Annotated in this window: 110 protein-coding genes, 3 pseudogenes and 1 riboswitch; of the genes and pseudogenes, 86 read left to right on the forward strand and 27 right to left on the reverse strand. The window is 42.8% G+C overall.

Features of this window, described 5'->3' with window-relative positions; translation table 11 throughout:
* Nucleotides 1-474 precede the first annotated feature (474 nt).
* The 7 genes from BFI01S_RS02880 to BFI01S_RS02910 all read left to right on the forward strand — a co-directional run bounded on the left by BFI01S_RS02880 (nucleotide 475) and on the right by BFI01S_RS02910 (nucleotide 4,200).
* A complete protein-coding gene (locus BFI01S_RS02880) occupies nucleotides 475-678 on the forward strand; it encodes a DUF1657 domain-containing protein (protein ID WP_061791252.1) in 204 nt (67 codons plus the stop codon).
* 81 nt (nucleotides 679-759) lie between these two features.
* Nucleotides 760-1,227, forward strand: a complete 468-nt coding sequence (locus BFI01S_RS02885; protein ID WP_061791253.1) for a YhcN/YlaJ family sporulation lipoprotein — start codon at nucleotides 760-762, stop codon at nucleotides 1,225-1,227.
* Between the two features lie 16 nt (nucleotides 1,228-1,243).
* The gene (gene spoVAC, locus BFI01S_RS02890) at nucleotides 1,244-1,723 is read left to right on the forward strand and encodes a stage V sporulation protein AC (protein WP_019382213.1); all 480 of its coding nucleotides are present in this window, start codon (nucleotides 1,244-1,246) and stop codon (nucleotides 1,721-1,723) included.
* Entirely contained in the window at nucleotides 1,723-2,742 is a 1,020-nt protein-coding gene (spoVAD, locus tag BFI01S_RS02895; RefSeq protein WP_061791254.1) for a stage V sporulation protein AD, read from the forward strand. The genes spoVAC and spoVAD overlap by 1 nt, the downstream gene beginning before the upstream one ends.
* Entirely contained in the window at nucleotides 2,739-3,089 is a 351-nt protein-coding gene (gene spoVAE, locus BFI01S_RS02900) for a stage V sporulation protein AE (protein ID WP_019382211.1), read from the forward strand. The genes spoVAD and spoVAE overlap by 4 nt, the downstream gene beginning before the upstream one ends.
* Before the next feature lie 12 nt (nucleotides 3,090-3,101).
* Nucleotides 3,102-3,308 (forward strand): DUF1657 domain-containing protein, encoded by a 207-nt coding sequence (locus tag BFI01S_RS02905; RefSeq protein ID WP_061791255.1) that lies wholly within the window; start codon nucleotides 3,102-3,104, stop codon nucleotides 3,306-3,308.
* Nucleotides 3,309-3,339: 31 nt separating this feature from the next.
* Nucleotides 3,340-4,200, forward strand: coding sequence for a DUF421 domain-containing protein (locus tag BFI01S_RS02910; protein ID WP_061791256.1), 861 nt, complete (start codon nucleotides 3,340-3,342; stop codon nucleotides 4,198-4,200).
* A gap of 113 nt (nucleotides 4,201-4,313) precedes the next feature.
* On the opposite strand, the gene dsdA is transcribed toward BFI01S_RS02910, so the two are convergent.
* Entirely contained in the window at nucleotides 4,314-5,669 is a 1,356-nt protein-coding gene (dsdA, locus tag BFI01S_RS02915; protein WP_061791257.1) for a D-serine ammonia-lyase, read from the reverse strand.
* A gap of 98 nt (nucleotides 5,670-5,767) precedes the next feature.
* On the opposite strand from dsdA, the gene BFI01S_RS02920 reads away from it, so the two are divergent.
* The 3 genes from BFI01S_RS02920 to BFI01S_RS24290 all read left to right on the forward strand — a co-directional run bounded on the left by BFI01S_RS02920 (nucleotide 5,768) and on the right by BFI01S_RS24290 (nucleotide 8,456).
* A complete protein-coding gene (locus BFI01S_RS02920) occupies nucleotides 5,768-6,529 on the forward strand; it encodes a sodium:solute symporter family transporter (protein ID WP_268875308.1) in 762 nt (253 codons plus the stop codon).
* Nucleotides 6,530-6,583: 54 nt separating this feature from the next.
* Nucleotides 6,584-8,191 (forward strand): N-acyl-D-amino-acid deacylase family protein, encoded by a 1,608-nt coding sequence (locus tag BFI01S_RS02925; protein WP_061791258.1) that lies wholly within the window; start codon nucleotides 6,584-6,586, stop codon nucleotides 8,189-8,191.
* Between the two features lie 139 nt (nucleotides 8,192-8,330).
* Complete coding sequence (locus BFI01S_RS24290) at nucleotides 8,331-8,456, forward strand: hypothetical protein (RefSeq protein ID WP_261391754.1); 126 nt, start codon at nucleotides 8,331-8,333, stop codon at nucleotides 8,454-8,456.
* A gap of 273 nt (nucleotides 8,457-8,729) precedes the next feature.
* Here the strand turns inward: BFI01S_RS24290 and BFI01S_RS22840 are convergent, their stop codons facing one another.
* Nucleotides 8,730-8,903: a hypothetical protein gene (locus tag BFI01S_RS22840; protein WP_156478322.1), complete on the reverse strand. Its 174-nt coding sequence runs from the start codon at nucleotides 8,901-8,903 to the stop codon at nucleotides 8,730-8,732.
* 74 nt (nucleotides 8,904-8,977) lie between these two features.
* On the opposite strand from BFI01S_RS22840, the gene BFI01S_RS02930 reads away from it, so the two are divergent.
* From BFI01S_RS02930 to cyoE, 10 genes are all read left to right on the forward strand, one after another.
* Nucleotides 8,978-9,967, forward strand: coding sequence for a LacI family DNA-binding transcriptional regulator (locus BFI01S_RS02930; protein ID WP_019382202.1), 990 nt, complete (start codon nucleotides 8,978-8,980; stop codon nucleotides 9,965-9,967).
* 226 nt (nucleotides 9,968-10,193) lie between these two features.
* Nucleotides 10,194-11,624: a PTS transporter subunit EIIC gene (locus BFI01S_RS02935; protein WP_061791259.1), complete on the forward strand. Its 1,431-nt coding sequence runs from the start codon at nucleotides 10,194-10,196 to the stop codon at nucleotides 11,622-11,624.
* 55 nt (nucleotides 11,625-11,679) lie between these two features.
* The gene (locus BFI01S_RS02940; RefSeq protein ID WP_061791260.1) at nucleotides 11,680-13,170 is read left to right on the forward strand and encodes a glycoside hydrolase family 32 protein; all 1,491 of its coding nucleotides are present in this window, start codon (nucleotides 11,680-11,682) and stop codon (nucleotides 13,168-13,170) included.
* Between the two features lie 10 nt (nucleotides 13,171-13,180).
* Nucleotides 13,181-14,158 (forward strand): carbohydrate kinase family protein, encoded by a 978-nt coding sequence (locus BFI01S_RS02945; protein ID WP_061791261.1) that lies wholly within the window; start codon nucleotides 13,181-13,183, stop codon nucleotides 14,156-14,158.
* A gap of 414 nt (nucleotides 14,159-14,572) precedes the next feature.
* Nucleotides 14,573-15,667, forward strand: coding sequence for a DNA sulfur modification protein DndB (locus tag BFI01S_RS02950; RefSeq protein WP_061791262.1), 1,095 nt, complete (start codon nucleotides 14,573-14,575; stop codon nucleotides 15,665-15,667).
* Nucleotides 15,664-16,698 (forward strand): DNA sulfur modification protein DndB, encoded by a 1,035-nt coding sequence (locus tag BFI01S_RS02955; protein ID WP_061791263.1) that lies wholly within the window; start codon nucleotides 15,664-15,666, stop codon nucleotides 16,696-16,698. The genes BFI01S_RS02950 and BFI01S_RS02955 overlap by 4 nt, the downstream gene beginning before the upstream one ends.
* A 155-nt stretch (nucleotides 16,699-16,853) precedes the next feature.
* Nucleotides 16,854-17,417: a competence protein ComK gene (locus tag BFI01S_RS02960; protein ID WP_061791264.1), complete on the forward strand. Its 564-nt coding sequence runs from the start codon at nucleotides 16,854-16,856 to the stop codon at nucleotides 17,415-17,417.
* Between the two features lie 191 nt (nucleotides 17,418-17,608).
* On the forward strand, nucleotides 17,609-18,010 hold the full coding sequence (locus BFI01S_RS02965; protein ID WP_061791265.1) for a hypothetical protein: 402 nt from the start codon (nucleotides 17,609-17,611) through the stop codon (nucleotides 18,008-18,010).
* A 195-nt stretch (nucleotides 18,011-18,205) separates the two neighbouring features.
* A complete protein-coding gene (locus BFI01S_RS02970; RefSeq protein WP_061791266.1) occupies nucleotides 18,206-18,946 on the forward strand; it encodes a hypothetical protein in 741 nt (246 codons plus the stop codon).
* Between the two features lie 231 nt (nucleotides 18,947-19,177).
* Nucleotides 19,178-20,095: a heme o synthase gene (gene cyoE, locus BFI01S_RS02975; protein WP_061791267.1), complete on the forward strand. Its 918-nt coding sequence runs from the start codon at nucleotides 19,178-19,180 to the stop codon at nucleotides 20,093-20,095.
* Nucleotides 20,096-20,135: 40 nt separating this feature from the next.
* On the opposite strand, the gene BFI01S_RS02980 is transcribed toward cyoE, so the two are convergent.
* The 4 genes and pseudogenes from BFI01S_RS02980 to BFI01S_RS02995 form a co-directional block, all read right to left on the reverse strand.
* Nucleotides 20,136-21,137, reverse strand: a complete 1,002-nt coding sequence (locus BFI01S_RS02980; protein ID WP_061791268.1) for an HAAS signaling domain-containing protein — start codon at nucleotides 21,135-21,137, stop codon at nucleotides 20,136-20,138.
* Complete coding sequence (locus tag BFI01S_RS02985; RefSeq protein ID WP_019382190.1) at nucleotides 21,124-21,471, reverse strand: PadR family transcriptional regulator; 348 nt, start codon at nucleotides 21,469-21,471, stop codon at nucleotides 21,124-21,126. Before BFI01S_RS02985 ends, BFI01S_RS02980 begins: the two co-directional genes overlap by 14 nt.
* Nucleotides 21,472-22,161: 690 nt before the next feature.
* A pseudogene (locus BFI01S_RS02990) lies at nucleotides 22,162-22,968 on the reverse strand (L-dopachrome tautomerase-related protein); the annotation flags it as partial.
* On the reverse strand, nucleotides 22,937-23,470 hold the full coding sequence (locus BFI01S_RS02995) for a GerAB/ArcD/ProY family transporter (protein WP_309229211.1): 534 nt from the start codon (nucleotides 23,468-23,470) through the stop codon (nucleotides 22,937-22,939). The pseudogene BFI01S_RS02990 and the gene BFI01S_RS02995, both read right to left, overlap by 32 nt.
* 438 nt (nucleotides 23,471-23,908) lie before the next feature.
* Here BFI01S_RS02995 and BFI01S_RS03000 point away from each other — a divergent pair, with 438 nt between their 5' ends.
* The 27 genes from BFI01S_RS03000 to BFI01S_RS03125 all read left to right on the forward strand — a co-directional run bounded on the left by BFI01S_RS03000 (nucleotide 23,909) and on the right by BFI01S_RS03125 (nucleotide 48,299).
* The gene (locus BFI01S_RS03000; RefSeq protein ID WP_061791269.1) at nucleotides 23,909-24,190 is read left to right on the forward strand and encodes an MFS transporter; all 282 of its coding nucleotides are present in this window, start codon (nucleotides 23,909-23,911) and stop codon (nucleotides 24,188-24,190) included.
* A gap of 51 nt (nucleotides 24,191-24,241) precedes the next feature.
* Nucleotides 24,242-24,418, forward strand: a riboswitch (cobalamin riboswitch).
* Between the two features lie 233 nt (nucleotides 24,419-24,651).
* Nucleotides 24,652-26,274 (forward strand): precorrin-3B C(17)-methyltransferase, encoded by a 1,623-nt coding sequence (gene cobJ, locus BFI01S_RS03005; protein ID WP_061791270.1) that lies wholly within the window; start codon nucleotides 24,652-24,654, stop codon nucleotides 26,272-26,274.
* 9 nt (nucleotides 26,275-26,283) lie between these two features.
* The gene (gene cobK / locus BFI01S_RS03010; RefSeq protein ID WP_061791271.1) at nucleotides 26,284-27,054 is read left to right on the forward strand and encodes a precorrin-6A reductase; all 771 of its coding nucleotides are present in this window, start codon (nucleotides 26,284-26,286) and stop codon (nucleotides 27,052-27,054) included.
* Nucleotides 27,042-27,716, forward strand: coding sequence for a precorrin-8X methylmutase (locus BFI01S_RS03015; protein ID WP_061791272.1), 675 nt, complete (start codon nucleotides 27,042-27,044; stop codon nucleotides 27,714-27,716). Before cobK ends, BFI01S_RS03015 begins: the two co-directional genes overlap by 13 nt.
* Nucleotides 27,691-28,827: a cobalt-precorrin-5B (C(1))-methyltransferase gene (locus BFI01S_RS03020; protein ID WP_061791273.1), complete on the forward strand. Its 1,137-nt coding sequence runs from the start codon at nucleotides 27,691-27,693 to the stop codon at nucleotides 28,825-28,827. The genes BFI01S_RS03015 and BFI01S_RS03020 overlap by 26 nt, the downstream gene beginning before the upstream one ends.
* Nucleotides 28,802-29,995 (forward strand): bifunctional cobalt-precorrin-7 (C(5))-methyltransferase/cobalt-precorrin-6B (C(15))-methyltransferase, encoded by a 1,194-nt coding sequence (locus BFI01S_RS03025; protein ID WP_061791274.1) that lies wholly within the window; start codon nucleotides 28,802-28,804, stop codon nucleotides 29,993-29,995. Before BFI01S_RS03020 ends, BFI01S_RS03025 begins: the two co-directional genes overlap by 26 nt.
* Complete coding sequence (cobI, locus tag BFI01S_RS03030) at nucleotides 29,996-30,700, forward strand: precorrin-2 C(20)-methyltransferase (protein WP_061791275.1); 705 nt, start codon at nucleotides 29,996-29,998, stop codon at nucleotides 30,698-30,700.
* A complete protein-coding gene (gene cobM, locus BFI01S_RS03035) occupies nucleotides 30,697-31,479 on the forward strand; it encodes a precorrin-4 C(11)-methyltransferase (protein WP_061791276.1) in 783 nt (260 codons plus the stop codon). The genes cobI and cobM overlap by 4 nt, the downstream gene beginning before the upstream one ends.
* Nucleotides 31,472-32,608, forward strand: a complete 1,137-nt coding sequence (locus tag BFI01S_RS03040) for a cobalt-precorrin 5A hydrolase (RefSeq protein WP_061791277.1) — start codon at nucleotides 31,472-31,474, stop codon at nucleotides 32,606-32,608. Before cobM ends, BFI01S_RS03040 begins: the two co-directional genes overlap by 8 nt.
* Nucleotides 32,605-33,990, forward strand: coding sequence for a cobyrinic acid a,c-diamide synthase CobB (locus tag BFI01S_RS03045; RefSeq protein ID WP_061791278.1), 1,386 nt, complete (start codon nucleotides 32,605-32,607; stop codon nucleotides 33,988-33,990). The genes BFI01S_RS03040 and BFI01S_RS03045 overlap by 4 nt, the downstream gene beginning before the upstream one ends.
* A complete protein-coding gene (locus BFI01S_RS03050; RefSeq protein WP_061791279.1) occupies nucleotides 33,959-34,588 on the forward strand; it encodes a precorrin-2 dehydrogenase/sirohydrochlorin ferrochelatase family protein in 630 nt (209 codons plus the stop codon). Before BFI01S_RS03045 ends, BFI01S_RS03050 begins: the two co-directional genes overlap by 32 nt.
* Nucleotides 34,585-35,346, forward strand: a complete 762-nt coding sequence (gene cobA / locus BFI01S_RS03055) for a uroporphyrinogen-III C-methyltransferase (RefSeq protein ID WP_061791280.1) — start codon at nucleotides 34,585-34,587, stop codon at nucleotides 35,344-35,346. The genes BFI01S_RS03050 and cobA overlap by 4 nt, the downstream gene beginning before the upstream one ends.
* Nucleotides 35,340-35,894, forward strand: coding sequence for a nitroreductase family protein (locus BFI01S_RS03060; protein WP_061791281.1), 555 nt, complete (start codon nucleotides 35,340-35,342; stop codon nucleotides 35,892-35,894). Before cobA ends, BFI01S_RS03060 begins: the two co-directional genes overlap by 7 nt.
* A gap of 13 nt (nucleotides 35,895-35,907) precedes the next feature.
* A complete protein-coding gene (locus tag BFI01S_RS03065; protein WP_061791282.1) occupies nucleotides 35,908-36,447 on the forward strand; it encodes a cob(I)yrinic acid a,c-diamide adenosyltransferase in 540 nt (179 codons plus the stop codon).
* A 65-nt stretch (nucleotides 36,448-36,512) separates the two neighbouring features.
* Entirely contained in the window at nucleotides 36,513-37,349 is an 837-nt protein-coding gene (locus BFI01S_RS03070; protein WP_061791283.1) for a class I SAM-dependent methyltransferase, read from the forward strand.
* Nucleotides 37,346-38,386, forward strand: coding sequence for a FecCD family ABC transporter permease (locus BFI01S_RS03075; protein ID WP_061791284.1), 1,041 nt, complete (start codon nucleotides 37,346-37,348; stop codon nucleotides 38,384-38,386). The genes BFI01S_RS03070 and BFI01S_RS03075 overlap by 4 nt, the downstream gene beginning before the upstream one ends.
* A gap of 2 nt (nucleotides 38,387-38,388) precedes the next feature.
* Nucleotides 38,389-39,153 (forward strand): ABC transporter ATP-binding protein, encoded by a 765-nt coding sequence (locus BFI01S_RS03080; protein WP_061791285.1) that lies wholly within the window; start codon nucleotides 38,389-38,391, stop codon nucleotides 39,151-39,153.
* Between the two features lie 23 nt (nucleotides 39,154-39,176).
* Nucleotides 39,177-40,157, forward strand: coding sequence for an ABC transporter substrate-binding protein (locus tag BFI01S_RS03085; RefSeq protein ID WP_061791345.1), 981 nt, complete (start codon nucleotides 39,177-39,179; stop codon nucleotides 40,155-40,157).
* A 252-nt stretch (nucleotides 40,158-40,409) separates the two neighbouring features.
* Nucleotides 40,410-41,606: a CbiX/SirB N-terminal domain-containing protein gene (locus tag BFI01S_RS03090; RefSeq protein ID WP_061791286.1), complete on the forward strand. Its 1,197-nt coding sequence runs from the start codon at nucleotides 40,410-40,412 to the stop codon at nucleotides 41,604-41,606.
* Between the two features lie 39 nt (nucleotides 41,607-41,645).
* Entirely contained in the window at nucleotides 41,646-41,807 is a 162-nt protein-coding gene (locus tag BFI01S_RS22845; protein ID WP_156478323.1) for a YvdQ family spore coat protein, read from the forward strand.
* A gap of 184 nt (nucleotides 41,808-41,991) precedes the next feature.
* Nucleotides 41,992-42,348: an Hpt domain-containing protein gene (locus BFI01S_RS03095; RefSeq protein ID WP_061791287.1), complete on the forward strand. Its 357-nt coding sequence runs from the start codon at nucleotides 41,992-41,994 to the stop codon at nucleotides 42,346-42,348.
* A 47-nt stretch (nucleotides 42,349-42,395) separates the two neighbouring features.
* On the forward strand, nucleotides 42,396-42,479 hold the full coding sequence (locus BFI01S_RS24540) for a hypothetical protein (protein WP_082804451.1): 84 nt from the start codon (nucleotides 42,396-42,398) through the stop codon (nucleotides 42,477-42,479).
* Between the two features lie 645 nt (nucleotides 42,480-43,124).
* Nucleotides 43,125-43,988 carry a MurR/RpiR family transcriptional regulator gene (locus BFI01S_RS03105; protein WP_061791289.1) on the forward strand — a complete coding sequence of 288 codons (864 nt, stop codon included), beginning with the start codon at nucleotides 43,125-43,127 and terminating at the stop codon, nucleotides 43,986-43,988.
* Nucleotides 43,985-45,112 (forward strand): M20 peptidase aminoacylase family protein, encoded by a 1,128-nt coding sequence (locus BFI01S_RS03110; protein WP_061791290.1) that lies wholly within the window; start codon nucleotides 43,985-43,987, stop codon nucleotides 45,110-45,112. The genes BFI01S_RS03105 and BFI01S_RS03110 overlap by 4 nt, the downstream gene beginning before the upstream one ends.
* Nucleotides 45,113-45,114: 2 nt before the next feature.
* Nucleotides 45,115-45,933 carry a GNAT family N-acetyltransferase gene (locus BFI01S_RS03115; protein WP_061791291.1) on the forward strand — a complete coding sequence of 273 codons (819 nt, stop codon included), beginning with the start codon at nucleotides 45,115-45,117 and terminating at the stop codon, nucleotides 45,931-45,933.
* A gap of 21 nt (nucleotides 45,934-45,954) precedes the next feature.
* Entirely contained in the window at nucleotides 45,955-47,121 is a 1,167-nt protein-coding gene (menC, locus tag BFI01S_RS03120) for an o-succinylbenzoate synthase (protein ID WP_235831081.1), read from the forward strand.
* A 92-nt stretch (nucleotides 47,122-47,213) separates the two neighbouring features.
* A complete protein-coding gene (locus tag BFI01S_RS03125) occupies nucleotides 47,214-48,299 on the forward strand; it encodes a YkvI family membrane protein (protein ID WP_061791292.1) in 1,086 nt (361 codons plus the stop codon).
* Between the two features lie 81 nt (nucleotides 48,300-48,380).
* On the opposite strand, the gene BFI01S_RS03130 is transcribed toward BFI01S_RS03125, so the two are convergent.
* Nucleotides 48,381-48,872 (reverse strand): hypothetical protein, encoded by a 492-nt coding sequence (locus BFI01S_RS03130; RefSeq protein WP_082804452.1) that lies wholly within the window; start codon nucleotides 48,870-48,872, stop codon nucleotides 48,381-48,383.
* A 111-nt stretch (nucleotides 48,873-48,983) separates the two neighbouring features.
* Nucleotides 48,984-49,466, reverse strand: a complete 483-nt coding sequence (locus tag BFI01S_RS03135; RefSeq protein WP_061791294.1) for an aminotransferase-like domain-containing protein — start codon at nucleotides 49,464-49,466, stop codon at nucleotides 48,984-48,986.
* A 147-nt stretch (nucleotides 49,467-49,613) separates the two neighbouring features.
* Here BFI01S_RS03135 and BFI01S_RS03140 point away from each other — a divergent pair, with 147 nt between their 5' ends.
* The gene (locus BFI01S_RS03140) at nucleotides 49,614-50,465 is read left to right on the forward strand and encodes a GNAT family N-acetyltransferase (protein WP_061791295.1); all 852 of its coding nucleotides are present in this window, start codon (nucleotides 49,614-49,616) and stop codon (nucleotides 50,463-50,465) included.
* 232 nt (nucleotides 50,466-50,697) lie between these two features.
* Here BFI01S_RS03140 and BFI01S_RS03145 read toward each other — a convergent pair whose 3' ends face one another.
* A complete protein-coding gene (locus BFI01S_RS03145) occupies nucleotides 50,698-51,567 on the reverse strand; it encodes an EamA family transporter (RefSeq protein ID WP_061791296.1) in 870 nt (289 codons plus the stop codon).
* 211 nt (nucleotides 51,568-51,778) lie between these two features.
* On the reverse strand, nucleotides 51,779-52,072 hold the full coding sequence (locus tag BFI01S_RS23740; protein ID WP_082804453.1) for a phospholipase A2 family protein: 294 nt from the start codon (nucleotides 52,070-52,072) through the stop codon (nucleotides 51,779-51,781).
* Nucleotides 52,073-52,268: 196 nt separating this feature from the next.
* Between BFI01S_RS23740 and ymaG the strand changes: the two genes are divergently transcribed.
* The 19 genes and pseudogenes from ymaG to BFI01S_RS03245 all read left to right on the forward strand — a co-directional run bounded on the left by ymaG (nucleotide 52,269) and on the right by BFI01S_RS03245 (nucleotide 71,680).
* Nucleotides 52,269-52,529 (forward strand): inner spore coat protein YmaG, encoded by a 261-nt coding sequence (gene ymaG, locus BFI01S_RS03155; protein ID WP_386851660.1) that lies wholly within the window; start codon nucleotides 52,269-52,271, stop codon nucleotides 52,527-52,529.
* A 93-nt stretch (nucleotides 52,530-52,622) separates the two neighbouring features.
* The gene (locus BFI01S_RS03160; RefSeq protein ID WP_061791299.1) at nucleotides 52,623-53,012 is read left to right on the forward strand and encodes a VOC family protein; all 390 of its coding nucleotides are present in this window, start codon (nucleotides 52,623-52,625) and stop codon (nucleotides 53,010-53,012) included.
* A 130-nt stretch (nucleotides 53,013-53,142) separates the two neighbouring features.
* Nucleotides 53,143-54,149: pseudogene (locus BFI01S_RS03165) on the forward strand (DUF3231 family protein).
* 250 nt (nucleotides 54,150-54,399) lie between these two features.
* Entirely contained in the window at nucleotides 54,400-55,053 is a 654-nt protein-coding gene (locus BFI01S_RS03170; protein WP_268875310.1) for a DsbA family oxidoreductase, read from the forward strand.
* 130 nt (nucleotides 55,054-55,183) lie between these two features.
* Nucleotides 55,184-56,086 carry a cupin domain-containing protein gene (locus BFI01S_RS03175; protein ID WP_061791301.1) on the forward strand — a complete coding sequence of 301 codons (903 nt, stop codon included), beginning with the start codon at nucleotides 55,184-55,186 and terminating at the stop codon, nucleotides 56,084-56,086.
* A gap of 404 nt (nucleotides 56,087-56,490) precedes the next feature.
* Nucleotides 56,491-58,404, forward strand: coding sequence for a PTS mannitol transporter subunit IICBA (locus BFI01S_RS03180; RefSeq protein WP_061791302.1), 1,914 nt, complete (start codon nucleotides 56,491-56,493; stop codon nucleotides 58,402-58,404).
* Between the two features lie 80 nt (nucleotides 58,405-58,484).
* Nucleotides 58,485-60,566, forward strand: coding sequence for a BglG family transcription antiterminator (locus tag BFI01S_RS03185; protein WP_061791303.1), 2,082 nt, complete (start codon nucleotides 58,485-58,487; stop codon nucleotides 60,564-60,566).
* 12 nt (nucleotides 60,567-60,578) lie between these two features.
* Complete coding sequence (locus BFI01S_RS03190; RefSeq protein ID WP_061791304.1) at nucleotides 60,579-61,715, forward strand: mannitol-1-phosphate 5-dehydrogenase; 1,137 nt, start codon at nucleotides 60,579-60,581, stop codon at nucleotides 61,713-61,715.
* Between the two features lie 761 nt (nucleotides 61,716-62,476).
* Complete coding sequence (locus tag BFI01S_RS03195; protein ID WP_061791305.1) at nucleotides 62,477-63,196, forward strand: GntR family transcriptional regulator; 720 nt, start codon at nucleotides 62,477-62,479, stop codon at nucleotides 63,194-63,196.
* 195 nt (nucleotides 63,197-63,391) lie between these two features.
* On the forward strand, nucleotides 63,392-64,477 hold the full coding sequence (locus BFI01S_RS03200) for an ABC transporter substrate-binding protein (RefSeq protein WP_061791306.1): 1,086 nt from the start codon (nucleotides 63,392-63,394) through the stop codon (nucleotides 64,475-64,477).
* A gap of 16 nt (nucleotides 64,478-64,493) precedes the next feature.
* Nucleotides 64,494-65,561: an ABC transporter ATP-binding protein gene (locus BFI01S_RS03205; protein ID WP_061791307.1), complete on the forward strand. Its 1,068-nt coding sequence runs from the start codon at nucleotides 64,494-64,496 to the stop codon at nucleotides 65,559-65,561.
* Nucleotides 65,562-65,566: 5 nt separating this feature from the next.
* Nucleotides 65,567-66,475, forward strand: a complete 909-nt coding sequence (locus BFI01S_RS03210; RefSeq protein WP_061791308.1) for an ABC transporter permease — start codon at nucleotides 65,567-65,569, stop codon at nucleotides 66,473-66,475.
* Nucleotides 66,472-67,272, forward strand: a complete 801-nt coding sequence (locus BFI01S_RS03215; RefSeq protein ID WP_061791309.1) for an ABC transporter permease — start codon at nucleotides 66,472-66,474, stop codon at nucleotides 67,270-67,272. The genes BFI01S_RS03210 and BFI01S_RS03215 overlap by 4 nt, the downstream gene beginning before the upstream one ends.
* A gap of 15 nt (nucleotides 67,273-67,287) precedes the next feature.
* Nucleotides 67,288-67,611 carry a (2Fe-2S)-binding protein gene (locus BFI01S_RS03220; protein WP_061791310.1) on the forward strand — a complete coding sequence of 108 codons (324 nt, stop codon included), beginning with the start codon at nucleotides 67,288-67,290 and terminating at the stop codon, nucleotides 67,609-67,611.
* The gene (locus tag BFI01S_RS03225; protein ID WP_061791311.1) at nucleotides 67,601-68,680 is read left to right on the forward strand and encodes an NAD(P)/FAD-dependent oxidoreductase; all 1,080 of its coding nucleotides are present in this window, start codon (nucleotides 67,601-67,603) and stop codon (nucleotides 68,678-68,680) included. Before BFI01S_RS03220 ends, BFI01S_RS03225 begins: the two co-directional genes overlap by 11 nt.
* A 20-nt stretch (nucleotides 68,681-68,700) precedes the next feature.
* Nucleotides 68,701-69,042, forward strand: coding sequence for a (2Fe-2S)-binding protein (locus BFI01S_RS03230; RefSeq protein WP_235831082.1), 342 nt, complete (start codon nucleotides 68,701-68,703; stop codon nucleotides 69,040-69,042).
* Nucleotides 69,043-70,116, forward strand: a complete 1,074-nt coding sequence (locus tag BFI01S_RS03235) for an NAD(P)/FAD-dependent oxidoreductase (protein WP_061791313.1) — start codon at nucleotides 69,043-69,045, stop codon at nucleotides 70,114-70,116.
* A gap of 86 nt (nucleotides 70,117-70,202) precedes the next feature.
* The gene (locus tag BFI01S_RS03240) at nucleotides 70,203-70,535 is read left to right on the forward strand and encodes a DUF1904 family protein (RefSeq protein ID WP_061791314.1); all 333 of its coding nucleotides are present in this window, start codon (nucleotides 70,203-70,205) and stop codon (nucleotides 70,533-70,535) included.
* Nucleotides 70,536-70,552: 17 nt separating this feature from the next.
* Nucleotides 70,553-71,680, forward strand: a complete 1,128-nt coding sequence (locus BFI01S_RS03245) for an NAD(P)/FAD-dependent oxidoreductase (RefSeq protein ID WP_061791315.1) — start codon at nucleotides 70,553-70,555, stop codon at nucleotides 71,678-71,680.
* Between the two features lie 53 nt (nucleotides 71,681-71,733).
* Here BFI01S_RS03245 and BFI01S_RS03250 read toward each other — a convergent pair whose 3' ends face one another.
* The 5 genes from BFI01S_RS03250 to BFI01S_RS03270 form a co-directional block, all read right to left on the reverse strand.
* A complete protein-coding gene (locus BFI01S_RS03250; protein ID WP_061791316.1) occupies nucleotides 71,734-71,862 on the reverse strand; it encodes a YvrJ family protein in 129 nt (42 codons plus the stop codon).
* Nucleotides 71,863-71,937: 75 nt separating this feature from the next.
* Complete coding sequence (locus tag BFI01S_RS03255) at nucleotides 71,938-72,156, reverse strand: DUF2922 domain-containing protein (protein ID WP_061791317.1); 219 nt, start codon at nucleotides 72,154-72,156, stop codon at nucleotides 71,938-71,940.
* Between the two features lie 44 nt (nucleotides 72,157-72,200).
* A complete protein-coding gene (locus tag BFI01S_RS03260; RefSeq protein ID WP_061791318.1) occupies nucleotides 72,201-72,419 on the reverse strand; it encodes a DUF1659 domain-containing protein in 219 nt (72 codons plus the stop codon).
* A 62-nt stretch (nucleotides 72,420-72,481) separates the two neighbouring features.
* Nucleotides 72,482-72,970, reverse strand: coding sequence for a sigma-70 family RNA polymerase sigma factor (locus BFI01S_RS03265; RefSeq protein WP_061791319.1), 489 nt, complete (start codon nucleotides 72,968-72,970; stop codon nucleotides 72,482-72,484).
* Between the two features lie 185 nt (nucleotides 72,971-73,155).
* Nucleotides 73,156-73,962, reverse strand: a complete 807-nt coding sequence (locus tag BFI01S_RS03270) for a hypothetical protein (protein ID WP_061791320.1) — start codon at nucleotides 73,960-73,962, stop codon at nucleotides 73,156-73,158.
* Nucleotides 73,963-74,353: 391 nt separating this feature from the next.
* Between BFI01S_RS03270 and BFI01S_RS22855 the strand changes: the two genes are divergently transcribed.
* From BFI01S_RS22855 to BFI01S_RS03285, 4 genes are all read left to right on the forward strand, one after another.
* Complete coding sequence (locus BFI01S_RS22855; protein ID WP_156478324.1) at nucleotides 74,354-74,491, forward strand: hypothetical protein; 138 nt, start codon at nucleotides 74,354-74,356, stop codon at nucleotides 74,489-74,491.
* Between the two features lie 3 nt (nucleotides 74,492-74,494).
* Complete coding sequence (locus BFI01S_RS03275) at nucleotides 74,495-74,890, forward strand: hypothetical protein (RefSeq protein WP_061791321.1); 396 nt, start codon at nucleotides 74,495-74,497, stop codon at nucleotides 74,888-74,890.
* Between the two features lie 592 nt (nucleotides 74,891-75,482).
* Entirely contained in the window at nucleotides 75,483-75,830 is a 348-nt protein-coding gene (locus BFI01S_RS03280) for a DUF3221 domain-containing protein (RefSeq protein WP_061791322.1), read from the forward strand.
* 32 nt (nucleotides 75,831-75,862) lie between these two features.
* The gene (locus BFI01S_RS03285; protein ID WP_061791323.1) at nucleotides 75,863-76,264 is read left to right on the forward strand and encodes a hypothetical protein; all 402 of its coding nucleotides are present in this window, start codon (nucleotides 75,863-75,865) and stop codon (nucleotides 76,262-76,264) included.
* Nucleotides 76,265-76,391: 127 nt separating this feature from the next.
* Here the strand turns inward: BFI01S_RS03285 and BFI01S_RS03290 are convergent, their stop codons facing one another.
* Genes BFI01S_RS03290 through BFI01S_RS03305 form a run of 4 tightly spaced genes read right to left on the reverse strand, consistent with a single transcriptional unit; the run spans nucleotide 76,392 to nucleotide 79,359 of the window.
* Complete coding sequence (locus BFI01S_RS03290; protein WP_235831083.1) at nucleotides 76,392-76,757, reverse strand: metal-dependent transcriptional regulator; 366 nt, start codon at nucleotides 76,755-76,757, stop codon at nucleotides 76,392-76,394.
* Between the two features lie 31 nt (nucleotides 76,758-76,788).
* Entirely contained in the window at nucleotides 76,789-77,730 is a 942-nt protein-coding gene (locus BFI01S_RS03295; RefSeq protein ID WP_061791325.1) for a metal ABC transporter solute-binding protein, Zn/Mn family, read from the reverse strand.
* Nucleotides 77,731-77,755: 25 nt separating this feature from the next.
* Nucleotides 77,756-78,613 (reverse strand): metal ABC transporter permease, encoded by an 858-nt coding sequence (locus BFI01S_RS03300; RefSeq protein WP_061791346.1) that lies wholly within the window; start codon nucleotides 78,611-78,613, stop codon nucleotides 77,756-77,758.
* Nucleotides 78,613-79,359 (reverse strand): metal ABC transporter ATP-binding protein, encoded by a 747-nt coding sequence (locus BFI01S_RS03305; RefSeq protein WP_061791326.1) that lies wholly within the window; start codon nucleotides 79,357-79,359, stop codon nucleotides 78,613-78,615. Before BFI01S_RS03305 ends, BFI01S_RS03300 begins: the two co-directional genes overlap by 1 nt.
* A gap of 341 nt (nucleotides 79,360-79,700) precedes the next feature.
* On the opposite strand from BFI01S_RS03305, the gene BFI01S_RS03310 reads away from it, so the two are divergent.
* From BFI01S_RS03310 to BFI01S_RS03325, 4 genes are read left to right on the forward strand one after another with little or no spacing between them, the layout of a single operon-like run.
* Nucleotides 79,701-80,279 carry a glycerol-3-phosphate acyltransferase gene (locus tag BFI01S_RS03310; protein WP_061791327.1) on the forward strand — a complete coding sequence of 193 codons (579 nt, stop codon included), beginning with the start codon at nucleotides 79,701-79,703 and terminating at the stop codon, nucleotides 80,277-80,279.
* 3 nt (nucleotides 80,280-80,282) lie between these two features.
* Entirely contained in the window at nucleotides 80,283-81,893 is a 1,611-nt protein-coding gene (locus BFI01S_RS03315; protein WP_061791328.1) for an aminotransferase class V-fold PLP-dependent enzyme, read from the forward strand.
* Nucleotides 81,880-83,709 (forward strand): LTA synthase family protein, encoded by a 1,830-nt coding sequence (locus BFI01S_RS03320; protein WP_061791329.1) that lies wholly within the window; start codon nucleotides 81,880-81,882, stop codon nucleotides 83,707-83,709. Before BFI01S_RS03315 ends, BFI01S_RS03320 begins: the two co-directional genes overlap by 14 nt.
* Before the next feature lie 18 nt (nucleotides 83,710-83,727).
* Entirely contained in the window at nucleotides 83,728-84,033 is a 306-nt protein-coding gene (locus BFI01S_RS03325) for a hypothetical protein (protein ID WP_061791330.1), read from the forward strand.
* Between the two features lie 454 nt (nucleotides 84,034-84,487).
* Here the strand turns inward: BFI01S_RS03325 and BFI01S_RS03335 are convergent, their stop codons facing one another.
* Nucleotides 84,488-84,964 carry a DinB family protein gene (locus BFI01S_RS03335; protein ID WP_061791332.1) on the reverse strand — a complete coding sequence of 159 codons (477 nt, stop codon included), beginning with the start codon at nucleotides 84,962-84,964 and terminating at the stop codon, nucleotides 84,488-84,490.
* A 219-nt stretch (nucleotides 84,965-85,183) separates the two neighbouring features.
* On the opposite strand from BFI01S_RS03335, the gene BFI01S_RS24295 reads away from it, so the two are divergent.
* Nucleotides 85,184-85,309 carry a hypothetical protein gene (locus BFI01S_RS24295; RefSeq protein WP_268875309.1) on the forward strand — a complete coding sequence of 42 codons (126 nt, stop codon included), beginning with the start codon at nucleotides 85,184-85,186 and terminating at the stop codon, nucleotides 85,307-85,309.
* On the forward strand, nucleotides 85,310-85,792 hold the full coding sequence (locus tag BFI01S_RS03340; RefSeq protein ID WP_235831084.1) for a hypothetical protein: 483 nt from the start codon (nucleotides 85,310-85,312) through the stop codon (nucleotides 85,790-85,792).
* Between the two features lie 10 nt (nucleotides 85,793-85,802).
* Here BFI01S_RS03340 and BFI01S_RS03345 read toward each other — a convergent pair whose 3' ends face one another.
* Nucleotides 85,803-86,681, reverse strand: coding sequence for an AraC family transcriptional regulator (locus tag BFI01S_RS03345; protein WP_061791333.1), 879 nt, complete (start codon nucleotides 86,679-86,681; stop codon nucleotides 85,803-85,805).
* 104 nt (nucleotides 86,682-86,785) lie between these two features.
* Here BFI01S_RS03345 and BFI01S_RS03350 point away from each other — a divergent pair, with 104 nt between their 5' ends.
* Both BFI01S_RS03350 and BFI01S_RS03355 read left to right on the forward strand, forming a co-directional pair.
* Complete coding sequence (locus BFI01S_RS03350) at nucleotides 86,786-87,739, forward strand: DMT family transporter (RefSeq protein ID WP_061791334.1); 954 nt, start codon at nucleotides 86,786-86,788, stop codon at nucleotides 87,737-87,739.
* 320 nt (nucleotides 87,740-88,059) lie between these two features.
* On the forward strand, nucleotides 88,060-89,061 hold the full coding sequence (locus BFI01S_RS03355; RefSeq protein WP_061791335.1) for an LLM class flavin-dependent oxidoreductase: 1,002 nt from the start codon (nucleotides 88,060-88,062) through the stop codon (nucleotides 89,059-89,061).
* Between the two features lie 269 nt (nucleotides 89,062-89,330).
* On the opposite strand, the gene BFI01S_RS22220 is transcribed toward BFI01S_RS03355, so the two are convergent.
* Nucleotides 89,331-90,056: a hypothetical protein gene (locus tag BFI01S_RS22220; protein WP_206700494.1), complete on the reverse strand. Its 726-nt coding sequence runs from the start codon at nucleotides 90,054-90,056 to the stop codon at nucleotides 89,331-89,333.
* 265 nt (nucleotides 90,057-90,321) lie between these two features.
* Between BFI01S_RS22220 and BFI01S_RS03365 the strand changes: the two genes are divergently transcribed.
* Complete coding sequence (locus BFI01S_RS03365; protein WP_061791347.1) at nucleotides 90,322-91,203, forward strand: LysM peptidoglycan-binding domain-containing protein; 882 nt, start codon at nucleotides 90,322-90,324, stop codon at nucleotides 91,201-91,203.
* 34 nt (nucleotides 91,204-91,237) lie between these two features.
* Here BFI01S_RS03365 and BFI01S_RS03370 read toward each other — a convergent pair whose 3' ends face one another.
* Nucleotides 91,238-91,462, reverse strand: a complete 225-nt coding sequence (locus BFI01S_RS03370) for a hypothetical protein (protein ID WP_061791336.1) — start codon at nucleotides 91,460-91,462, stop codon at nucleotides 91,238-91,240.
* A gap of 126 nt (nucleotides 91,463-91,588) precedes the next feature.
* Between BFI01S_RS03370 and BFI01S_RS22860 the strand changes: the two are divergent.
* The 3 genes and pseudogenes from BFI01S_RS22860 to BFI01S_RS03380 form a co-directional block, all read left to right on the forward strand.
* A pseudogene (locus BFI01S_RS22860) lies at nucleotides 91,589-91,744 on the forward strand (VOC family protein); the annotation flags it as partial.
* Between the two features lie 134 nt (nucleotides 91,745-91,878).
* On the forward strand, nucleotides 91,879-92,460 hold the full coding sequence (locus BFI01S_RS03375; RefSeq protein ID WP_061791337.1) for a DUF6944 family repetitive protein: 582 nt from the start codon (nucleotides 91,879-91,881) through the stop codon (nucleotides 92,458-92,460).
* A gap of 108 nt (nucleotides 92,461-92,568) precedes the next feature.
* Nucleotides 92,569-92,841, forward strand: a complete 273-nt coding sequence (locus BFI01S_RS03380; protein WP_159345144.1) for a DUF6944 family repetitive protein — start codon at nucleotides 92,569-92,571, stop codon at nucleotides 92,839-92,841.
* A 180-nt stretch (nucleotides 92,842-93,021) separates the two neighbouring features.
* On the opposite strand, the gene BFI01S_RS03385 is transcribed toward BFI01S_RS03380, so the two are convergent.
* The 4 genes from BFI01S_RS03385 to BFI01S_RS03400 form a co-directional block, all read right to left on the reverse strand.
* Entirely contained in the window at nucleotides 93,022-94,113 is a 1,092-nt protein-coding gene (locus tag BFI01S_RS03385) for an acetyl-CoA C-acyltransferase (protein WP_061791339.1), read from the reverse strand.
* Nucleotides 94,109-95,560, reverse strand: a complete 1,452-nt coding sequence (locus BFI01S_RS03390; protein WP_061791340.1) for an AMP-binding protein — start codon at nucleotides 95,558-95,560, stop codon at nucleotides 94,109-94,111. The genes BFI01S_RS03385 and BFI01S_RS03390 overlap by 5 nt, the downstream gene beginning before the upstream one ends.
* A gap of 35 nt (nucleotides 95,561-95,595) precedes the next feature.
* A complete protein-coding gene (locus BFI01S_RS03395) occupies nucleotides 95,596-96,159 on the reverse strand; it encodes a biotin transporter BioY (RefSeq protein ID WP_061791341.1) in 564 nt (187 codons plus the stop codon).
* 205 nt (nucleotides 96,160-96,364) lie between these two features.
* Entirely contained in the window at nucleotides 96,365-96,664 is a 300-nt protein-coding gene (locus BFI01S_RS03400; RefSeq protein ID WP_142753061.1) for a hypothetical protein, read from the reverse strand.
* A gap of 593 nt (nucleotides 96,665-97,257) precedes the next feature.
* Here BFI01S_RS03400 and BFI01S_RS03405 point away from each other — a divergent pair.
* The 3 genes from BFI01S_RS03405 to BFI01S_RS03415 all read left to right on the forward strand — a co-directional run bounded on the left by BFI01S_RS03405 (nucleotide 97,258) and on the right by BFI01S_RS03415 (nucleotide 99,832).
* Nucleotides 97,258-98,022 (forward strand): alpha/beta hydrolase, encoded by a 765-nt coding sequence (locus BFI01S_RS03405; RefSeq protein ID WP_061791343.1) that lies wholly within the window; start codon nucleotides 97,258-97,260, stop codon nucleotides 98,020-98,022.
* Between the two features lie 121 nt (nucleotides 98,023-98,143).
* Nucleotides 98,144-98,758: an AarF/UbiB family protein gene (locus BFI01S_RS03410; protein WP_235831085.1), complete on the forward strand. Its 615-nt coding sequence runs from the start codon at nucleotides 98,144-98,146 to the stop codon at nucleotides 98,756-98,758.
* 111 nt (nucleotides 98,759-98,869) lie between these two features.
* A complete protein-coding gene (locus tag BFI01S_RS03415) occupies nucleotides 98,870-99,832 on the forward strand; it encodes a bile acid:sodium symporter family protein (protein WP_061791344.1) in 963 nt (320 codons plus the stop codon).
* Nucleotides 99,833-100,113 lie beyond the last annotated feature (281 nt).

Genomic DNA, 100,113 nt, shown 5'->3' on the forward strand with positions numbered 1-100,113 from the left:
GTTTGATCAACAGTGGTTAGATAACCAATTAACTGCCAATGGATATGATAGTGTAAAGCGTATCCTATACGCAGATTGGCGAGAGAGTGACGGCATACACATAAGTCCTAAATAAATTTTGTTAGGATAAAGCAGGGATTTAAATTGAAAAAAGAAATGGCCAGCTAAGACCAAGACAAGGGAGAGAATTTATATTCTCTCCCTTGTCTATTTTTCAAGAGGAATAGGAAGAATGAATGGCATTGGTTTACAAAAATCGCTATGACATAGTATCTCATCAAGAATGCATAAGGGTGAAAAGTGGATCTCTTACAAAACGTATCGATTTTGCGTAGGAAAGTACCCCTAATAAAGAATTGACATAAATTCTCGCTTGGTTAGCCAAAGTAGGTTTTATCCGGAAAATTTTAAGCATAAAAATCGTTTTTTAAAGCATTCTAAAAAGGTCCTAAAAAAACAAAGGAGGTGCCATTCATGACAGTCATCAATGACGTTAAAACAGCTCTGGCAGGACTAAAAAGTGCTCAGGCGAGCTTTGAAACATTTGCTCTTAGTACAGATAATGAACAAGCGAAGCAGCTGTATCAAGATGCCGCTAAACAAACTCAAGCCTTAGTGGACAGTATTTCACCGCGTGTTCAGCAAATCGAACAAGAAGAACCTCAATACAAACAATAATCATTAACACGATACAAAAGGTTGGTTGGATATCGGCCAACCTTTTTCCCGATTTTGAATGGATAAAATGAGGTGATTTTCATGAAAGTCAACATAGCTAATTTTAAAATTCTTATATTATTGCTAATCATTATCGGACTAAGCTCTGGATGTAATGAAAATCAATTGGATAATAACAATAAAAAGTCTAGTGTTTCGCAAGTGCATACAGGGAAGCCAATCGATCAATCTATCGCTAACCACGCTAAAGAAAAGATTATAACTAAGGACGAAATTACGGATGTTAGGGCTGTGAATACAGATAAGGAGCTTCTAGCGGCGATAAAGGTAGAAAATTTCGACCGTTTTCGCTTAAAAAGTATCGAGAAGACCGTAACATCCGACTTGGAAAAAATGTATCCGAATCACATGGTTGTCGTTTCGTCCGATAAAAAAATGTTATGGGAACTCCAAAAAATTGAAGAAAGACTGCAAAAAAACAAAACGAATAAGAAAAACTTAAAAAAGGATTTGAAAAAACTTAAAAGTCTTATTAAGGAACAGACGTAAAGTGGGGGATGAAGCCATGTCAAATAATCAAAAGAAACAGCTTTCACCAGTCCAGCAGGAATACCAGGAACTGCAAAAACAGCGCGAAATCAAAAGGCCGGTTGTGAAAAATTGTATAAAAGCCTTTCTAATAGGCGGTCTCATCTGTCTTATTGGCCAGTTTATTCAGGATTTTTACATTTATTATTTTGATTTTACAGAGCAAACGGCCGGCAACCCGACTGTTGGAACGTTAATTTTTATTACAATGCTTTTTACTGGTTTTGGTGTATATGACCGAATTGCCCAATTTGGGGGAGCTGGGACAGCGGTACCCGTAACTGGTTTTGGCAATGCAGTCATATCACCTGCCATGGAACATCGAACCGAAGGATTTGTCTTGGGCGTAGGCGGTAATATATTTAAATTGGCGGGTTCGGTTATTTTATTCGGTGTTTTTTCTGCCTTTGTCATTGCCTTAATTAAGACAATTTTAATCAGATGGGGTGGTTTATAATGCTTGCAGGCCATCGTACATGGATATTCGAACAAAAGCCCGTCATTATTTCGACTGGAACTATTGGGGGACCCTTTGAAGCCAATGGAGCTATACCGGATGACTTTGATACTCTTCATGCTGATTTATGGCTTGGACAAGATTCCTATGAAAAAGCACATAAAGTCCTTTTTGAAGAAGCTTGTCAGAAAGCGATGGAAAAAGGCGGAATCCAAAAGGATCAAGTACAATTTATCTTTGCCGGTGATTTAATTAATCAAATAACGCCAACCAGTTTCGCTAGCCGGACAATTGGAGCACCGTATTTTGGTTTGTTTGGTGCCTGTTCTACTTCAATGGAGGGGCTTGCATTAGCTGCTTATATCGTTAATACCAATGGAGCTAAATATATACTGACTGGAGCCTCCAGTCATGATACAGCAGTTGAAAAGCAATTTCGTTATCCAACTGAATATGGCGGACAAAAGCCTCCTACTGCCCAATGGACAGTCACAGGTGCTGGCGCGGCCCTTTTAAGTGATTCTGGTGAAGGACCAAGTGTTACATCTGCAACAATTGGCCGTGTAATTGATATGGGCTTAACAGATCCATTTAATATGGGAGGGGCCATGGCTCCTGCTGCGGTAGATACCATTGAGGCGCATTTAACGGAAAGAAACATTGATCCATCTTATTATGATTTAATCGTCACCGGGGATCTTGGCCAAATAGGGCGTGAAGTTTCCCTTGATTTATTTAAAAAGCATGGAATTTCCATCAGTGAAGAGCAATACCAGGATTGCGGTCTTATGATTTATCGGGAGGGTCAGCCAGTCCTGGCAGGTGCAAGTGGTCCAGGTTGTTCAGCAACCGTCGTTTATGGGCATTTAATAAATCGCATGAAGAAAGGAGAATTTAAAAGAATGTTAGTCGTGGCCACAGGTGCCTTATTATCTCCACTTTCTTTTCAGCAAAGCGAATCGATCCCTTGTATAGCCCATGCAGTATCCATTGAATATGGGGGGCAATCATCCATATGACCTATTTTTGGGCTTTTACCGTAGGCGGTTTGATTTGTGTCATTGGGCAGATTATGTTTGATGTGTTTAAATTGACACCCGGACATACATTAAGTTCTCTTGTCGTAGCAGGGGCTATTTTAGATGGATTTGGATTATATGAACCCTTGATTGATTTTGCTGGTGCAGGCGCTACCGTACCTATTACAAGCTTTGGCAATTCCCTTGTGCATGGGGCTATGCAGGAAGCAGAAAAACACGGGATAGTTGGTGTACTCACGGGAATGTTTGAAGTAACGAGTTCAGGTATTTCAGCTGCCATTATTTTTGGAATGCTGGGAGCCCTTATTTTTAAGCCAAAAGGATAAGGAGGATGTTAAATGACGATTGCATCAAATGTAAAGCAGACTCTTGCCAGCCTTAAAGGTGCAGAAGCCGATTTATCCAGCTTAGCACTTAGGACTCAAGACTTTGAATCAAAGCGTACACTCCATGAAACCATGATGAGTGTCCATGAGGTAGTAACGGATTTAAAAAAGCGAATAGGTGAAATGGAACGGGAAGAATTTCAGTATAAAGGTTTTTAAGAGATATTATTTTTGCTGGGGGTGTTAATCAGTGCCTGCATGGTTAGATATTGCCGTACGGTCAATTTTATTTGTTGTAATTTTATTCTTTATTACGAAATGGTTAGGAAAGAAACAAATATCAGAGTTATCTTTCTTTGAATATGCCACTGGTATTTCTATTGGGAGTATAGGTGCTGAGGTTGCTATGGGGCTTGAACGGAGCATTTTTCACGGGATCATCGGAGTTATTATCTTTGCAGCGATACCCTTTATCTCTGGTGTAATTTCCTTAAAAAGTAAAAAGTTTCGTGATTTTGTAGAAGGTACAGGAACTATCTTTATAAAAGACGGAAAAATCATGGAAGATAACATGAAAAAGGAAAGATACACGACAGATGAGTTACTGGAGCTGCTTCGCAGGAAGGATGTTTATCAAGTGGCGGATGTAGAATTCGCCGTATTAGAGCCGACTGGAGATTTGTCCGTCATGCTAAAGAAAGAAAATCAGCCATTAACACCAAAGGATCTAAACTTGGCGATTGCTCCAATCAAAGAGCCTCAGACTGTCATTATGGATGGTGTTATAATGGATGAACCGCTTGCCACGATCGGACGAAGCCGGGCCTGGTTATACACTGAATTAGATAAGCTTGGTGTAACGGTCGAAAATGTGTTTCTGGGACAAGTTAACTCCTATGGAGAGTTAACAGTAGACCTGTTTGACGATCAATTACAAGTCCCATCACCTCAGGATAGAGCCCTAATTCTTTCGACCCTGAAAAAATGCCAAGCAGACTTAGAGCTGTTTGCTCTTGGAACCGAAGTAAAAGAAGCTAGGCAGATGTATAGTGAAAATAGTGAAAAGCTGCAAAAAGCAATTGATAAAGTGATGCCTATTTTGAAAGGATGATGATGCATTAACAGTAAAGCAGGACCTTTTTATTTTAAAACTAATTAGTTAACCCCTTAGCTTGATTTCAGACTAAGGGGTGTTTTCCTATATTATAGTCAAGTTATCTACTTCTATTTCCCCGATGCTAATTCCAGCCCTTTTTGATAATATTGTGCCATCATTTTTTCAGGAACCATGCTTCCGCCTGTCGCCCACAAAATATGTGTACCCTTATTCATTGCTTCCGTTAAACCGTGCATATGTAAATAATCTTTACCTTCACTGCATAATTTACTTGGTCCAATCAGTCCTGCTAGTGCTGAAGGTTCTAACTGGATACCCTCTGTATCAGCTAGTTCCTTTAATAACTTATAAAGCAGTTCATCGCTGACAGTATAAGTTCCACCTAGAAACGGCTCTATAGTTTTACCAACAAATCCCGATGGCCTCCCTACAGCAAGCCCATCAGCGTCTGTAAGATTATCAATGCCAATATCTTGTACAGAAATTTTATCATGAAGGCCAGTCATTAAGCCGAGCAGCATACATGGCGAGTGGGTGGGTTCTGCAAAAAAACAGTGAACATTGTCTTGAAACAATAATTTTAAACCAAAGGCTACGCCTCCAGGACCGCCGCCTACTCCGCATGGAAGGTAAACAAATAAAGGGTGATTTTTATCTATTATGATCCCTGACTCTTCCAATTGCTGCTTCAATCGAGATGCAGCCACTGCATAACCTAAAAATAGGTCTTGAGAATTTTCATCATCCACAAAATAACATGCTGGGTCACTATATGCCTGGGATCGGCCTTCTTCTACCGCTTTACTGTAGTCAGCTTCATATTCAATAACTTTGACATTTTTGCTTCTGAGCAATTCTTTTTTCCACTGTTTTGCATCAGCTGACATATGAACAGAAACATTAAAACCTAATTTTACACTTATGATGCCAATACTAAGTCCTAAGTTTCCAGTCGAGCCTACTGCGACTGAGTATTGTGAAAAAAATGTTCGAAATTTTTCACTATCTAAAATCGAATAATCATCTTGAATGGTTAACAATTGATGTTGAAACGCTAATTTTTCTGCATGCTTGAGAATTTCATAAATCCCGCCCCTTGCTTTAATAGATCCGGATATAGGAAGGTGACTATCGCATTTTAATAATAATTCTCCTGGAATCGGCTGCTGATAATTCTGTTCTAAGGATTTTTTCATTGAAGGTATTCTCACTAAAGGAGATTCTATGATACCATTGGATTCTTTTGTTTCAGGAAAAGCTTTAGAGATAAATGGTGCAAAACGTTGCAGCCTTTCCTCTGCATCTTTTACATCTTCTAGAGTAAGGGGAGATTTTTTAATTCCAGTTTGAAACTTTTCCAGATTAGGATTGATCCAAAAAACCTCTTCTGTCGATATGAGCTTATTCAGTAAAGGATATTTGTCTTTCCATGCTTTTATTTCTATTCTTTCAATGTCTTTCATCTTTTTTATCCTCCTGATTTTTTGTGCGAAATATATTTCTGAATTTTTATAAATTTTATCATACTTTCAATTTTTTCTTTTTATTTTACATTATTTTAATGGAGCAAATAGCTGTTAAATTAGCGAGAACATATCTGTATTTGAAGGTTTTATTGATAAATACTGATTCAATGCATAAGTCCATAATCTATAGTGGAATTATTATGGCGTTGTTTTCCATATTTTTTGCAACTCTTGGTCCGTTTGTAAGGGTTTTATATCCGGATTTATCAGCACCAGATATGGCATTGCCGACATTAATATTAGATATAATGCCGGGATGGGTTGCCGGACTCGTACTTTCTGCTCCGCTAGCAGCTATTATGTCAACGGTCAACTCAATGCTACTTGTGACGAGTGCTTCTGTTGTAAAAGATATATATTTAAATTACATCAATCCTAAAGCAAGTGAAAGAAAAGTAGCTAAGTTATCTTATTTCTCTACCCTGATTATTGGACTAGGAGTGGTATTGTTTGCTCTAACACCACCAGACTATCTGCAATTTTTAGTAATTTATGCGATAGGTGGACTGGAAGCTACCTTTTTTGCACCCATTGTATTCGGTCTTTATTGGAAAAGAGCTAATGCATGGGGAGCTATTGTCTCAATGTATACAGGGTTAATCAGCTATATCATTCTTGGTGAGCTTTTTCCGAATCCCTTTGGAATGCAAACCATTGTAACTGCAACAGCTCTATCCGTAATTTTGATGATCGCTGTCAGCTGTTTAACTCCTCGGCCATCTGAACAAATTATCATCAAAATGTGGGGAAACAAAAAAGTTGAAAACCCTCACATTAAGAAAACTTCTATAGGGTAAGCATTTATTCCATCCATATAAGAAAAATCAATCTATTATTTTAGGAGGAAAATTATGTTTGATTTAATCATTAAAAATGGACGTATTTATGACGGAACAGAAAATCCTTGGACAAAATCTGATATTGGGATTAAAGATGGTATTATCCGTAAAATTGGCGATTTGAAGAATGAAAGTGCAAATCGAGTTATCGATGCAGAAAAAATGGCTGTCACTCCAGGGTTTATCGATACACATGTACACTCGGACCTTCTATGTACCAAACCAGAGATTCATAAAATTAAGGTTTTGCAAGGGGTAACAACAGAATTATTTGGGCAGGACGGGATATCTGTAGCGCCTGTATCTGAACAAACAAAACCCCTTTGGCAAAAGCAATTAAAGGGGCTAAACGGCGATATTGGAGATTGGCCATGGAATACGATTGAAGAGTACCTTGAATTTTTGGATCAATCTAAAATTTCCGGCAATGCAGCTTATCTAGTTCCTCATGGAGCTGTACGTACATTGGTAATGGGATTTGATGGCCGGCAAGCTACTAAAGAAGAAATGGAGAAAATGAGGGATCTTGTCGAGGAAGGCATGAAACAGGGAGCTGTGGGGTTGTCTTCAGGCCTGGTTTATCCTCCTAATGTATTTTCCTGCAAAGACGAATTAATTGAAATTTGCAAAGGTGCAGCGAAGTACGATGGTTGCTTTGTGGTTCATATTCGCAATGAAAGCAACAAATCACTAGAGGCGCTAGATGAAGTTATTGATGTAGCAAGACAATCGGGGGTACGGCTGCATGTTTCCCACTTTAAGGTTGCTGGGAAAATTAATCGATCAAAGTATGAACAGGCTCTAGTAAGAATGGATGAAGCGAGGTCAGAAGGGATAGAAGTAACATTTGATCAATATCCATATACAGCAGGGTCTACTGTTTTTCATGCTATATTACCACCTTGGATGCATTCTGGCGGTACAGCAGAATTGTTGGAAAAGCTAAAGGATTCTAGCGTACAAGCCCGTATAAAAGAGGACTTAAAACATAATTCCGATTATGAAAATTGGGTATTGAATTGCGGGTGGGAGAATATCACGCTTACATCCGTCTCAACGGATAAAAATCGGTGGGCTGAAGGAAAGAATATGGTGGAAATTGCCAATCTCTTAAATGTTGAACCTGCCGATGCAGCATTCAAACTTCTTCTTGAAGAAAGTGCGGGAATTACTATGCTTGTACACTGGGGTGATGAAGAAGTAATTACTGGTGGAATACAGCATCCATTACAAATTGTAGGATCTGATGGCATTTTTGGAGGAAAACCTCATCCTCGCTTATATGGTACGTATCCGAGAGTATTGGGGCACTTTGTAAGAGACAATAATGCCCTTACGCTTGAACAGGCAATACGTAAAATGACCGGTGCTCCTGCTCAATTGTTACGTCTAAAGAAAAGAGGGTTATTAAAAGAAGGATTTGCGGCTGATATTGTTATTTTTGATCCACTAACCATTCGTGACAATGCTACTTACGAGGATCCGTTACAAGAGCCCTCAGGTATTAACTATGTAATTGTTAACGGACAGCTGGCTGCAGAAAAAGGGAAGTACTTAGGGGTAACCGCTGGTCAAGTGTTAAGGCGGGAACCTGTATATGCCGAGAATGTTTCTGTATAAAGATTTACAGAATTTAACCACTTACCGGAAATCTGCAAATTGAAGAATTCTTGACGATAATGATGTCTTTTTCCCTTTCAATTAAAGTTATTCAAAATGAAATCCTCTGAGATCAGAGCAGAATGAAGAGTGAAGGTAATTGGGAAAAAGACTATTAATATATCCATTAGAAGAAATAGCTGAAGCCGAAATTGTATTTGGAAAAAATTTATGGGAAAATGGTATTAAGAATAAGTTAATAAATAAAAAGGCTAGAAAAGACTAACGTCAATTTTCTAGCCTTTTAAAAAGCAGGGCAGATTACATCCAGGATCTAGTTAGAAAAAACTACTGAGATTTACGTGGAATCCCGGTAGAGCGTCCACTGCATTAGCCAGACGGGTATAAGGATCCTTCAGAAATCTACTAGGTGCAGCAATATTGCAATGTCAATATCTTGTCCTTTTTCTTGACTTTTTGATAAAGATTTAGTTAATTTTCACTTCTTCAACAGGACAGGATAGTTAAGCAAGGCATAGAATTATAAAATAACCATCCACTACAGCATAATTTTCCGTTTGAAAACCAGCCATCTTGCAAGTAAAAAAGATTTTGGTAAGGTACAGCGGCAGGTGAGATAGTTAGTCGTAACAGTGATCCCGGTAAGACTGGTAATGAAAGCTGAAATATCGTAGAATAAATCTAATCTTACCAGCTGTACGATAGTTCCCACACGCACCTCTCTATAATTACTTCAACTATTCATATATAATATAAGCAATTCTAAATCCAAAAGGTGAACATTCCATGAATACAACGATCAAAGATATAGCAAAGCTTGCCGGAGTTGCCAAGAGTACGGTTTCCAGGTATTTGAATGGCGGCCATGTAAGCGAACAGACAAAAGCCAAAATCAGAAAGGTGGTTGAGGAAACGAAGTATGAACCTAATTCGTTTGCACAAAGCCTGAAGGCAAAGAAAACAAACTTTATTGGAGTAATTGCCCCAACGCTTGATTCTTATGTTACATCGACGGTGCTTATGGCCATTGATGAAGAGCTGAGAAAGCGGGATTACACCACCTTGATCATTAGCACAAGCAAGCATGTTGACCGTGAAATCGAAAGCCTGATCAGCTTGTCACGCCAAAAAGTGGATGGCATTATTCTGATTGCGACAGGGGTAACGGAAAAGCACATCGAGACGATTAACTCCATACAAATTCCAGTTTTAATCGTCGCCCAGGAGGTCGGTCATGTCACTTGCATTATTAATGACGATTATCAGGCAGGGTTTAAAATGGGCCAGTATGTTGCACAAAAAGGGCATCGCGCTGTGGCATATATCGGAGTGGCGGAAAGTGATATAGCCGTAGGGCAGCGCCGGAAGCAGGGAATAATGGAGGGTTTAAAGTCTGCTGGAGTCTCTGATGTTAAAACCTTTGTGTCCCAGTTTGATTTGCAGGATGCAGCCAGAGTTACACAGGAAGTGCTCGAGGAGAGTTCGCTGACAGCCATTATTTGTGCTACTGACACAATTGCGTTTGGGGCGATGAAGACTATCACGAAACTGGGGAAAAAAGTGCCGAAGGATTTTTCAATCGCTGGGTTTGGCGGATACAATATCTCAGGAGTCATTCATCCTGCCCTAACGACCATTCGCTTTAAAAATGAAGAGACAGGTGTCATGGCTGCCGAAACGATTATTAAATTGACTAATGGCGAAGAGGTCCCGAACTTGCAAGTCTCCGGTTTTGATTTTATTGAAGGTGAGAGCGTGAAAAGTGTAAAAAGCTGATAACGTTTTCAAAAATAGGTTGTTGAAAACTGAAAACTGTACTATAATCAAATTAATGGAACCGGTTCCCGCGCGACGAATCCATATAAGGGTTAAGAGGCGGGTTGTTTTTTGAATTGAAAAGGAACCGGTTCCAAAGAGGCGATAAACAAACATGACTATTTTTTTATACAGAAATGGAACCGGTTCCGTTTCCGTTTCTAGATAAAGGGGAGGAAATAGACAAATGGCAAACATAAAATCCAAATACCTGCCTACAGTCCAAGAATTACTAAAGTTAATTGGAGGGAAGGAAAACCTTCAGGGCGCAGCCCACTGTGCCACAAGGCTGCGGCTGGTTCTGAAAGATAATTCACTGGCAGACACGATGGCCATTGGAGAGCTTGATTTTGTGAAAGGTTCGTTCGTAGCTGGAGATCAGCTGCAGATTATCTTTGGGGCAGGTACAGTTAATGATGTATATGCTGTCTTCACAGAAGAAGCAGGCATTTCAGGAATGTCACTTGGCGACGTAAAAGAGCAATCTGCCCAGAAACAGAATGCTTTTCAAAAAGGGATCAAGGCTTTATCTGATGTGTTTGTTGAAATCATTCCAGGCTTATTAGCCGCTGCGCTTTTGATGGGGGTTACAGGACTTCTCAGCCAGGAAGGAATTTTCGGCGAACAGTCGGTGGTTGAAATGTATCCGGCCATTGCTGGCTTTAATCGCTTTATCAGTATCATGTCAACCGGGATCTTTACGATTCTGCCATTGCTTGTTGTGTATTCAGCGACAAAGCGTTTTGGCGGCAACCCGGTTCTAGGGTTAGTGCTTGGTGCGATTATGCTTCACCCCGATCTTGCAAACGCATATTTAGTTGGAAACGGAACGGTTGAGCCGGAAGTCATCAGTTTATTTGGCTTAAAGGTTTCACTTGTTGCATTCCAGGGCGGGATTATCATTGCATTGTTAATGGGACTTGTTGTGGCTAAGCTTGACCAATTTTTCAGCAGAAAAGTTCCGGATATTATTAAGCTTTTCCTTGCGCCTTTTCTAACGATTGTCGTTTCTGGTTTTCTATTATTCTCGGCTATTGGCCCATTTGGCCGTCTCTTATCAGATGGCATTACCGCGGGTCTGATGTGGAGTGTCGATAACTTAGGGATTGTCGGGTTCATGCTGTTTGCCGGAATCCAGCAGGTGATTGTTATTACCGGCCTTCATCACGTCATTGGAGCAGTTGAAGCACAGCTGATTGCTGACACAGGATCGAACTTTATTATGCCGCTGATGTCGGTTGCTTTAATGGGACAGGGTGGAGCAGTGCTTGGGTATACTTTGGCTCTATGGAAAAATGATAAAGCCAAACAGATTGGCATTTCAGCGTTTGGTTCGACATTGTTCGGAATCTCTGAGCCTGCACTGTTTGGGGTTAACGTGAAATATAGATTTCCGCTCGTTATGGGCTGTATTGGCGGTGCCATCGGAGGAGCGTATGTATATATGACAGGAATCAAGGCATTAGGCTTTGGTGCGACTGCACTGCCTGGTTTCGCGATTGTGGCGGCACAAGGAAACGGACATATCAACTATATTATCGCCAATGTGCTTGCACTGGCGGTAGGAGCGATTTTGACGGTTGTGTACTTTAAAGTGAAAAAACCAAACTTAGATTAATAGAATTGGAGGGAGAAATTCCTCTCTTCTCTATTTTTACAGGAGAGGACTTAGTATGGAGAGATATACAGAAGAGAAGTATAGATCGTTATATGACGCAAAAGAGAATGAACTGGAGAGGCTCCGGGAAAAATCCGCAGAATCCGTATGGAAGCCGGCCTACCATATCCACCCGCTGTACGGTTTAATTAATGACCCTAATGGGCTTGCCTATTACAACGGTGAATTCCACGTGTTTTATCAGTGGTACCCGTTCGGTGCTATGCACGGCATGAAGCATTGGGCCCATGTAAAATCAGCGGACCTTGTGAACTGGGAGCGTCTCCCGGCTGCACTGGTTCCGGTGGAGGATTATGAGTCCCATGGTGCCTATTCCGGAGCTTCTCTTGAGGTGGACGGAAACCTCTATTTGTATTATACAGGGAATATCAAATACAGTGCAGAGGAAAGATCGGCGAATCAGTGCCTGGCGATCATGGACCAGGAAGGGAAGATACAAAAGTATAAAAACAACCCGATTATTGAAGGGGTTCCGCAGGGCTATACCGGGCATGTCCGCGATCCAAAGGTGTTTGAAAAGAATGGACGCTACTATATGCTGCTTGGTGCACAGTGTGAAAACCTGACTGGTGCCATCATTGTCTATGAATCTGAAAATGCCATTGATTGGTCATTTAAAGGGGAGCTGAATCTGCAGATTGTTTTTCCTGATTCGGTGTATATGCTGGAGTGTCCGGATTATTTCGAGCTCGACGGCAAAGATGTGCTGATTTTCTCACCTCAAGGGTTAAAGCCTGAAGGGTGTGATTACCATAATCTGTATAATGTCATGTATGCAGTGGGCCATTTGGATATAGAAGCTCTTTCATTTGAGCCTGAGCATTTCCAGGAGCTTGAAAAAGGATTTGATTTTTACGCTCCGCAAACTTTTGCCGGCAAACATAATGAGCGCCTGTTATTTTCATGGGCCGGAATGGGTGAAATCGATTATCCGAGTGATAAGGAAGACTGGGCGCATTGCCTGTCAATTCCGCGTGAGCTGTGTCTTGTCGATGGGAAGCTTGCTCAAAGACCGGCAGATATGCTGAAGCAGCTTCGCGTAAAGTCGGAAACGAGCAGCGTGTCCATTGAGTCGGGAAGCCTGATAATTGATGAAGGAATCGGACAGCACGAGCTCGAATTTAATTTTGATACACTAGATGCTGATGTATTTGGGATTGAGCTTTTTGCTTCTGAAAAAGAGGGTTTAGTGCTTGAGTTTGACCGCAGCTCACAAGCTGTGAGTCTGAACCGGGAAAAATTTGCATCCTCATTTGGCGGGGAATACGGTTTTGTAAGGAGCTCAGAACTGAAAATCGATTCTTCTGTAAGAGTTCAAGTATTTGTTGACCACAGTATTGCTGAGATTTTTATCAATGATGGGGAAGCGGTGTTCACGGCAAGAGTCTTTCCTGGAAAAGGGTCTAACGGAATCAGATTGTTCAGCGACAAAAAAGTCAGCTGCACTTATACGAAGCATGAGTTAAAGCAAGGCATTACACGTTAAGGGTGAGAACATGACGAAATTATACTCGATAGGTGAAGTATTAATAGATTTTATCCCGCTCGAGAAGGGGGCTGCATTAAAGGATGTCACTGCTTTTGAGCGGGCCCCGGGCGGTGCGCCGGCTAATGTTGCTGCGGCTGTGGCAAAGTTTGGACACAATGCATCGATGATTACAAAGCTCGGTTATGATGCATTTGGCGATTTTCTGATTGAACAGCTTCAAAACGCTGGGGTGGAGACAGACAAGATTCTCCGCACCAGCGAAGCGAACACAGGACTTGCGTTTGTTTCTCTGAAAGAAAACGGTGAGCGGGATTTTTCTTTCTACCGGAAACCCTCTGCAGATTTGCTGTTTAAAGAATCGGAGCTGCAGGAAGAGTGGTTTGGTGAAGGGGATATCCTGCACTTCTGCTCGGTTGACCTGGTCGATAGCCCAATGAAAATAGCCCATAAGAGAGCTGTGGAAGTAATAAAGAAAAAGGGCGGCCTAGTCAGCTTTGATCCTAACGTCAGACTCCCGTTATGGGAGAGTCCAGAGGATTGCCGGGCTGCCATTCTCGAATTTTTGCCCCATGCTCATATTTTGAAGGTTTCGGATGAAGAACTGGAATTCATCACCGGAATCAGTGATGAGGCTGAAGCGATTGCTTCGCTCTTCAAGGGAGATGTTCAGGCTGTGGTCTATACAAAGGGAGCTGATGGGGCCGAATTATATACACAAGCAGATAAATGGGAATCTTCAGGATTTACAGTAGATGTCCAGGATACTACTGGTGCAGGAGATGCATTTATTGGCGGATTTTTATTCAAGCTTCTGGAAGCTAAAGCAAACCCTGAAAATGTGTTAAGCGTATTAAGAGAAAAGCATGCAGACATTTTGCTGTTTGCTAATGCAAGCGGGGCCTTAACCGCTGCAGGCAAGGGGGCTATACCGGCACTGCCTGTTAAGGAAAAGGTGCTGGCTCTTATAAAAGAACAGGAAAGATGACACCCCATGTTGATATTAAAAGAAGATGCAATGAAGCATAATTTCCGTATGAGGAGATTATGCTTTTTTGATTATGAAAGTGCATTTCTAAGCAGAAGGAAACATCCATTCATGCTGTCACAAAATGTTCGAAATTAGAGGAAAATTTGTTTTCTTTTATATCTGTTTTTTTTAGAAAGGTTGAAAAGAGTGTTTCAAGAAGGTGTTTGTGACATAAATCACAAATAAAAGTCTCACGCTAGGTTCGAAAATTTAGCTGCATATTTTATCTTGTCTTTCCGCTTCCGTCAATAGTATGAAAGCAGGCTGACTTATTAAAATCAGGCCTTAGAAAGAACGGAGCGAGTGTGATGGTGAAAAATGAATTTACAATAATCAGACAACATGCCTATAATAAATCTCGGGGTGAGAAATATGACAGATATTGGCGTATTAACCAGAATTATGGGATCAGCTTACAATCAATTCGGTAAAAAAGTACTGGCTACTCAGCTGCGGTATGCGACTTTGGAAGCTGTTTTTGAAGTGGATGAGGAAGTTCAGAGAAAGCTGGATCCAAAAAGGCGGGTGGAGATTAGAGAGTTTATCATCCAATCGCTTGAAGAAGGCAGGGATTTTTACTTTTCCCCATTTGTGTTTTCGGCCAGAGGCGCGATTCGCCAAACGGAGGATGGATGGGAACTGACTCCCGGAAGCAAGCTTTACATCATTGATGGACAGCACAGAAGCGCGAGTTTTTCATCCGCCATAAGCCATCTTAAATCCAGAAAAGAATCAGCGGAAGAAACAGGCAGGCTGGATGAAGCAATCAAACTGCAGACTTATATTGAAAGATTGAAAGAATATCCCGTTGCCATGCAGGTATTCCTGGATTTGACAGCCTCTGAGGAGAAACAGCTTTTCACAGACATAAATACTGAAAGAAGAGAAGCTCACATCGGGCAGATCATGCTTTATGATCAGCGTGACCCATATACTGAGCTGACAAGAACTGTTGCAGCGAAGCTTCAGTCAATCTTTGAAATAGAACAAAGCCTTTCCAGAATTTCCATTCACAACTCCGCACTTACATCATTAGCCACCATGAAGAGATGCATCATTGCCTTGTTTGAAGGTATTTTGACTGTAAAAAAAGGTCCCCCATATTACAGATGCAATCCGAAGGAAGCAGAAGAGATTGCAGTCGAATTTTTTCAAGTATGGCAGCAGATTTTCCCGAAGAGAAGCGCTAACAGATTTAAATTTGTTAGCGGTTACTCCGGTGTGCAAATTGCTCTTGCTTATTGTGCCAACCAGCTGACCAGGACTCATAACTTATCCTGCAAAGAAGCTATACACGAACTCAAACACTTAAAATTCGAGTGCAGCTGGAAGCACGATGATCCGATGTTCCGGCATTTGTTTGACCCGGTGTCATCCAAAATTAAAGGCCATTCTGCCACGAGAAAAATCCAGCAGACCTCATTGGAATTCAAAAAGAAAATCGAACAGGGAGGGCTGAAGCCGTGATTGTACATGACATTTTTACTAAGCGGCAGACATTTATAGCGCTGCCTGTTTCCGAACTGGTCAATATGCATAAAGAAGAAAGACTTATTCTGAGAGACACGAATCAGCTTCAGGTCAGGCGGATTAAAAAGTATATCTTCTCGAATGCTGCAGGGGGAGAAATATATCTGCCGCCGCTGGTTGCCGCAGCAGAAGAGGGGATGCTGGATGGACAAACTCCAGGCAGATTAAAAATAGTAGATGGATCACACCGGCTGAAAGCCCTGCTTCAGCTCGAGGATCAAATTTTCATGAGCATGAAAAGTGAGAAGGACGAAGAGATCCGGAATGCTTATCATCTTCAATATCTGCTGGAAAAGACCGAGATTGCCATTCAGGTCCTTGAAGGCCTTTCCATAGATGAGGAAAACCAGCTTTTTATTGATTTAAATACAAAAGGGAAACAGGTGGCATTGTCCAAGCGAATCGCCTATGATTCCAGAGACCGTTTAAACGGGATTACCAACCGGATTCTTCAATCGAATGCAAAGCTGATCGAAGCAGGTGTGGAAACCGAAAAAAGAGCCATTATTCGGCCAGCTAATAAAAAGTTTCTCTCACTCTCCCAGCTGCGTTTGCTTGTGGCCACTTTTCTGGCAGGCAAGCTGTTAAGCAGATCGGATGAATGGAAGGAGAATGCCAGGGGAGAGGATGAAGCCTATATGGATATCGTAAATTCCTGGTTTGATAAACTCTTCACCTTTGATTCTCCTAAAAGAATCGGAAACTATCACGAAACCATGCTGGCGAGCTTTCCGCTCATTCAGGCTGTATCGTTATACGCAATTAAAGACTGGGAAAATCAATCCCTGTCTGCCAAAAAACGAAGTCTGAATGAGCGAATGGATAGCATAAAGGGAGTAGATTGGAGCAGCAAGAACCCGGAGTGGAGAAGATTTGACGGAATGGCAAGAGGAGAATACTTTTACCCCGATAAAAGCAAGAGAAATATAGAAGTGATCGCCAATTGGCTGGAGTCGCAAAGGAGGTGAGCATGATGTAGCAGCATAAAAAAAACCCTCAGGCGGGTCTTGGTGGACGATAGCCTGAGAGTCTCGGTGAGATGGAGTATACCAGCTCATAAGTTAGTATACTCCTTAATTTGCATTTTTTAAATAGTGAAGTTTAAGGGAGGGTATTAATTACAATGAATGCATTACTAATCAAGAAGTACATAATCATTCCTGAAACGAAATCAATCAGGGCCCATTTTAACGAAATAGGTGAATGCTGCAGTTTGGTTTTGGAAGGGAATTATACGTTTATGGTAAAGATGAAACCGACTGAGATTATAGACGAAAGCATCAATTATTATGGCTTCGATTTGAATGGTGCATCTAGCGGTTCAAAAACCATACTTGGACCCTGCAGAGCTGCACCCGTACGAATTCCAGGTGGAATGGACATGTACTGGTTTCCTCATACTTCGCCTGGGCACGATGAATGTGTGTGGTTTGCGCTTCATCATATAGATGCCATCATGCCTGAGGGCCATGATACCTCAAACGTTTATGTGAGTGGCGGGCACTGTTTTAGACTTAATGCTGCTGAAAAAGAGGTTTCTATGAAATATGACCGGACAGAGAAGCTGGCATCCAAAATATCCAAGCGCAAGGAAAATACCTTCAGCTTTGTTATGGAAAGAACCACTGATACTTACTCGGTTCAAAAAGGGAAGCGGAATTATATCATTGAAAGGAAGAAAGAGTAGCAGCAGATAGCTTCTTTGCCGGCTTAAGAGTGCCTGTCCAGCATAACAGTATGGGGATAGGCACTTTCTAAAGAGGTGTATACTAAGGCAGCCGCACATTTTGACTGCTATCCGGACTAGCTAAGATCCCAAAATTCTTGTCTAATTTGACATAGTTCCTGATATAATGATACGAGAAGGAGGTGAAAAAGGTGGAAAAAGTACTTAATTTAATCCTGAACAAGCTTGAATCATTAGATCATAAGGTTGATTCCATGGACAAAAGACTGGACGCTCTGGATCAAAAAGTCAGCTCGATGGATAAAAGGCTTGTCGCTCTGGATCAAAAAGTCAGCTCGATGGATAAAAGGCTGACAGCGGACTTAAAACGGCATGAGGATCTTATCCAGCAATTGATTCAAAGTGTTGCTGCCACTAATGTTAAAATGAATGAAATGAATGAAAAATTGTCTGCTATTGATGCGAAAGCAGATCAGGCTATTGAACAGATTGCGGATCTTAAAGAATCAGCTATTTCAAGACATGATCTTGCTTATTATGATCAGAAGATTTCAGAGCACTCCCGGCAGATCTATAAGCTGAACAATCAGTAATCCTCCAGAAAAACACTTCGTACAATCTTCATCTTCACCATTTGTTCCAAATCAGGCACCTGACCTCAAGTACGCATTGGACTTAGAGGACAGGTGTTTTCATTTTTTGATCCACCTATCTGAAAATTTAACAGGGCTGCGTCGTACAATTAATGAAGAAAGATGATGACATAATTCAAAGGGAGATAATCATAAATGAAAAACCTGACCATATTCACCGCCTCAGCCGTTAAGCCAAATATCATCGTGAATCTTGCTGATGATTCAGGCCGAATCGAACCTCCAGCCGGCTGGAGCATCTCAGCTGAGAATCCAGAAGATATCATCCATGGATTCTCTCAATTAAAGATCAAAAATGAATACAAGCTAAGAGGCTATCAATATTACAGCGGCAGAAACGGCAATGGAGTGGTCTGGGCGATTCCAGCTGCAGTGGAGCTTCCTGATCCTGACCTATGCGACCAAATGGATGACTTTTTTCTCAGTCCTCCTAAGCCTCAGTTCGCATTGGATGACTTTATGGGTGCGATTGATGGGGATAGGTCACCTTTATCTTATCTGCAGGCAGCGATTGCTTTGCATGAGCTTTATGAATTTGGGGCGATATGGCATGGCTGTTCATGGGGACAGGATCGGATTTTGCCTTATACGGATGATTACAGAGAAGAGATGCGTTCAGATATAGACGAGCGGAATCCGCGAATAGAAGACTACTTAAATTTTATTCACCCGTGGGATGAATTGAAGGAAATTCCAGATATCCTACATCCTCATTTTTTCTATAAAAATGGAAAACCGGTAATCATTTTTTATACGGTTAATGATATCGGCTATTACAAATTAAACCGGTACATCCATACCTTTGAAAAGGAATCCTATATCCAGAAGGTAAAACGTGAAGAAATTGGGTCAGGTCCAGGGGGAATTATTTTCTGATTGAAATGAAACAAAGATGTCACGATTATAAGTCCCCATTACCATGCAAATAATGTTAGAATCAACAGGGAGGACTAAGCGGCAGGCAAAGTTCTCTTTTCGTTTTGCAGAGAGTTCACCAGCATTGGGATTTTTCAGAAATCATTGAGTACCAACTCCTGTTATAATAGGTGTATAATGAGTTTTGGCGTATAGAGAAAGAGAGAATAATTAAAAGGGGAAGAATTGATCATGAAAGAGGAAGAAACCCTGAAGTCGCAGGGACGGCCTTTATCAAAGATCCTCGCACTGACAGTCAAAACAGGGATTATTAAATCCAATCTAATCCCGATGTTTGCAGGATTAACACTGGCCTTATATACGTATGACTTCGGCCTTCTGGAGAAGCTGCCCGAGATTCTGCTGGCCTTTATAGGTTCAAGCCTTGTAATGGGGGCAGCAGGGGCGTTTAATAATTTATATGACCGTGATATCGATTCGATCATGAAGCGGACCCAAAGCCGACCAACTGTTACAGGGGAAATCAAGCCAAAGCAGGTATTGTGGCTTGCTGCCTTCATGTCTTTGTTTGGAATCCTCGCTCTTGCCTTTACGACTCCGTTAGCGGGGCTGCTTGGATTTTTGGGGCTGTTTTTTTATGTGGTCCCTTACACGATGTGGAGCAAACGAAGAACCATTTATAACACGGAGATCGGAAGCATTTCAGGTGCGATGCCGCCGCTTATCGGCTGGGCTTCCATCCATCCGGATATCACGCATCCTGCGATCCTTGGCCTGTTCATCATCACCATCATCTGGCAAATGCCGCACTTTTATGCGATTGCAATCCGGAAACATGATGAATATAAAGCGGCGAATGTGCCGATGCTGCCTGTCGTTAAAGGTGTTAGAAGGACGTATATCCAGACGAATATTTACTTAGTTATTCTGATTGGGATCAGCTTTCTGTTAGGGTCCTTAAGCATCGGCCTTATGCTCGTAGCCCTGCTCCTCGGGATTGCCTGGCTGGCACTCAGTATCTACGGCTACAAGCGGATGGACCCGGAAAAGTGGGCGAAATCCCTGTTTATCTTTTCACTTGTCCATATGACAGTTCTTTTTTCGACGGTGATTATTTACTCGATTATGGGGATTATTTTTAATTTGTAAAAAATAGACACACTGGAACCATCAGTGTGTCTGTTTTTGTTTAAGAGGTGATTCTCGATTTGCGGATTCCATCATAAATACTGATTCCTGCATAAATGATGAAAATAATGATGATGCTGCTGAGCAGCCAGCTCTTCAATTGGGCAGCTGATATTGAAAATAAATCAGTCATGTAAATTACAAATTCCTGCTGGAGCAAATTCGGGTTCAGCAGGATGAAGATGAACATGATGGTGGCAAACAGTTCAAGGATGGTATTGAAGATGGCCATTCTTTTCGTCCATTGGCCAATAATGAGTTTGTATAGAGCGAGTCCCGCTTCGAGCGCAATGATGACCACGACGATCGGCCAGTATCCGAGCAGCACATCCTGGTTGACCGCGGGAATCTTGAACTCCAGTCCTTCACCTCCGCCCCTATAGACACCCATCAGCCGGTCGGCATAAAAGTAAAGGGTTGCCCAAATGGCAGTCCACATTAAGCTTCCGAACACCTCAAACTTGGAAATGGCTCTTTTCTTCGGAATATACGTAATGCTTTTCAAATCCTCCGGAGTCCATGGTTTTAAGCTTGGTGATAAAGGATGCTGCTCTTTTCCTTTATCCATCCTCTCAATAACGGCGAATACAATCGTCAGCCAGAAAAACACCTGGACGGCCACTTCAATGAGTCTCCAAATTCCGTAGCCCATTAATTCGAGTATGGCATTGATGATCGTTTCGTCACGGTTAAAATTAAATATAAACTCGGCAGCAATCGAAATCAATGAAATCGCTGCGGCTATCGGCAGGATCATTTTTAACAGTGATACATATACATCGAAATAGCGCGGCCCGATTAAATGCATCGGCTGATCCCGGTATCCTGCCGCCAGGGCTGCGGGACTGCCCAATTTGCTGAGGACATCTTTAACATCTTCCTCATTGTAATCATCCGGAAGCATATCCCCGATTGTTGACTGCAGCTCGAGTGCGATATCCGCACGGCTCTTTTCAGGCAGTCTCCGGGTCACTTCCTGTATATATACTTCAATTAAATTCATCTTCCTCATCCCCCTTTAACAGCCCGAAAAGCTGTTTGGAATTCTTAATCCATTCTTCTCTCAGTTGCAGAAATGTCTCCAGACCCAGTTCGCTTAAAACATAATACTTGCGCGGCCGGCTCTCCGTATGATCCCAGCTGCTCGTGACAAGCTCCTGTTTTTCCAGACGCCGCAGCAATGGATATAACGTGCTCTGATCAATATTAATGCCGGAATCCTCCAATAACTGAACCAGTGAATATCCGTATTGCGGTGTCCGAAGCTGGCTCAGCACTGCCAGCGTCAATGTCCCTCTGCGCAGTTCTGTTGTTAACGAATTCAGCAGCGTGCTCATTCAATCACCTCGCTTGATATACTATATGTCATACACTATATGGTTGATACTATGTATCATACAGTATGGACGTGACAATAATCAACTGCTTATCGTGAGTTTTTTTGACAGGTTTAGGAAAATGCTGGTGGTGTGAACTGCTGCCATCGGAGAAAGCGTCACATCTATATTGAGCTCCATAGATTCATATATTGTGACTCAAATATAGGTCATTGGTATTCGGCTAGCTCAGGCAATTCAAAATAATAAAGTCCTATGATACAATAAGTAAGGGTTGCTATTTCTATCACTTTTGGGATATAACCCAACACAAATTGAGAGACATAATAAAAAAGGCATTGGCAGTTAAAAAACCAACGCCTTTTTTGCCTCTTAAATAACTACGGTGAACCGTACAACAAATAGCGGGAAAGCAAAGAGTAGAGGTAATTCTTGAAAAAAATATTATAAAAAGGCTATTATAATGAAGAAAACCAATTCATTATTTCTAAGTTTAAGTGTTTTATATGCCCTGCTCATTTTTGAGTGGGGTATTTTATTTTTTTCTAAAATAAAAAGAAAGACTCTATATTTAGAATCTGTCTTTTTCGCCTATTATCATTAAGCTTTATTTACATTTGCAGCACGCCAAACGCATAATAACCGATTAAACCTCTCCTGACGTAATGTAAAAATTTCAACTATTTTTTATTACGAAAAGGTAGGAGCAGGGAATTCATCAATTTTCATACGAAGTAAACTATAAGGTTTCTGTCGCAGATCCTTTCCATAATGAAACCTTGCCTGCCGATGTAATTGGTTCACGATGACATATAAGTATTGATCCGGCCCAATTGAAAAAGTATCTGGCCATAAAATTCTCGGATCGTGAGCGATTGTTTCCATTATGCCATTCGGCAATATCTTTCGAATACTGTTGTTTTCATAGTCTCCGGCATAAATGGTTCCTTTTGCCCCAGTGATCATTCCATCAGATGCACCTTTTTCTCCCCGGTACTCCACCTGATAAAGTAAATCCATGTCAGGTATCGTTCTGTCTCTTAGAGCTTCTGTTGAGATTGAATACAAATGCCGACTGGTAAGTGGACAAAAAAATAAAACCTTTCCATCGGGAGAAATCGCTATGCCATCAGACGCCAATCTAAATGGAGATGTTGAACCATCTTGGTTTCGGTTCATCAAAATTTCACCTTCTACTTTCGGTAAAAAATAAGAATCGGGTGAAGTTGAATTTGCCCCATTCAACCGTCTAAACGCGTTTCCATTTTCTAAATCAACAACGATAATAGCTCCTGGTCCTTTGGAAGATGAATCCGTTATATATGCATAACCCGCTTTTCCAACACGAAAATCAAATCGGACATCATTCAGATAAGTTGTTGGCAGGACAACATCTTCTGTAAAGGTATATACTTTTCTTATTGTATTAGTTTTTAAATCAATAGCGACTAATTTTGCCCCTCCTTTAATTGGTACAGAAAAATTCGGTGCCGCTGCCGATGAGAAGTTCCTTAACGGAATGATCCCAAATTGGGAGGAGATTATAGAAATTCGAGAATTTAATGGCCCAGCCAAATGTGAGAAGGAGATAAGAAGGCAATACAAGGCCGAAAAAGGCTATACCGACTACCGTTCTGAACCCTCCAAAAATGATATAAGTACAAAGTATCATGAAGCCAAAGGAGAACCAGAAAGTGCTCAGATTCGGAAACATCCACACTTGAATGACTTCGATAAATGTTCGTGCTATAGCTAAGACATACATAAAAAAGTAACCTATGAAAATGGAACTGATTGCTATGCCTATCAAATTGCCTAGAAGGTACTTATGGGCTGTCAGAAAATCTCCATCAACCGTTTCGGCAATTTTATAAATCATCCAAAGGATGACATGTATGCATCCCCCGGCAAACAGGATGGAAATCCATGCATCATAGCCTGCATCCTTTGCGATATGTCTCTGATAGCTAAGAACCCCAATGCCAATTTGCATGGACATAATTAAATAAAATACTAAAAATGGGGATATCTTCAATCTGTCTGGTATTGGCTGCTCCTTTATCTGGTTCACCTCCGTTTCATGATTTGGTATCTGGCTGTGGTAAAACTGAGCTCTGAGCTCCTACTCCGGCGTTATTCATCAACTTTTTATCTTGTGTTCTTTTTTTGCTAAAGGGGATAGGATGTTTATTAAAGTAAGACCAAAGCGTACATTTGTTTTTTGACTATATTAGAATTTATTGGAATAAAAAGGATTTTTCCCATACCTCATGCTGGACTTCATCCTTAAGTCTGTTTAGTCATAAGTAAATCACCATTATTTTCTGCATTACTCTTAATATTACCGGTGCTGGAAAACTTATGAATGCAAGGCAATAAAAAGTGTGGCGGTACATAGTTACATCATCCACAAAGTTTCCTTTCTATCATTTGGGGAATGTCTGTCATCGCAGATTCTGCCCAGTTTTCTGCTGCGGTTTCAGAAGTTTCTGAAATTGAGTATGTAGGAACAGCCCTGACTTTTCAAATGTGTTTTGGTTTCCTGATCACTATATTTTCTATAAACCTTATTCCTATTATTCAGAGGTTAGTTGGCTGGGAATGGGTCTTTGCCTCTTTAGCGATTGGACCGATTCTTGGAATGGTTTCTATGGTCCGGTATAAACGGCATGAATTTTATAATGCCAAAGCTACTAACACAGCATTAAAAAAATTATGAAAAAAATAATATGTCAAATTTGGTCATTATATGTTATATTAGTAAAAAATTAATATATCAATTTAAATAAGTGCTCACTTTGTGAGGTAAAAGGGAAACCAGTGAAAGTCTGGTGCAGCCCCCGCTACTGTAAGAGCTGATGAAATTACAATGCCACTGAGAAATCGGGAAGGTGTAAGAGTAAGAAGAAGCTTAAGTCAGGAAACCTGCTTATTTAAACGACACTTGCTTTTCGGAGGGAGAAGTATAGGCGGGACAATTATGATCAATTGTTTTTGGGTTTCAGTATGCTTATTTTTATACTGTCATTTCATATGCCTGTATTCCTTTGAAAAGGAGTGCAGGCATTTTTTATTTTGCAAGAAGCATTGAACTTTGAGAATTAGATGGCGCAGGCCGCCTGCTCGAGCAGTACGGCAGCAGACATGGCGCATGTGCATTTCTTAATTGGAGGTAAGCCTATGAAAAAGGGAAAAATCTTTGTTGTCGGCTTTGGTCCGGGCGATCGTGAGCATATAACCAAGCGGGCTGTGGATGCGCTGCAGCAGAGTGATTGCATTATTGGCTATAAAACTTACGTAGATCTGATCGAGACACACGTAACAGCAAGTTCGATTGTCAGCACAGGGATGACTGAAGAGGTATCCCGTGCGCAGGATGCAGTGAAAAGAGCGGAAGCCGGCCAAATTGTTTCTGTGATTTCGAGCGGTGACTCGGGCGTTTACGGCATGGCCGGCCTAGTGTATGAAGTGCTGATCGAATTGGGCTGGAAAGAAGAAGAAGGAATCGAAGTGGAAATTGTTCCTGGCATCTCTGCGATTAATTCATGTGCGAGCTTACTGGGTGCACCTGTCATGCATGACTCCTGCACCATCAGTCTGAGTGACCATTTAACACCCTGGACGGTAATCGAAAAGCGCATTGAAGCAGCAGGAATGGCAGATTTTGTCATTGCATTATATAACCCGAAAAGCGGCCGGCGGACACGGCAGATTGTCGAGGCACAAAGGATTCTATTAAAATATCGTTCTCCTGATACACCAGTGGGGCTTGTGAAAAGTGCTTACCGTGAAAATCAGAATGTCATTCTGACGACACTGGCGGAAATGCTTGATCACGATATAGGCATGCTGACAACAGTTGTGATCGGGAATTCCTCCACTTTCTTTTATGACAATAAAATCATTACGCCGAGAGGCTACCAGCGCAAGTATACGCTTGGGGAAGAGAAGCAAAGCTTAAAGCCGCATCAGCGTTTAAAAAAGGAAGCGGAGCCATGGGCATTAAATCAGGAAACCGGGGAAGCAGTGCCCGGCTACGAGCAAATTGAAAGCAAAAAACAAGAATCCAGTTCATTGAATATGGCTTTAAAGGCTTTATCAATGGTGACGAAATCGGAGATTGACCAAACACATTTAGTGCAGCAGCCAATCGAAGATATTTTTGAATTTGCGGTTTCGCCTGGTGTAGCCAATAAATTTATTACAGCTGATCAAATGCGCATATTGGCAGAAGCTGTTGGCGAGAAAGGCACCATGGAATATACACCGGATCACCGATTTTTAATCAAAATCCCTACTGTACGGCCTCATTCCATTGTCGAAAAACTCGAACAGCACGATCTGACAGTCATGCCGGCGGGTGATGTTCTAAATGTAAAAGCCTGCGATTTTTGCTACGGGGAGAAGGCAGAATCCATTCCATATGCAGAGGAAATTGCAGCTGAACTTGGCGGCTTAAGGCTTCCAAAGGAACTGCATATTGGCTTTAATGGCTGCGGTATGGCCTGTTATCGGGCGGTATTTGATGATATCGGCATTGTTTACCGCAAGAAGAAGTTTGATTTATTTATCGGGGCAAAGCCGGTTGGCCGGACAGCACATGCTGCCCAGCCGGTGGCAGAGGGAATTGAACCTGATCAGCTGGTGCCGTTATTAAAGGAGATTATCGAAGAATACAAAGAAAATGCACATCCGAATGAACGGCTTTTTAAATATTTTAAGCGCGTGAAAAAAATTCAGTATTTTACTTATCAGGATATGAGCTCCAGGATCGAAGTAGAGCCGGCACCATGCGGGGATTAGGAGGATCTCATGATTTTATTTTTAGCAGGCACAAGTGATGCGAGAGCATTAGCCATTCAATTGAAAAATCAAGGTTATCCTTTATTGGCAACCGTTGTCACAGAATCGGCAGCAGACAGCTTGAAAGCTGAAGGCATTTCTTTTAAAGTGGGGCGGCTGTCAGAAAATGACATGATTGAACTGATTCAGATGCAGGAGATGACCACTGTGATTGATGCCAGTCACCCCTATGCGGAAGAAGCGTCAAAAACGGCCATGGCAGCAGCTGAAGCATGCAGCATTCCTTACATACGTTACGAAAGGCCAAATGAACAGTTTACCTCACCGCTCATCACTGAAGCCGAAAGTTATGAGGAAGCAGCAAAATTGGCTCAATCGCATAAAGGGACAATCATGCTGACAACCGGCAGCAAAACACTGGAAATCTTCACAAAGTATTTAATGCGTGAGGAGATCCGGCTTGTATGCAGGATGCTTCCAAACATAGGAAACATGGAAAAATGCCATAAGCTTGGCGTTAAACAAAAGGACATTATTGCGATCCAGGGACCATTTTCCGAATCATTAAACAAAGCTCTTTGTGAGCAATACGATGTGACATTGATGATTACGAAAGAAAGCGGCAAAGTGGGTTCGGTGGATGAAAAAATGACCGCTGCCCTGGAATTGGGGATTCCTGTTATTTTGATTAAGCGGCCGCCACTTCATTATGAAAACTTCTGCACTTCTTTCGAAGAAGTGATTCAAAAATTGGGAGGGCTTTACACATGGCAAACATGAACTTTAATACCACATTTGTACCGTTAACGGTAGATCCGGATAAAATTTATGATCACAGTTTCGCGCTTATTAAAGAGGAGATGGGCGAGCATCCATTTACAGATGAGCAGTGGCTGGTGGTTCGGCGCGTTATCCATGCTTCGGCAGATTTTGAGCTGGGCAGAAGCATGATTTTTACAGCAGATGCCATTGAAGCAGGGATTCAATCCATTTTAGCGGGCCGTCATGTAGTGGCAGATGTGCAGATGATTGAAAGCGGGTCAGGACGCAAGCGATTCCAAAAGCATGGCGGGGATCTGCATTGTTATATCGCGGATGAAGACGTTTCAAAGGAGGCGAAGTCTCAGGGAACAACTCGTGCGATCATTTCCATGCAAAAAGCAACAAGTCTGCATGAAGGGGGCATCTATGCTATCGGCAATGCGCCAACTGCGCTGCTGGAATTGATTCGTTTAATTAAAGAAGGCCTCGCAAAACCTGACTTAATTATTGGCATGCCAGTCGGCTTTGTATCAGCTGCAGAGTCTAAAGCCGAGCTGGCTGTGCTTGAAGGGATCCCATTTATTACGAATGCAGGGAGAAAGGGTGGCAGTACAGTGACGGTCGCTGCGCTGAATGCCATTTCGATTATGGCGGATGAACGGGCAAAAGCAGCGAACTAAAAAAGATCCATCCCAAATGCGGCACGGCTTTACGACAGGTGCCTGTGCCGCAGCCATGACAAAGGCAGCGCTGCAGGCACTTGTGACCGGAGAGGTGCCCAATGAAGTTACGATTTATCTGCCGGTTGGCCAGTATGCCACTTTTAAAGTGACGGCTTTTGATCTGTCAGATGGACGCGTCATGTGCGAAACGATCAAGGATGCAGGGGACGACCCGGACGCCACACATCAGGCAAGAATTCAAAGTACGGTCACATATGCCAAAAAAGAAGGCATCCATTTAGATGGCGGGATCGGTGTGGGAAGAGTCACAAAAGCCGGGCTGCCAGTAGCGGTAGGGCAGGCAGCGATCAACCCTGTGCCGCGTAAAATGATCCATGGTGTCGTGCAGGAAGCAATGGACAAATATAAAGTAAATCGGGGCATTGAAGTGGTCATTTCGGTTCCGGACGGTGTCGAAATAGCTGAAAAAACATTGAATGGCCGATTAGGAATTATCGGAGGAATCTCGATTTTAGGAACAAGGGGAACGGTGGTGCCATTTTCCAGTTCCGCTTATATGGCGAGTATTTCTCAGGCGATCAATGTTGCAAAAGAAGCAGGATGTGAGCATTTAGTCATTACAACAGGCGGACGCAGTGAGAAATTTGCCATGAAGCAGTATCCGCATTTGCCGGAAGAAGCCTTTATCGAAATGGGCGACTTTGTCGGTTTTACTTTGAAGAATATAGCAAGGAAGAAGATTCCCAAAGTCTCTCTTGTAGGGATGATGGGGAAATTCTCAAAGGTTGCACAGGGAGTTATGATGGTGCACTCGAAAAGTGCACCAGTCAGTTTCGGGTTTTTAGCAGGTGTGGCCAATAAAGTGGAAGTCAGCGAGGAAATTCAGCAGGACATTTTACAGGCAAATACGGCTTCACAGGTTGGTGAAATCCTGCAGGGAAACGAAGAATTCTTTGAAGCCCTTTGCCGAAACTGCTGTTATTATGCACTGAATCATATGAACGCAAACGTCAAAGTATCGACAACTCTGTATGCCATGAACGGAAGCTGTCTAGGAAAGGCTGAGAATATTGACAAATTGGATGAAGATGATTGGTATCGGGGATAATGGCGCGGCAGGCTTGCTCCCCTCATACATAGACTGGATTCATGAATGTGAGGTCCTGGTCGGCGGGGAACGCCATTTGCAATTTTTCCCGGAATTTACTGGAGAGAAAAAAGTAATCAAGGGCGGCTTGTCCGCGTTAACAGCTGATTTGCAGCAGGAAACACGCAATACGGTTATTTTGGTATCAGGTGATCCGCTGTTTTATGGGCTTGGCAGTGTATTGGCAAAAAAGCTTCCATTGGAGATTTATCCTTATACCAGCTCAGTTCAGCTCGCTTTTTCGAAAATGCAGGAGAGCTGGCAGGATGCGTATGTTGTCAGCCTGCACGGCCGTTCTATTAAAGGTTTTGCCCAAAGAATTGACGGGCGGAAAAAGATTGCTATTTTAACAGATGAAAAGAATACACCACAGGCCATTGCAGCGTATTTAAAGGAGTTCGGCATGACGGAGTATGATGCCTTTGTTGCTGAAAATCTGCAGGGGGAAAATGAACGCTGCCGCTTTTTCACCTTGGACGAAATGCAGCAATCATTCTTTTCTCCATTGAATGTGGTGATTTTAAAGCAGCGTATGTCTGTGGAGCGTGCCTCACTGGGAATTCCCGATGACAGGTTCGTACAGAGAAAGCCGGATAAAGGCCTGATTACGAAAAAGGAGATCAGGACTCTCTGTCTGCAGGAGTTAGAGCTAAAGGAAAACAGCATCGTCTGGGATATTGGAACCTGCACAGGCTCCGTTGCGATTGAAGCAGCGAAAATAGCCCGGGAAGGTGCGGTGTATGCGATTGAAAAGAATGAGGGTGATTTGGGAAACTGTCTGGAAAATCAATTAAAACATCGGACAGATTTCACGGCCGTCCTTGGAAAGGCACCTGAGAGGCTGGATGAATTTCCTGATCCTAATGCTATTTTTATTGGCGGAAATGGCGGGAATATGGAGCTTTTATTGCAGATATGCCTTTCACGGCTGCAGCCAAATGGCCGGCTCGTTATGAATATTGCCACGATCGAAAATCTCGCAGAAGCGATGCAGCATTTGAAAAATCTGGGCTGCGAAGTATCCGTATTGCAGGCACAGATTTCTAAAAGTAAGCCAATTTTGCATTTAACGCGCTTCCAACCGTTAAATCCCATTTTTATTGTGACTGCAAAGAAAGGAAAGAACTAAATGAGAATCGGAACTTTATATGGATTAGGAGTCGGGCCGGGAGATCCGGAATTAATCACGGTAAAAGCATTCCGCAAATTGCAGGAAAGCCCGGTCATTGCTTATCCAAAAAAATTAAGAGGCAGTAAATCCTACGCCCATCAAATTGTAGACATGTATATAAATCCCGGAGAAAAAGAAATGCTTGGTTTGGTTTTTCCAATGACAAAAGACGAAGAGACATTAAGGGCTGAATGGACAAAATCCGCAAAAGCGATTTATGGCTTTCTGTCTCAGGGAAAAGATGTAGCATTTGTGACGGAAGGGGATCCGATGCTGTTCAGCACATTTATCCATTTAATGAAGCTGATGCAGAAGATGCATCCCGATGTTCCAATTGAAACGGTAGCTGGCATCTCGTCTTTTAATGGTTCTGTTAATCGCTTGGGAATACCCCTGGCTGATGGCGATGACCATGTCGCGATGATTCCGGCAACCGAGAATATGGTGGAAATGCGGCGGGTGATTGAAACTCATGATGCGATTGTCTTCATTAAAGTAGCGAAGGTATTGGACGATATGCTAAATCTTTTGGAGGAAATGGATTTATTGGACAAAACACATGTTGTAACAAAGGTTACATCTGACGAAGAGGTCATATGGAATGTCCATGAGCTCCGGGGTGCAGAGTTAAATTACTTGTCATGTATGGTGGTGCGCAAATGAAGAAAATCTGGATTATCGGAGCAGGACCTGGAGATCCCGATTTAATTACGGTAAAAGGCTTAAAACTATTAAATAAGGCTGATGTTGTCATGTATACCGACTCCCTTGTCAGCGAGACTTTAGTGGCGGAAGCCAAGGAGTCGGCAGAGATTATCCGTACAGCCGGAATGCATCTTGAAGAAATGGTGGATTGCATTGCTGAGCGAGTCCATGCTGGTAAAACAGTTGTACGTCTACATACAGGCGACCCGTCGATGTACGGGGCAACGATGGAGCAAGTGGCACTATTGAAACAGCACGATATAGGCTGTGAAGTTGTGCCGGGGGTGAGTTCTGTTTTTGCCTCAGCAGCAGCAGTCGGGGCAGAGCTGACGATTCCGGATTTAACACAAACGCTTATTTTAACAAGGGCTGAAGGGCGGACACCAGTGCCGGAGCGTGAAAAATTACAGGCATTAGCCAGCCATCATTGTACAATCGCGATGTTTCTGAGTGCGACCTTAACAAAGAAAATCACAAAGGAACTGCAGGCAGCCGGATGGGAAGACAATACACCCGTTGCGGTTGTGCAGCGTGCTTCTTGGCCGGATCAGAAAATTGTCCGCACCACACTGTCTGAGCTGGACGAAGCGATGCGTGTCAACGGAATCCGCAAGCATGCGATGATTCTGGCAGGCTGGGCATTGGACCCGCATATCCATGAAAAAGAATACCGCTCGAAGCTATATGACAAAACATTCACACATGGCTTCCGCAAAGGTGTGACGGCGAATGATTAGTTTGCGCGAAGGTGAAATCCCGGTAATTGATAAGCGCAAACCCTATGCTCTTGTTGCCATTACAAAGCATGGAGTGGCGCATGCAAGAAGCTATGCGGAAACATTCCCGTATGCAGACCTGTATTATATGAAAAAATTCGAACATGGCGATGAAGAAGCGCGGCAAATTCAGTTATTTGATGGCACGGTCCGCCTATTATTGCCTGCATTGTTCCAGCAGTATAAAGGGATTATCTGCATCATTTCCCTCGGTGCTGTCGTCCGCATGATTGCCCCGCTGTTGATCGATAAAAAGAAGGATCCTGCCGTGCTGGTGGTTGATGATAAAGGCCAGTTTGTTATCAGCGTTTTATCCGGCCATATTGGCGGTGCTAATGCATTAACCCATGAATTTGCCCATGCGATTGGGGCGTCGCCCGTTGTGACCACCGCATCAGATGTTCAAAAAACGATTCCCGTCGATTTATTTGGCGCCCAATTCGGGTGGATGTGGGATAGTGACGAAAAATTAACACCTGTCAGTGCATCGGTTGTCAATGAAGAGCATGTGGCAATCGTGCAGGAAACAGGTGAAAAGAATTGGTGGATGTACGACCGGGAACTGCCGGACAATCTAAAAATCTATCAATCTATAGAGGAAGCCATCAAGGCGAAGCCTCAAGCGGCACTCCTTATTACAGATCGCATTCTAGTACCTCATGAAGAGGGGCTGCTTGAGAATGGCGTCCTGTACCGTCCAAAATCAATTGTTCTTGGGATTGGGTGCAATCGAGGCACGTCAATGGCAGAGATTGAAAGAGTAATCGATGAGACATTGGCAGAGCAAGGTTTGAGCAAAAAAAGTGTCAAAGCGATTGCATCTATTAATCTGAAAAAAGACGAGGCAGCCCTGCTGGAAGTAACAGCTAAAAATAACTGGCCGTTTGTTACATACACACCTGAAGAGCTGAATGAGATTCCTATGCAGAATCCGTCGGACACTGTCTTTAAATATACCGGCGCGTATGGGGTCAGCGAGCCGGCGGCCATGAGATATGCAAAGGCGAAGGAATTGCTGCTGGCGAAAAAGAAGAGCGGCAATGTGACCATCAGCATTGCACGCATCAATTTTGAGGAGGGAAGAGGATGAATCGATTTGTTCTGGCCGGAACTGGAAGCGGTGTAGGAAAAACAACCTTCACGATCGGCATTATGCGTGCACTGATGAAGCGGGGGTTAACCGTGCAGGGCTTTAAGTGCGGCCCGGATTACATTGACCCGGCGTATCATACTGCTGTCACCAAACGCCCTTCCCGAAATATTGATAGTTTCATGATGTCCCATGATACCGTGCGTGCTATTGTCGCAAGAGCAAGCTGCGATACTGATGTATCAGTTATTGAGGGAGTGATGGGCTTTTATGACGGCAAATCCCCATTGTCCAATGAAGGTTCTGCTGCTCATATTAGCGGGATTACAAACAGTCCCGTCATTTTAATTGTCAATGCGGCAAGTATGGCAAGAAGTGCGGCTGCGATTGTCAAAGGTTTTCAAATGCTTGATGAAAGCTCCCATATCGTTGGTGTCCTTGCCAATCAATTAGGAAGCAAAAGCCATTTTGACATTGTCAAATCAGCGATTGAACAAGAATGCGGAATTCCTGTCATAGGCTATCTCCCAAAAGGAGCTGTAGCCGAGATGCCAAGCCGTCATTTGGGGCTGGTGCCGGCCATTGAACGCGGTGATTTAGAATTCTATTTTGAAAGTCTGGCAGAAGCGATTGAAGAAACAGTCGATATTGATCAGCTTCTGGAACTAACGAAAGCCCATGTCCTGGAGGTTTCCTCTTCGATATTCGATGCACAGCCGGAAAGAAAGGAAGTACATATTGCGGTTGCCAGAGATGCGGCCTTTAATTTTTACTATGAAGAAAACTTAGAATTGCTGCGAGCCCATGGTGCCGCATTGCATTTCTTCTCACCGCTCGACAACGAGGAAGTTCCTGAAAGAGCACAGGGGCTTTATATCGGCGGCGGCTTCCCGGAAGAGTTTGCTGCAGCATTGGCAAAAAATGAAGCATCAAAACTTTCCATCAAGGCGGCGCTGGAGAAGGGTCTGCCGACATTGGCAGAATGCGGCGGATTTATGTATTTAACAGAAGAAATTGTGGATCGAAAAGGACAGGCATTCCCGATGATCGGTGTGATTCCGGGCCGGGTCAGGATGCAGGATAAATTGGCTGCACTCGGGTATCGGGAAATCACAGGTGTTACTGGCAACTTCCTAGTGAATGAAGGAGAGCAGGCAAAAGGGCATGAATTCCATTACTCGGCATATGAAGGAGAGCACTCATCACCGGCTTACTTTTGCAAGGGCCGCTTCCGGTCTCAGAAGGAAGGCTATTTAACTGATAATCTTGCAGCCGGCTATACACACTTTCATTTTGCATCGAATCCACAGCTTGTAAAAAATTGGCTGGCAGCTTGTTTGGAGGCAAAACATGAATTATTTCCCGTTATTAATGAATCTTGATTATAAGAAGGTGGTCATTGTCGGTGGCGGACATGTGGCACGCCAGAAGGCTGAAGCTCTGTTGCCGACAAAAGCCCAAGTAACTGTGATCAGCCCGGTGGTTACTGAAAAATTGCAGCAGTATATCCATGAAGGCCTTCTGACATGGAAAGAAAAATCCTTCGAACCGGCTGATTTAGATGACGCGGCCCTTATATTCGCTGTCACAAACGACGAAGAAGTAAACAATGCAGTGGAAGAAGCCGCACAGCATTGGCAGCTGCTCAGCCGGGCAGATGCAAAGGGGAGGGTGGATTTCATTAATCCCGCAGTTGTCCGCCGCGGTGAATTCGTTTTGACCGTATCGACATCTGGCGGGAGCCCGGGTCTGACCCGCAAAGTGAAGGGAGAATTAGAAGAGCAATATGGAGAGCATTACGCCCAGTATGTATCTTTTTTGAAGGAAGCCCGTCAGCGAATCTTGGAGAAGTTTACCGGGAATGAGAAAAAGCAGCTGTTGGCAGAGCTTTTGGATCCACAGCTTTTGGAATGGATGGAGCAAGGGGATAAGCAAAAATGTGAAGACTGGCTGCTTAAGCGTTTAGGAGAAAGGCAATGAGAGGATTTGTCTATATTGTTGGAGCTGGCCCTGGTGACCCCAAACTGCTGACAATCCGCGGATTGGAGTGCATTCAGCAGGCTGATGTCATTTTATATGACCGTCTGGTGAATAGTGAGTTATTAACACATGCAAAAGCAGATGCAGAGCTGATTTACTGCGGAAAAGAGCCGGGCAGGCATGGATTGATTCAGGATGAAATCCATCAGGTCCTGGTACAACAGGCGAACCTTGGCAGGCAGGTGCTGCGCTTAAAGGGCGGTGACCCTTTTGTATTTGGACGCGGCGCAGAAGAAGCAGCCATTTTGCGGGAAGCAGGTATTCCCTTTGAAATTGTACCTGGAATAACCGCCGGGATTGCTGCGCCTGCTTATGCAGGCATTCCTGTGACACACCGTGATCACGCGGCAAGCTTTGCCATTGTGACAGGCCATGGCCGCGCTGAAAAGGAGCAGGACTATTTAAAGTGGTCTGCTCTTGCTCAAATTGACACGGTCGCTTTTTATATGAGCATTGGCAACATTGCTCACATTACGAAAAGCTTAATAGCCAATGGCAAAAGCGGAACAACCCCTGCTGCTGTGATTGAATGGGGCACAACTGCCAGGCAGCGGACGATTATAGGGACACTCGAAACGATTACAGAGGATATCCAGGTTCATGGCATCTCGAATCCATCGATGATTTTGGTTGGAGATGTGGTTGGAATAAGGAATCAAATTGCCTGGTTTATAGAAAAGGAGCATGAATTATGTTAGAAGCCTTGAAAAAACGGCGTGCGATTCGAAACTTTGAATCGCGCGAAGTAGAACGGGATAAAATCGAAACATTATTGACAGCAGCCACATATGCACCAAATGACCGCATGCGTGAGCCGTGGCATTTCTATGTATTGCAGGGAGAAAGTTTAAAAAGCTACGAGCAGATTGCACTTGATTACCTGCAAAAACGCTTTCCGGCGAAGCCGCATTTAGTGAAAAGCTCCATGGAAGCCATCACGAAAACACCACTGATCATTGTTGTGACATCCGCCATTGTGGAAGGAGATGAAGGGGCGACAAAAGATAATGTCTTTGCTGTAAGCAGTGCAATCATGTCGATGTGGCTGATGGCCGAACAGCTGGGATTAGGGATGGTATGGCGTACAAGAGGCGTTGGCTTGGTGCATGATACAGCACTGCATGATTTTATTGGTGCATCTGAGCAGGAGCAATTAGTGGGGACGCTATGCATCGGCTATCCGGCAGAAGAAATTGCTGCCGAAAAAAAGCGTACCCCATTTGCTGAAAAGACAACTTGGCTGTAAGGAGGAATGGTTTATGCCACAAAATGGTATGCTGCTGGTTTATACAGGAGATGGAAAAGGAAAAACAACCGCCTCGCTTGGTGTAACATTAAGGGCAATCGGCCGGGGCATGAAGGTGAAATACTTTCAATTTATTAAATCACCGGAACGTACATATGGTGAACAGCTGGCCCTCAGGAAACTGGGTGTTGAAACTGTGCAGCTGGGAATCGGGTTTACATGGACGAAAACACCGAAGGAGCACCGTGAAGCACTTGCGACCGCCTGGCAGACAGTAAAAGAAGAATTGAAAAATGAAAAAACAGATGTGTTAGTGCTTGACGAACTGAATAATGCCCTGGCCATTACACGTTTTCCCATTGACGATGTGCTGCCATTATCTGAGGTGCTGGAGGCCATTCAAACCCGTCCTGAATCGATGCATTTAGTGATCACAGGGCGTTCTGCACATCCAGCCATTCTCGAATTGGCTGATTTAGTGTCTACCATCAATGCCACCAAACATTATTATGCCGAACAGGAAGTTAAAGCCATGAAGGGGCTGGAGTTTTAAGCAGCTCCTCCCGAGTATTTAAGACCCTGTATCTAGTTAGGTTTTGGAAATTGAGGAGAATTTCAATGATAAAAGAATCCCTTTTGCAATACGATTTTGAGAAGCTCTGGAAGGAAGGCATGCTGGATTGGCATGGCAGGATGCCGGAGCGAATGGTTGATGATGAGCTGGAGGAAGCCTTTTGGATGCAGTCCATGAAGAAAAAGAAATACAAGCAGACAGATGAGTATGCCAAAAGGATCTACGAAAAAATGAAGAAGCATATCCCGGAAGACTCAAGCTGTATTGAATTCGGTCCGGGATGGGGCAACTATACCTTTCCGCTCAGCCGGGATGTCAAAAGGTTAACGCTGGTGGATGGTTCAAAGAGTGTGCTCGCTTATTTAAAGCAGTACTTTGAAGAGGAGGCTCCTATCCAGTTTGTCCACAGTAAATGGGAAGAAGCACAATTGGAGCCGCATGATGTCGTGGTGGGGGTGAACTGCTTTTATCGAATGTATGAAATGAATGAAACGCTGAAGAAAATGAACAGGCTGGCAAAAAAGCGTGCCATTATCGGCTTAACGACCGGACCTATTCAGCCGCATTACGTCCTATTGGATGAGCAGTTTGGCTATGACATTAAATACCCGCGCCGGGATTATATCATGATCGTCAACATGCTGTACCAGTTAGGCATTTATGCAGATTGTGAAATGATAAAGCTTGAACGGGAGCATCGTTATGATACATGGCAGCAGTTAATTGATGCCGGGAGCAAGAAAATCTTATCTCCCCGGTTTGAACAAACACATGTGGGTGCCTCATTGGAACGATTTATTTCCAGAGAGGACGGCCAGTTTGTATACCGTTATCCTTTCCATGCGGCAATTATCAGCTGGGAGCCTGTGAAGCATATATGAGCAGGGCTCGGTTTACATTACTGATGGCTGCACTGGCCGCGGGGCTGCTTGCTTCCATGACTTTTGCCGTGATGGTTGGATCTGTGGACATTACCCCGCGCCTTATTTGGGAAGTGCTATTCTCCAAGCTGGGTATATTCATAGAAACAGAGGCTTCTAAGGCACAGACGGTTATTATTTGGAATATACGATTCCCCCGTATTGTACTTGCTGCCATAGTAGGTGCCGCACTGGCCATTTGCGGGGCAGCCATTCAGGCTTTAGTAAAGAATTCAATCGCAGATCCCTACATTTTGGGTGTATCTTCAGGTGCATCTGTCGGAGCGGCATCTGTCATTTTACTCGGTGCATTCAGTGTTCTGGGGGAGTATGCCATATCCCTTGCCGCATTTTTAGGGGCCATTTTTGCGGTCATGACCGTGTTTTTTTTAGCACGCGTCAATGGGCGCATGTCGGTCATTCGTCTGCTTTTGGCGGGGATTGCGGTTTCGATGGTGTTATCCGCCATTACCAATTTTATGCTGATGATGTCAAAGCACCAGGGCGGCATTCAAGCGGTCATGCATTGGATGCTCGGCAGTCTGGCGGGCGCGAAATGGTCCAATCTTGGCATCCCATTTTTTTCACTGCTGCTTGTTTTTATACTGCTGCTCATGAATTATCGGCAGCTTAATGCTTTATTGCTTGGTGAGGAAACGGCCGCGACACTTGGCGTGAATCTGGACCGGTTTCGAATGTTTATCATTCTCTTTGTATCCCTTCTGACCGGTGTGGTCGTCGCGGTCAGCGGAAGCATTGGCTTCGTCGGGCTGATTATTCCTCACATCGTGCGGATGCTGGCGGGTTCTAATTACAAACTGGTTCTCCCGATAAGCGCCCTGATCGGTGCCATTTTCTTAGTTTGGGCGGATATGGCGGCACGTATGGTGCTGGCGCCTGAAGAAATGCCAATCGGGATTATTACCGCTATTTGCGGAAGCCCATTTTTTATCTGGATGCTTAGGAGAAAGCGTTATTCTTTTGGGGACGGTGAATAAGGATGCTCCAGGTCAAAAATATGTCCTTTTCAGTGACGGACAAGCAAATCTTAAATAATATCACGTTTTCCGTAAAACAGGGAAAGTTCGTTGGGATCATTGGACCGAATGGAAGCGGAAAATCGACGATGCTAAAAATCATTTACCGTCATTTAAAACAAACGAGCGGTTTAGTGACGTTATATGAAAAAGATATTCTCGATCTCCCGCAGAAAAAGCTTGCTCAGGAGTTAGCTGCTGTCAGTCAGGAAACACCGGTACTCTTCGATTTTACGGTAAAAGATTTGGTCATGATGGGGCGGACGCCATATAAGAAATGGCTTGCAGCTGATAACCAGGAAGACTTTGCCATTGCCGAAGAAAGCATGGTGCTTGCAAATGTGCTTCACTTGGAAAACCGCACGTTTAACCAATTATCCGGCGGCGAGAAGAAACGGGTGATGCTCGCACGCGCCCTGGCACAGCAGGCAAACATATTAATTCTCGATGAACCGACCAATCATCTGGATATTGAACATCAATATCAATTAATGGATTTGGTAAAGGATCTGCCGATCACGATTGTGGCAGCCCTGCATGATTTAAACCTGGCAGCCGGGTATTGTGATGAGCTGCTGGTCATGAACGATGGAGCTATATATAGGGAGGGAACACCTGAGCAAGTCCTGACAGAAGAGACATTGAAGGAAGTCTTCCATATGCAGGCCGGTGTTTCGAAAAATCCATTTACCAAAAAACTTCATCTATTTTTTCACACAAACTATTAACGTGAATTGAGGGACCTATGAACATGAAAAGCAGCAGAATTTGGGCTTTCCTGGTTTTAGCGGCAGCATTATTATTAGCCGCATGCTCAGCAGAAGAAGCAAATACAGCACAGGTGAAAAGTGATCAAGCGGAGCAAACGGAGAAAGTGGTTATTGAAAATGAAGGCTTTGTGAATGAATACAAAGAAGCGCCAAAGCGTGCGATTTCATTGAATCAGCATGTGACCGAAATCATGCTGGCACTTGGTTTAGAAGATTCCATGGCTGGCACTGCATTCTTGGATAACGAGATTTATGAGCCATTACAGGAGGCGTACGACAAAGTTCCAGTACTGGCAGAACAATATCCATCAAAGGAGCAAGTCATTTCGGAAGAAGCAGACTTTCTATACGGCGGCTGGGAAAGTGCATTCAATGAGAAAAACATTGCAGCACGTGAAGAACTAAAGGAATTAGGCATTAACAGCTACTTACAATCTTCATCTGTTAAAGTGGCACCCACCCTGGAAGATGTCTATAGTGACATCCGCAATATCGCGAAAATTTTCCGGGTGGAAGAACGCGGTGAAAAACTAATTAACCAAATGAATCAAGAAATTGAAGCCATTACATCACAATTGCCCGAAGTAAAAGAGCCATTGGATGTGCTGGTTTACGACAGCGGCGAAACAGACGTGTTCACGGCCACACAAAACTTCATGAATACACTTGTCACAATGGCAGGCGGGCGAAATGTCTTTGGAGATGTAAAAGGAAACTGGGCCACCGTCTCAAAAGAAGATGCAGTAGAACGCCAGCCTGATGTCATAGCAGTAATAGATTATGGATCAACAACTGCGCAACAAAAAATAGAATTCCTAAAAAAGGACCCGGCCTTAAGCCAGACACCAGCCGTACAAAACGAACGCTTTGTCATCCTGCCGCTGTCGGCAGCTTCTGAAGGGGTTCGTGTTGGGGAAGCGCTTGAAGTTTTGACCAAGGGTTTTTATCCGGAGGCTTTTTAACATTTGGGTGTTTATGAGAAATTTGTTGCTTTTGAACGGTTATTTAAATATATCCGCTGAGTTGAGTGGAGCGGAGGGCACTTGACTCCAGTGGGAGCAGCGGGACAGGTGAGACCCCACAGGCGAAGCCGAGGAGGCTCACCGCACGCCCCACGGAAAGCAAGTGCCCGCAGCGGAAAGCAACGGGCTTAATACTAAGCCTAAACAAGATTTCAATAAAGAGTATCAAAATTAATAGAAGGAGGTCACCTAATGACAACCTGGAACCTAACACAAATGCAGCGCCACCTGCTAATATGCAACGGCGCCACCTGCATGAGTGCAGGCGCAGAAGAAGTCACAACGCAAATACGCGATGAAATCCGGAAAAACCGGTTAGACGAGCATATTCACACATCCCGTACACGCTGCAACGGCCGCTGCAAAGACAAATGCGTCGTCATTGATTATCCAAAAGGAACCTGGTATTCAGTCCAGCAGGAAGAAACAGCCCGCAGCATCGTTCATGAAGCAGTGAAAGAAGAGTCGATCATCTATTCAATGAAACACGGCGAACGCAAACGCAATGAAAATCGCATTAAAGGAATTGATAAATACAAAAAAGGAAAAGGGCCAATGAAAAAAGCTGTCTTATTTGTCGGGCATGGCAGCAGGAAGGAGGCAGGGAATAACGAAGTCCGCCGATTCATCGATCAAATGAGAAACGACATTGACCCAGCCCTTCTGGTAGAAACCTGCTTCTTGGAATTTGCATCCCCAAATATTGAAGATGGCATTCAGCTTTGTGCTGAAAAAGGGGCAGATGAAATCCATGTCATTCCTATCATCTTATTGCATGCCGGACACTCCAAGCTGCACATACCGGCAGAAATTGAACATGCCAAAGAGCACTTCCCTGATATTCAGTTTACCTATGGACAGACGATAGGAGTTCATGAGGAAGTTCTTGAAATATTAAAAACAAGACTTGCTGAAACCGGTTTTGATGTAAATCAAACGCATGAAGATACAGCTATTTTATTAATCGGACGAGGCGGCAGCGATCCCTATGCCAATGCAGATTTTTATAAGATAAGCAGATTGCTGTGGGAAAAGTTAAATGTGTCAGCCGTTGAATGTGCCTTCATGGGGGTCACAATGCCAACCGTCAAAGATGGTATGGACCGCTGCATTAAACTGGGCGCCAAACGAATCATCATGCTGCCCTATTTCTTATTTACCGGTATTTTAATGGAAAGAATGAACAAAATGGCCGAACAGTTTAAAGAAACTTATCCTCATATTGCCATTGATATTGCTGAATACTTCGGCTACCATCCAAAGCTGAGATCCGTCCTGCTGGAGCGAATGAACCAGGCTCTCGATGGCACTTCAACAGGAATGCAGGACCTGGAAAATTTCCGTAAGTATGCGGAAGAACATGGCTATGAACATCATCACCATCATTAAAATGAATAATTCCTATATGATTATTATTCCGGCTGCCAATTGGCAGCCTTTTTCTCTGTCCGTAATGATGCAGGCAATATGTGGGCTGAATTCTTTTTAGAATGGACAATGTTCGGAGCTACTTTAAAAACACTCATGAGGAAGCGCGGATGGCTGAAGGTGCCGCCGTATTACTACGCTCCAGGTGCTCCAAAAATGTAAAAACCCAATGCTATTCTTGCTGTTCATAATGAAGAGGAGGACATATCCAGGTTTGATAGTCTATTATTAATGCTATAGACTAAGGATATGGAAGATTTTTGTTATTTTATGTTTTAGTAGTCTTATTTAAAGATAGAAAAAGTACTTTTGATGACTAGCAACTTTTATAAATGAGGTGTAGGTAATGGAGCTGAAAAAATATAAAGTTCTATTATTTGAGAAAATAAAAACGCAGATCACAGACTGGTTTGAAAATAATCTGTCTGAGAATATAAAAAAAGAAGAGGTATACAGGTTCCTGCATTCCATAAAGGGCACTGCTGGAACACTGCAGCTCACCGGGCTCCATCAGCTGGCCGATAGTCTGACCTTGGATATTGAAGGTATGAATGAAAAAGAGGATTGGGATAAGGAGGCTTTGCGAAATTATCTTTTCGATTTAATTGAGATGAGCTATGAGTACGAGCATTTCGAAAGCTCTTTAAAGCAGCAGGCTCCGATAAGAGTGGAAAATGCCCCTCTTGTTCAGCTGATGAATTAACCCGAGTATATAATAGAAGGTTTTTTGAAGACACTTTAGCCGTATTTATGAATGAATTATCCAGAAATCATCGGACCTTTTCACTGGCAATACTCGATCTTGATTTTTTCAAAAATATTAATGATACATAAGGCCATCCGGCAAACCACAACAGTGACGAATGTCCTGCTGCCAGATCCGGTTAGCCTGACAGCTTTTGTATATATTACAGGAACGACTATGCTCTTGCAGCAAAATTAAAATACTGGTTCCCGCCAGAAAGGGGTATGATGTAAGGAAAATACAAATTACGCTCGGTGAAGGCCAAAACCTCATTCTCAATGTTCAATTGGGGTCCATCATCCCGCTGCCACCGCCATCGCTGCTTTCAGCGGAATCCATTTCAGTTCTAAGAATGGGACAGGGGGACAGGTTCATCGTCCCGATTGGGACAATGAACCTGTCCCTTTGTCCCACCCCCCCTAAATAAAAACATTGTAGATGGCTCACCTCATGCCCTTACCGGCCCTTTTTAATCGGAAGGAATGGAAAGAGCAGTATATTGAAATAGAAATTAAGATTGAAGCAGATGTGAATGCTGTTCAATCGGGAATTATAGAATGATCATGTATATCATAAAGAAATTGGCATCCGATAAGGGTGTCATTTTTAATTATAAAATTTTCAGAATTATTGTTGTTTTCCGAAGAAATATATGATAGTTTAATTAAAACGAAGCACAGACTTCAAAAATTTAAATAATACAGCTTAAACTTCATATTTTAAGGTGATCCTAAATGATATTAAAAGAAACCATAGAAAAAGAGTTTAATAACCTCTCCAAAGGGCAGCAGAAGGCCGCTAAGTATTTACTGGATCACCCTAAGGATTTTGCTGTGAAGTCAGCAGGTGAGATTGGCAAGAGAATCGGGGTAAGCGAAACGACAGTCATCCGATTCTGCTATTCGATTCAGCTTTCCGGCTATTCGGAGTTGCAGAAGATGGTAAGGGAACAGTTGTTGAAGGCGAATAGCACACTGGGACAGTATTTTACGAGCAAGGTGGAACTGGCGGAAAAGCCGGAGTTCCTTGCAGGTGTAATGGAGAAGGATTGTCTCCATATAAGGGAAACGATTGAAAATATAAGTCAGGATGATTTCGATGTTTTAGTGGAACGTTTGATCAAAACGAAAAAAGTCTATGTTACAGGATTGCGGTCTTCCTTTGCGGCAGCAAGCTGGCTTTCTTTTACCCTTGGTGTAGTCAGGGGAAATGCGAAGCTGATCCGGCCGGATACAGATGATCTGCTTTTGACGGTCACAGAAATGGATAAAGATGCGACGTTCATTGCTATTTCATTCGACCGTTATATGAAGGATACGATCAAATTGGCGGAATTGGCGAAAAAACAGGGAGCATTTGTGATTGGCATAACTGATTCAGCGATCGCGCCTATTAAAGAGCATGCCGACTTGCTTTTTCAAATCCATTCATCGGAAAAATCGACGATTGATGCAGCGCCAGCACTCTTTTCCTTTCTGAATGCGGTGATTGCGGGTGTGTCGATTAAAGATTGTGACCGATTTCAAACAAGAAAAGAACAATATGAAAAGCTGGACAGTGAACATTTTTTTATACAGCCGGGAGGGAAGATGGATTGAAGGCAATTATTGAAGAGATTAAACCAGCATTGGATCAGGTTTTTAATCATTTGCACGAAAACCCGGAAGTGAGCTGGAGGGAATTTGAGACCACCGAGTACTTGCAAAAATTCCTGGAATACCGGGGATTCCGGGTTCAGCTGTTTGGGGATTGCACTGGTTTGGTTGTTGAAGTGGGGGGAGGGAGTCCATGTGTCGCCCTGAGAGCGGATATGGACGCACTATGGCAGGAAGTGGACGGGAAGTTTCAGGCTAATCATTCCTGCGGCCATGATGCCCACATGACAATGGGAGTTGGAGCCATGCTGCTGCTTCAAAAGGCAGGCTTCCCAAAAAAAGGCAAGCTGAAATTCATCTTCCAGCCGGCTGAAGAAAAAGGCACTGGTGCCCTGAAAATGATTGAGCATGGCGTGCTGGATGACGTGGATTACCTGTACGGTGTACACCTTAGGCCAATCCAGGAAATAAGAGATGGAGAAGCTTCTGCAGCCATTTACCATGGTGCTGCAAGGTTTCTGACCGGGGAAATTATCGGGGAAGATGCCCATGGCGCCCGGCCGCATCTTGGCCAGAATGCCATCGAAATCGGCGCTTCTTTTATTCATGAAATCAAAAATATTCATTTGGATCCCATGGTCCCCTATACGGCTAAGATGACCAAGTTTCATGCCGGCAGTGACTCAGGCAATATCATTCCGGGAAAAGCTTCCTTCAGTTTAGACCTGCGAGCTCAAACAAATGAAGTGATAAACGCACTGTCTGAAAAAATTGAAACGATCACGGAGTATTTATCCAAGCTCTACGGAGTCAAAATTACACTGGAGACGAAAGCGAATGTGGCAGCAGCTGAAGTAGATGAAGAAGCACAGCATTTTCTGGAGAAGGCCATAATTGATGTACTGGGAGCGGGCCAATTACGGGAGCCAATTGTGACTTCGGGCGGGGAAGACTTTCATTTTTATACCCTCAAAAAGCCGAATATTAAGGCCGCGATGCTAGGATTGGGCTGTGATTTACAGCCGGGGCTTCATCATCCGGACATGACGTTTAATCGGGAAGCCATTTACTCAGGAGTGGAAATTTTGGCCAGGGCGGTAATGGCCACTTTGGAAAAGGAGGAGTGAAGATGGCTGCTGTAACAATTGATTTGCGGGTATTAAAGACAGCATCCGATATGAATCTTATTCAAAAGCTGGAGGAGACAATCTGGAACATGGCTCCCCTGCCGGTTCATCAAACCATTACAGCTGCCCAGAACGGCGGGCTTCTCCTCGGGGCATTTATAGAAGAAGAACTGGTGGGATTCAGCTACGGATTTCCCGGTTTCAACAAAGGAAAAGGGTATTTATGCTCTCATATGCTGGGCATTCACCCCGACCACCAGGATAAGGGGCTTGGCGCATTATTAAAGCAGGAGCAAAAGGAACTGGCAGCTGAGATGGGATATGATCTGATCACCTGGACGTTTGATCCGCTTGAAAGCCGGAATGCCTATTTAAATCTCAATAAACTGAATGCGGTTTGTTCCACTTATGTGGAGAATTGCTATGGAGATATGGATGATAATTTGAATCATGGACTGCCGACAGACCGGTTAAAGGTGGAATGGTGGATTACCAGTTCACATGTGGAGGAGCGATTGAGTATTGAAGCAGCTTCTGCAGAGAATCCGTTTGACTGGGGAGTATCAGAGGACAACTTACCTGTTTTATTAAATACAGAATGGGATGCTTCTGGCGGACCTGTGTTTGTTCCGATACCGGCAAACTTTCAAGCTATTAAAAATCAAAATTTCGAGCTTGCAATGGACTGGCGCTTCAAAACGAGAGGGATTTTTCAGGCGTTATTTTCAAAAGGGTACGCCATGGCGGGTTTTGTAAAAGGTACAGAGGGACCGGTACACTACTATGTATTGGTTCAAAGAAACGAGCTTAAACTCAACTGACAGGAAAAGGCGGGAATGAATATGAAAGTGACAGAAGTCGTATTGCGGCATATGAAAATGAGAATGAAAGCTCCATTTACAACAAGCTTCGGGACGTTTCAGGATAAAGAATTTCTTTTGCTGGAAGCGAAGGATGAGAATGGTGTGAGCGGCTGGGGAGAATCAGTTGCCTTTCATTCACCATGGTATAACGAAGAAACACTGAAAACGAACTGGCATATGCTTGAAGATTTCATCATTCCGAATCTATTAAACAAAGATATGGAACACCCTGATGAAGTGTCGGAAACCCTCTCTTACATACGGAAAAACAATATGGCAAAATCGGCATTTGAAGGGGCCGTTTGGGACTTATATGCCAAGCAGAAGGGAATTCCGCTTGCGACGGCGCTTGGCGGAACAGCGAATGAGATTGAAGTTGGGATCAGCATCGGGATTCAGAATCGTGTTGAGGACTTGCTGAACCTCATTGGTGAATATGTAGAGGATGGCTATAAGCGTATTAAAGTGAAAATCAAGCCGGGCTGGGATGTTGAGGTCATGAGAGAAGTGAGAAAGCATTTTCCGGATATCGCGCTTATGGCGGATGCAAACTCAGCCTACACACTTGATGATATTGAACTGTTAAAACAGCTGGATGAATTTGATTTAATGATGATCGAGCAGCCGCTGGCTTCTGATGATATTATTGACCATGCTGTCCTTCAGAGAGAACTTAAAACACCGGTCTGTCTCGATGAAAGCATCCATTCCTATGAGGATGCGCGCAAGGCGATTGAACTTGGAAGCTGCAAAATTATTAATATCAAAATCGGCCGTGTCGGGGGCTTGACAGAATCCAAAAAAATTCATGACCTCTGCCAGGAACGCGGCATCCCGGTGTGGTGCGGAGGCATGCTGGAATCCGGCATCGGAAGGGCGCACAATATTGCCTTAACCACACTTTCCAATTTTGTTATGCCAGGGGACACTGCCGCATCATCCCGCTATTGGGAGAAGGATCTGATTGACCCTGAAGTAACTGTTGAAAATGGAATGATCAAGGTTCCAGAAAAATCCGGCATCGGGTATGTACCAAATTATGAAACTATTAGGGAGTTTACTGTTTTTGAAAAGAAATTTGCATTGGGAGAGAAGAAGGGACATGCAGCCCTCATTGGCGGGAATAGTGCCACTCAAATCAAATAAAAAGTACAAATGACGCTCAAAGAGAGAGGATTCTCTCTTTCTCTTTTAAAGAAAGTTGTCGAAAAATTCAAATATTAAAAAGGGGAATCAGTTTGAAAAAGAGTATTCAGATTGCCGGGGCCTTTATTGGGGTCATTGTCGGAGCAGGCTTTGCTTCGGGGCAGGAGATTTTGCAGTTTTTCACGGGCTTTGGCTGGCTGGGGATAGCCGGAGGCGTGCTGGCGACTTTTTTCTTTCCTTTTCTTGGCATGAATTTAACGCAGCTGGGAAGCCGTCTGCAGACAGATTCCCATAAAGATGTGATTTACCATATTTGCGGAAAGTATCTTGGAATGGCTGTAGATTTTATCATTACATTCTTCCTTTTTGGGGTGGCCGTCGTCATGCTTGCCGGATCGGGATCGATCTTCGAAGAGCAATTTGGAATCCCAAGCATGGCCGGCAATATTATTATGGCTGTGTTAACGATCCTGACAGTATGTCTGAACATCCAAAAAGTCATTTCAATTATCAGCCTGGTTACGCCATTTCTGCTCCTCATGGTGGTTATCATTAGCGTCTATGCTCTAAGCACGATGGGGCTGGATTTCCCGGAAGTTCAGAAATTGGCGGAAAGCCAAACGCCTGCTGCTTCCAACTGGTTTATGGGCGGATTACTGTATGTTTCTTACAATATTGCGGCTGGTGCAGCGATGCTTGCTGTCATGGGCGGCACAACGAAGAATGAAAAGCAGGCTGGCTTGGGCGGAATCTTGGGCGGTGTTGGTCTGGGTGTGCTAATTTTACTGATCAATGTAGCCATGCTGGTCAAAATGGACGTGGTGGAGGGATCTCCAATGCCGATCCTTGCACTTGCAAATGAAATTTCACCGGCATTTGGACTGTTAATGTTTGTTGTCCTGCTTGGCATGATTTACAACACAGCTGTTGGGATGCTGTATGCCTTCACTGCTAGGATCGTGAAAAGAGAGAATCCTAAATTCAATGTCTTTGTTGTATTATTCGGAGCTGCCGCTTTTGGCGCAAGTTTCATCGGCTTCATCACTTTGGTCGGAACGGTTTATCCATTAATGGGGTACTTAGGATTTACATTGATTGCGGCTATTGTGTTTGCTTGGGTTAGAGGGAAGAGGAAGGCTGTTGGGAGTATTGCTAATGGAGTTGCTTTTAAACAGTAGAAACCTAGAAAGCTCAGTTCTGCTGAGCTTTCTATAACCTCTTTAAATTTCGTCATACTTGCCTGACTGGTATCCAATTCCTTAATAAAGATTGTAACCGCCATTCTCCGGTCCGCTTCCAGCAGAAGGAAAAGATACACCCATCGTACGCAAAGCTTCTTTAGCTTGAGATAGGTAATTTTCTGCCTGGTCTTGCCATCTGATGATCAAACTTATAAACGCCTTATACTCTGGACCTGCATTTTCCTCCATCGTTTTTAGTCCTTCCCGCACCTTTTTATCCTGATTTTCCGCATTCACGATGCAAGCCGCCATAGTGTCGATAATCGATTGCCGCTGTTCTCCATTTACTAGTCTATGTGCACATCCAACAGCGGTCACGCGGTGATACGAAGCCGGAACCAGGTGGTTGTGCATCTCTGCATTTCCTTTTAAATCTTTGGTCTCGGGAATATGAAATAGTTCAGAACTCATGGAACAAACCATTTCCTCAGCATATAAGCTTTGCTGCAGCAGTGTTAATATATCTCCCCAGCCAGTTGCCCGATAATATGGATAATAATAAGGATTCAATCGAACCATCTCCTTTTATGGATATTGGAACCCCATCCTTATAGATATGATTGTTAATCGGGTGTCATGTCATCATTGGAAGTGGCGTTAGTCCATATTTAAACGCATCTTTCAGATATATGAATTGACTAACGTACAAATCCCTTCCCCGATCTTTTTCACCCCAACTGGAATTTTCCTGTCATCCACCTGTGACACACATAACCGGATACGGTTTTCATGCCTGTATTCAGGGAGGTACATACCTGTTGCATCCTGAACCAATACATTCTTCTTTTGGAGATATTCCACAAGTTGTTTTGCAAGAACTTTAGAAAAACTTTTTGTATAAATGACTCTGCCGCTGGGATCATAGGCAAACATGGGGTCTGCTTTTTTCCTGTTATCAAGGTCTCCCATATAATCATCCTCGATTATGCAGACATCATATTTCTGAGCGAGCTCGACAATGTGCTTTTTCTCCTGATTGGAGTAGCTGCAGTCTGTCGGGTTCTGGAATCGGGAGACTGTGTAGAAAAACTTAACGCTTCGTTCTCTGATTAGTTGAGATAGAAGGGGTTGCTGCCTTACCCCAAAACGCCAAATAATCCGCATAACGAAAGAAATGGACCCTCCAGGAATAGCATTCGGGGTCCATTTTTTTTTAGCTCTTCTTTAGAACTTTAAGCAGGAAGGATTTTGTATAAAGGGTATTTAATACTTATTAGGGTGAAAAAACAAAAGATTTAGAGGGAGAAGCGAATGAAAGTTAAAATAGCAGAATTAAATCAATATGATATTCCTGGCCTAATAGATTTATCGGCATCGGTTGGATGGGATTATGATGAATATGAAGTAAGAACACTTTTGGAATCCGGGAGAGTTTTCGGTCATAAGAATGCTGCAGGGAGAATTGTATCCAGTTCAGCTATAATTCCTTATGACACTAAACTGGCGTCGATTGGCATGGTTATTGTCCATGAAGAATTCAGGGGATTAGGGCTGGCAATGGAAGCAGTCCAGAAGTGTGCTGAAAGTATTAATGGGGATATGTCGCTAATGCTCATTGCAACGAAAGAAGGAAAGTCCCTTTATGAAAAAATGGGCTTCAAAACAGTGGATTTTATAAGCAAATTTCTTTGTGATGATTTCATCCCTGTACATTTACAGGATCATGATGGAGTTTTTATAGAAGACTTTAATCAGTCTGATTTTGCTAAGCTTGTTAATTTGGACGGGGCTGCCTTTGGGGATAAGCGAAGCGTTTTTCTCCGCAATCGAATCAGCCAGTCCAAACAATGCCTTGTTGTTAAAAATAATAATGGAGAGATCATTGGATATGGATTATCCATACAGGGGCCAGTCAATTTAATACTTGGACCCATTGCAGCTCCAGATTTAGATACAGCTGCCTTAATTGTAGAAAAATTGGCTTTACATCATAAAGGGAAGCTGCGAATTGATGTTCCAGTAGGAAGAAAGGATTTTATGCCCTATCTGGAGCGAAGCGGTTTTGTTAAAACAAACACTCCTCCAGTCATGATGAAAAATTCTGCAGCTATGCCGCAGAGGAACAATACCTTATATGCTATTGCTTCGCAGGCTTTTGGATAGAGGAATGTTAAGATGGGCTATACGCAAATAAATAGTTTTATCCGCAAGTAAAATAGGGCTTTGCGCAAATAAAATATTTTATCCGAAAGTAAATTTGGTCTATCAGCAAGTAAATAATACTAGCACATAAATATAGTTTCTGAAATGGGCTGCTGGAAGCCCAATCTCCATTGAAACGGCTCAAATTGAGGATTTAAGCCGTCTTTCTTATGTAATTTTCTTTAATTAATGCCTAGAATATCAGCAAAGCCGTCCCGATTGTAATCAAAATGGCGCCTGCAATTGTGTTCATTGCCGGCTTCTCTTTTAAAATAATGAAACTTAAAATCATAGTCAGCACCACACTGAATTTATCAATGGGGTTCACGACACTAACCTTGCCGATGGCTAGAGCACCGAAATAGCACAGCCAGGATAATCCGGTTGCGGCTCCAGAGAGGAAAAGAAATAAATAGGACTTTTTCGAAATGCTTTTAAGCTCCTTAACAGTCCCCTGGAATAATACGATGCCCCAGGCGAAAATGATGATCACCACAGTCCGGATAAAGGTAGCCACATTGGAGTCGACGTCTTCAATTCCGATTTTCGCTAGAATATTGGTGGCTGCAGCAAATACAGCGGACAGGACTGCCAGAAAAATATATGACTTTGTATTAAATACTTTCTTTTTGCGGGCCTTTTTCCTGTCTCGGCCAATTAAGACAAAGGTTCCAATGGAAATAACGATTCCGCCTGAAACAACCAAAGCGGTAGCGGGTTCCCTGAGAATAATAAATGATAAGAGGATCGTTAAGACGACGCTGGACTTATCGATGGGAACTACTTTCGATACATCTCCGATCTGGATGGCTTTAAAAAAGCAGATCCATGATAAGCCGGTTGTCAGGCCTGATAGAATGAGAAATATGTAAGATTTTACCGAAATAGTCAAGATGCTTTCCGTTTCGCCAGTGATAAGGACCATAAAATAGGCCATGATGACTACCACAATCGTCCGTACTGCGGTAGCCAGATTGGAATCAACCTTTTCAATGCCAATTTTCGCAAGGATGGCGGTGAAGGATGCAAATAATGCGGCCAACAGGGCTAAAATTATGCTCATAGAGTGATCTCCACTTCTGCAATTTGATATATACATTATTTTACTGAAGTGTATTTAGATTATTCTATGTTCCTTTAGCAGTTTGGTAAAGAAAGGAGGAAGAAAATGGATCATATTAATAAAATAATTCAGATAACACATCCTGAGTTTGATCGAAGTCATTTTATTAAGCAATAGAGCTGTGAATAAAAAAAGCGGCTGGCGCCGCTTTTTAGTACAGTCTTCTTCTCCGAAACCTGCAGCAGGTAAAATCAGTTTGAATCTTCATGTAAATATAAATGATCGCCGCAATGGTTCCTTCTTCGCCATGCATGTTTGTTTTTGGCTTCAGGCATCTGAGAAATTCCCGGTCACAGCTGCATTTGGATCTTCCGCTTGCCCAGCATTTATCGTGTGCTCTGCAGCAATCATCCACTCCATTGATTGGGGCGCCTGGCCCGCTGCATCCGGGACCGCACCATCGGTATCCGGGAAAAAGGCAAGGAATCTGTTTTCTTCTACTCACTAGTATCCCTCTTTTTTATATCAATTAATTTATATGATATGGCAGAATCATAATAGAGGTGTGGTTACTTATCTATTAAATGAAGATTGTTTTCGGATTAAGGGCAGGGGCCCATACCCCATAGGCAACTGACGCATATCCTTTACTGTAGACAAATACAGAGGAGGAGTTCCGTTTGGATTATCAATACCAGCACATGCCGGTGACACAGGAGTTTGTTCCGCACAATGGCATGTATTTCACTGACCATCGAGTTCGACCCGGCTTTGGAATTGGAAGAAGACCCGGCTTTGGTTTTGGCCGGCCGGGATTCGGGTTTGGAGGACCAGGCTTTGGTCTGGGGCTTGGATTTTTAGGAGGGCTTGCGACAGGAGCATTGCTGGCACCAGGACCCGGCTTTGGATATCCTTATTATCCATACCCGCCATATCCGTATCCGCCATATTACTATTATTAAGGGAAGAGAGCTTTGTCCTTGGGCAGGGCTCTTTTTTAATTGAATTAATTTTCAGAATTATTTAATATAAGATAATGAAATGAGTGGAAGAACATGATTAAACAAGTCGGACAAATTATGCTATACGTTAACAATCAGGATGAAGCAGTGAATTTTTGGACTGAAAAAGCCGGATTTCATGTATTGGCCGAAGAAGATAATGGCCAGGGGATGAGATGGATCGAAGTGTCTCCATCAAAGGAGGCGGAGACGAGTATTATTCTGGACAATAAGAAATGGGTAGCGAAGTTGTCGCCGGGATTAAGTCTGGGCACCCCTTCATTAATGTTTTTTACTGAAGATCTTGAAAGACTTTATAGCGACTTTTCAAACAAAGGCATTACGGTTGGAGAAATTGTAGATATGCCCTCAGGCCGGGTTTTTAACTTTGCGGATGGAGAAGAAAATTACTTTATGGAAGCCCGGCATCAAAATGTGAGCTGACAAGTCTATGTAATGCTCGATCAACTGCCGCGATATCGGCTTTCACTCAAATTTTTCACTTTCTCTCCATCACAGTTGTTTTTCTTTCAGCTTTTGGAAATGCTAAAAGAAAAAGGAGGGACATGTAGTCATGAATGATAGTCAGAACAATGCATTAACTGCTGCTGAAATAGCGCAGTTATGGACGGGATATTTGAACAGCAGCATGTGTCACTGTATTTTCTCGTATTTTTCAAATACAGTGGAAGACCAGAAACTACAGTCCATGCTTCAGGAAGGTCTTCAATTAACTGAAAAACATATACAAAAGCTGACAAGCTTTTTTGAAAATGAAGGGCTATCTGTGCCTTATGGATTCAAAGTTAAAGAAGATGTTCACTTGACTGCTCCAAAATTATTTTCAGAGAATTTTTCTCTGCACTTCATTTATAATATGGCCATGTTTGCAGTAAACTTTTATGCGCTGTCAAAAACACTCTCGGTGCGTTCTGATATTGTGGAATACTTTAACACTTGTTTGTTGGAGGTTAATGAGTATGAAACAAAATTAAAACAAATGCTGGTGGATAAAGGCTTGTATATGAGATCTCCCCATGTCATCCCGGTAAAAGAAACCAGCTTTGTCGAAAGCAAAAAATTCATGGGCGGATTGTTCGGCGATAAAAGGCCGCTAAATGTGATTGAAATTACAAATATATATATCAATTTGAAAAGAAATGCCTTGGGAAAAACCATAATGGTTGGATTTAGCCAAGTTGCCCAATCAAAGGAAGTCGGACAATTTATGACAAGGGGGGGGATATAGCAGCAAAACATACAAAAGTATTTTCGGAGCTCCTTGAAGAAAGTTATTTGCCTGTTAGCATGTCCTGGGATATGGAAGTAACTGACTCCACTTCTCCACCTTTTTCAGAAAAATTAATGATGTTTATGACCACCTCGCTTATTGCCCTGAGTGCAGGAATCTATGCAACAAGTGCTGCTTCGAGTGCACGAAAAGATATTTCGCTTAATTTCATTCGCTTGTCTGCTGAAATCGCTAATTATGCTGAAGATGGTGCAAACATTCTGATTAAAAATGGCTGGTTCGAGGAGCCGCCCCATCCGGCAGACCATGATGAACTGGCGAATAGATGAGAGTTGAGAGGAAGAATGTTTAAAAAGGCGGCTGCCCAAGAGAAACGGTCGTTATTCGGGCTCAATAACGCCCAAGCCCGCCATCACTAGCACGGTAAGCATCCCAATCCTAAATCTGCTGACTCTGGCTCTGAGCTTTTTCCGTGTAAAAAAAAATCCCCCCAACTATACTAAAGAAGAAAATACTGTATGGGAGGAATCAGGTATGCATATTGAAATGTGGACTGACTTCGCTTGACCGTTTTGCTATATTGGCAAAAGGCATCTGGAGGATGCCATTAAACAGATTAATCATCCAATTGACGTGACATATCGGTGCTTTGAGCTGGACCCGACGGCAGAGCGGGATATTCAGGATAACATGTATGAAAAATTGGCGAAGAAATATGGGATGACGATTGAGCAGGCGAAAGCCAACACGCAAAACATGGTGCGGATGGCGAGAAACGCCGGGCTTGAATTCAACATTGATACCATCGTTCTTACTAATACGTTTGACGCACACCGTCTGACGATGTTTGCCAAAACAAAAGGGTTAATGAAAGAAATGACAGAACGGCTGCTGCGTGCTTACTTTACAGATTCCATGCATATCGGAGATCCTGCGACGTTAGCCCAATTAGCAGAAGAAGTTGGCCTGAACCGGGAAGAAGCTGAACAAATGCTTGCAGGCAATGCGTTTGCAGATGAAGTCCGTGCAGACGAGCAATTGGCACAGCAGTACCGCATTACAGGGGTACCATTCTTTCTTATTAATAAGAAGTACGCACTGAATGGAGCAAAGCCCATTGAGATGATCGTTCAAGCGCTGCAGAAGATTATTGCAGAGGACGAGATAACGGTTCTAAATGACAGCGACAGTATGATCTGTGATGATGACGGCTGTGAAATTCCCAAAAAATAATTTGTTTAAAGAACCAGTTAAACAAGGCTGGTTCTTTTTGCGTACATAAGCCCAACTTAATAAAACAACGTACCTTATTTTTTTATAGGCATATGATGTGATGATAATTCTATGAAGGGAATGACTAGTATTGTATCATCCTAATGCGTATTCCTATCCTTACCACCCACAGCCTCATTCACCTGTGTATCATACTGACGAAATGTTAAGAAGCAATCAGGATCATTTTCACCAGCTTTGTGAAACGGTTCTTGAAGGAGTCAAAAGGGAGGCATCTGTACTTGAGTTATACACTCAGCTGGCAGAGCATGCTCCAAATGAAGAGCACAAGCAGAACATTATTCAGGCAATCGAAGGTAAGAAAATCTATTTAAACCATTTTTGCAACCTTTATTACAATTTAACAGGGAAACAGCCCGAATATCAGATCGGCCATGTTGCCATTGATCATTACCGCGATGGATTGCGCATGGCATATCAAATCGAAATGGAAGGTTTCGAGGAGAACCAAAGGGGTTCCGTCCTTACTCAGCTTCCACAGGTTCAAAATGTATTCTTATGGGCAATGAGCGGCGAACAGGAAAATGCCGCGCGATTAGTCTCACTTAATAACCGGGTGACCGATTTCGGTCCGCAGCCATTTGTCGTGGATATTGAGGAAGCAACGAAGAAAAATAACAACTTCCGGACAGCCCTATGGACTGGAAAGCATTTGCAGCTGACATTAATGAGCATCAATGTTGGCGAGGATATTGGCCTTGAGGTTCATCCGGAACTCGATCAATTCCTGAGACTTGAAGATGGTGAAGGAATGGTTTATATGGGGGACAGTCCTGACCGGCTGGATTTTCAGCGGAAAGTAGCGGATGATTTTGCGATTTTCATTCCTGCAGGCAAATATCATAATCTGATTAATACAGGCAATAAACCACTTAAGCTTTATTCCATTTATGCGCCGCCGCAGCATCCGTTTGGAACCGTGCATAAAACAAAGGCAGATGCCATGGCTGCCGAGGAAGAACATCATCAGTAAAATTGAAAAGGAAAAGTCCAGTCGCGGCTTTTCCTTATTTTTTATGAAAAATAGAATAAATTAACCATGTTATGGGCACTAATCGAAGTATTACGATTTTTTAGGATGCCCGCAAAATTAAACTCCTTACTTTTTTCATCATGCTTCCTTCTCCATTCTCTTATTCATTAACCCTATTATGACAAGCAATAATCCGATTGCCAGAAAGGCCAGGTCTAATAATCACGGTGCCTTAATGGCAGGGGGACAACCGGTTGGGCAACTGCGGAATAAGAAGGAAGATTAGGAGAAACCATAGTTTTGTCATGTGCCGTGCGACAAAATTGAGTTTCTCCTTTGTTGAGTCGGGCGGTCATGTACTTTACCATTAGTAATAAAGTACTTATTTGAAAGGATGAGTGTATATGGCTCAATCTAATCTAAAAGTTGCTGTACAGAAGTTCGGTAACTTCCTGAGCTCCATGGTGATGCCGAATATCTCAGCTTTTATTGCATGGGGTCTGATTACAGCTTTATTTATACCTACTGGTTTCATTCCAAATGAAAGCCTTGCCAAAATGGTAGGGCCAATGGTGACATACTTGCTTCCATTGTTAATCGGTTACACCGGAGGTAAGCTTGTTCATGATCAGCGCGGTGCCGTTGTTGGTGCCATCGCGACAATGGGGGTAATTGCCGGGGCAGAAATTCCAATGTTTCTTGGCGCCATGGTAATTGGTCCTCTTGGCGGCTATGTGATTAAGAAATTTGATCAATTGGTTGAAGGCCGAGTGCGTGCAGGCTTTGAAATGCTCGTGAACAACTTCTCAGCAGGGATTCTTGGTGCCATTCTGGCCATCCTTGCGTTCCTCGGTATAGGACCTGCAGTTGATGAATTCACAAGCTGGCTTGTAACAGGTGTGGACTGGCTGATCAGCACAGGGCTGCTTCCGCTGACAAGCATCCTGATTGAACCGGCAAAGGTATTATTCCTGAACAATGCCATCAACCACGGCGTTCTGTCGCCAATCGGCGTTGAGCAGGTAAAAGAAACAGGACAATCCATCTTGTTCCTGCTTGAAGCGAACCCCGGACCTGGTCTTGGTGTTTTGCTTGCTTACATGTTCTTTGGAAAAGGCAATGCAAAGAAATCTGCTCCAGGTGCCGGAATCATTCACTTTTTCGGCGGGATTCATGAAATTTACTTCCCGTACATTTTAATGCGCCCTATGCTCATTATTGCGGTTATCCTTGGCGGAATGAGCGGTGTGTTCACACTGGTTCTTTTAGGCGGCGGATTGTTCGCTCCTTCATCACCGGGAAGCATCATTGCGATTACTGCAGTTACACCACATCATGCAAGTGCGTATATTGCGAATTTCGCAGCTGTGCTTGTGGCTGCTGCTGTATCATTCTTCGTGTCTGCCTTTATTATGAAAACAGGCAAGCAGGGTGAAGATGACATTGAAGAAGCGTCGAAAAAGATGCAGGAAATGAAAGGCAAGAAAAGCTCTGTTTCAAGTGTATTTGAAGGCGGAAATGCTTCAATGCCTGATAACGTCTCAAAAATCTATTTTGCCTGTGATGCGGGCATGGGCTCAAGTGCAATGGGGGCATCACTGCTGCGCAAAAAGGTGAAGGAAGCAGGCATGGACATTGCTGTTACAAATACAGCGATCTCCAATCTTCCTGGAGATGCCGGGATCGTCATTACACAGGAAGAGCTGACACCAAGGGCACGCCAGAAAGTGCCGAATGCCTTCCATGTATCAGTTGATAACTTCCTATCAAGTCCGGAGTATGACAAATTGATTGACGCACTGCAGTTCCCGGCTAACTCGGAGCTGCACGAAATCGTTGAAGATGCAGAGGAAAATGTTCCTGATGCAACGGATAAGGAAATGGCGCATGAAGACGATTTATTGCGTCCGGAAAATATATTCCTGAATAAAGAGTTTGCGGATAAGGATGAAGCAATCCGCTTTGCCGGAAGAGTGCTTGTAGATGCAGGCTATGTGGAAGAAAGCTATATTGAAGCAATGATTGAACGTGATAACATCACTTCCACATATATGGGGAATGATGTAGCGATCCCTCATGGAACGGAAGAGGCGAAAAAGGCTGTCATTAAATCCGGCTTTACTGTTATCCAGGTGCCAAATGGCGTAGATTTTGATGGCCAAAAGGTTCGTCTGATCTTCGGAATTGCAGGAAAAGACGGCACACATCTTGAAATCTTATCAGGCATAGCAGTAACATGTTCTGATATGGATAATATCGAGAAGCTGGCTTCTGCCCAATCTGTTCAGACCATCATGGATATTATCGGCAAGAAATAAACCTTAGGATTAGAAAAGCGTCCTTATGCGCTTTTCTTTTCCTCGTTTATTGTCACTAATTTTAGAAATGAGCTGATCTCATGTATATTACATCGAGGGAAAAAGCCATTATTGAATTGATTATTAAAACATCGGGGAAGCATACGGCATTGTCGATTGCTTCTTCCTTGAATGTCAGTGCAAGAACGATTCAGAGGGACTTAAAGGCAGTTGAGAAAATTGTCAATGAGTTCGGACTGACCTTAACCCGGAATGTGAATCAGGGACTTGTCATTGAAGGGAAAAACGAGCAGATTTTCAGGCTGATCCAGCATTTGACCAATAGTGAACCAATCGATGAGCTCCCTCAGGAAAAGAAGCTGCGCCTTCTTTTGGCCATACTTGAGGAAGACGTTTATAAGACTCAGGTGCTTGCCGGCTACCTCGGCATCAGCACGGCAACTTTGACAGCCTACCTGGACGAACTTGCTGAATGGCTATCCCTTTACAGGGTGGGCTTGACGAGAAAGCGTGGTGTCGGCGTAGAACTTCATGGAACGGAAGCAAATAAAAGGATGGCGCTTGCCCAATTTCTCCTGCAATTCTTTCATGAAGAATTAATTGAGAAATTATTTTTGCTGGAAAAAGGGAAGCTTGGTGAAGACAGGATTCTGCACTACTTTGAAGCGGATGATCTCCGCCATGTAAACAGCACCGTTCAGACTGTATTTAAGGGCGCACCTGCCCGGTTTGCGGATAGCGGTTATCTGGAGATTGTGCTGCATACGTGCATATCACTAAAAAGAACGCTCAGCGGGTTTCCGGTGGAACGGAAGGATCTTCCGGAGGCAGAGGTTACGATTGAATACGAATTGATCCAGGAGGTCACAAGCAGGCTCGGACAGGCTTTTGACTGTGCGTTTTCTGAGGGGGACGTTCTATACCTGGCGCGTATACTTAAAGGCACCAAATGGAGCGGGGCGGAGGCTTTTCCGTACGACAGCATTGTACTCGCCCATATGATCAGGAACGTGATTAAATCAGTTTCGGAACAGCTCCATGTGGATTTGAACAAAGATTTTTCCTTATTTCAGGGACTGCTCGCCCATATGGAGCCATCTCTATACCGGATCAAGCAGAATATGGGGTCTTATAACCCGCTTCGAGAGGAAATCAAGCGTAAGTATCCGGTTCTGTTCATGGCTGTGAAAAATAGTCTTGAAGAGGAGTTTACGGATATTGATCAATTTTCCGATGACGAGATTGCGTTTATCGTCCTTCATTTCGGTTCCGCCCTTGTGATGCAGGAAGAGCATCTTTCCATAAAGGCGCTTCTCATTTGTCCGACAGGCATCGGCACCTCCAAGATGCTGAAAAGCAGGCTGAAAAAAGAGGTGGCTGAAATTGATGTCATCGAAATCAAATCGATTAAGGAAATGTCAGAGGGTGCAAATCTGAAGGAATATGATCTGATCCTTTCTACTGTCAGGCTCCCTTTTATACATGCAGAGTATATATTGGTGAACCCGCTATTAAGTGAAGAAAATATTGTTACGATTAAAAACTATTTGAAGAACAATATTGAAAGCCTAACAAAAGGAAAACATTATCTGGAACAGCCGGAGGGCGGTCACCAGAGCCAAGTCTCATTAGACTCCATGCTTGAGGAGATAAGAGATATTCAGGAGAGCATCCAGTCTCTGATTCAAAACTTCCGGTTTTACCGGATGGATGGGGAAACAAGCCAGGAGCAGATTCTCGCAAAAATGCTGGCGAACGCAGAAGGAGATCAGCTGCTGACAAATCCTGAAGATGTGCTTCAATCGTTAAGGGAGCGGGAACATAAAGGCGGCCTTGGCATTCCTGAAACAAATATGGCTCTCTTTCACGTGCGCAGTCAAAACGTCCGTAGGCTTATTTTTCAAATTGCCCACCTGCAAGACCCTTGCCTGGTAAAGGGAATGGACGGAAAAGAAGTGGCAATGAAAAACCTCCTGCTTATGCTGGCGCCAGACGAGCTAAGCAGAAGAGAGCAGGAAATAGTAAGCTTAATCAGCACGAATATCATTGAGACAGAGGAAGCGATATTACTATTTTCTTCCGCAAACGAAGAGATGATCTTCAAGAAGCTGGAATCGATTTTTACAGAATACCTCCAATCTCATTTTAAACTAAACCGGTAAAGGAATGATTCGATGAAACAGGCAGTGCATTTTGGAGCAGGAAACATAGGAAGAGGATTTATCGGAGCATTATTTTCACAGTCAGGCTACCATGTGACATTTGTCGATATTGCTGAAGGGATTATCAACCAATTAAACGAAGAAAAACAATATAAAGTGATACTGGCTGCAGATGAACAGGAAAGCTTAATCATTGAAAATGTGTCAGGATTGAACAATCTGACGCAGGAGGCTGAAGTGATTGAGGCCATTAAACAGGCTGATTTCTTAACGACAGCCATTGGGCCCAATATCCTTCCGCGGATTGCGCCGTTAATGGCGAAAGGCCTGGCTGCCAGAGCAGAAGCAGGAATTAACGAGAAGCTTTATGTCATCGCATGTGAAAATCAGATCTCGGCAACTGATTTATTAAAAGGATATATTTTGGAGAATCTGGAGAGCGGTATTAATCTTGAGAATGTATCATTCTTAAACTCCGCTGTTGACCGGATTGTCCCTATTCAAAACAATCAGGGATCACTCGATGTTCTGGTTGAACCGTACCATGAATGGGTTGTCGAAACAACTGAAGACATTCCGCATATTGAAGGAATGAAGATTGTTCCGGAGCTTGCGCCGTTTATCGAAAGAAAGCTGTTCACGGTTAACACAGGACATGCGGTTATTGCGTACTTCGGCTACCTGGCAGGGAAAGAAACCATCGACCAGACACTTGCTGACGGGGACATTTACAAGCAGGTGCAGGCAACACTAGGCGAAACAGGTGCCTATTTAATAGATCGCTATGATCTGAATCCGGACGAACATCAGAAATATATCGATAAAATTATCGGCCGTTTTGAGAATGCCCGCCTGAATGACGGTGTCACGCGAGTCGGCCGTTCACCAATAAGGAAGCTTGGACCTGAAGACAGACTGGTCCGCCCGGCACTGCAGGCCCAAAAAGCAGGTTTATCTTACACAAACCTCGCAAAAGCTATTGCTGCGGCGCTATTGTTTGATAGCAGGGAAGATGACGAAGCGGTAAAACTCCAGGAGATGATTCAAGACAACGGAGTGCAGTTTGTGCTGAAAGAAGTTTGCGGACTGGAAGAATCAGGCGAGCTTGCTAAAGAAGTACTGAAACAGTATGAATTGTTGAAAAAATAAATGGATTTAAGGCTGCTGAAATGTTCGGCAGCCTTATTTTTTGTGGGATTTTCGGTGGGTGGAAAATAGGTTTCATGGAGGGGTCATGAGGACCAAAATGGGTGGAGAGGTGATGAAATGGTCGTCATGGAGGGCTCATGAGACCCAAAAGGGTTGGAGAGCGGAGAAACTGGTCTCCATGGAGAGCTCATGAGGCCCAAAGTGGGTTGGGTGCAGAGGAAATGGTCGTTATGGAGGGCTCATGAGACCCAAAAGGGTTGGAGAGCGGAGAAACTGGTCTCCATGGAGAGCTTATGAGGCCCAAAGTGGTTTGAGTGCGGAGGAAATGGTCGCCATGAAGGACTCATGAGACCCAAAATTCATGAAGTCCATAAATTCCGTCTTCATAAGGAGGCAAGGAGAATTGATCTCTGGTAATACAGACGAAATGCCGAATCAAGCCAGTAAAATGGGATTTAATCAAAGGAAATAAAGACGAAAACTCGGAGCTGTCTGTCAAAATGGGAGTTAATCAAAGGGAATAAAGACAAATCCCAAAGCCAATAATCAGAAGGGGTGTTAACCAGAAGCAGCAGCGCCGAAACAATGAGATTTTTTAATACTGATGATAAATCAAAGTGTGCACTGGACAATGCTGTTTAACTTATATACTCGTTCTAAATATTAAATTTTCAAAAAATATTGACAACTAATCTAAAAACAGATAAATTATAAAATAATATAAAGTTATAACATTATACTCTTTAAAGGGAGATACATAAATGCAGATAGATAAAAGTTTACATATACCCCTATATAGACAAGTAGAGCAGATTCTGGAAGAAAAAATCATTTCAGGCCAATGGGAGGTAGGGAGCCAGCTGCCGACTGAGCAGGAGCTGTCCGATCGATTCGATGTCAGCACCATTACGGTAAAAAGAGCTGTGATTGAGCTTGTGAATAAAGGTTATCTCTTCAGACAGCGAGGCAAGGGAACCTTTGTATCCGGAGCTGCTAAAGAGCAGGACCTCAATTCCATTATTTCGCTTTCCACCGGTTCGGAACAGGAACATCCGCATGAAATGCTGAGCTTTAAATATGAAACAGCAGGTTCTGAAATTGCGCAGAAGTTAAGGATTGATCCTGAGGATGAGGTGATCAAAATTGAGAGATTAAAAGTGGAAAACAATGATCCTCTCGCACTGGAATATACTTATCTTCCAGCGGAGAAATGTCGGGGGCTTACACCTGAAATGATCAATAACGACTTAATTTTTAACATTTTAAAAAGCAGATTTCATATAGCGCTAAGCAGAGCTAAGGTATTTATCCGGCCCTATATTCTTCCTGAACACCAGGCCAGGCTGCTTCAGGTGGAACCGGGAACTCCTGTATTTGAGTGGGAGCGTACTACATACACAAAGCAGGAGGATATTATAGAGTTTTCCAAGTTCTATATCCGCAGTGATAAAGAGGTTTACTATACAGAGGTTCAATTGTAAAAAAGCACGCTAAAATCACATATGGTCATTTCTGAATATAAAAGATATAAAGTTATAATATTATATCTTTATATTTTATATAAAAATTATAATCTCTTTAATTTAAAGCAAAAAGGAGGTATCGCTTTAACAAGTCTTCATCTTAGAACAGCTCCTTAAGTTCACAAAAGCAAAACTAAACGAGGGGGAAATGAGTTGAAAAAGAAAGCTTATTTGGTGTTATTGCTTTGTTTATTGCTTGTCACGGCTGCAGGATGCAGCGGCCAAACAGGAAGTTCTGCAGATGAAGGATCAGGAAAAAGTGATGAAAAGACACTTGTCTTAGCGGCATATGGAGGAAGCTATGAGCAAAAGATGAAGGAGGACTTGATCCCTAAGTTTGAGAAAGAGCATGGCGTAAAGGTGAAATATATTACGGGAAGCTCTGTTGATACCTTATCCAAGCTTCAGGCACAAAAGGATAATCCTCAAATTGATGTGGCATTCCTTGATGATGGTCCTCAAGCTCAGGCAAAGGCGTTTGGATTGCTGGCGCCATTGGATGAGAGTGTGGTTACGAATCTGGCAGATGTCTATGATATTGCAAAAGACAAAGATAATGTCGGTGTAGGATTTGGAATCATTTCAACCGGCTTGGCTTATAACAAGGATGTCTTCGAACAGAATGGCTGGGAACCGCCTGCATCATGGAATGATTTGGCCGATCCAAAGTTTAAAGGAAAACTAGTATTGCCATCCATTGCCAATACGTACGGAGTTCATTTTCTTCTTATGACAGCAATTACCAATGGAGGAAGTGAAGAGAATATTGAACCAGGTTTTAAAAAGATGAAGGAAATTGCCCAAAATGCCATTACTTTTGATAAAACAGCCGATGTTTCCAATTACTTCCTCCAGGGACAGACAGTTGCCAGTGCATGGGGAAGCAGCCGGGTGTTTACCCTTCAGGACAGCGGATTCCCGATTGAGTATGTCATTCCGGAAGAAGGGGCTCCGGCCTTGATGGCCACCGTTAGTGTGGTGAAGGATGCTCCAAATGGGGATCTTGCACAGGAATTTGTCAATTTCGTTTTGGATGAAGAAGCACAGCTTCTATTTGCCAACTCCTTGTTTGACGGTCCGGTTAATAAGAATGTGAAGCTTGAAGGAGACATCGTCGATAAAGTGGCTTATGGGGAAGAGGAGATTGCCAAATTGATCAAAGTCGACTGGGAAACTGTTAATGCAAAACGGGCTGAGTGGACAGAACGGGCCAATAAAGAAATCGAAGTAGCCCATTAAAAGAGAGGGGAAACGAATGAGTTACTTAAGCCTGGAAAACGTGGTCAAGACATTTAATAAAACAGAAGTGGTTAAAAAGCTCAGCCTTGACATCCAAAAAGGGGAACTGGTCTCCTTTTTGGGGCCTTCGGGCTGTGGAAAAACAACAACGCTGAATATGATCGCAGGATTTTTAGAAGTGGATGGTGGGAAGATTGAAGTGGACGGGAAACCCGTTCACTTGCTTCCTCCCTATAAAAGAGAAATGGGCATGGTGTTCCAAAATTATGCTTTGTTTCCGCACATGACCGTTTTTGATAATGTCGCCTATGGGCTTAAGCTTCGAAAGGTGCCAAAAACTGAAATCAGCAAAAGGGTGCTTGAAGCATTGGAGATGGTTCGTCTGGATGGCTATGAAAAACGATATCCAAAAGAACTTTCCGGAGGACAGCAGCAGCGTGTATCATTGGCGAGGGCCCTGGTCATTAAACCGAAGGTGCTTCTCCTTGATGAACCGCTGAGCAATCTTGATGCCAAGCTCCGCCAGGAAATGCGTGAAGAAATTGTTGAAATCCAAAAGCAGGTGGGGATTACAACCATATTTGTCACACATGATCAGGAAGAAGCATTGGCCATTTCGGACCGGATCGCGGTCATGTATGAAGGGCGGATTGAACAGGTTGATGATCCGGCTTCCATCTATAACCATCCAAAGACTGACTTTGTTTCTCAGTTTATAGGGGAAGTGAACCACATCCAGGGGAAAGTCCTTGAAACCTATGAAAATAAGAAATGCAAAATGCACTTCTTTGGGAATGAACAGATCGTTTCAGTTCCATCGGTGAAGAATTCCGAAGTTCACTTTTTCATCCGGCCTGAAAAAATCCAAATTGCATTAGCCGAATCAGATGAGTCTTTTCAAACCAGGGTGGAACGGAAAATGTTTCTTGGAGCCAAGACCAGATACATTTTGAAGGTGCAAGATCGTCATCTCATTGCAGATATTTCCAATACTGTTATAAATCCCACGGAAATAAAAGAAGGAAACAGTGTCTACACTTATTGGAACCCAGAAGACCTGCTGCCTTCGAGAATGGCGAGGTGACTCACATGCAAGCCGGAATCGGAACGGAACATGACTTATTGCTTCAGCAAAAGAAAAAGAATATGAATAAAAAACGGCTTGATACGTGGCTGCTTTTACTTCCGACGCTGGGAATCTTCATTTTCTTCTTTTTGCTGCCATTGTTTTTCTTATTTATGACAAGCTTTAAAAATTTTGATGCCAGCACAGGAGTGGGAAATGAATGGACGCTCCAGAACTACATCAAGTTCATGTCAGATCCTTTTTATCTTGGGGTGGTTTGGCGCACTGTAAAAATCGCACTTTTAACAACATTGATCACTATCATTATCTCTTACCCGGTAGCTTTTCAGATTTCAAGATCAAAAGGAAGAGCCAGAAATTATTTGACCCTCCTGGTGCTTTCCCCGCTTCTGATCAGCATGGTTATCAGCTGGGTGATTCTTTTATCAAACAATGGTGTAGTCAACACTACACTATTAAAGATGGGCTGGATTGATCAGCCTTTAACCCTCTTATACACCGAATTGAGTGTGGTCATCGGGATGGTGCATGTTCTTTTCCCGTACATGGTGCTGAGCATCATGGGATCTCTTGAAAAAATAGACCCTTCTGTCATCAGAGCCTCGCAGAACCTTGGGGCCAGCTCCTTCAGAACTTTCTTTTCCATTTTGCTCCCGTTAACCTTGCCTGGTGTTTTTGCAGGTTCCGTAATGGTATTCAGCTTAAGCGTCAGCTCATTTGTTACACCAGCCATTCTTGGCGGTCCGCAGGTGAAGGTTATGTCCTATTTAACGTATGAACAGGTAGCTGTCATGCTGAACTGGCCGTATGGAGGCGCAATCGGCTTCCTGCTGATCCTGATTGCCACCATTACCATCATCGCATACAGCAAAATCCTTGCCAGGTCTGAGAAAGGAGTGGCCATACAATGAGCAGGAAGCTGCCCAAGTATTTCTTTAACTTTGTTTGTTTACTGGTTTATATTTTCCTGCTGGCTCCAATCGTGGTTGTATTGCTTTCCTCGTTAACAACTACCGAATACATTGTATTTCCGCCAGAAGGCCTGACCCTCAGATGGTACACAGAATTAATTGAACATCCTGAATTTATGCAGTCGTTTACACTGAGCATAATTGTGGCGTTAGGAACTGCCATTATTGCCACTGCCATTGGCACTTTGGCTTCACTTGCGTTCGTCCGGCGCCAATTTAAAGGGAAGACAGCGATTGTTCAATTAGTGGGTTCGCCTCTCTTGATTCCATCGGTCGTGTTTGGTGTGGCCCTCTTGCAGTTTTACTCATGGATTGGTTTGGCTGCGAGCCCGCTTGCATTGATTTTGGGTCACATCATCTTAACGGTTCCTTTTGTGATGCGCCTGGTTGTTGCAAGCTTAGTAGGTTTTGACCGTTCTATCGAACAAGCAGCCCTGAACCTCGGAGCAGGACCGATGAAAGTTTTCTTTCAAATCACTCTGCCGATCATTAAATCAGGCGTGATAGCCGGCGCCATTTTTGCCTTTATCACTTCATTTGATGATTTAACAGTTGCTTTATTCATTGTCAGCACCGACGTTGTCACACTCCCTGTACGAATCTACACATATATGCAATACCAATATGATCCGATCATTACATCCGTATCAAGCATCATGATTCTTTTCACTGTCGTATTAATGCTCATAATTGAAAGAGTCCTTGGTGTTGGGAAAGTGTTTTCCTCGAAAAATTAGATAGGAGAGGTCTTTATGCACATTGAGAAACATCCCGTTCTCGGCAGGCAGCTTCACAAGCCTGTAACCATTTATTTCAATGACCAGCCATATCAGGCCTACGCGCAGCAATCTGTCGCTGCAGCGTTAATGGCAAACGGAATTAAGAAATTGGGTGTCAGCCGGAAGCTGGTCCAATCAAGAGGATTATTCTGCTCGCGCGGAAGATGCTGCAGCTGCTATATGACCATTGATGGTGAGGACCATGTACGAAGCTGCATGACAGAAGTTGAAGATGGAATGAGAATAAACTCTAATATGGATGACCCCGAGGTAAGGAGGGAAATTAATGCAGACTGATGTACTGATCATTGGTGGCGGTCCTGCAGGCTTATCGGCAGCAATTGAGGCGGCATCAAGGGGGCTTGATGTAACCATTGTTGACGAAGCTAACCAGCTTGGCGGGCAGCTAAACCAGCAGACTCAAGAGCTGCGTCCGCTTCCTTCTATATATGAATCCATGCGCGGCTTTGAATTGGCACATAAACTAATCGAGCAGATTAAGGATTATAATGTGAGGCAGCTCCTGAATCACCGTGTTGTCGGATTTTACGCTGATGGAAGTGCCGGAATTACCGATGAAGAAAATGTATTTCCTGTAAATGCAAAAAAGATTATAGTGGCTTCCGGAGCAGCTGAAAAGGCTGTTGCTTTTCCAAAATGGACCATGCCGGGGATTATGACAATCGGTGCTGCACAGACATTGATCAATCGTGATTTTGTGATGCCTGGGAGAGAAGCTGTGATTGTGGGCTCCAGTGATTTTGCCATGGAAACGGCCATACAGCTGATGGATGTGGGCATTCGGGTGAAAGCAATCATAGAAAAACAAAGCGGAACTGCAGCAAAAGAGCAGGAAAAAGTGAGTGAACTGACGCGAAAAGGAATTCCATTTTATTTTAATAGTTTTATAAAAGAAGCAAGAGGAAATGGGCAGGTGGAACAGATTGATGTTGCGCTGCCGGATGAAGTCATTACCCTGAATGTGGACCTCGTTTGTATGGATGGGGGCAGGGCACCCATACTGGATGTTTTTTATCAGCTGGGCTGTTCCTTTGGATTTCAAGAAGAGCTGGGCGGCTGGGTTCCGCAATATAATAATAGATTACAAACCGATAGGGAAGATGTATTCATAGCCGGGAATGCAGCTGGCATCAGTACTCATGGTCCGCTGCTTTTAACAGGAATGATTGCCGGCATCAGTGCAAGTGAAGAACTGCAGGCAATCAGCCATGCAGAGGCCCATGAGATGAGAGAGGCACTTTGGAAAGAACTCGGATTATTGGAGTACAAAGAAGTGTACAGCGGAAGGGTCAAGCATCTTGAGAACTTCGCAAGCCCAGTGCTGAAAGATCAATTTATCTCCTAGATAGGAAAAGAGAGAAGAAGGTGAATAAGTTGGATGATAAATCGACGATCATCTGCCGATGTGAAGAAATCAGCTGTGAAGAAGTGGAAGAGGTTATCAGCAATGGAGGAAGGACCTTTGATGATGTGAAGAGGATTACCCGGTGCGGAATGGGTCCTTGCCAGGCTAAAATCTGCACCAGCCTGGTGGCAGAAATTATTCACCAGCAGACTGGGCTGTCACTTTCAGAGATTCCGCTGCCGAGAATGAGGATGCCTATATCCCCTATTAAGCTTGAAACACTGGCAACGAACAGTACCTCCTTTAGTGCGGTCAAGTCTGTTCTGGATGAGGTGGAATTGGAAGAAGGGAAGGTGAGGTAATTGGAAACCAATTATGAAACAATTGTAATTGGCGGTGGTGTAGTAGGTAGCGGAATTGCTTACCACCTGTCTGAGCGGTACAAAGAAGGAGTGCTTGTGCTTGATAAAAAATACCCCATGTCAGGAACCTCCGGATCCACCCAGGCCTGGGTATGGGTACATAATAAAACACCTTCCTGGTATGCTGAATTTAATATGTACAGTGCGGAACTCTATCCTTATCTATCTAAAAAGATCGGAGACGTAGAATACAAGCGGACAGGGGGCCTATCGCCTTTTTTCAATGAAAGTGACCGTGAAAAGGCACTAAAGCTCGCGGAATCTTATCGAAAAATCGGCATCAAAATCAAAGTGTTATCCAGGGAAGAAGTTCTAGAAAAAGAGCCCTATATGAATCCGGAAGTAGCGGGGGCTACCTACAGCTCCATTGATGGCAATGTCAATCCATTCCGCTTGATTGATATGTACATGCGAGCAGCTAAAAGAAATGGCGTCCGGTATTCTACTTATAATAAAGTAACAGAGATTAAAAAGCAGGATGGAAAATATTCAGTTGTATCAGATAAGGGTGCGTTTGAATGTAAAAACCTTATTCTTGCTGGCGGAACCTGGTCGAGAGAAATAGGTGACATGCTTGGAGTTAAGATTCCTGTTAATCAATTAAGAGGGCAGATCCTGGTGTCTGAACCATTAAAGCCTTTCTTGAATTTTACAATCAGCGGATTAAGGCAGGCAAACAATGGTGAGGTACTGATGGGTTATTCAATGGAAGAAGCTGGTTTTAATCGGGCAACAACGCTTGATGTCATTCAGGAAACAGCCAATATGGCAGTCCGTTATGTTCCTGGATTAAGAAAAGCTAAAATTGTCCGCGCCTTTTCCGGAATCCGGGCAATGCCTGAGGACGGTTTTCCGATTCTTGGTAAAGTGCCAGGCCATGAAAACCTTTATGCAGCAGCGACCCATAGCGGAGTTACACTTTCTCCCTTAATAGGAACGTTAATAACAGAGTTAATCATGGATGGAGAAACGTCCATTCCGATCGACAGGTATTCTTTAAGCAGATTTGGTTAGAGTGAATCTTATTAAGTTATAATATTATAACTTTTTTATTCCAGTTGTCTGGAAAATATTATGTAAATAAGTTTGGAGGAAATAAGATGCCTCATTTGTTTATAAGGGGAATTTCAGTGGATCAGACGAAGGAAATCAGTACCGAGCTGGTGAAAGACCTGGCTCTGCTTTGTGACTGCGGAGAAGATAACTTTACATTGGAAGTTTTGAATTCAACTTTTGTGTTTGATAAAAAAGTAGTTTCAGCATATCCATTTATAGAAGTAAAGTGGTTTGACAGGGGCAAAGCAGTTCAAAATCAATTTGCAGGGATTGTTTCGAATCATGTTCAGTCGCTTGGAGTGCCGGAGGTTGAGGTGGCATTTACAGCATTTTTAGAGGCTGATTATTATTTGAATGGGAAGAGTTTTGCGGATTAAAAGGAGGGAGTTCAGCCATGAAAATAGCAGTCATAGGCTCCGGAATTGTCGGTTCCAGTGCAGCCTATCACCTTTCCAGAGAAGGTGCAGAGGTAGTCATTATTGATAAAGCACACCAGGGACAGTCAACAGCAGCAGGTGCAGGAATTATTTGCCCGTGGATTTCCAGAGTGGATCATAAAGATTGGTACACCATTGCAAAACGTGGAGCTCTTTACTATCCATCTTTAATAGCAAATCTTAAACAAGATGGTGAAGAGAATTTTGGATATGGAATGGTAGGAGCTCTGGCAGTCAGCAGCAGTTCTGATGAGCTGGATGAGATCGAGGAAAGTGTTCGCCAAAAAAAAGCTGAAACCCCAGAGGTTGGGAAGATTATGAGATTAACAGCAGCGGAAGCCAGGGAACTTTATCCGCCGCTCCGGGACGATCTGCAGGCTGTTCATGTTACGGGTGCAGCCAGATTGGATGGCAGGCAGTTAAGGGACGCCATGCTAAATGGTGCAAAAAAACATGGTGCTGCCATAATTGAAGGTGAAGGTGACCTTGTATATCATAATAATAAAGTTACAGGAGTAAAAGTGAACGGGGATGTCATTGCTGCCGATGCAGTTATCGTTGCTGCAGGTGCATGGGCTAAGGACTTACTTGCACCGTTAGGCATTGACCTTAAAATCGAGCCTCAGCGCGGGCAAATTGCCCATCTGGAAATGAACAGTGTGAACTCTTCCAGCTGGCCGGTTGTTCTTCCGCAAAGCACTCATTACTTAGTAGCTTTCGACCATTCTAAAGTGGTGGCTGGAGCTACCAGGGAAACGGGATCCGGGTTTGATTATAGATTAACGGCGGCAGGTGTGAAAGAAGTTCTGGATGAAGCATTAAGGGTTGCACCAGGATTAGCTGAAAGCACGCTAAAAGAAGTAAGGATTGGCTTCCGTCCGGCTGGACCTGATATTTTGCCGCTGCTGGGTACGGTTCCTGCTGCAGAGGGGCTGGTTATCGCCACAGGATTAGGGGCATCAGGGCTTACGATGGGACCTTATGTGGGCACCCTGGCTGCAAATCTTGCTTTGAAAAGGGAGTTGGAACTGGATCTGTCACCTTATGATCCATTAAGAAAAGGCTTGGAAGCAGGAATAAAGTGAACTAGTATCTAGAAAAGGCTGCCATACTGATTTATGGCAGCTTATTGGTTTTCCTATTCCTTCAATCGATCCGGCAATCCCTGAATGGACGACACAACAACATCAAGTTTGGCTTCAATTCGATTCAGCAGAAAAAGGGTGACGACGATCGGGAAGCCGAGCTCGCTGATTAATGTGACCATTGTTCCATGGCAGCTGCTCCTTTCTGGCGAGTAGTGTAAAAATGGCCGGTTTCCAAGGAATCCGGCCACTGATGATTATACTAATTCATATTCAGTTACATTCCGTTCAACTAATCTGGCACTTTCCGCTAAAACCAAATCTCCGCCATTGCCATCAAATGCGTTGGCAGCAATGATTTGCTCCATGGCTGCTTTTACAGCAGCAGGATCAATCGGTTCAATCGGGTTATCAACGGATAGTTTCGTTGGCTTGCCCAGTTCAGAGATGAAAGTCATTTCTAATGATTTAGCCATTTAATATTCCCTCCTTATGTTTTTGGTTTTTTAATAGATTGTGTTTAGCCTAAAATATCGAAGCTGTCATTTCTGTTGATTTCAGCTAATGGATAGCTGCTAAGTCCGGCGATCGCCTGTCCAACTGTGAAAAGCTGGTCTGCTGTGGCCGATTGCTTTACGCCGCTGTAGGTTTTTGATTTGTGAACCGGCTTGCCCTGCCCATTAAGGCCTGTTTCAAATACCAGCCTAAGTTTGGAATCAGTGATTACTGCTTGTGCCATCTTGGGTCACCTCCTTTCACCTTTTATATACATTTTGGAGGGCGAAAAGGACAGGGTGAATTTTAATTAAGTTGCAAAATTTTCTTCAGCTTCTCACGTGCACCTTGCCGCCAGTTTTTGACTGCAGACAGGGAGACTCCTTCTTTTTCAGCAATTTCCCTGATTGATAGCCCATCATATAAAGTATATTGGAGCCATTTCATTTGATTTTCAGATAACATTCCGCATTTTTTGTAAAGTTCTTGTGTGAGCTCTGGGCTGGGGGCTGGTGAGGTGTCTTCGATCATTTCCCAGAAGTCTTCCTCTGGATAGATATACCGATCAATTTGGCTTGTTTGCCTCGTTAATTCGTTCATCATTTTTCCTTTTACCATTCCATAAGCATAGGAAAATAAGTTCCCTTTTTCATCGTCATGATTTTTCCACGCCTGCCAAAGTGTGATTAAACCCAGCTGGTGGAATTCCTCAGTATTTTTATAGATGTTCAATTTATGCATGATGTCATGAATCATAGGCTCATATTGTGCTGATATCTGTTCAAAACTCTCCATGAAAATGTCCCTTCAAGGAAAGCGCGCTCTCTGTGTATTCCCGGGTAGCTCAAACATATCCTGACAGCTAATTTTTTACGAATCCAGTAAAAGTCGTAAATCCGCCTTTTACTCCCCCTGATTCCGGAGTTAAGGGGTCTAAGTATGAAGTTAGGGGGTCTAACTCCCAGCAAAGGGGCAGTTAGCTACTTTTTGTAAAAAAAATTTAGCGAAAAGGCATTGTCTTCAGCCGGAAACCCCATTTCATGCAATTCTTCAAAGTATTTTTCTTCAAATTTCTTATTCAGGATTCCGTAGAAATAAGCAGCGGGCTTAGCGATGGCGCTGGTTTTCATTTTCCTGATCAGCTGCTTAAAGGAATGGATGACTGTTTCTAAAATAGTGTTCAACTCACAATTATTTTTATAGGCTGCAAGTGATGCCATTCTCCAAAACTCCTCTATCTGCTTGGCTTCCGAAAAAAAGCACTTTACGGTGCTGATGAATGATTGTGGTACACGGTCACTCGTAAAAGTGTGATCAAGGACGGTTTCGTTACGTTTAGTAATCTTTTGATTTTTATTAGTTTTAGAAAGATTGATAGTTTTATTAGGGCGGTCCAATTTATCTTTCTTAGGTGGTTCACTCTTTGGAAAACGATTAAAAACATATAAGTTGCTGGACTGTGAGCCGTTTTTTCTCTCAGTTTCATGAACAGTAAAAATACCGATCTCTGCTGCCTTGGCAATCATTCTTTTAAAAGTGGAGCGGGAAATACCATTGCCGTGATACTCTTCGTGAATCGCTTTTAAAACAGTGCCAATCTTGGCATTGGATACCCCCGGGATTTTTGCAGCAAAACGAACCAGCCTCTTTAAACCAGCCAGCTCTCCCTTTGAAAACTTGTCTTTATGCACCGCAAGCCACATTTCCAAATGGGCATTAAACTCCTGAAGATCTTTAAACTGAGAAAACTGTTCAAACTGCTCGACTCTGCCTGATTTCAAATTCATAAAATTCCACCACCCTTTCACCTTCTATATACAAATCAAGGAGGGATTTGGACAGGGTGGTTTTGGGAAGGGTGTGACAGATTTGTGAACGGGGGTTTTGTAAAGTGCCATAAAAAATTTATGTAGACGAAAAAGAAGGGACCCGTGTATAAATGGTCTCCATTAGAGATTTAAGAGGACCGGAGCCCGAGTGAAAATCGTCGCCATAAGAGGTGCATGATGCTGAAAAGTGATTACCCAAGTAAAAATGATAGACATAGGCGGTCCCACAAATTTCATATGTCATCTACTTGACATTGATAATCATTGTCACTTAAAATAAATTTTATCAATGATAATCATTATCAATCGAGATAATTTTCATAATACATCCACTATGAAGGAGGGAGCTATGTCGATTGAACAATATATTTGCGGCTGGTGTGGTTATCTAGCGGATATGGAAGCTGATGAATGTAGCGATGACAGCTGCCCTTGCTGCGGTTTGGATCTTATCGGAGCAGCTGAATTTGACATGTGGGAGAGTTGAATAATGAGTGAACTTTATATCGCAATACAGCAATTTGAACATCAAGTCGATTGCTTTTGTCCTGATGCTGATCATATGAATATACTGCACTTTCAAAAGGGAGATTTAATTGAGGTTACTCCTGACCGAAAATACACATTTTTGGGATGGTATGCACTTGTGGTGATTAATGGCCAGCAGGTGTTTTACATGGCAATTGAGGATATAGAGAGGTATATTAGAAATGAAAACATATCATCACAGTTAGATATAGACCTGAAAATTAATTATCTGCAGTATAAAATTGATCAGGATCTTGAAGCGGGGGACAAAGACTCTTTTTCTGAGAATAGCAGAAAGCTTAGCGAAACCTGCAGCCTGAAAGAGGAATTGGAATATTATTTAGCAAAGGCCATTTAATCTGAATAAAATCATAAAGCTGGCGTGAGAGCGTTAGCTTCTTTGTTCTCCATTGGGAAAACTGCTGCTCAATATTTCAAAAAAAAATCCCCCATGGGGAATGAAAGAGTAACTCATTATTTTGATTTTTTCTCATTTGACTTTTCCTTTTGAAGCTTTTCTTTTTCAAGACGCTCCGCATCCTTCTTGAACGCCTCCATCGCTTTGTAAAAAAGGAGAGTCATCGTTTTTCACCTCCTTGTCCTCTTACTTCGTTAATTTCTTACATATTCCTTTGGATTTTCAATAATTGTTAACATTTGGCAGGTATTCATGGATTTTAAGAGAATTCATTTCTTAGGTATGGTGCTTACGTTTTTTAAAAATTTATTAAAGAATATTATTGCAATTTGTTTCTGCATTTAATAGGGCTTCATAGGTTGCAGTATGATTTTAAAGCTGAAAAATATCTTGGGGCAACACGCGCTGATAATGCCGCAATGAGAAAAATAATGGAAGCGAATGGATGTACACAGGATAGCAATTCTGTTATTTCCTTAATGTATTCTTTTTCGGGATGCTGTAAGAAAACATAATTGGAGAGAATAGAACAATGAAAAGAGCATTAGCCATTTTTATCTTAATTATTGTATTGCTGCTGATTTGGTTTATAGGGATATTCAGTCAGCAGGCTCAGGTGAATGAGGGAACGGCAGCAATGGAAGGAACAATCGTCATGAAAGAGAATGTAATACTGCTTATTGAAGATAAGGGGTTTACGGAGACAGATGCAAAAGCACGATCCGTTGATGAATTAATAGGAAAATATAAATCTGTCTATAAGTTGAATAATGCTGTTTTAACCGGTATAAAGAGTGGAGATAAAGTGAAAATCTGGTACTCAGAAATACTGGAATCTTTCCCGGCACAAGTCAATGTGTTAAAAATAGAGAAGTTGTAATAGAAAGAATGTTTTTGAGGGGGTTTTTCAAAATGGAACAATACACAGGCTTTTTCATTACACTGATGCTTATTTTTATAATTGTCGTTTTCAGCAAGTATATTGTCTGGTGGGTAAAAAGTGTCCTTGTGGCTTACTATATTGTGGTTTCCTATTATTTTATTACCGTAAAAAACAGGATTGATAAGGAATTCGAAGGAATATCCCCAGTGCCTGATGCTTATTGGGACCAGAACTCAGGATGGGTTGACACAATCACAAATTATCTGTTCCTACCGCTTGCAGCGATCCTGGTTTTCATTTATGTTAAGTGGTTTACCAAAACGCAGAGCAGGAAGGCTAAAATTCTTATACTAATTAGTTTGATTCCATCTGCTTTGCTGTATATGTTTTTTCTGATTTTATTTTCGTTTGCATACGGGTACAGACCTTAAAATTTTTTGGGGACCTAGAGAACATGGAAAATATGTGGAAAAGATCTGCCTGATAGATTGAACGGTTAAACGAATGACAAGCCAGATTTAATCAGAAAAAAACGCTTGAATGTGTTCAATGAACACCTCAGGCGTTTTTCTTATGTTTTTCTATAAAGCTCTGAATTTTAAAAATAACTTCCGATCCAAGATGCATTTCCGATTCTCTAACTTTCTGCGGGATCTGTTTCTCTTCAACCCCAATTAACTCCATTAAAACCTGATGATCCTGGAATAGCTTTTTGCCCATTTCTGCTCCCCGTTTTGTCAGAGTAACGGTTCCATAGGGCTGAAAGTAAATGTAATCGTCCTCTTTAAGCTTTCCGGCCATTTTAGAGGCAGCCGAGGCGGTGACCTTCAATCCCTTGGCAATGCCGGAAATGGTTGCATGCCCATGTGCTTCCTGCAGGATATAAATTTCCAGAATATATCTCTTTATACGAATGGGGATCACATGTTTCACCTGCTTGCTGGAATCGTGTGATTTATTGCTTCGTCAAACCTTCTTTGATGGTTTTAATATTCCATTCCATCATCGAGATGTACGTATCGCCGTCTTCACCCGGCTTTGCCAGAGAGTCTGTAAATACTTTTCCCATGATCGGAACATTGGTTTCATCCGATACGGCTTCCATGCTTCTTGCGTCTATGCTGGTTTCCAGGAATAGTCCTGTAATCCCTTTTTCATTGATGATATCAACAATTCTTGTAATTTGTTCTGGTGTTCCCTGGTTTTCCTGGTTGATTTCCCAGATGTATTCTGCCTGGAATCCGTAGGCTTCGCTGAAATATTTAAAAGCACCTTCACTTGTAACGAGAACCCGTTCAGATTCCGGGATTTCATTGAATTGTGCCACAGCTTCGTCATGCAGCTTTTGAAGCTTTGCAATATATTCTTCCGCGTTTTTTTCGTAAACCTCTTTATTGTCTGGATCTGCTTTAATGAGTCCATCTCTGGCATTTTCCGCGTATTTGATCCCATTGCGGATGTCGAGCCATGCATGGGGATCTTCTTCACTTTCCTTGCCTTTTGTAGTTAAATGCATGGCCTCAACGCCTTTACTCATCAGGAAGACCGGCGCATCTTCACTGTCTTTTCCGGCCGTTTCCATCAGCTTGTTGAACCAAGAGTTGCCGGCTTCGAGATTCAGGCCGTTATAAAATACAGCATCTGCATCCGTTGTTTTTTGCACATCTTCAGGAAGCGGGTCATATTCGTGGGGATTGGATCCGATTGGTGCCAGGCTATGAATCTCAACCAAATCCCCGCCTACATTTTTCACAATGTCATACACAATCGAATAGGTAGTGACAACGTGGATTTTTCCATCATTATCGGCTATGGTGCTCTTTCCGCTGCTGCAGGCTGACAATAATGACAGGGAAAGAAGGGAAGCAGCCAGTAAAAATAAGCCTTTTTTTAACATTGGGATAACCTCCTGATTTTTTTTATCACACTAATGAAGCTCTCTTCTTCTTTACTTTCAGCGTTTTCCATATCAGCCCATGCTTAGGGGAGAATAAGAAAACGAGAATGAAAATAGCGGTGGAAGATATGACGATCGTTGCTCCTGAAGCTAAGTTATAGGTGAAGCTGAAGTAAAGGCCCGTGATGGATGAAATCACCCCAATGCCAGATGCCAGGAAAATCATCATCCACAGCCGCTCGGTTAAAAGATATGCTGACGCTGCAGGGGTGATCAGCATCGCAACAACCAGGACAATGCCTACTGTCTGGAGGGATGCAACGGTTACCATCGTTAAGAGAGTCATTAGGAAATAATGTATGAATCGAACGGGCAGTCCGTATGCTGCGCCCATTGTCGGGTCAAATGATGTGACCAATAATTCCTTGTAAAAGAGGTAAACAGCCCCCAACACAATCAGGCTGATGCCCAATGTGATCCACATATCGGATGATCTTACTGCCAAAACATTCCCAAATAAAATATGGTAGAGATCAGTACTGCTTTTTAGCATCGTAATAATAATGATTCCTGAAGCAAATGCGGCCGTAAACATAATGCCAATTGAGGTATCATGCTTAATCCGGCTGTTTTGCGATACGAAGCCGATAGCGATCGCCGTGATTACACCGCTGATCACTGCCCCGAAGAAGAAATTGACACCCAGCATATACGAAATGGCGACGCCGGGAAGTACGGCATGTGATATGGCGTCTCCCATAAGAGCCATTCCCCTCAGGATGATAAAACAGCCAATGACTCCGCAGATAATGCCTACCATAACTGATGTTAATAGAGCTTTTTGCAGAAAACCATATTGCATCACCGCTTCAATAAAAGCCATCATAATGTCACCCCAATCTCATTCATAAATGCAAATTGCCCCTGGTATGCTTTTGTAATTACATCAGGTTTAAACACTTCTTCAACAGTTCCGAAACTGATCAATTCCTTATTTAGCAGGATTAACTGATTGAAATAATCGTTAGCCTTACTTAAGTCATGATGTACGACAATCACCGTTTTTCCCTGTCTGCACAGCTCCTTCAAAATGTTCACAATCGTTTCCTCGCTCGATACATCAACTCCAACAAACGGCTCATCCAGGAAAAAAAGATCGGCTTTCTGGGCAAGAGCTCTCGCCAGAAAAACTCTCTGCTGCTGGCCGCCTGACAGTTCACCAATCTGTCTTTTGCTGAATTCCTGCATGCCGACTCGCTGAAGGCATTCCATAGCCCATTCTTTATCCTTCTTCTTTGGACGCCGGAACAGTTTTAAATGGGGGTAGGTTCCAATAAGAACGGCATCAAGCACTGTGATGGGGAAATCCCAGTCTATGTCATTGCGCTGCGGGACATAGGCGATGCTTTTGCGCACTTCAGTGATGGGTTTTCCCATCACCTTTACTGCACCTTTATCCTTTGGTATGAGATTCAGCATGGCTTTTAGGAAGGTTGATTTGCCTGCGCCATTTGGTCCGATAATGCCCACCAGATTCCCGGTATTCACCGATAGGCTGACACCAGTTACCGCTTCATTACCAAAATAGGAGACGTGCAAATCCTGTATGGAGATAGCTGGATCGTTCATTTTTTTATCCTCCTTTATTTCCCAAACTTAAATGGATTCAAATTAATTGTATTTATACAATTTTAATTCATATGGAAAAGATTTATGGATTTAAATAAAAGTTTTGCCTTAATGCAAATTATATGCGAATGATAAACAATGTCAACATAAAAAATAATTATTTTACTTTAAAATTTAATGTTGGCATTAAAATAGCTGAATTATGATTTAAGGCTCTGGCAATCAACTTGTTTAATGGTAAAATTAGGTGAGTCACGGAAAAGTTAGATTGTAAATTTGTAAGTATATGAAACTTTTTACCCTTTTTGATCGTTTAATTAGTAGAAGGCGGGATAGGTTTTATGATCGAAGATGTCTGGTCCGCTCTGATCGTTATGGCCTTTTCTTACGCATTGGGCAGCATAACCGGAGCTTATTATGTGGTTAAATATTTGGCTAAAGAGGATATAAGGTATATAGGGAGCGGGAATGCCGGGGCTACCAATGCCGGAAGAGCATTCGGGAAGACTGGGTTTTTGCTGACCATAGCAGTTGATGCGGGAAAGACATGGGGAGCTTTATATGTGACTGGACTCTTGTTTGAGGGGGAAGGTGTATTCATACTTAGCGCTCTTTGCGTGCTCCTGGGCCATCTTTTTCCAATTCAGCTGGGGTTACATGGCGGAAAAGGAGTGGTTGTCTATCTGGCTTCTGCACTGTATCTGGAGCCGCTGACGATAGCAATCATGGCCATCACAATGGGAATCATGTTTGCATCATTTCGGAAGTATACATTATCGGGTTTTATCTCGATGGCTTCAATTCCCATAATAGCCTGGGTGATTGGGAATTCATTCATTATTGCGGCAGGACTGCTGCTGATGCTTATCATTGTCCTAATTTCCCATTCAAATTTCATCGTGCCTAAGCATAGGAGGTAAACAATGAATATTATCTGCAAAATCGCAGTTGATCATGATGAATTTGAACAAATTCATCAGCTGAACTATCAGACATTTGTGGAAGAAATTCCACAGCATAAGCAAAATGAAAATCAGCTCCTAATCGATAAATTTCATGAAGAAAATACATATGTGATTGCCAAGGCTGGTGAGGAAGTGGCAGGAATGATCGCCATTCGCGCGAAAAGGCCATTTTCGCTTGATTACAAACTTCCTAATCTCGAAGACTACTTGCCTGTAAAGGGGGAATGTTGCGAGGTACGCCTGCTGTCAGTCAAAAAGGAATACCGCAGCACCCGTGTTTTTTATCAGCTTTGTGAAAAGCTTGTGGAGCTTTGCCTTGAAAAAAATTATACGATGGCGCTGATCTCTGGGACGGTCAGGCAGCTGAAATTGTATAAGCGGATTGGCTTTTTGCCTTTTGGTCCTCTGACAGGAGAGGAGGGCGCCCATTTTCAGCCCATGTACTTAACAAAAGAGAATTTCGAACGTTCCACAAAAGCCTTTAAACGCTTAATGGCAAGAAGCTCAGAGGAGTCCGGGCAGCACTCGTTTTTGCCGGGCCCAGTCCCTATTCATGATAATGTGAAAAACGCTTTTGCTAAAGAAGCCGTATCACATCGTAATCATGACTTCATTGAGGACTTGAAGGAGCTGCGTTCTCACTTATGCAGGATGACAGGTGCCTCTTATGCACAAGTTATTGTCGGGACGGGAACACTTTCTAACGACCTTGTCGCTGCCCAGCTGAAAAACATGGAGGGGAATGGGCTGATACTCGCCAATGGTGAATTTGGCTATCGACTCATTGATCATGCCAGAAGATTTCAACTATCTTTTCAGACGATTGAAAAAGACTGGAATGAACCGATCCTGTATGAGGAAATTGCATACATGCTTACAGAAAATCCTTCTATAAACTGGGTCTGGACCGTCCATTGTGAAACCTCAACCGGGTATTTATTCGATATAAGCAGAATTCAGGAGCTATGTGCGAAGCATGGTGCCGAGCTTTGCGTGGATGCATGCAGTACAGCCGGAATCGTTCCGCTTAATCTAAAAGATATTTATATGGCATCCTCCGTCAGCGGAAAAGGATTTGGCTCGTACCCGGGACTTGCGATTGTATTCCATAGAGATAGAATAAAAGGGAACAGCAGTGTTCCCAGATACCTGGATTTAAAGATGTATGAGGACAATGAGAGCATTCCATATACCCATTCTTCCAATCTGGTCTACGCATTAAAAGAGAGTATAAAGCTGATAGATTATGAGAAGATAAACAGATTGTCTTTAAAAGTAAGGGAAAGGCTTGCAGACAGGGGTTTTTCCGTTCTTGGCGGGAACGATTATTCGCCAGGCATCCTTACTGTCCATTTGCCGGAGGGCATTTCCAGCAGGGAATTTGGCGACTTATGCAAACAGAAAGGAACTCTTCTAAGCTATGAAAGCGGGTACCTGCTTGAAAGAAATTGGGTTCAGGCGGCTCTGATGGGGGCACAGGAAGAAGAGAAGGTCATGGCTTCTATTGAAATGATGGCATGTATTTTCGAAAAACACTATGAAAAGCGGTATGATTATGAAGTTATTTAAAAAGCTTCCACCCATTTGGGCTGCCGTCATACTTATCTGGATCAAGACGGCTGCTGTATCTTTTATAGGATTCAATTTGCACCCGGAGAACTGGACTGATATTTTATTTATGCTATTAAGCCCGATTGGGGCCATAATGGTCATTCTTGGAATTCCTTATTATTTTAAGAAAGAGGTCAAACCGGGGGCTATTTTTGCAGCGATGGCAGTTCTGACCGGCATTCTTTTTGGGGACCTTCTTTATTATCGTTTCTATACCGATTTTGTTACCGTTCCGATCCTTTTTCAGTTTAAAAATGTCGGAGGGATTGGACCGAGTACTTTTGAATTGATCAGCCCGTGGGATCTTCTGTTATTGGCTGATCTGGCTGTTTTTTGGCTTTTCTATTTAAAAAGGAAATCAGCGGGTGAGCAGATTACAATTAATTCAAAAAGGCTCTATGGGGCTGTCAGTCTGATGTTTGTGCTGATAACCATCACTCTTGGCATGGTGAAAGTGCCTCATTTATTTTCGGAATCCTATAATCGACAGCAGCTTGTCAAGCACATTGGCTTGTATCAATATCATCTTTATGATATCGGCATCGCTGCAGCAAACCCGCTCAACCGCGCATTTGCCAGTGCAACGGATGCTCAGGCTTCTGCTAAGTATGTCCAATCACATGAAGATAAGCCCTCAGATTACTTTGGTGCCGCAAAAGGAATGAATGTCGTTCTGATCAGCATGGAGTCCACACAGAATTTTGTGATCAATCAGAAGGTGAATGGGCAGGAAATAACGCCTTTCCTGAATTCACTGATTGAAGACAGTTTTTATTTCAGCCGGGTCTATGATCAGACAGCACAGGGCAAAACATCGGACTCGGAATTCATGGTTGATACAGGCCTTTATCCTTTGTCCAGCGGCTCAGCATTTGTCAGGAAAACGGAAAACGCTTATCGGAGCCTGCCGCATATTTTAGCTGAGAAGGACTATTACACAGCTGTTTTCCACGGGAATGACGCTTCGTTCTGGAATCGGGAGGCCATGTATGATTCTTTAGGGTATAGTCGTTATTTTTCAAAAGCTGATTATCTGGTGACGGATGAGAACTCTGTGAATTACGGGATTAAGGATATCCCATTTTTCCAGCAATCCATTCAGCATCTGGATAACCTGCAAAAGCCTTTCTACGCAAGGTTTATCACATTAACAAACCATTTCCCGTTTTTGCTGGAAGAGGAAGATCAGTTTATCCCTGAGGCAAGCACGAGTGAAATGGTGGTCAATCGCTATGTCACAACCGTCAGATACCAGGATGAAGCCATTAAAACCTTCTTCGAGGACTTAAAAAAGAAGGGACTTTATGAAAATACGATGTTCGTATTGTACGGCGACCATTATGGCATCTCGGACAAATATGAGCATGGTGTGCTTGAACTGCTGGGACAGGGAGATACGATTGTGAACCGCATGCAGCTGCAGAGTGTGCCGCTGATTATCCATGTGCCAGGGGTGGAGGGCAAAACGTTCTTGAACCTTGGCGGGGAAATCGATATCAGGGCAACGATTCTTCATCTGCTCGGCATAAGTGCTGATGAAAATTTCAGCTTCGGGCAGAACCTGTTTACAAGAGATCCCGATCATCCCGTTACCTTCCGGGATGGAAGTTTCATAGCGAAAGACTATTTGTACAAAGCCGGTAAATGCTTCGATAGTAAATCGGAAGAAGAAGCGGATATTACAGGCTGTGAACCTTTAATGGATATCTCCAGGAAAGAGCTCGGCTTTTCTGATGATATTGTGCATGGGGATTTAATGAGGTTTATGGAGTAAATTTTTTGGAGGAGAAGCATGGAAGTATTCGGGTTTATATTTTTATGGGGGATACCTTTGCTGCTGCTTTGGAGCTTTATTTTAACGCTTATCGAAGTTAAGAGAGCTGGAAGCGAAGGACAATTCCTGGGCAGGACGCTGACATTTATCGGCGGTATTTATCATTACACCATTTCTTCATTTGCCGCATGGGTTGGTTTGATTGCCATCGCATTTGGAATTGCAGCCCTGGTGGAGGGTTCAGTCTTCGGTGCATTATTCTTTGGTTTATTCGGTGTTTTTATGGTTTATAACTTTTTTCCGCGATTGAATATGCCGGAATGAGATTGAGGTATGTCCTGTGGGGCATGCCTTTTTTTCTTGCATAAAATTAGGCTTTGACAGCAAAGAAAACAGAAAAGAGGCCGTCTGATTCGGAATCCTGTGCAACTTCGGACACAGAAAGAGGGAACCCATGGATTTGTGTCAGAATCCTGGTCAACTTGGGACACAGAAAGGCGGAACCCGTGGAACTGAGTCAGAACCCGGTGCAAGTTCGGACACAGAAAGGCGGAACCCATGGATTTGAGTCGGAACCCTGGGTCAACTTCGGACACAGGAAGGGGGAACCCGTGGAATTGAGTCAGAACCTCGGCCAAGTTCGGACACAGAAAGCCGGAAATAGTAGACCTGAGTCAGAACCCGGGACAACTTTGTACACTGAAAGCTGAAAAGAGACAGATAGAGTCCGAACTAGAAACATCTGCAAACAACAGGCAGGAGTAGTTTTTGAAACAATTTAGCCTTTATTTATAATAGAACGATAAATCTGTTTAATAGTCTCCATATGAATGGCTTCATGGTAAAAGCCGAATAAAAAAGCTTCTCCGGTTGTGTAGAAGGTAATGCCGCCGCGGTTTGTAAAGGGACTTGGCAGTTTTTGATCCATACGCCCATGAAGAAATGTCTTTATTCTGGGTTTTTGTTCGGTTAAGACGGATGCAATTTCCTTGAAGGAAGGCGGTGCTTCGGTCCAATCGGCAGGCTTAGTTCCAGCGCCAAATAACCGTTCATAGTTCATCGGGACATTCATGTTTTCACCAGATATTCCAAAGACAAGCTTTTCCTGGACAAATGCAATATGCCCGAAGTTCCAGCGGATACTATTGTTAAACCCTTCTGGAATGATATCAGCCATTTCTTCAGGAATCCGTTTGATCGATTTTTCTGTAATGCCCCGTACTTTTTCCATATGGTCAAAAATTGTCTGTTCCAATATACTCATCCTCCATATTCATACTCATTGCATTAAAGTTCTAGGGATTCACTTCATTTTCCTACATCTATATATTTTTTTATCGAGAAGAGCTATGTATAAGAATTAATAACCTTAAGCCTCAAGTCTTATAAACATATACAGCGTAGGCTTCTTAATCTAAAGACCGTGTATCTTTATTATAAAAATATAATCATATTTTTGATAAGGAGATACGTTATGTCTAATCAAAAAATCTATATACTCCTTACGGACACCGGAACGTTATTTACGCGGCTTATTAAGCTTTACACAAAAAAGCCGTATAACCATGCTTCTATCTCACTTGATCCTGAATTAAAATAAGTGTACAGCTTTGGCAGGAAAACGGCGAAAAATCCATTCATAGGCGGTTTTGTTCAAGAAAATATCAGAGGAGAACTATTTAGCAGCTCGAGATGTACCATCATAAGCTGTTCAGTTACAGTTGAACAGCACAACAAGCTTAAAGAACTCATAAATAAGATAGAATCTAAAAAACAGGACTACTCCTATAATCTCCTTGGCCTTTTTGCCATCATGTTTAATAAACAACTCTCAAGAACTAATGCTTTTTTCTGCTCTCAATTTGTTGCAACTGTCTTAGAGAAATGTGATATTGTCCAATTTACTAAACCGCCTGAGCTTATTATGCCGAATGAATTTCTGGAAATGGAAGATTTCTATGTTGTTTTTCAGGGAAGCCTGACAGAGTATTTTCTCACCGTAGACTGCCGTGCCGTAGAAAAAAACACCTGCATTTCATCCCATGGCCAGGAAATGTACAGACAATCTATGGCTATTTCCTAATATGCTGCACTCAATTCTGCTTCTTTTTAAACGCCAAAGGTGTCATATACATCGCATTACGGAATTTTTCAATAAAATAACTGCTGCTGTTAAAGCCTACTTTATACGCAACCTCAGTTACATTCGAGCCCGGCTCCTGGAGCAGGGGGAGGCTTTTTTGCAGGCGGTGCTGAATCAGGTAATTAATGGGTGTCGTCCTGAGAATCTTTTTAAAGTATCTGCAGCATTCAGAATTGCTCAGTCTGCCGGCTTTGGCAATATCACTTAGGGTGACTTTTTCAGCGAAATGCTGATGAATCCAATTCAGCATTGCCTTCATCCGCATATGCTTTTCAACTTCAGTCTGGCTGTATTCCAATTGAAATCCGTTCCTGATTAACTGCTGCCAAATGAATGTCAGCAGACTGGTTATGTTAATCTCGTAAAATGGAGGATTGTCATTAATTAATTTCTTGATTTCTATGATGCTTTCTAATATGCTTTTTCCCCAATCCTCGCTGCGGTTCAGGATGATGTATGGAAGATTTGTTGCTGATATATATGGATAAATATAACTGCTGTATAATTCCTGGGGAAGCAGGAAATGAGGGGAGACATTTAAACAAATATAAACACAATCTCCGTTTAAGTCCTCGGCCGAATGGAGACAGCCGCTATTAATGAAAATGCCTTCACCTTCTTTAACTGCCAGTTTTTCCTCATTGATTTGGACAATAGCTTCGCCTTTTACTGAAAGGATAAATTGAATCTCCTCATGCCAGTGCAAAGGGATTTTGCCTTGGATATTATCTGCAATCTTCGTTTCGTAGCAGGCGACAGGCATCACCACCGTCCTGTGGCTCGTTAATTCCTTCAGGCGTTCATCCACTTTAAAGTCTTTAATCTGCAAAAAAGCCACCTCAATATTGTTATACTTTTTTATGATATCCAGCTATTTTTATCACAGAATTTGGTTTATTATAACACTATTATTATATTTAAGGTGGAATCAACATGAAAGGACGTTCAAGGAGTACGGGTTTATTGCTTGTTATTTTTGGGGCTTCATTCTGGGGAGTTGGCGGAACAGTTGCCCAAAAGTTATTTCAGGAATTTGGAATCTCTGTTGATTGGCTTGTCACAGCCCGGCTTCTGGTCGCAGGTGTTCTTCTTTTGGCCGTTCAATTTTTACTGAAAGATCGCTCACAGGTGTTTGGAGTGTGGAAAAATAAAAAAGCAGCTACCATGCTTTTGATCTTTGGCCTGGCGGGAATGCTGGCCGTACAGTACACCTATATGGCTTCCATTCATCATGGCAATGCGGCTGTTGCCACGCTGCTTCAATATCTGGCACCAGCTATGATTATCATTTATCTGGTCCTGCGTAAGCAAACGGTGTTTACAAGACAGGATTTGGTGACCGTGTCCCTTGCTTTAGCGGGGTGCTTTCTTCTATTGACAAATGGTTCTGTTTCTCAGCTGTCCGTACCATCACCTGCGATTGTATGGGGAGTTCTGTCCGGTGTGGCACTGGCGTTTTATACGTTGTATGCCGTCCCGCTGCTCAAGGAATATGATTCCCTTGTCGTGGTTGGCTGGGCGATGGTGATTGGCGGATTTGCATTGAGTTTCATCCATCCCCCATGGCAAATGGATTTTGGCAGCTTAACGGCTGAAGGTTTCCTTTACTTGGTCTTCGTTATTATTTTTGGAACGATGCTTGCCTTCTGGTTCTATATTGAAAGTCTCCAAACGCTGTCTCCAACGGAAACCAGTCTTTTAAGCAGCCTCGAGCCGCTAGCCGCTGTATTTACTACGGTTATCTGGCTGAACGAACCATTCGGACTATATCAATGTGCTGGTACTGCCTGTATCTTTGGCATGATTCTGCTGCTGGCTTTGAGTAAGAAAAAACCGGCAAAAACCAGTGTTTCTGCCGAAAATGAAGAACCATTAAGAGTGAGCTGAGAGCCAGTCCCTTTTGCAGGGGCTGGTTTTTTCTTGCTTAGGCCTGTGTGCGGCAGGACATGATTTCTTTGAGGAAATTTGGTATTCGCTCATAAACCGAAGGAAATCGCTCATAAAATAAGTTTTTCGCTCATAATCCAAAGAAAATCGCTCATAAAATTAAATTTTCGCTCATAAAAAACAAAAATCGCTCATAACCACTGCCATTTCAAATTTTAATAAATTCTCCGCTGTAATTTTGCCCACACTAAGCATTATATTTTCCTAAATTTATTTCGGTTGTTAAAATAAAGTCAATTCTTCATGAAGGAGATTATAAAATGACCAATATACAAATACCTGTTTCTGTTTTAAACCTTGCCCCGATACGGGAGGGGAAGGACAGCAGGCAGGCCATCGAAGATCTTGTTGATCTGGCTCAGGCAACAGAGGAGATGGGCTACAAACGCTATTGGATAGCGGAGCACCATAACACCCCGACACTGGTAAGTTCTGCCACGGCTATTTTAATAAAACATGCATTGGAGCATACTAAAACGATTCGCATAGGCTCCGGCGGAATAATGCTGCCGAACCATGCGCCATTAGTGGTTGCCGAGCAATTCGGCACCATGGCAACCATTTATCCGGATCGGGTCGACTTGGGTCTCGGCAGGGCACCTGGCACGGATATGATGACGGCTAATGCGCTTCGCCGTTCAAAAAATGATTCTGTTTATACATTTCCTGAGGATGTGAAGCAGCTGCTGACATACTTTGGCCCTTTAGAGGAGCAGAGTTATGTAAAAGCACACCCGGGGGTTGAGACGAACATTCCTATTTATATTCTTGGTTCTTCGACAGATTCAGCGTATTTAGCTGCTGAGCTGGGGCTTCCATATGTGTTTGCTTCACACTTTGCTCCAAGGTGGATGGAGGACGCCATCCGGATCTACCGTGCCAACTTTAAGCCTTCACAATATCTGGATAAGCCATATATGATGATCTGCTTAAATGTCATTGCTGCAGAAACGGATGAGGAAGCTGAATTCCTGTCAACCACGATGAAACAGTTTTTCCTGAATGTTGTCAGAGGAACTTCCATGAAATTGAGTCCTCCGGTCGAGGATCTGGACTCTATCTGGAACCCAATGGAGAAGGAAGCGGCTGAGGGGATGTCGAGAGTCACCTTGATGGGCAGCAAAGAAACAGTCAAAGGGCAGCTGGAGCAGTTCCAGAGTATGTATAATGTGGACGAAATCATGGCGGTTTCTTATATTTATGATGAAGAAAAACAAAAACGTTCTTATGAAATATTGAAAGAAATAACAGACGGCAATTGAGCGGGGAAATATTCCCCGCTTTTCATTTGTATTTTGTTAAAGTTTTAAACTGCAATAACTGTCTAGCTCCAGCGCCTACCCCCTCGAGGTCACAAGCCAATCCTCCCAAAAAGGCAAAGAACGCCTTCCTGTGAGGCTCGGCTTGTGCTTGTCGGGGGTGGGCAAGGCGCTTCCGCTTTTCATATTTCTCGGGAAAGCGCAGGATTAGACTTTTCTTGCGTTTAAAGGTCGCATCATGGCTTTTATTGCCGAAAAATGAAATCCCTTCCTTAGTCTATGGCTTGCTGTTTGTAAAGGGCAGGATTGGCTGCTGTATTCAAACTCTGTGCAGACGCCCACAAATTCGCCAGGAACCGCGGCATCATCTGCTGTGAAGGAAGAATGCCATATCTTGAAAAGTAAACAAACAGTTTCAAATATGTTCTAGCATTATTCGGCAGGTGAATTTCCCTGGCGTAGTATTCATTTTCCGTATAGGTTGCAAAAGAACGGGTTTCAAAGCCGGCAATAAACCGGGTGATCTCTCCGTTATATTCATTTTGAATGTAATGGATCCGTTTTATTATTGTGGGGTCATCAGAGCCATCATAATTAGCAAGCCTTGCCTGCCGGGATGCTGGGACAGATGACAGGTTATCTGTAAGAGCAAGTGCATGTCCGTACGCTTTGTCATGACCCTCATAAAGAGGCTTGATATCGGCATTCTCCATTAAATCCACTAAACGCAATTCCTCATTTTCCAAATAAGGCGGCCTGAAAATCTGTCTGGAAAGCTTAAGCTCATCAAGTGAATCGCATACGAATGAAGTGAAAAAATACCACTGCCCATTGTCATCCAGGCTGATATTATAATCCTTCCCATCTTTTTCAATCCGGTAATCAATAAAGCGGTCTTTGCGGTCGAAGGTAAAATCAAATTGTTCTTTTTCTGCTGGATTAAATCCATATGGAGTTTGAATCGGTACACAGATTTCTGAGAAGTATTGACTTTTCATGCTGATCCACACCTTACATTTCTTTATTCGTTTTCCCTGCTTTAGAAAATACCCTGCAGATTTCTTTATCATGCCAAAAAGAGAGGATAATTTTCTTTAGTTATACAAAAATAATAAAAATCGAATGGAAAGGACATTGAGTATGAAAAAATGCATTTTTCTTTTCCTCAGTCTCGCAGTGTTCTGGCAATTGAATTGGAGCGGTGCACATGCCGAAAACAATCCCCGCAATATTTATGATGTAAAGAAGGGGGATACCCTGACATTGATTGCAAAAAAATATGGATCAACAGCCGCGGACTTAAAACTATTTAACGGCCTGCAGTCAGACAGGCTTTTGGTCGGGCAAAAGCTGCGTGTCCCGATTATGTACAAAGTGGCACCCGGAGATACACTCTGGAAGCTGGCAGAAAAATATGATTCAAGTGTCCCGATTATTAAGACAGCAAATGGACTATCCTCCAATGCTATAAATGCCGGGCAGAAATTGAAAATTATTCCAAAGAAATTAGTAATGGATGGTAAGTTTGTCCTCATGACCAGAGAGGAGTTTCGGGATTGGATTTTCAATCAGAAATTCACGAGAAAAGTGGCCAAGGTTCAGCAGCATCACACCTATCAGCCATCATATAAACAGTTCAATGGTACAAATCATTTTGCGCTCATGAAGGGGATGGAGGAGTATCATGTAGGCGGGATGAAGTGGAGCATGATCAGCCAGCAGCTGACTACTTTCCCTGATGGAAAAGTGGCTGTGGGAAGGCCGTTTGATGTAGCTCCTGAAGGATCATTCGGCCTGCAGAATAAAGAAGTCATGCACAAGATCGAAGCAGATGCGATAGCGATCGAAAATCTTGGTGATTTTGACTCCAATCAAATGACTGCTGAACAAAAAGATACGATTGTGACCGTTACAGCTCTCCTGATGCTGAAATATGGCCTGGCGCCATCCATTGACAGCATCACCTATCACCATTGGTGGGATATAAACTCAGGTGAAAGGGTGCTGGATAACAGCCATGGGCATGCCGTAAAAACCTGTCCCGGGACTGAATTTTTTGGCGGGAATTCTACTGCTAGCGCTAAGAATAACTTTTATCCTCTGGTCAGGAAAAAAATGCAGGAGATCAGAGCAAGCCTGCATTAACAGGAAAAACCCGCAGACAAGGTGCGGGTTTTTCTCATCGCTTCTTCTTTTTCTTTTTATCATCCTCTGCTGCAAGCTTCGCTTTGTTTACACTTTCAAGCTCTACCTGTACATGAATTTTACTTTCCTCTACTGCCATTACACTGGTTACTTTGCCTTTGCGCCCTTTAATTCTGACCTCTTCTCCTTCATTTGGAACACTTTTACGAAGCTGATTTAATAAAACATTTTTCCCATCAAGATAATACACCGTAAACATTTTCATCTCACCTTTGTCTATGGAATGTGGTACAAGTTCCTGCACCATTTCTATAAAATATAGACTTAGGGATAAAAATAGACCCGTTTTTTTAAAAAAGATTGCGAGTATTTGTTCCGTTTAGTAGCAAAGAACCGCATTATGCATGCAACTGTAAAGGTTGGGGAGAACGAACTTATGTTTAGCGATACATTCCCTGGGCAGAATCATCAACTAGGCAATCAGGTGACCATTCGTCTTTCAACATCAGATCCTGAAAAATCGAAGATCTATGGTTCGCTGCTTTGATGCATATCCACTATAGAGTTGGCTTCTTTATACTCCGACGCTGGTACTGCCGCTCGTCAATCCATAACTTCGTACCCATTAGCTAGTTATTGAATATAATTTATCATACGTCAGCTAAGGAGTATGTTATGGACAATCAACTAAAAGAGATCATCGGAGCCGCTTTAGCTGCCATTGGTACGATCATTTCAGCTGTCTCAACCATACCCGCAAAGTCAAAAAAAATGGAAAAACTATTTGATGGCCTTGATATTGTGGGGAATAGCCTCCAGGCAACCGGAAGTGCCCTCGAAGCAGAAGGTCGGGGTGAACCGTCTCTCGAAAGGGCCGGCAATGAGATACAGGCTATTGGAAACATTACAGTCATTGCTGGATTAACTTTAGATTTAGAGGAAGAAAATGAAGATAAATTAGTGATTGCAGGGAACTGGATTCAGGCGCTTGGCGGGGCCGCAGCACTTGGAGACGAATTTGAAGATCCCACTGCAGCAGGTCAGCTTTTTAATATATACGGCAACCTGCTTCAGGCGATTGGCAATTCCCTGCAGGCAATTGGGGGGACTATAAATCTCAGGGAAAAAGAGAGGGGAGAATCGGGAAATAGTGCAAATAATATTATTGCCGCAGGAAGCTGGATACAGGCAGTTGGTTCTGTTTTATCACTAATTGGCCAGCTTCAAGAGGAGAGTCAGGAGACTTCTTCTAGCTGAAGGAAATGACACAGATAATTATATGGATTAATCGGAAGCTTTAGGCAGGCGGCAATTCCATCAACACGGCTGCAAACAATAATCGAAATTCAAAATCCATCTGTTTCTGTGTCAGGCTTTAATTCACTTGGCAGTACTATTCAATCCATGGGTGCAGCATTGGAAGCTGCAGGAGTTGAAAACAGTGAAAACAATATGCTCAGCAATCTCGACACTCGGGGTTACTCATTAATTTCGGCATCGGCAATCCTCGGCGCTATAGGAATTCTTATAGAAGATGAAATGAGCATACAAAAAAGACTGCTTCTGGCAGCAGGGGGATGGCTGGAAATCATTGGTGCGATTCATGGGGCATATGTAATCATTCAGGCAGCTGAATAAGCTGCAAATTTTGTAAAAAAAGAGAAAAAGGTTGGTTATTATTGTGATATCGTTTGATATTCGTCGGATAGCAATATGCTAGCAAGTGATAAAAATGTGCTAATACGTCGGATCCTGCCAAATTTCAAGCCGAAAAATAACCTGGAATTATATTTTTCCGGGCTATCCTTCAAGCTTTCATTAAAAGGCCTCAAACAAAATAGCAGCACCGACGCCGCCTCCGCTTCCAATGGCAGCTAGTACATATTTGCAGGAACGTCTTCTCTGCACTTCATAAAATAACTTTGTTGCCATCACAGCACCTGAGGCTCCATATGGGTGGCCAATTGTTAAAGCCCCTCCGTTGACGTTCAGTTTTTCATATGGAATGGAAAGCTCATTGGTGCAAGCTGTAATTTTTGAAGCGAATGCTTCATTAATTTCGAATAAATCGATATCGTCGATTGTTAAATAATTTCTTTCCAGTATAGCTTGGATTGCCGGAACAGGGGCAATGCCCGGATAGTTGGGATGTACACCGGATACTTCACTATCGGCAAATCGAAGGATGGGCCTGTATCCATAATTAATTGCTGTTTCTTCCTCCATCACCAGCACAGCAGATGCCCCGTCATGGATGCCGCAGCTATTAGCTGCTGTAACTGTTCCATCCTTTTTAAATATTGGCTTGGCACGTTTTAAAAGAGTATCCATTTTTCTTTTTTTGAAAAATTCTTCATCATGTGAATGGTTTCCAAATGGAATCAGCTCGTCTGCCAGGATTCCATTTTCAAAAGCTTTCCAGCTCCGTTCATAGCTTAATTGCGCATATGCATCCTGACTTTCCCTTGATATGCTGTATTTCTGGGCTGCATTTTCCGCTGCTGCACCCATATCCGGGTCTCCAATTTTGTCGGGGGAGAAGCGGGCTCTTTTGGAAAATGGGGAAGTGCTGGCACTTTCCGTACCACCTGCTATATAACAAGTACCCGCACCTCCCTGGATAAGATAGCATGCCAGCCGAATGGCTTCAAGACCCGCACTGCATTGCCTGTCCAGGGTTAAACCCGGAACGGACAGAGGGAGTCCTGCTTCCAATGCAGACAAGCGGGCTACATTTCCGCCAGGTCCCACGACATTGCCCAAAATGACATCATCAATTTTTTCTTCCAGGCCTTCAGCCAGATAATTTAGCAACGGGGCAGCAAGTTTAAAAGGCTCGAAGTCCTTCAGCATGCCATTTACTTTTCCAATTGGCGTTCTTTTTGCTTTTACAATCACGGCTCTCTTAATGGCTGATCACCTTTCTTTCGATGGAATCCTTCAGCTGGGCTCTGGCAATTTTTCCGCCGGCTGTGTAAGGCATTTCTTCAGTGAAGATCCATTTGCGCGGGATTTTGTAGGAGGCCAGATGATTTTTGCATAAACGTTTTAACTCCAGGGCATCTGTTTTGCCTTTAATAATCGCTACTGCTATTTGGCCCCAATATGGATCCTTCATTCCAATCACAGCAGCCTCCTCAACAGCAGGGTGCTGGCTGATCACTTTTTCAATTTCCTCCGGGAAGATATTTATGGCACCATATAAAATCATGTTTTTCTCCCGCCCGCTGATAAATAGGTATCCTTCATCATCAACATAGCCCATATCATCAACAGTTGCCCATCCATCTTGATCCTGTATCGTATGTATTTTGTCATTTAATAGGTAACCATCGAAAATAAGATCGCTCCTGACATATATTTTCCCGATTTCATAGGGAGCGAGCTTTTCACCCTTTGTACCTCTGATTTCGATTTCAACTCCATGGCAAGGCTTCCCGACTGATTCTGCCTTCTGCTCATTCCCATGAAAGGTGATATAACTTAACTCACTGGCTCCATAAAACTCAATCATCGAAAGCTTAGGAAACATTTTGCTGATTTCTTGTTTTGATGCTTCGTCCCATTTTGCTCCTGAAGAAATAATTTTGACAGGCTTCTCTATGATTCTCTTTTCTTTTAATATAGCTGACACCATAGTGGGAACCGTATAAAGTGCTGAGATTGGCCGCTCTTCAATATAAAAGAGGGCAAGGGCTGCATTGAATTTATCGAGCAGATATACTGTTCCTCCTGTACACAGGGTACTTACCGCCCCATACAAAAAGTGAGAGTGGATGAGTGCCCCTGGAATCAGGACATGTTCCTTTTCATTCATTTTGAAATCATGCTCATTAACCTTGAAGCTGGCCGCCCAGGATTTATGGGAACGGATAAAAGCTTTTGGGCTGCCGGTCGTTCCTGAAGTAAACCCCATATAAAATGGGCGGTTATTTTCTGAATCGGTGTGAAACGAAGTGCTCTGAGTGCTGATTTCTTCCATGGCATCCTCCCAGGTAAGCACGAAAGGGTGCAGGCGGGAAATCTGATCATAGTATTCTTTACCTGTAATCACGATAGTAGGATTGGATATTTCAATTCGCTGGCTAAGTTCTTCGGCTGTCCATTTTAAGTCGAAGGGTGCAGCTTTCCATCCAGCCATGGAGGCCCCTGTGAATAATTGCAGAAAAGGAATTCCATTTGGCAGCAGGATTGCTGCCGTTTTATTGGCTACAGGTAAAGAATGAAGCCAGTTAGCTGTTTTGCAGAGAAGAGAGCTCCATTCTTTATAGCTTAAAGTTTGGCTTTTCGAAATGATTGCGGCTTTATTCGGAGATTCTTCGGCGAATTTTTTGATATTTGCTGTAATATTCGACAACGGGCTGTTCCTCTCCTTATGGAAAAGGAGACACCTTAAAGTGTCTCCAGAGATTTAGAGAATTGCTTATTAATAATCGGATGCTTAAGCAGTCTGTATACCAGGAATGAGGCAAGAGTCGCTTTCAATACATCTCCCGGGATATAAACCAGGCTTAATTTAATTGCTTCTGCCAGTGGAATATCCATCATAAAGGCCTGTACTGGAATGCCAAACAGATAGATTAGGAATATTCCGACAGTCAGGTTTATGAGAAGGATATTCATTAACTTTAAAGTTTTGAAGTGTGAAAGTAAATAGCCGATCAAAAATGCTGTTACCGGGTAAGCAATTAAATAGCCGGCGCTGGGACCGAAGAAAACACCTATGCCGCCGCGTCCGCCCGATAATAAAGGAGCACCGGCAGCAACTAAGAGTAAAAACACTGCCATGCTGATTCCGCCAAGTCTGGCACCTAAAATACCGCCGGCCAAAAGGACACCGAGTGTCTGTAAGGTAATTGGAACGGGTGTAAAAGATAGCATGATTGGCGGAACAAGCCCGAGTGCTCCCATTACTGCTGCAAATAAAGCCACGTATGTCATCTCTTTAACTTTCATAATACCTCTCCAATTCAGATTAATAGGTTAACTGTTTTTATTTTATGGTTAACACAGAGGTTTGTCAACGTGATAGATAATATAGTTTACAATAAGATTGAGGAAAGAGTATTAAGCTTTTTCCTGCCAGATTAAGAAATTAGGGGGAAAATTAAGATGAAAAAACCCCCGAAAAGGTAACGGGGGCAGCTTCACATGAAACATTTCATTTAACCTCAATGCCAAGCCAGGAAAGATAAATGGCCAAATTGCCGCCTTCATTCCAGCTGATACCGTCTAACATATATGTAATAAAAATAAAAAGCATATAGGTACCCAGCAAGAATGATATTTTTAAAATCTTATTTTCTGAATGTTTCAGTATCCTTTTCCAAACAATATATATTAAGATTGGAAAGCCGAATACGCCAATAGGAAGCAGAAGTGCACCTATCGCAAAGAAGAACAAAACAACTGATACAGTATAATAAATTCCGTAGCCCAGCAGCATCAAAGCAGCTGTCACACTATACTTAAAGTAGGGTCGTGCTTGAATTTTGATCTCCCCGTTTCTAATTCAGACTCATATTATCTTTATACAAATACTCACATTAATAAGTCAATGTCTAATTTTAAGAATGTGCCGTAAATATATTCTTATGGGGTTAGGTTATGTTTAGATAGAATTCTTCTTTTATTATATGTAAAATAATGGTATAAAAGGTTTTTTTAGGAGGTAATATGTACACTTACGAGTCAATTTGCTTTTCCTGGGAATCGCTTTAAATCCAATATTCTTCTAACCCGTGAACCGATGTTTTTATTTTTTCTGACTATCGGCAATCTAGTCATGACCAATATCAGCATGGTCATTCACAGCAGGAAGGTGGATGGTGCTCAATCACCTGCAGACTTCACAGGGTATACACGAAGCTCTAATGTAAGGGCTATTATCTTTGGTGCATGTTACGCCACCCTTATCTGTGGGTTAATACTATCTTTAGTCTAACCGCTCCATATATGTTATGGACGGTCCTTTTTCTGTTTAAATACTAGTTGACAGGTCGGAATAGTTGGTTATATAATGTGAATAATTAATTCTGAGGGAGGAACAATTGGATGAATGAACGTTATCCTGTTTTGGACGGTGCAGAATCATTCTACTATGAAGGCAATGAGATCGGGATCCTGATCACACATGGTTTTCTTGGTACTCCCCAGAGCGTGCGGTTTTTGGGGGAGTCATTTGCCAAGCTTGGCTATACAGTCCTTGCGCCAAGGCTAAAAGGCCACGGCACACATTATAAAGATATTGAAAGAACCACTCATGAGGATTGGTTTGCTGAAGCAGAAAAGGGTTATCAATTTCTAAAAGACAGATGCACATCTGTTTATGCTGCAGGTCAATCGATGGGTGGCGCATTGACACTTTGGCTGGCTAATAAATATCCGGAAATTGCAGGTATTGTGTTAATAAATGCCGCTCTCCGGGTTCCATGTTATGAATATTTAAAGGGGAAAACAAATCCCAGATACCTTGATGAAGGTGCACCAGATATTAAAAAAGAGGATGTAGAGGAAATTACGTACGGGAAAGTTCCGGTTCCCTCCATCTTCGAATTGCAGAAAATCATGGAAAGAACACCAGACTTATTACCATCCATTAAAACACCTGTATTAGGCTTTAAGTCGGTAGAAGATCATGTGGTGCCTGCAGAGTGTACAGATTTTATTTTGGAGAAGATTGGCTCCGTGAAAAAGAAAGCTATATCGCTCTATAACTCCTATCATGTGGCATCCATGGACAATGATAAAGAAAAGATTGTTAACATAACTCATCAGTATATTCAGCAGAATCAAGCAGGCAGCTTGTCCTTTGTGTAAGGACGGGCTGTTTTTTATGTCATGAAACCTTTTAAACATGATAACGTATAAAAAGAAAAGGGTATTCAGCCTGTAATACAGAATAAGACAGTATATTTTTCTAGGGAAGAAGATGATGGAAATGAAGGCGAGAAGTAAATTGCTCCGTATGTACAAATTGCTTTCTATGGCACTTCACATTATATTTCAAATTTACTGGTATAAATGGACCCGCAAATCAGAAGCAGAATGGGAAAAATTATGGTCTGGCATCGGGAAAAGATTCCGGACAACACTTTTTGAATTGGAAGGGCTGCTGATTAAGATTGGTCAGTTCATCAGCATTCGTTCTGATTTGCTTCCAAAAGCTTTCATCCAGGAGCTTCAAGGCCTTACGGATAAGGTGCCGCCATCGGAATGGAGAGAAATCCAGACGATTTTAAACGAAGAGTGGGGGAGTGAACTCTCTAAAAAGGTGGTGGCGATTGAAAAAGAAGCCATTGCATCAGCATCGATTGGGGAGGTATATAAAGGCGCTCTCCAGGACGGCTCAATTGTCGCCATTAAAGTACAGCGTCCTGATATTTTTCAGCTATTCATGCTAGGTTTAACTGGGTCTGGCTTTGGCATTTATTTAGAAGAAATGCTGATCATGCAATTATCCGCAGGCATCGCAGCCATTGCGCTTGCAGGGTTTGGAGTAAACAGCTGGAGGCTGGGAAAATGGCTGAAATATATGCCAGAAAAACGGAGATAATCAAAAGAGCCGAGTTTTGGCTCTTTTTTACTATTTTGATATATAACCAGCCAGATTATGATAAAATAATTAGTTAGGTAAACAATTATTCGGAAAAGGAGAGTACTCAGTGTGCTGATTCAAATCAATAAACAACTGGAGAAAATGATGCCATTGATTACTCCAATAAGCGTGGTTCTAGGTGTTATGCTCGCTGGTTATATTAAGGATTTTGCTTTTATCATCCCTTGGGTTTTTGCGTTTATGACGTTTTCAGGAAGTCTGAACTCCAGTTTTAGCAGTTTAAAAGAAATCCTTCATCATCCAAAGCCGCTTTTCCTCATATTGTTTCTGCTTCATATTTTGATGCCTCTCTTTGCATGGAGCACAGGTAAACTTGCGTTTGGTGATGATTCATTAACTATTACCGGGCTGGTATTGGCTATGGCCATTCCGACCGGCATATCGAGCTTCATCTGGGTTTCCATTTATCGCGGCAATATTCCGCTGACCTTGTCCATCATTCTGGTAGATACCTTTTTGTCACCATTTATTGTTCCGCTGACATTGTCGATATTTTTCCAGAAATCTGTACAGATCGATGTTGTGCCGATGATGGCTGGATTATTCGGCATGATTGTTCTGCCTTCTTTTCTTGGCATGCTCTTCAATCAATTCGCAGGAAATAGCGCTGCAGGCTTAAGCAGCCGTCTATCTCCTTTTTCTAAGCTAGGAATGGCCATTGTGGTCATGCTGAATGGAGCTGTTGTTGCCCCGTATCTGAAGGAGGTCAATCTTAAATTGATCCTCATCGGGATCACTGTATTTTGTGTGGCATTTATGGGCTATCTGATCGCTTTCATCATCGCAAATGTACTGAAATACGATCAGGGCACAACTGTGGCTGTAACGTTTAATGGCGGCATGAGGAATATCAGCGTTGGCTCTGTCCTGGCAGTCACTTATTTCCCCGCTCCAGTTGCCGTTCCTGTAGTCATTGGCATGCTCTTTCAGCAGGTATTGGCATCCCTGTATGGGATTATAATGAAGCGTCATTTCAGCAGGAAGGTTCTGCAGAGAGGCCATTCTGTGTAAGAATTTAGTTCCTTCCTGTTTCAGGAGTATATTTAGTTAGCAGATTGGAAATTTGGCTAAAAATCAGCCTTCTGCACATAAAAAAGCGGTATGCGCACATAAAAATTTTTTTCAATATAAAAGAGTGCCTTTCGCATGGAACGTTTTGTATATCAGCACTAATTTCCTCTGAAAAATGAATTTAATGGCCCAATAGGCAATCAAATACATAAATTATATTAAATTTGCACAAAAAAGTGGATTTATCCCTATTAATTTCGGGTAGAATATCGGGGGATATG

Origin of the sequence: Cytobacillus firmus NBRC 15306, from assembly GCF_001591465.1 — a bacterium.
Taxonomy (GTDB): domain Bacteria; phylum Bacillota; class Bacilli; order Bacillales; family Cytobacillaceae; genus Cytobacillus; species Cytobacillus firmus.

Coding starts and splice junctions, on each gene's coding strand:
- BFI01S_RS02925 (WP_061791258.1), top strand. CDS start 6,584: ATGTTTGATTTAATCATTAAAAATGGACGTATTTATGACGGAACAGAA.
- BFI01S_RS03095 (WP_061791287.1), top strand. CDS start 41,992: ATGGAGCTGAAAAAATATAAAGTTCTATTATTTGAGAAAATAAAAACG.
- BFI01S_RS03020 (WP_061791273.1), top strand. CDS start 27,691: ATGAACGGGCAAAAGCAGCGAACTAAAAAAGATCCATCCCAAATGCGG.
- BFI01S_RS03295 (WP_061791325.1), bottom strand. CDS start 77,730: ATGTTAAAAAAAGGCTTATTTTTACTGGCTGCTTCCCTTCTTTCCCTG.
- BFI01S_RS03315 (WP_061791328.1), top strand. CDS start 80,283: ATGAATATTATCTGCAAAATCGCAGTTGATCATGATGAATTTGAACAA.
- BFI01S_RS03025 (WP_061791274.1), top strand. CDS start 28,802: ATGAAGATGATTGGTATCGGGGATAATGGCGCGGCAGGCTTGCTCCCC.
- ymaG (WP_386851660.1), top strand. CDS start 52,269: ATGCCGGTGACACAGGAGTTTGTTCCGCACAATGGCATGTATTTCACT.
- cobM (WP_061791276.1), top strand. CDS start 30,697: ATGAAGAAAATCTGGATTATCGGAGCAGGACCTGGAGATCCCGATTTA.
- BFI01S_RS02905 (WP_061791255.1), top strand. CDS start 3,102: ATGACGATTGCATCAAATGTAAAGCAGACTCTTGCCAGCCTTAAAGGT.
- BFI01S_RS03090 (WP_061791286.1), top strand. CDS start 40,410: ATGACAACCTGGAACCTAACACAAATGCAGCGCCACCTGCTAATATGC.
- BFI01S_RS03085 (WP_061791345.1), top strand. CDS start 39,177: ATGAAAAGCAGCAGAATTTGGGCTTTCCTGGTTTTAGCGGCAGCATTA.
- BFI01S_RS03225 (WP_061791311.1), top strand. CDS start 67,601: ATGCAGACTGATGTACTGATCATTGGTGGCGGTCCTGCAGGCTTATCG.
- BFI01S_RS03070 (WP_061791283.1), top strand. CDS start 36,513: ATGATAAAAGAATCCCTTTTGCAATACGATTTTGAGAAGCTCTGGAAG.
- spoVAC (WP_019382213.1), top strand. CDS start 1,244: ATGTCAAATAATCAAAAGAAACAGCTTTCACCAGTCCAGCAGGAATAC.
- BFI01S_RS22220 (WP_206700494.1), bottom strand. CDS start 90,056: ATGAAAAGTCAATACTTCTCAGAAATCTGTGTACCGATTCAAACTCCA.
- BFI01S_RS03355 (WP_061791335.1), top strand. CDS start 88,060: ATGACCAATATACAAATACCTGTTTCTGTTTTAAACCTTGCCCCGATA.
- BFI01S_RS02985 (WP_019382190.1), bottom strand. CDS start 21,471: ATGAGCACGCTGCTGAATTCGTTAACAACAGAACTGCGCAGAGGGACA.
- BFI01S_RS03265 (WP_061791319.1), bottom strand. CDS start 72,970: ATGGAGAGTTTTGAACAGATATCAGCACAATATGAGCCTATGATTCAT.
- BFI01S_RS03180 (WP_061791302.1), top strand. CDS start 56,491: ATGGCTCAATCTAATCTAAAAGTTGCTGTACAGAAGTTCGGTAACTTC.
- BFI01S_RS02920 (WP_268875308.1), top strand. CDS start 5,768: ATGGAGCAAATAGCTGTTAAATTAGCGAGAACATATCTGTATTTGAAG.
- BFI01S_RS03140 (WP_061791295.1), top strand. CDS start 49,614: ATGAAAGTTAAAATAGCAGAATTAAATCAATATGATATTCCTGGCCTA.
- BFI01S_RS24540 (WP_082804451.1), top strand. CDS start 42,396: ATGAATGAATTATCCAGAAATCATCGGACCTTTTCACTGGCAATACTC.
- spoVAD (WP_061791254.1), top strand. CDS start 1,723: ATGCTTGCAGGCCATCGTACATGGATATTCGAACAAAAGCCCGTCATT.
- cobJ (WP_061791270.1), top strand. CDS start 24,652: ATGAAAAAGGGAAAAATCTTTGTTGTCGGCTTTGGTCCGGGCGATCGT.
- BFI01S_RS02960 (WP_061791264.1), top strand. CDS start 16,854: ATGAATGCATTACTAATCAAGAAGTACATAATCATTCCTGAAACGAAA.
- BFI01S_RS03185 (WP_061791303.1), top strand. CDS start 58,485: ATGTATATTACATCGAGGGAAAAAGCCATTATTGAATTGATTATTAAA.
- BFI01S_RS03195 (WP_061791305.1), top strand. CDS start 62,477: ATGCAGATAGATAAAAGTTTACATATACCCCTATATAGACAAGTAGAG.
- BFI01S_RS02950 (WP_061791262.1), top strand. CDS start 14,573: ATGACAGATATTGGCGTATTAACCAGAATTATGGGATCAGCTTACAAT.
- BFI01S_RS03325 (WP_061791330.1), top strand. CDS start 83,728: ATGGAAGTATTCGGGTTTATATTTTTATGGGGGATACCTTTGCTGCTG.
- BFI01S_RS03040 (WP_061791277.1), top strand. CDS start 31,472: ATGATTAGTTTGCGCGAAGGTGAAATCCCGGTAATTGATAAGCGCAAA.
- spoVAE (WP_019382211.1), top strand. CDS start 2,739: ATGACCTATTTTTGGGCTTTTACCGTAGGCGGTTTGATTTGTGTCATT.
- BFI01S_RS03370 (WP_061791336.1), bottom strand. CDS start 91,462: ATGTTTACGGTGTATTATCTTGATGGGAAAAATGTTTTATTAAATCAG.
- BFI01S_RS02945 (WP_061791261.1), top strand. CDS start 13,181: ATGACGAAATTATACTCGATAGGTGAAGTATTAATAGATTTTATCCCG.
- BFI01S_RS03145 (WP_061791296.1), bottom strand. CDS start 51,567: ATGAGCATAATTTTAGCCCTGTTGGCCGCATTATTTGCATCCTTCACC.
- BFI01S_RS02885 (WP_061791253.1), top strand. CDS start 760: ATGAAAGTCAACATAGCTAATTTTAAAATTCTTATATTATTGCTAATC.
- BFI01S_RS02940 (WP_061791260.1), top strand. CDS start 11,680: ATGGAGAGATATACAGAAGAGAAGTATAGATCGTTATATGACGCAAAA.
- cobK (WP_061791271.1), top strand. CDS start 26,284: ATGATTTTATTTTTAGCAGGCACAAGTGATGCGAGAGCATTAGCCATT.
- BFI01S_RS24295 (WP_268875309.1), top strand. CDS start 85,184: ATGTCTAATCAAAAAATCTATATACTCCTTACGGACACCGGAACGTTA.
- BFI01S_RS03065 (WP_061791282.1), top strand. CDS start 35,908: ATGCCACAAAATGGTATGCTGCTGGTTTATACAGGAGATGGAAAAGGA.
- BFI01S_RS03270 (WP_061791320.1), bottom strand. CDS start 73,962: ATGAATTTGAAATCAGGCAGAGTCGAGCAGTTTGAACAGTTTTCTCAG.
- BFI01S_RS03205 (WP_061791307.1), top strand. CDS start 64,494: ATGAGTTACTTAAGCCTGGAAAACGTGGTCAAGACATTTAATAAAACA.
- BFI01S_RS03135 (WP_061791294.1), bottom strand. CDS start 49,466: ATGCGGATTATTTGGCGTTTTGGGGTAAGGCAGCAACCCCTTCTATCT.
- BFI01S_RS02930 (WP_019382202.1), top strand. CDS start 8,978: ATGAATACAACGATCAAAGATATAGCAAAGCTTGCCGGAGTTGCCAAG.
- BFI01S_RS03015 (WP_061791272.1), top strand. CDS start 27,042: ATGGCAAACATGAACTTTAATACCACATTTGTACCGTTAACGGTAGAT.
- BFI01S_RS03395 (WP_061791341.1), bottom strand. CDS start 96,159: ATGAAAGTTAAAGAGATGACATACGTGGCTTTATTTGCAGCAGTAATG.
- BFI01S_RS03245 (WP_061791315.1), top strand. CDS start 70,553: ATGAAAATAGCAGTCATAGGCTCCGGAATTGTCGGTTCCAGTGCAGCC.
- BFI01S_RS03285 (WP_061791323.1), top strand. CDS start 75,863: ATGGAACAATACACAGGCTTTTTCATTACACTGATGCTTATTTTTATA.
- BFI01S_RS03410 (WP_235831085.1), top strand. CDS start 98,144: ATGAAGGCGAGAAGTAAATTGCTCCGTATGTACAAATTGCTTTCTATG.
- BFI01S_RS03190 (WP_061791304.1), top strand. CDS start 60,579: ATGAAACAGGCAGTGCATTTTGGAGCAGGAAACATAGGAAGAGGATTT.
- BFI01S_RS22855 (WP_156478324.1), top strand. CDS start 74,354: ATGTCGATTGAACAATATATTTGCGGCTGGTGTGGTTATCTAGCGGAT.
- BFI01S_RS03115 (WP_061791291.1), top strand. CDS start 45,115: ATGGCTGCTGTAACAATTGATTTGCGGGTATTAAAGACAGCATCCGAT.
- BFI01S_RS02970 (WP_061791266.1), top strand. CDS start 18,206: ATGAAAAACCTGACCATATTCACCGCCTCAGCCGTTAAGCCAAATATC.
- BFI01S_RS02935 (WP_061791259.1), top strand. CDS start 10,194: ATGGCAAACATAAAATCCAAATACCTGCCTACAGTCCAAGAATTACTA.
- BFI01S_RS03375 (WP_061791337.1), top strand. CDS start 91,879: ATGGACAATCAACTAAAAGAGATCATCGGAGCCGCTTTAGCTGCCATT.
- BFI01S_RS03280 (WP_061791322.1), top strand. CDS start 75,483: ATGAAAAGAGCATTAGCCATTTTTATCTTAATTATTGTATTGCTGCTG.
- BFI01S_RS03105 (WP_061791289.1), top strand. CDS start 43,125: ATGATATTAAAAGAAACCATAGAAAAAGAGTTTAATAACCTCTCCAAA.
- BFI01S_RS03275 (WP_061791321.1), top strand. CDS start 74,495: ATGAGTGAACTTTATATCGCAATACAGCAATTTGAACATCAAGTCGAT.
- cobI (WP_061791275.1), top strand. CDS start 29,996: ATGAGAATCGGAACTTTATATGGATTAGGAGTCGGGCCGGGAGATCCG.
- BFI01S_RS03215 (WP_061791309.1), top strand. CDS start 66,472: ATGAGCAGGAAGCTGCCCAAGTATTTCTTTAACTTTGTTTGTTTACTG.
- BFI01S_RS03405 (WP_061791343.1), top strand. CDS start 97,258: ATGAATGAACGTTATCCTGTTTTGGACGGTGCAGAATCATTCTACTAT.
- cyoE (WP_061791267.1), top strand. CDS start 19,178: ATGAAAGAGGAAGAAACCCTGAAGTCGCAGGGACGGCCTTTATCAAAG.
- dsdA (WP_061791257.1), bottom strand. CDS start 5,669: ATGAAAGACATTGAAAGAATAGAAATAAAAGCATGGAAAGACAAATAT.
- BFI01S_RS02880 (WP_061791252.1), top strand. CDS start 475: ATGACAGTCATCAATGACGTTAAAACAGCTCTGGCAGGACTAAAAAGT.
- BFI01S_RS03305 (WP_061791326.1), bottom strand. CDS start 79,359: ATGAACGATCCAGCTATCTCCATACAGGATTTGCACGTCTCCTATTTT.
- BFI01S_RS03260 (WP_061791318.1), bottom strand. CDS start 72,419: ATGGCACAAGCAGTAATCACTGATTCCAAACTTAGGCTGGTATTTGAA.
- BFI01S_RS03050 (WP_061791279.1), top strand. CDS start 33,959: ATGAATTATTTCCCGTTATTAATGAATCTTGATTATAAGAAGGTGGTC.
- BFI01S_RS03075 (WP_061791284.1), top strand. CDS start 37,346: ATGAGCAGGGCTCGGTTTACATTACTGATGGCTGCACTGGCCGCGGGG.
- BFI01S_RS03320 (WP_061791329.1), top strand. CDS start 81,880: ATGAAGTTATTTAAAAAGCTTCCACCCATTTGGGCTGCCGTCATACTT.
- BFI01S_RS03310 (WP_061791327.1), top strand. CDS start 79,701: ATGATCGAAGATGTCTGGTCCGCTCTGATCGTTATGGCCTTTTCTTAC.
- BFI01S_RS03080 (WP_061791285.1), top strand. CDS start 38,389: ATGCTCCAGGTCAAAAATATGTCCTTTTCAGTGACGGACAAGCAAATC.
- BFI01S_RS02980 (WP_061791268.1), bottom strand. CDS start 21,137: ATGAATTTAATTGAAGTATATATACAGGAAGTGACCCGGAGACTGCCT.
- BFI01S_RS03000 (WP_061791269.1), top strand. CDS start 23,909: ATGTCTGTCATCGCAGATTCTGCCCAGTTTTCTGCTGCGGTTTCAGAA.
- BFI01S_RS03220 (WP_061791310.1), top strand. CDS start 67,288: ATGCACATTGAGAAACATCCCGTTCTCGGCAGGCAGCTTCACAAGCCT.
- cobA (WP_061791280.1), top strand. CDS start 34,585: ATGAGAGGATTTGTCTATATTGTTGGAGCTGGCCCTGGTGACCCCAAA.
- BFI01S_RS03060 (WP_061791281.1), top strand. CDS start 35,340: ATGTTAGAAGCCTTGAAAAAACGGCGTGCGATTCGAAACTTTGAATCG.
- BFI01S_RS03300 (WP_061791346.1), bottom strand. CDS start 78,613: ATGGCTTTTATTGAAGCGGTGATGCAATATGGTTTTCTGCAAAAAGCT.
- BFI01S_RS03210 (WP_061791308.1), top strand. CDS start 65,567: ATGCAAGCCGGAATCGGAACGGAACATGACTTATTGCTTCAGCAAAAG.
- BFI01S_RS02995 (WP_309229211.1), bottom strand. CDS start 23,470: ATGTCCATGCAAATTGGCATTGGGGTTCTTAGCTATCAGAGACATATC.
- BFI01S_RS03350 (WP_061791334.1), top strand. CDS start 86,786: ATGAAAGGACGTTCAAGGAGTACGGGTTTATTGCTTGTTATTTTTGGG.
- BFI01S_RS03240 (WP_061791314.1), top strand. CDS start 70,203: ATGCCTCATTTGTTTATAAGGGGAATTTCAGTGGATCAGACGAAGGAA.
- BFI01S_RS03255 (WP_061791317.1), bottom strand. CDS start 72,156: ATGGCTAAATCATTAGAAATGACTTTCATCTCTGAACTGGGCAAGCCA.
- BFI01S_RS03250 (WP_061791316.1), bottom strand. CDS start 71,862: ATGGTCACATTAATCAGCGAGCTCGGCTTCCCGATCGTCGTCACCCTT.
- menC (WP_235831081.1), top strand. CDS start 45,955: ATGAAAGTGACAGAAGTCGTATTGCGGCATATGAAAATGAGAATGAAA.
- BFI01S_RS03045 (WP_061791278.1), top strand. CDS start 32,605: ATGAATCGATTTGTTCTGGCCGGAACTGGAAGCGGTGTAGGAAAAACA.
- BFI01S_RS03160 (WP_061791299.1), top strand. CDS start 52,623: ATGATTAAACAAGTCGGACAAATTATGCTATACGTTAACAATCAGGAT.